The organism is Terrabacter sp. 2TAF16 (assembly GCF_052115065.1).
Classification (GTDB): Bacteria; Actinomycetota; Actinomycetes; order Actinomycetales; family Dermatophilaceae; genus Terrabacter.
In genome coordinates this window covers 230687-341306 of sequence record NZ_JBFRFZ010000004.1, presented here as the reverse complement: position 1 = coordinate 341306, position 110620 = coordinate 230687, and the positions used below count along the sequence as shown (strand labels likewise).

Annotated in this window: 116 protein-coding genes (2 of these 116 cut by a window edge); 59 read left to right on the top strand and 57 right to left on the bottom strand. The window is 71.9% G+C overall.

Translation table 11 applies throughout. The features are described 5' to 3' along the window. The 4 genes from AB4Z14_RS07120 to AB4Z14_RS07105 form a co-directional block, all read left to right on the top strand. Window positions 1–135: the 3' end of a hypothetical protein gene (locus AB4Z14_RS07120; protein WP_442274605.1), read on the top strand. It extends 219 nt beyond the left edge of the window; the window shows 135 of its 354 coding nt (coding positions 220–354); the start codon falls outside the window, past its left edge; its stop codon occupies window positions 133–135. Window positions 136–216: 81 nt separating this feature from the next. Continuing rightward, entirely contained in the window at window positions 217–1044 is an 828-nt protein-coding gene (gene yidC, locus AB4Z14_RS07115; protein ID WP_442274604.1) for a membrane protein insertase YidC, read from the top strand. Window positions 1045–1126: 82 nt separating this feature from the next. Further along, window positions 1127–1825 carry a DinB family protein gene (locus AB4Z14_RS07110; RefSeq protein ID WP_442274603.1) on the top strand — a complete coding sequence of 233 codons (699 nt, stop codon included), beginning with the start codon at window positions 1127–1129 and terminating at the stop codon, window positions 1823–1825. Beyond that, window positions 1822–3360, top strand: coding sequence for a sulfatase family protein (locus AB4Z14_RS07105; protein ID WP_442274602.1), 1539 nt, complete (start codon window positions 1822–1824; stop codon window positions 3358–3360). Before AB4Z14_RS07110 ends, AB4Z14_RS07105 begins: the two co-directional genes overlap by 4 nt. Here the strand turns inward: AB4Z14_RS07105 and AB4Z14_RS07100 are convergent. Further along, window positions 3357–4259 (bottom strand): CHAD domain-containing protein, encoded by a 903-nt coding sequence (locus AB4Z14_RS07100; RefSeq protein ID WP_442274601.1) that lies wholly within the window; start codon window positions 4257–4259, stop codon window positions 3357–3359. The genes AB4Z14_RS07105 and AB4Z14_RS07100 overlap by 4 nt on opposite strands. Before the next feature lie 100 nt (window positions 4260–4359). Here AB4Z14_RS07100 and AB4Z14_RS07095 point away from each other — a divergent pair, with 100 nt between their 5' ends. The 9 genes from AB4Z14_RS07095 to AB4Z14_RS07055 all read left to right on the top strand — a co-directional run bounded on the left by AB4Z14_RS07095 (window position 4360) and on the right by AB4Z14_RS07055 (window position 15245). After that, window positions 4360–5277, top strand: coding sequence for a S1C family serine protease (locus tag AB4Z14_RS07095; RefSeq protein WP_442274600.1), 918 nt, complete (start codon window positions 4360–4362; stop codon window positions 5275–5277). Window positions 5278–5388: 111 nt separating this feature from the next. Next, window positions 5389–6483, top strand: coding sequence for an AAA family ATPase (locus tag AB4Z14_RS07090; RefSeq protein ID WP_442274599.1), 1095 nt, complete (start codon window positions 5389–5391; stop codon window positions 6481–6483). Continuing rightward, a complete protein-coding gene (locus AB4Z14_RS07085) occupies window positions 6462–7472 on the top strand; it encodes a DUF58 domain-containing protein (RefSeq protein WP_442274598.1) in 1011 nt (336 codons plus the stop codon). The genes AB4Z14_RS07090 and AB4Z14_RS07085 overlap by 22 nt, the downstream gene beginning before the upstream one ends. Window positions 7473–7595: 123 nt before the next feature. Further along, a complete protein-coding gene (locus tag AB4Z14_RS07080; protein ID WP_442274597.1) occupies window positions 7596–8531 on the top strand; it encodes a VWA domain-containing protein in 936 nt (311 codons plus the stop codon). Between the two features lies 1 nt (window position 8532). Next, window positions 8533–9651 carry a VWA domain-containing protein gene (locus tag AB4Z14_RS07075; protein WP_442274596.1) on the top strand — a complete coding sequence of 373 codons (1119 nt, stop codon included), beginning with the start codon at window positions 8533–8535 and terminating at the stop codon, window positions 9649–9651. Between the two features lie 168 nt (window positions 9652–9819). Continuing rightward, window positions 9820–11457 (top strand): MFS transporter, encoded by a 1638-nt coding sequence (locus AB4Z14_RS07070; RefSeq protein WP_442274595.1) that lies wholly within the window; start codon window positions 9820–9822, stop codon window positions 11455–11457. Then, complete coding sequence (locus AB4Z14_RS07065) at window positions 11454–13187, top strand: SulP family inorganic anion transporter (RefSeq protein ID WP_442274594.1); 1734 nt, start codon at window positions 11454–11456, stop codon at window positions 13185–13187. The genes AB4Z14_RS07070 and AB4Z14_RS07065 overlap by 4 nt, the downstream gene beginning before the upstream one ends. A gap of 8 nt (window positions 13188–13195) precedes the next feature. After that, window positions 13196–14662: a DUF2252 domain-containing protein gene (locus AB4Z14_RS07060; RefSeq protein ID WP_442274593.1), complete on the top strand. Its 1467-nt coding sequence runs from the start codon at window positions 13196–13198 to the stop codon at window positions 14660–14662. 91 nt (window positions 14663–14753) lie between these two features. Beyond that, window positions 14754–15245 carry a potassium channel family protein gene (locus tag AB4Z14_RS07055; RefSeq protein ID WP_442274592.1) on the top strand — a complete coding sequence of 164 codons (492 nt, stop codon included), beginning with the start codon at window positions 14754–14756 and terminating at the stop codon, window positions 15243–15245. Between the two features lie 125 nt (window positions 15246–15370). On the opposite strand, the gene AB4Z14_RS07050 is transcribed toward AB4Z14_RS07055, so the two are convergent. From AB4Z14_RS07050 to AB4Z14_RS07035, 4 genes are all read right to left on the bottom strand, one after another. Beyond that, on the bottom strand, window positions 15371–17203 hold the full coding sequence (locus AB4Z14_RS07050; RefSeq protein WP_442274591.1) for a GMC family oxidoreductase: 1833 nt from the start codon (window positions 17201–17203) through the stop codon (window positions 15371–15373). A gap of 116 nt (window positions 17204–17319) precedes the next feature. Further along, window positions 17320–17913 (bottom strand): YdeI/OmpD-associated family protein, encoded by a 594-nt coding sequence (locus tag AB4Z14_RS07045; RefSeq protein ID WP_442274590.1) that lies wholly within the window; start codon window positions 17911–17913, stop codon window positions 17320–17322. Window positions 17914–17925: 12 nt separating this feature from the next. Next, window positions 17926–18609: an MBL fold metallo-hydrolase gene (locus AB4Z14_RS07040; protein ID WP_442274589.1), complete on the bottom strand. Its 684-nt coding sequence runs from the start codon at window positions 18607–18609 to the stop codon at window positions 17926–17928. Window positions 18610–18690: 81 nt separating this feature from the next. Further along, a complete protein-coding gene (locus AB4Z14_RS07035; protein WP_442274588.1) occupies window positions 18691–19038 on the bottom strand; it encodes a YciI family protein in 348 nt (115 codons plus the stop codon). Window positions 19039–19288: 250 nt separating this feature from the next. On the opposite strand from AB4Z14_RS07035, the gene AB4Z14_RS07030 reads away from it, so the two are divergent. The 5 genes from AB4Z14_RS07030 to AB4Z14_RS07010 all read left to right on the top strand — a co-directional run bounded on the left by AB4Z14_RS07030 (window position 19289) and on the right by AB4Z14_RS07010 (window position 22983). Next, a complete protein-coding gene (locus AB4Z14_RS07030; RefSeq protein WP_442274587.1) occupies window positions 19289–19921 on the top strand; it encodes a dihydrofolate reductase family protein in 633 nt (210 codons plus the stop codon). 84 nt (window positions 19922–20005) lie between these two features. After that, window positions 20006–20515 carry a putative immunity protein gene (locus AB4Z14_RS07025; RefSeq protein WP_442274586.1) on the top strand — a complete coding sequence of 170 codons (510 nt, stop codon included), beginning with the start codon at window positions 20006–20008 and terminating at the stop codon, window positions 20513–20515. A 93-nt stretch (window positions 20516–20608) separates the two neighbouring features. Continuing rightward, complete coding sequence (locus AB4Z14_RS07020) at window positions 20609–21070, top strand: DUF4440 domain-containing protein (protein WP_442274585.1); 462 nt, start codon at window positions 20609–20611, stop codon at window positions 21068–21070. Window positions 21071–21115: 45 nt separating this feature from the next. Beyond that, on the top strand, window positions 21116–22135 hold the full coding sequence (locus tag AB4Z14_RS07015) for an alpha/beta fold hydrolase (RefSeq protein ID WP_442274584.1): 1020 nt from the start codon (window positions 21116–21118) through the stop codon (window positions 22133–22135). Window positions 22136–22203: 68 nt separating this feature from the next. Next, the gene (locus tag AB4Z14_RS07010; RefSeq protein ID WP_442274583.1) at window positions 22204–22983 is read left to right on the top strand and encodes a methyltransferase family protein; all 780 of its coding nucleotides are present in this window, start codon (window positions 22204–22206) and stop codon (window positions 22981–22983) included. A gap of 23 nt (window positions 22984–23006) precedes the next feature. Here the strand turns inward: AB4Z14_RS07010 and AB4Z14_RS07005 are convergent, their stop codons facing one another. After that, the gene (locus AB4Z14_RS07005; RefSeq protein WP_442274582.1) at window positions 23007–23210 is read right to left on the bottom strand and encodes a hypothetical protein; all 204 of its coding nucleotides are present in this window, start codon (window positions 23208–23210) and stop codon (window positions 23007–23009) included. A 186-nt stretch (window positions 23211–23396) separates the two neighbouring features. Here AB4Z14_RS07005 and AB4Z14_RS07000 point away from each other — a divergent pair, with 186 nt between their 5' ends. Together AB4Z14_RS07000 and AB4Z14_RS06995 are read left to right on the top strand one after the other, a co-directional pair. Next, complete coding sequence (locus AB4Z14_RS07000; RefSeq protein WP_442274581.1) at window positions 23397–24497, top strand: DNA glycosylase AlkZ-like family protein; 1101 nt, start codon at window positions 23397–23399, stop codon at window positions 24495–24497. Window positions 24498–24530: 33 nt separating this feature from the next. Next, window positions 24531–25112: a dihydrofolate reductase family protein gene (locus AB4Z14_RS06995; protein ID WP_442274580.1), complete on the top strand. Its 582-nt coding sequence runs from the start codon at window positions 24531–24533 to the stop codon at window positions 25110–25112. Here AB4Z14_RS06995 and AB4Z14_RS06990 read toward each other — a convergent pair. After that, the gene (locus AB4Z14_RS06990; RefSeq protein WP_082619982.1) at window positions 25085–25411 is read right to left on the bottom strand and encodes a hypothetical protein; all 327 of its coding nucleotides are present in this window, start codon (window positions 25409–25411) and stop codon (window positions 25085–25087) included. The two genes, AB4Z14_RS06995 and AB4Z14_RS06990, sit on opposite strands and share 28 nt — an antisense overlap. A 148-nt stretch (window positions 25412–25559) precedes the next feature. Between AB4Z14_RS06990 and AB4Z14_RS06985 the strand changes: the two genes are divergently transcribed. The 5 genes from AB4Z14_RS06985 (at window position 25560) to AB4Z14_RS06965 (ending at window position 29486) form a co-directional block, all read left to right on the top strand. Continuing rightward, window positions 25560–26657 carry a semialdehyde dehydrogenase gene (locus tag AB4Z14_RS06985; protein ID WP_442274579.1) on the top strand — a complete coding sequence of 366 codons (1098 nt, stop codon included), beginning with the start codon at window positions 25560–25562 and terminating at the stop codon, window positions 26655–26657. Beyond that, window positions 26654–28033 carry an NAD(P)/FAD-dependent oxidoreductase gene (locus AB4Z14_RS06980; RefSeq protein ID WP_442274578.1) on the top strand — a complete coding sequence of 460 codons (1380 nt, stop codon included), beginning with the start codon at window positions 26654–26656 and terminating at the stop codon, window positions 28031–28033. Before AB4Z14_RS06985 ends, AB4Z14_RS06980 begins: the two co-directional genes overlap by 4 nt. Window positions 28034–28135: 102 nt before the next feature. Further along, entirely contained in the window at window positions 28136–28390 is a 255-nt protein-coding gene (locus tag AB4Z14_RS06975) for a DUF4287 domain-containing protein (RefSeq protein ID WP_442274577.1), read from the top strand. Beyond that, complete coding sequence (locus AB4Z14_RS06970; protein WP_442274576.1) at window positions 28387–29100, top strand: class I SAM-dependent DNA methyltransferase; 714 nt, start codon at window positions 28387–28389, stop codon at window positions 29098–29100. The genes AB4Z14_RS06975 and AB4Z14_RS06970 overlap by 4 nt, the downstream gene beginning before the upstream one ends. 104 nt (window positions 29101–29204) lie before the next feature. After that, a complete protein-coding gene (locus AB4Z14_RS06965; RefSeq protein WP_442274575.1) occupies window positions 29205–29486 on the top strand; it encodes a DUF427 domain-containing protein in 282 nt (93 codons plus the stop codon). 15 nt (window positions 29487–29501) lie between these two features. On the opposite strand, the gene AB4Z14_RS06960 is transcribed toward AB4Z14_RS06965, so the two are convergent. Next, on the bottom strand, window positions 29502–29936 hold the full coding sequence (locus AB4Z14_RS06960) for an iron chaperone (RefSeq protein ID WP_442274574.1): 435 nt from the start codon (window positions 29934–29936) through the stop codon (window positions 29502–29504). A gap of 144 nt (window positions 29937–30080) precedes the next feature. Here AB4Z14_RS06960 and AB4Z14_RS06955 point away from each other — a divergent pair, with 144 nt between their 5' ends. Continuing rightward, on the top strand, window positions 30081–31091 hold the full coding sequence (locus tag AB4Z14_RS06955; protein WP_442274573.1) for a thermonuclease family protein: 1011 nt from the start codon (window positions 30081–30083) through the stop codon (window positions 31089–31091). 114 nt (window positions 31092–31205) lie between these two features. On the opposite strand, the gene AB4Z14_RS06950 is transcribed toward AB4Z14_RS06955, so the two are convergent. The 5 genes from AB4Z14_RS06950 to gndA all read right to left on the bottom strand — a co-directional run bounded on the left by AB4Z14_RS06950 (window position 31206) and on the right by gndA (window position 37800). Next, window positions 31206–31970 (bottom strand): GNAT family N-acetyltransferase, encoded by a 765-nt coding sequence (locus tag AB4Z14_RS06950; protein WP_442274572.1) that lies wholly within the window; start codon window positions 31968–31970, stop codon window positions 31206–31208. 49 nt (window positions 31971–32019) lie between these two features. After that, complete coding sequence (locus AB4Z14_RS06945) at window positions 32020–32610, bottom strand: dihydrofolate reductase family protein (protein ID WP_442274571.1); 591 nt, start codon at window positions 32608–32610, stop codon at window positions 32020–32022. 48 nt (window positions 32611–32658) lie between these two features. Further along, window positions 32659–34650, bottom strand: coding sequence for a vWA domain-containing protein (locus AB4Z14_RS06940; protein ID WP_442274570.1), 1992 nt, complete (start codon window positions 34648–34650; stop codon window positions 32659–32661). 9 nt (window positions 34651–34659) lie between these two features. Further along, on the bottom strand, window positions 34660–36057 hold the full coding sequence (locus AB4Z14_RS06935) for a sigma 54-interacting transcriptional regulator (RefSeq protein ID WP_442274569.1): 1398 nt from the start codon (window positions 36055–36057) through the stop codon (window positions 34660–34662). A gap of 291 nt (window positions 36058–36348) precedes the next feature. Continuing rightward, window positions 36349–37800 carry an NADP-dependent phosphogluconate dehydrogenase gene (gene gndA, locus AB4Z14_RS06930; protein ID WP_442274568.1) on the bottom strand — a complete coding sequence of 484 codons (1452 nt, stop codon included), beginning with the start codon at window positions 37798–37800 and terminating at the stop codon, window positions 36349–36351. Between the two features lie 91 nt (window positions 37801–37891). Here gndA and AB4Z14_RS06925 point away from each other — a divergent pair, with 91 nt between their 5' ends. Further along, complete coding sequence (locus AB4Z14_RS06925; RefSeq protein ID WP_442274567.1) at window positions 37892–38776, top strand: DUF429 domain-containing protein; 885 nt, start codon at window positions 37892–37894, stop codon at window positions 38774–38776. Between the two features lie 37 nt (window positions 38777–38813). Then, window positions 38814–39038 carry a hypothetical protein gene (locus tag AB4Z14_RS06920; protein WP_442274566.1) on the top strand — a complete coding sequence of 75 codons (225 nt, stop codon included), beginning with the start codon at window positions 38814–38816 and terminating at the stop codon, window positions 39036–39038. Window positions 39039–39176: 138 nt separating this feature from the next. Here the strand turns inward: AB4Z14_RS06920 and AB4Z14_RS06915 are convergent, their stop codons facing one another. Beyond that, a complete protein-coding gene (locus tag AB4Z14_RS06915; protein ID WP_442274565.1) occupies window positions 39177–40634 on the bottom strand; it encodes an MFS transporter in 1458 nt (485 codons plus the stop codon). 102 nt (window positions 40635–40736) lie between these two features. Between AB4Z14_RS06915 and AB4Z14_RS06910 the strand changes: the two genes are divergently transcribed. Next, window positions 40737–41336, top strand: coding sequence for a TetR family transcriptional regulator (locus tag AB4Z14_RS06910; RefSeq protein ID WP_056779476.1), 600 nt, complete (start codon window positions 40737–40739; stop codon window positions 41334–41336). A 114-nt stretch (window positions 41337–41450) separates the two neighbouring features. Here AB4Z14_RS06910 and AB4Z14_RS06905 read toward each other — a convergent pair whose 3' ends face one another. From AB4Z14_RS06905 to AB4Z14_RS06885, 5 genes are all read right to left on the bottom strand, one after another. Next, entirely contained in the window at window positions 41451–42596 is a 1146-nt protein-coding gene (locus AB4Z14_RS06905) for an SGNH/GDSL hydrolase family protein (RefSeq protein WP_442274564.1), read from the bottom strand. Window positions 42597–42746: 150 nt separating this feature from the next. Continuing rightward, complete coding sequence (locus tag AB4Z14_RS06900) at window positions 42747–43571, bottom strand: SDR family oxidoreductase (protein WP_442274563.1); 825 nt, start codon at window positions 43569–43571, stop codon at window positions 42747–42749. A 128-nt stretch (window positions 43572–43699) separates the two neighbouring features. After that, the gene (locus AB4Z14_RS06895) at window positions 43700–44608 is read right to left on the bottom strand and encodes an alpha/beta fold hydrolase (protein WP_442274562.1); all 909 of its coding nucleotides are present in this window, start codon (window positions 44606–44608) and stop codon (window positions 43700–43702) included. Continuing rightward, window positions 44605–45843 carry an RNA polymerase sigma factor gene (locus AB4Z14_RS06890; RefSeq protein WP_442274561.1) on the bottom strand — a complete coding sequence of 413 codons (1239 nt, stop codon included), beginning with the start codon at window positions 45841–45843 and terminating at the stop codon, window positions 44605–44607. The genes AB4Z14_RS06895 and AB4Z14_RS06890 overlap by 4 nt, the downstream gene beginning before the upstream one ends. A gap of 13 nt (window positions 45844–45856) precedes the next feature. Continuing rightward, window positions 45857–46252 (bottom strand): YciI family protein, encoded by a 396-nt coding sequence (locus tag AB4Z14_RS06885; RefSeq protein ID WP_442274560.1) that lies wholly within the window; start codon window positions 46250–46252, stop codon window positions 45857–45859. 138 nt (window positions 46253–46390) lie between these two features. Between AB4Z14_RS06885 and AB4Z14_RS06880 the strand changes: the two genes are divergently transcribed. Beyond that, window positions 46391–47524, top strand: a complete 1134-nt coding sequence (locus AB4Z14_RS06880) for a glycoside hydrolase family 76 protein (RefSeq protein WP_442274559.1) — start codon at window positions 46391–46393, stop codon at window positions 47522–47524. Window positions 47525–47605: 81 nt separating this feature from the next. Continuing rightward, window positions 47606–48694, top strand: a complete 1089-nt coding sequence (locus AB4Z14_RS06875) for an alpha/beta hydrolase family protein (protein WP_442274558.1) — start codon at window positions 47606–47608, stop codon at window positions 48692–48694. A gap of 22 nt (window positions 48695–48716) precedes the next feature. Here the strand turns inward: AB4Z14_RS06875 and AB4Z14_RS06870 are convergent, their stop codons facing one another. From AB4Z14_RS06870 to AB4Z14_RS06850, 5 genes are all read right to left on the bottom strand, one after another. Continuing rightward, entirely contained in the window at window positions 48717–49634 is a 918-nt protein-coding gene (locus AB4Z14_RS06870) for an amidohydrolase family protein (protein WP_442274557.1), read from the bottom strand. Window positions 49635–49680: 46 nt separating this feature from the next. Continuing rightward, window positions 49681–50214, bottom strand: coding sequence for a hemerythrin domain-containing protein (locus tag AB4Z14_RS06865; protein WP_442274556.1), 534 nt, complete (start codon window positions 50212–50214; stop codon window positions 49681–49683). A 90-nt stretch (window positions 50215–50304) separates the two neighbouring features. Further along, complete coding sequence (locus tag AB4Z14_RS06860; protein WP_442274555.1) at window positions 50305–51639, bottom strand: aminopeptidase C; 1335 nt, start codon at window positions 51637–51639, stop codon at window positions 50305–50307. A 155-nt stretch (window positions 51640–51794) separates the two neighbouring features. Continuing rightward, a complete protein-coding gene (locus tag AB4Z14_RS06855; protein WP_442274554.1) occupies window positions 51795–52394 on the bottom strand; it encodes an ATP-binding protein in 600 nt (199 codons plus the stop codon). A 19-nt stretch (window positions 52395–52413) separates the two neighbouring features. After that, entirely contained in the window at window positions 52414–53334 is a 921-nt protein-coding gene (locus AB4Z14_RS06850; protein WP_442274553.1) for an NAD(P)/FAD-dependent oxidoreductase, read from the bottom strand. 80 nt (window positions 53335–53414) lie between these two features. Between AB4Z14_RS06850 and AB4Z14_RS06845 the strand changes: the two genes are divergently transcribed. Together AB4Z14_RS06845 and AB4Z14_RS06840 are read left to right on the top strand one after the other, a co-directional pair. Continuing rightward, window positions 53415–53852, top strand: coding sequence for a MerR family transcriptional regulator (locus AB4Z14_RS06845; RefSeq protein ID WP_442274552.1), 438 nt, complete (start codon window positions 53415–53417; stop codon window positions 53850–53852). An 87-nt stretch (window positions 53853–53939) separates the two neighbouring features. After that, the gene (locus tag AB4Z14_RS06840; protein ID WP_442274551.1) at window positions 53940–54968 is read left to right on the top strand and encodes an NAD-dependent epimerase/dehydratase family protein; all 1029 of its coding nucleotides are present in this window, start codon (window positions 53940–53942) and stop codon (window positions 54966–54968) included. 33 nt (window positions 54969–55001) lie between these two features. On the opposite strand, the gene AB4Z14_RS06835 is transcribed toward AB4Z14_RS06840, so the two are convergent. Then, complete coding sequence (locus tag AB4Z14_RS06835) at window positions 55002–55568, bottom strand: CGNR zinc finger domain-containing protein (protein ID WP_442274550.1); 567 nt, start codon at window positions 55566–55568, stop codon at window positions 55002–55004. Window positions 55569–55637: 69 nt separating this feature from the next. On the opposite strand from AB4Z14_RS06835, the gene AB4Z14_RS06830 reads away from it, so the two are divergent. Beyond that, window positions 55638–56930, top strand: coding sequence for an MFS transporter (locus AB4Z14_RS06830; RefSeq protein ID WP_442274549.1), 1293 nt, complete (start codon window positions 55638–55640; stop codon window positions 56928–56930). Here AB4Z14_RS06830 and AB4Z14_RS06825 read toward each other — a convergent pair. Continuing rightward, window positions 56852–57274: an ATP-dependent zinc protease family protein gene (locus tag AB4Z14_RS06825; RefSeq protein ID WP_442274548.1), complete on the bottom strand. Its 423-nt coding sequence runs from the start codon at window positions 57272–57274 to the stop codon at window positions 56852–56854. The genes AB4Z14_RS06830 and AB4Z14_RS06825 overlap by 79 nt on opposite strands. 78 nt (window positions 57275–57352) lie before the next feature. Here AB4Z14_RS06825 and AB4Z14_RS06820 point away from each other — a divergent pair, with 78 nt between their 5' ends. Then, on the top strand, window positions 57353–58546 hold the full coding sequence (locus tag AB4Z14_RS06820) for a RimK family alpha-L-glutamate ligase (protein WP_442274547.1): 1194 nt from the start codon (window positions 57353–57355) through the stop codon (window positions 58544–58546). A gap of 62 nt (window positions 58547–58608) precedes the next feature. Here the strand turns inward: AB4Z14_RS06820 and AB4Z14_RS06815 are convergent, their stop codons facing one another. From AB4Z14_RS06815 to AB4Z14_RS06790, 6 genes are all read right to left on the bottom strand, one after another. Then, the gene (locus AB4Z14_RS06815; RefSeq protein WP_442274546.1) at window positions 58609–59031 is read right to left on the bottom strand and encodes a cupin domain-containing protein; all 423 of its coding nucleotides are present in this window, start codon (window positions 59029–59031) and stop codon (window positions 58609–58611) included. Window positions 59032–59040: 9 nt separating this feature from the next. Further along, complete coding sequence (locus AB4Z14_RS06810; protein ID WP_442274545.1) at window positions 59041–59367, bottom strand: Sec-independent protein translocase subunit TatA; 327 nt, start codon at window positions 59365–59367, stop codon at window positions 59041–59043. Window positions 59368–59510: 143 nt separating this feature from the next. After that, a complete protein-coding gene (locus AB4Z14_RS06805) occupies window positions 59511–60407 on the bottom strand; it encodes a DinB family protein (RefSeq protein WP_442274544.1) in 897 nt (298 codons plus the stop codon). An 83-nt stretch (window positions 60408–60490) separates the two neighbouring features. Further along, window positions 60491–61057, bottom strand: coding sequence for a TMEM165/GDT1 family protein (locus AB4Z14_RS06800; protein ID WP_442274543.1), 567 nt, complete (start codon window positions 61055–61057; stop codon window positions 60491–60493). 247 nt (window positions 61058–61304) lie between these two features. Further along, entirely contained in the window at window positions 61305–62087 is a 783-nt protein-coding gene (locus AB4Z14_RS06795; protein ID WP_442274542.1) for a metal-dependent transcriptional regulator, read from the bottom strand. A gap of 162 nt (window positions 62088–62249) precedes the next feature. Next, window positions 62250–62912 carry a DUF4396 domain-containing protein gene (locus tag AB4Z14_RS06790; protein ID WP_442274541.1) on the bottom strand — a complete coding sequence of 221 codons (663 nt, stop codon included), beginning with the start codon at window positions 62910–62912 and terminating at the stop codon, window positions 62250–62252. 156 nt (window positions 62913–63068) lie between these two features. On the opposite strand from AB4Z14_RS06790, the gene AB4Z14_RS06785 reads away from it, so the two are divergent. The 6 genes from AB4Z14_RS06785 (at window position 63069) to AB4Z14_RS06760 (ending at window position 67051) form a co-directional block, all read left to right on the top strand. Further along, window positions 63069–63965, top strand: coding sequence for a hypothetical protein (locus tag AB4Z14_RS06785; RefSeq protein ID WP_442274540.1), 897 nt, complete (start codon window positions 63069–63071; stop codon window positions 63963–63965). A gap of 79 nt (window positions 63966–64044) precedes the next feature. Then, window positions 64045–64827, top strand: coding sequence for an ABC transporter ATP-binding protein (locus AB4Z14_RS06780; protein ID WP_442274539.1), 783 nt, complete (start codon window positions 64045–64047; stop codon window positions 64825–64827). Continuing rightward, window positions 64824–65585 (top strand): ABC transporter permease, encoded by a 762-nt coding sequence (locus AB4Z14_RS06775; protein WP_442274538.1) that lies wholly within the window; start codon window positions 64824–64826, stop codon window positions 65583–65585. Before AB4Z14_RS06780 ends, AB4Z14_RS06775 begins: the two co-directional genes overlap by 4 nt. A gap of 37 nt (window positions 65586–65622) precedes the next feature. Beyond that, window positions 65623–65961, top strand: coding sequence for a DUF1048 domain-containing protein (locus AB4Z14_RS06770; protein ID WP_442274537.1), 339 nt, complete (start codon window positions 65623–65625; stop codon window positions 65959–65961). 4 nt (window positions 65962–65965) lie between these two features. Beyond that, window positions 65966–66739: a MerR family transcriptional regulator gene (locus tag AB4Z14_RS06765; RefSeq protein ID WP_442274536.1), complete on the top strand. Its 774-nt coding sequence runs from the start codon at window positions 65966–65968 to the stop codon at window positions 66737–66739. A gap of 75 nt (window positions 66740–66814) precedes the next feature. Then, window positions 66815–67051: a DUF1059 domain-containing protein gene (locus AB4Z14_RS06760; RefSeq protein WP_442274535.1), complete on the top strand. Its 237-nt coding sequence runs from the start codon at window positions 66815–66817 to the stop codon at window positions 67049–67051. 62 nt (window positions 67052–67113) lie between these two features. Here AB4Z14_RS06760 and AB4Z14_RS06755 read toward each other — a convergent pair whose 3' ends face one another. The 9 genes from AB4Z14_RS06755 to AB4Z14_RS06715 form a co-directional block, all read right to left on the bottom strand. After that, window positions 67114–67548, bottom strand: coding sequence for a VOC family protein (locus tag AB4Z14_RS06755; RefSeq protein WP_442274534.1), 435 nt, complete (start codon window positions 67546–67548; stop codon window positions 67114–67116). Window positions 67549–67633: 85 nt separating this feature from the next. Further along, entirely contained in the window at window positions 67634–70222 is a 2589-nt protein-coding gene (gene dnaB / locus AB4Z14_RS06750) for a replicative DNA helicase (RefSeq protein ID WP_442274533.1), read from the bottom strand. Window positions 70223–70659: 437 nt separating this feature from the next. Beyond that, window positions 70660–71439 carry a glucosamine-6-phosphate deaminase gene (locus AB4Z14_RS06745; protein ID WP_442274532.1) on the bottom strand — a complete coding sequence of 260 codons (780 nt, stop codon included), beginning with the start codon at window positions 71437–71439 and terminating at the stop codon, window positions 70660–70662. After that, on the bottom strand, window positions 71439–72515 hold the full coding sequence (locus AB4Z14_RS06740) for an ROK family protein (protein ID WP_442274531.1): 1077 nt from the start codon (window positions 72513–72515) through the stop codon (window positions 71439–71441). Before AB4Z14_RS06740 ends, AB4Z14_RS06745 begins: the two co-directional genes overlap by 1 nt. Further along, on the bottom strand, window positions 72512–73942 hold the full coding sequence (gene nagZ / locus AB4Z14_RS06735) for a beta-N-acetylhexosaminidase (RefSeq protein ID WP_442274530.1): 1431 nt from the start codon (window positions 73940–73942) through the stop codon (window positions 72512–72514). Before nagZ ends, AB4Z14_RS06740 begins: the two co-directional genes overlap by 4 nt. A gap of 1 nt (window position 73943) precedes the next feature. After that, window positions 73944–74819 carry a carbohydrate ABC transporter permease gene (locus tag AB4Z14_RS06730; RefSeq protein ID WP_442274529.1) on the bottom strand — a complete coding sequence of 292 codons (876 nt, stop codon included), beginning with the start codon at window positions 74817–74819 and terminating at the stop codon, window positions 73944–73946. Further along, a complete protein-coding gene (locus AB4Z14_RS06725; protein WP_442274528.1) occupies window positions 74816–75763 on the bottom strand; it encodes a carbohydrate ABC transporter permease in 948 nt (315 codons plus the stop codon). Before AB4Z14_RS06725 ends, AB4Z14_RS06730 begins: the two co-directional genes overlap by 4 nt. Before the next feature lie 83 nt (window positions 75764–75846). After that, the gene (locus tag AB4Z14_RS06720; RefSeq protein ID WP_442274527.1) at window positions 75847–77205 is read right to left on the bottom strand and encodes an extracellular solute-binding protein; all 1359 of its coding nucleotides are present in this window, start codon (window positions 77203–77205) and stop codon (window positions 75847–75849) included. Between the two features lie 191 nt (window positions 77206–77396). Continuing rightward, window positions 77397–78533 carry an ROK family transcriptional regulator gene (locus AB4Z14_RS06715; protein ID WP_200961823.1) on the bottom strand — a complete coding sequence of 379 codons (1137 nt, stop codon included), beginning with the start codon at window positions 78531–78533 and terminating at the stop codon, window positions 77397–77399. Between the two features lie 171 nt (window positions 78534–78704). Here AB4Z14_RS06715 and AB4Z14_RS06710 point away from each other — a divergent pair, with 171 nt between their 5' ends. The 5 genes from AB4Z14_RS06710 (at window position 78705) to AB4Z14_RS06690 (ending at window position 82875) form a co-directional block, all read left to right on the top strand. Then, window positions 78705–78980: a DUF2277 domain-containing protein gene (locus AB4Z14_RS06710; protein WP_056823265.1), complete on the top strand. Its 276-nt coding sequence runs from the start codon at window positions 78705–78707 to the stop codon at window positions 78978–78980. 226 nt (window positions 78981–79206) lie between these two features. Beyond that, complete coding sequence (locus tag AB4Z14_RS06705) at window positions 79207–79878, top strand: metallophosphoesterase (protein ID WP_442274621.1); 672 nt, start codon at window positions 79207–79209, stop codon at window positions 79876–79878. A gap of 21 nt (window positions 79879–79899) precedes the next feature. After that, window positions 79900–80526, top strand: coding sequence for a class I SAM-dependent methyltransferase (locus AB4Z14_RS06700; RefSeq protein ID WP_442274526.1), 627 nt, complete (start codon window positions 79900–79902; stop codon window positions 80524–80526). Window positions 80527–80816: 290 nt separating this feature from the next. Beyond that, window positions 80817–81527: a DNA alkylation repair protein gene (locus tag AB4Z14_RS06695; RefSeq protein WP_442274525.1), complete on the top strand. Its 711-nt coding sequence runs from the start codon at window positions 80817–80819 to the stop codon at window positions 81525–81527. 7 nt (window positions 81528–81534) lie between these two features. After that, the gene (locus AB4Z14_RS06690) at window positions 81535–82875 is read left to right on the top strand and encodes an MATE family efflux transporter (RefSeq protein ID WP_442274524.1); all 1341 of its coding nucleotides are present in this window, start codon (window positions 81535–81537) and stop codon (window positions 82873–82875) included. Window positions 82876–82878: 3 nt separating this feature from the next. Here AB4Z14_RS06690 and AB4Z14_RS06685 read toward each other — a convergent pair whose 3' ends face one another. Further along, on the bottom strand, window positions 82879–83361 hold the full coding sequence (locus AB4Z14_RS06685; RefSeq protein WP_442274523.1) for an anthrone oxygenase family protein: 483 nt from the start codon (window positions 83359–83361) through the stop codon (window positions 82879–82881). Between the two features lie 89 nt (window positions 83362–83450). Here AB4Z14_RS06685 and AB4Z14_RS06680 point away from each other — a divergent pair, with 89 nt between their 5' ends. Further along, on the top strand, window positions 83451–84422 hold the full coding sequence (locus AB4Z14_RS06680) for an AraC family transcriptional regulator (protein WP_442274522.1): 972 nt from the start codon (window positions 83451–83453) through the stop codon (window positions 84420–84422). Between the two features lie 276 nt (window positions 84423–84698). On the opposite strand, the gene iolC is transcribed toward AB4Z14_RS06680, so the two are convergent. Beyond that, window positions 84699–85664: a 5-dehydro-2-deoxygluconokinase gene (gene iolC, locus AB4Z14_RS06675; protein WP_442274521.1), complete on the bottom strand. Its 966-nt coding sequence runs from the start codon at window positions 85662–85664 to the stop codon at window positions 84699–84701. A 200-nt stretch (window positions 85665–85864) separates the two neighbouring features. Here iolC and AB4Z14_RS06670 point away from each other — a divergent pair, with 200 nt between their 5' ends. The 6 genes from AB4Z14_RS06670 (at window position 85865) to AB4Z14_RS06645 (ending at window position 92320) form a co-directional block, all read left to right on the top strand. After that, the gene (locus AB4Z14_RS06670) at window positions 85865–87190 is read left to right on the top strand and encodes an ABC transporter substrate-binding protein (RefSeq protein ID WP_442274520.1); all 1326 of its coding nucleotides are present in this window, start codon (window positions 85865–85867) and stop codon (window positions 87188–87190) included. 122 nt (window positions 87191–87312) lie between these two features. Continuing rightward, on the top strand, window positions 87313–88308 hold the full coding sequence (locus AB4Z14_RS06665; protein WP_442274519.1) for a carbohydrate ABC transporter permease: 996 nt from the start codon (window positions 87313–87315) through the stop codon (window positions 88306–88308). Next, entirely contained in the window at window positions 88305–89186 is an 882-nt protein-coding gene (locus tag AB4Z14_RS06660) for a carbohydrate ABC transporter permease (RefSeq protein ID WP_056779603.1), read from the top strand. Before AB4Z14_RS06665 ends, AB4Z14_RS06660 begins: the two co-directional genes overlap by 4 nt. After that, window positions 89183–90724, top strand: coding sequence for a GH1 family beta-glucosidase (locus AB4Z14_RS06655; protein WP_442274518.1), 1542 nt, complete (start codon window positions 89183–89185; stop codon window positions 90722–90724). The genes AB4Z14_RS06660 and AB4Z14_RS06655 overlap by 4 nt, the downstream gene beginning before the upstream one ends. After that, the gene (locus tag AB4Z14_RS06650) at window positions 90721–91749 is read left to right on the top strand and encodes a LacI family DNA-binding transcriptional regulator (RefSeq protein WP_056823279.1); all 1029 of its coding nucleotides are present in this window, start codon (window positions 90721–90723) and stop codon (window positions 91747–91749) included. The genes AB4Z14_RS06655 and AB4Z14_RS06650 overlap by 4 nt, the downstream gene beginning before the upstream one ends. A gap of 121 nt (window positions 91750–91870) precedes the next feature. Further along, window positions 91871–92320 carry a DUF6299 family protein gene (locus AB4Z14_RS06645; protein WP_442274517.1) on the top strand — a complete coding sequence of 150 codons (450 nt, stop codon included), beginning with the start codon at window positions 91871–91873 and terminating at the stop codon, window positions 92318–92320. 184 nt (window positions 92321–92504) lie between these two features. On the opposite strand, the gene rplI is transcribed toward AB4Z14_RS06645, so the two are convergent. From rplI to AB4Z14_RS06615, 6 genes are all read right to left on the bottom strand, one after another. Further along, entirely contained in the window at window positions 92505–92951 is a 447-nt protein-coding gene (gene rplI / locus AB4Z14_RS06640) for a 50S ribosomal protein L9 (protein WP_056750292.1), read from the bottom strand. 27 nt (window positions 92952–92978) lie between these two features. Beyond that, window positions 92979–93215, bottom strand: coding sequence for a 30S ribosomal protein S18 (gene rpsR, locus AB4Z14_RS06635; RefSeq protein ID WP_056779614.1), 237 nt, complete (start codon window positions 93213–93215; stop codon window positions 92979–92981). A 116-nt stretch (window positions 93216–93331) separates the two neighbouring features. Then, window positions 93332–93952, bottom strand: a complete 621-nt coding sequence (locus AB4Z14_RS06630; RefSeq protein ID WP_442274516.1) for a single-stranded DNA-binding protein — start codon at window positions 93950–93952, stop codon at window positions 93332–93334. Between the two features lie 48 nt (window positions 93953–94000). Next, the gene (gene rpsF, locus AB4Z14_RS06625; protein WP_028785248.1) at window positions 94001–94288 is read right to left on the bottom strand and encodes a 30S ribosomal protein S6; all 288 of its coding nucleotides are present in this window, start codon (window positions 94286–94288) and stop codon (window positions 94001–94003) included. A 238-nt stretch (window positions 94289–94526) separates the two neighbouring features. Further along, window positions 94527–95870: a glycosyltransferase 87 family protein gene (locus tag AB4Z14_RS06620; protein ID WP_442274515.1), complete on the bottom strand. Its 1344-nt coding sequence runs from the start codon at window positions 95868–95870 to the stop codon at window positions 94527–94529. A 48-nt stretch (window positions 95871–95918) separates the two neighbouring features. Then, window positions 95919–98171 carry a transglycosylase domain-containing protein gene (locus AB4Z14_RS06615; protein ID WP_442274514.1) on the bottom strand — a complete coding sequence of 751 codons (2253 nt, stop codon included), beginning with the start codon at window positions 98169–98171 and terminating at the stop codon, window positions 95919–95921. 261 nt (window positions 98172–98432) lie between these two features. Here AB4Z14_RS06615 and AB4Z14_RS06610 point away from each other — a divergent pair, with 261 nt between their 5' ends. The 4 genes from AB4Z14_RS06610 (at window position 98433) to AB4Z14_RS06595 (ending at window position 101966) form a co-directional block, all read left to right on the top strand. Then, complete coding sequence (locus AB4Z14_RS06610; RefSeq protein WP_442274513.1) at window positions 98433–98945, top strand: SigE family RNA polymerase sigma factor; 513 nt, start codon at window positions 98433–98435, stop codon at window positions 98943–98945. Continuing rightward, window positions 98942–100021 carry a hypothetical protein gene (locus tag AB4Z14_RS06605; protein WP_442274512.1) on the top strand — a complete coding sequence of 360 codons (1080 nt, stop codon included), beginning with the start codon at window positions 98942–98944 and terminating at the stop codon, window positions 100019–100021. The genes AB4Z14_RS06610 and AB4Z14_RS06605 overlap by 4 nt, the downstream gene beginning before the upstream one ends. A gap of 196 nt (window positions 100022–100217) precedes the next feature. Continuing rightward, window positions 100218–100871 (top strand): PadR family transcriptional regulator, encoded by a 654-nt coding sequence (locus AB4Z14_RS06600; RefSeq protein ID WP_056779632.1) that lies wholly within the window; start codon window positions 100218–100220, stop codon window positions 100869–100871. A 3-nt stretch (window positions 100872–100874) separates the two neighbouring features. Continuing rightward, window positions 100875–101966, top strand: a complete 1092-nt coding sequence (locus tag AB4Z14_RS06595; RefSeq protein WP_442274511.1) for an inositol-3-phosphate synthase — start codon at window positions 100875–100877, stop codon at window positions 101964–101966. A gap of 81 nt (window positions 101967–102047) precedes the next feature. Here AB4Z14_RS06595 and AB4Z14_RS06590 read toward each other — a convergent pair whose 3' ends face one another. Both AB4Z14_RS06590 and AB4Z14_RS06585 read right to left on the bottom strand, forming a co-directional pair. Continuing rightward, on the bottom strand, window positions 102048–102446 hold the full coding sequence (locus AB4Z14_RS06590) for a hypothetical protein (protein ID WP_442274510.1): 399 nt from the start codon (window positions 102444–102446) through the stop codon (window positions 102048–102050). A gap of 180 nt (window positions 102447–102626) precedes the next feature. Next, on the bottom strand, window positions 102627–103310 hold the full coding sequence (locus tag AB4Z14_RS06585) for a DedA family protein (RefSeq protein WP_442274509.1): 684 nt from the start codon (window positions 103308–103310) through the stop codon (window positions 102627–102629). A gap of 176 nt (window positions 103311–103486) precedes the next feature. On the opposite strand from AB4Z14_RS06585, the gene AB4Z14_RS06580 reads away from it, so the two are divergent. Next, complete coding sequence (locus AB4Z14_RS06580) at window positions 103487–104125, top strand: peroxiredoxin (protein WP_442274508.1); 639 nt, start codon at window positions 103487–103489, stop codon at window positions 104123–104125. Between the two features lie 94 nt (window positions 104126–104219). Here AB4Z14_RS06580 and AB4Z14_RS06575 read toward each other — a convergent pair whose 3' ends face one another. Beyond that, on the bottom strand, window positions 104220–105539 hold the full coding sequence (locus tag AB4Z14_RS06575) for a S8 family peptidase (protein WP_442274507.1): 1320 nt from the start codon (window positions 105537–105539) through the stop codon (window positions 104220–104222). Window positions 105540–105577: 38 nt separating this feature from the next. Here AB4Z14_RS06575 and AB4Z14_RS06570 point away from each other — a divergent pair, with 38 nt between their 5' ends. Next, window positions 105578–108235 carry a CHAT domain-containing protein gene (locus AB4Z14_RS06570; RefSeq protein WP_442274506.1) on the top strand — a complete coding sequence of 886 codons (2658 nt, stop codon included), beginning with the start codon at window positions 105578–105580 and terminating at the stop codon, window positions 108233–108235. Between the two features lie 18 nt (window positions 108236–108253). Here AB4Z14_RS06570 and AB4Z14_RS06565 read toward each other — a convergent pair whose 3' ends face one another. From AB4Z14_RS06565 to AB4Z14_RS06545, 5 genes are all read right to left on the bottom strand, one after another. Then, window positions 108254–108739, bottom strand: a complete 486-nt coding sequence (locus AB4Z14_RS06565) for a carboxypeptidase regulatory-like domain-containing protein (RefSeq protein WP_442274505.1) — start codon at window positions 108737–108739, stop codon at window positions 108254–108256. Then, the gene (locus AB4Z14_RS06560) at window positions 108739–109323 is read right to left on the bottom strand and encodes an RNA polymerase sigma factor (protein WP_056779656.1); all 585 of its coding nucleotides are present in this window, start codon (window positions 109321–109323) and stop codon (window positions 108739–108741) included. The genes AB4Z14_RS06565 and AB4Z14_RS06560 overlap by 1 nt, the downstream gene beginning before the upstream one ends. Before the next feature lie 188 nt (window positions 109324–109511). Next, complete coding sequence (locus AB4Z14_RS06555; RefSeq protein ID WP_156022898.1) at window positions 109512–109787, bottom strand: WXG100 family type VII secretion target; 276 nt, start codon at window positions 109785–109787, stop codon at window positions 109512–109514. A gap of 54 nt (window positions 109788–109841) precedes the next feature. Next, window positions 109842–110117 carry a WXG100 family type VII secretion target gene (locus AB4Z14_RS06550; RefSeq protein WP_081633740.1) on the bottom strand — a complete coding sequence of 92 codons (276 nt, stop codon included), beginning with the start codon at window positions 110115–110117 and terminating at the stop codon, window positions 109842–109844. A gap of 284 nt (window positions 110118–110401) precedes the next feature. Then, a protein-coding gene (locus tag AB4Z14_RS06545; RefSeq protein ID WP_442274504.1) for an FtsK/SpoIIIE domain-containing protein crosses the window boundary here: on the bottom strand, window positions 110402–110620 show its final stretch. 4182 nt of this gene lie beyond the right edge of the window; the window shows 219 of its 4401 coding nt (coding positions 4183–4401); its start codon lies beyond the right edge, outside the window; it ends in the stop codon at window positions 110402–110404.

Sequence of the window (110620 nt, the reverse complement as noted above, 5' to 3'; positions counted from 1 at the left end):
CGCCCGGTGCGTCCTCTGCCGGTGCGCGTCCACACGTCGGGGGTCCCCGGCGCCGTGCCCGCGTCGACGGCGTACTGGTGCGCCCTCGACGCACCGCGCTGCCCACAGCGTCCTCGGGCTCCGGGTCGGCACTGACCCCGTTCGTCGCACCTGCGACGTCCGGGCCTCTGCCCACCCATCCCGGCCCCGCGCGGGCCCGAGCCGAGGAGCTCACCCATGCCTGACCTGCTGTCCCCCTTCACCCATGCCGTCGCCGCGGTGCTCGCGGCCACCCACGACGTCACCGGCGCGCTCGGCCTGAGCCCCGGCTCCGCGGGCGCCTGGCTGCTCGCCGTCGCGCTGCTCGTCGTCGCCGTCCGCACCGTGCTGCTGCCCGTGACGATCCACGGGGTGCGCAGCTCGCACGCCCGCGCCCACGCCGCGCCCCAGCTGCGCGAGCTGCGCCAGAGGTATGCCGGCAGCCGCGACCTCGAGCAGCTGACCGCGATGCGCGCCGAGCAGAAGGCGATCCACGCCGAGCACGGCGTCTCGGGGTGGAGCCTCGCGCCGGCGCTGCTCCAGCTGCCGCTCTTCTACGCGCTCTACCGCGTCGTCTCCGACCTCACGGCCGGACACTCGGTCGGGGCGCTCGACGCCGGGCTCGTCGCCTCGGCGTCGGCCGCGTCCCTCGCCGGGTTGCACCTGACGAGCCACCTCGGCACGACGCTGGGGTCGAACCCCGTGGCCGGGCTCGTCCTCGTCGCGGTCGCGCTCGGGGCGGCCGCGCTGAGCCTGCTCGCGCAGCGCTGGTTCGTGCTGCCGATGACCGACGCCACCGACCTGCCCGAGGGGATGGCGACGGTCCAGCGACTCATGCCGTGGCTCGGCGCGGTCGGCGTCCTCGCAGCGGCGCTCGTCGTGCCGGCGGGCCTCATCGCCTACTGGTTCGTCAACAACGCCTGGACCTTCGCACAGCAGGGCATCATCTGGCGCTTCGCCCCGACGCCGGGCTCACCGGCCGCGAGGCGAGGTGACGCCAAGGCGCTGGAAGGCGCCCCCTCCTGACGACCCGGTGACACGGCATACCCGTCTGCGGTGAGGGCGCGATCCCTCGCCGTGGTCGGGGGAGGCGTCTAGCGTGGTCGGCGTGAGCACGACGCCGAGCGGGACCAGCCACGTGAGTGGGACGAGCGAGTCGACGCGGGTGGGCGGGCCCCACCTCGTCGACGACCTCCTGCGCTACCTGCAGGAGGGGCGTGACGGGCTGCTCAAGGCGCTCGACGGGCTGGGCGACTACGACGTGCGGCGCCCGATCACGCCCAGCGGGACCAACCTGCTCGGGCTCGTCAAGCACGTCGCCGGCGTCCAGCTCGCCTACCTCGGCGACTCGGTCGGGCGGCCGTCGGGCGAGCGGCTGCCGTGGGTCGAGGACGACTCGATCTGGGGCTCGGCCGACATGTGGGCGACGGCCGAGGAGTCGCGAGCCGACCTCGTCGGGCTCTACGAGCGGGCCGCGGTGCACTGCGACGCCGTCGTGCGCGAGCTCGGGCTCGACGCCCCGGCGAGCGTCGCGTGGTGGCCGGAGGAGCGCCGGTCGACGACCCTCGGTTCGCTCCTGGTGCGCTGCGTCGCCGAGGTGTCGCAGCACGGCGGCCACGCTGACATCCTCCGGGAGACGATCGACGGGCGGGGCGGACGCGACCACGACGACCTGGGCGGCGAGGCGTGGTGGACCGACCACCTGGCGCGCATCCAGGCCGCCGCCGACGCGCACCGCACGCCGCCGGCCGGTGACGGGGCCGGTGACGCAGCCGGTGACGCAGCCGACGGCGGGGCCGACTCATGAGCGACCGCCGGCCCAACATCGTCTTCATGCTGAGCGACGACCACGCCGCGCACGCCATCGGCACCTACGGCTCGGTCGTCAACCGCACGCCGCACATCGACGCGGTCGCGGCGGCCGGGGTGCGTCTCGACAACCTCTTCGCGACGAACTCGCTGTGCGCGCCGAGCCGGGCCTCGATCCTCACCGGCACCTACAGCCACGTCAACGGTGTGACGACCCTCGACACGTTCATCGACGCGTCGCAACCGACCTTCGTCACGGCGCTGCGCGAGGCGGGCTACCGCACGGCGTTCGTCGGCAAGTGGCACATGGGGCAGGGCTCGAGCGGCGGCATCGACCACGACCCCCAGGGCTTCGACCGGTGGGACGCGCTCATCGACCAGGGCGAGTACCACGACCCGCGCTTCCTCTCCGCCGACGGGCTGCGCGTCGAGCCGGGCTACGCGACCGACCTCATCACCGACCTCGCCATCGACTGGGTCGAGTCCCTGGACGAGGGCGACCACGACGGGGACGGCGACGGGGACGGCGACGGCGACGGCGACGGGGAGAAGCCGCCGTGGTGCGTGCTCGTGTGGCACAAGGCGCCGCACCGACCGTGGGAGCCCGACGCCGCGCACGCGGGGATGTATGCCGAGGGCGGGCCCGCCGGGAGCATGCCGATCCCAGTGCCGGCGACGTTCACCGACGACCTGGCGGGACGGTCCGACACGGCGCGGCGGGCGGCCATGCGGATCGCCGACCACCTCACCGAGGAGGACCTCAAGCAGCCGGTGCCGCCCGGGCTGTCGGCGGACGAGGAGGCGCTGTGGAAGTACCAGCGCTACATGGAGGACTACCTCGCGTGCGTCGCGTCCGTCGACGACAACGTCGGTCGCCTGACGTCGTGGCTCGCCGACCGCGGCGAGCTCGACGACACGATCGTCGTCTACTCCTCCGACCAGGGCTTCTTCCTCGGCGACCACGGCTGGTTCGACAAGCGCTTCATGTACGAGGAGTCGATCCGGATGCCGTTCGTCCTCTCCTACCCGCGCGCCGTCGCGGCCGGGCAGGCGCTCGACCGGATCGTCACGAACGTCGACATCGCGGCGACCCTGCTCGATGCGGCCGGCGTCGACGTGCCGGAGCGGATGCAGGGGCGCTCGTTCTGGGGTGACCTCACGGATCCGGCTGGGGCGCAGCGCGATCGGGAGCGGGAGGGCTTCTACTACCGCTACTGGATGCACGACGACCGGAGCCACCAGGTCGGGGCGCACTACGGCTACCGCACGCACCGCTACACCCTGATCTTCTTCTACAACGACGGGCTCGGGCTGCCGGGCTGCTCGGACCGGCGCTTCGCGCAGGAGTGGGAGCTCTACGACCTCGAGGCAGACCCCGAGGAGCTCGTCAACGTCGCCGACGACCCCTCCTATGCCGAGGTGCGCGACGAGCTCGAGGCGCGGATGTGGCTCGCGCAGCAGGAGGTCGGCGACGACCCCCACCCGGACCAGCCCGTCCCCCGCCTGATCACCGACGCAGGCTCGGTCTCCTAGGCGATGGCCTGGTCGATGGCGCGGTCGAGGCGACGCAGTGCCTTGCCGCCGCGGCGCTCGAGACGGTCCGCGGCGCGCTGCTCGTCGGCGTCGAGGTGGCCGAGGAGGAAGGCCGCCGCAACGCCCGCGTCCTCGTCGATGGCCAGGTGCCGCAGCGTCGCCCGGGTGACGACGGCGTCGTGGTGCTCGCCGAGGAGCCCCTGCACGTCAGCCGCCCGCTCGGCCACGAGGCCGACCGTGGACCCGGTCACCGGCGCCACGGCCTCGGCGGCGTAGCGCAGCCGCTTGGCGGCCTTGCGCACGTCGTGGAGGCAGGCGGACCTCAGCTCGGAGTCACCCGTGGCGACGGCGGCCTCGGCGAGGTCCGCCCGTTCACGCACGCGCTTGCCCTCCTTGCGCAGCACGGTGCGCACGACCTTCTTCGCGCCCCGTTCGGCGTCGTCGGTGAAGGGCGGGTGCGTGACGACGCTGTCGAGCAGGGCGATCGCGGCGGCATACCGGCTCGACCCGAGGGTCTCGTCGATGACCTCGGTGGCGGCTGTGGCGTCGAGGTGCAGCCGGGCCCGGAGACCGGTCACGGCCTCGTCGATGCCGGTGAGGCCGGCGGGGCCGATGTCGTCGAGGAGCGTGTCGACGAGGTCCTGGACGACCTCGGCGTCGCGTGCCTCCCCGAGGCGACCGGCCGCCCAGCGCAGCTCGTCGCGGAGCGGCTCGGTGACGGCCGGGTCGACGAGCGCGTGGAAGCTGGCGAGGGCGCTGCGGATCCGACGCATCGCGACCCGGAGGTCGTGGACCCCCTCGGGCTCCCCTGCGCGTACGGCGGCCTCGGCGGTCGCGAGGGCCTCCCGCTGCTCGCGGAGGTGCTCGCTCAGCAGGGACGCGGCGGTCGGCATACGCATTGTCTACCCCTCACCACCGTCGACGTCCCCGCTTCGCCGGATCCTGTGAAGACTCGACAGCCCCTGCCGCTCGGGTCTCAGGAAACGTACAGTCGAGAAGGTGGCACGGGTCACCGCTCCTCCCGCGATCGACACCGCCGTCGCCCCAGGCGCCAGGCTCCTCCTCGACGCGCCCGACCCAGAGCCCGAGCCTCCCCCACCGCGCCGGTGGCAGCGCGTCCGCGACCGGGCGGCGCGGGTGCCGCGCCGCGCGTGGTGGGGCCTCGTCGCGCTGGCGGTCATCGTCGCGCTCGTCAGCACGTACGCCGTGACGCGACCTCCGGGACCGCCCGTCCTCACGCAGCGCGACGTCGACACGAGCGTCCGGCGCGGCATCGAGAAGCAGGCGGAGGCGGAGGCCGCCGCGCCGGCCGACGGGTCGGCCGCGCACGCGGCGATCGCGCCGTCGCTCGTCCTCATCGAGACCCGCGACACCGTGGCCGGGGGGCAGCAGGAGGGCAGCGGCGCGGGGGTCGTCGTCAACGAGGACGGCACCGTGCTGACCGCACTGCACGTGGTCGACGGGTCGACGAACATCACCATCACCTTCGCCGACGGCACGACCTCGCCGGCGAAGGTCGCGACCGAGAAGCCGGAGAGCGACATCGCGACGCTCACGCCCTCGAAGCTCCCCGAGACCGTCGTGCCCGCCGTGCTCGGCGGTGGGGTGGCGGTCGGGGCGCCGGTCTTCGCCGTCGGCCACCCGCTCGGCCTCACCGACTCGCTGTCGGCGGGCGTCGTGTCGGCACTCGACCGGACGGTGCGCGTCGAGGGCGACCGCAAGCTCGAGCACCTCATCCAGATCGACGCGGCGGTCAACCCGGGCAACTCGGGCGGACCGCTGCTCAACAAGGCCGGGCAGGTCGTCGGGATCGTCACGGGGCTGGCGAACCCGACGGACCAGAGCCTCTTCGTCGGCATCGGCTTCGCGGTGCCGATCGCGACGGCGGGAGGGGCCGCGGGCAGCCCGCCCCGCTGAGACCGAGCCTCCGCGGGGAGGCGAGCACCCGGCATACGCCATCGACGAGCGTGACCCAGCAGCGTGAACGAGCAGCGTGACCCAGCAGCGGTGAACGAGCAGGAGGACGGCATGGACGGACAGGCACCCACTGGTCAGCACGCTCGACACGCGCTCGAGCAGGCGCTCTACGAGGTGAAGCGGACGATCGTCGGGCAGGACGTGCTCGTCGAGCGGATGCTCGTCGCGCTGCTGGCGCGGGGGCACCTGCTCGTCGAGGGCGTGCCGGGGCTGGCCAAGACGATGGCGATCAAGACGCTCGCGCAGGCCATCGGCGGGGAGTTCCAGCGCATCCAGTTCACGCCCGACCTCGTGCCCGCCGACCTCGTCGGGACGCGCATCTACAACCAGAAGGACGGCGAGTTCCAGGTCTCGCTCGGGCCCGTCTTCGCCAACCTCGTGCTCGCCGACGAGATCAACCGCGCGCCGGCGAAGGTGCAGAGCGCGCTGCTCGAGGTCATGCAGGAGCGGCAGGTGACGATCGGGCGCGAGACCTTCCCGGCGCCGGACCCGTTCCTCGTGATGGCGACGCAGAACCCCATCGAGTCCGAGGGGACGTATGCGCTGCCCGAGGCCCAGGTCGACCGCTTCATGCTCAAGGTGCTCATCGGATATCCCTCTGCCGCCGAGGAGTTCGTCGTCGTCGAGCGGCAGATCTCGGCGGCGGTCGCGACCGTCACGGTGCTCGACCCGGAGATGCTGCGCGGCTTCCAGCGCGAGGCGGACGCGGTCTACGTCGACCCCGCGGTCATCGAGTACGGCGTCCGGCTGGCCACCGCGACCCGTGAGCCGGCGAGCGTGGGCCGGGACGACCTGGCCCGGTTGCTGACGTACGGCGCGAGCCCGCGCGCGTCGATCAACCTCGTGCTGGCGGCGCGGGCGCTGGCCTTCCTCCGGGGACGGGACTACGCGCTGCCCGACGACGTGCGCGACCTCGCGCGGGACGTGCTGCGGCACCGGATCGTGCTGTCCTACGAGGCGCTGGCCGAGGACCTCTCGCCCGACGACCTGCTGACGCCGCTCCTCGCGGCCGTCCCGGTGCCGACGGCTCCGTTGCGCGAGCGGGCTGCCGGGTCGGCTTCTGTGGCAGGCGCTTTCGGGGCTGGGCCTGATGGTGGTGCTGGCGGCCCCGGTGGGGACGCGACATGGGCGCGACCACCACGCTGAGCGCCGAGAGCCTGCTGCGGCGCCTCGAGTGGAGGGTGGTGCGGCGGCTCGACGGGCGACTCCAGGGCGACTACCGGACGCTCTTCCGCGGTGCCGGTCTCGACTTCACCGACCTGCGGGAGTACGTGCCGGGCGACGACCTGCGGCACATCGAGTGGAACGTCACGGCGCGGCTCGACGAGCCCTACGTGCGCGAGTTCGTCGAGGACCGCGAGCTGACGGCGTGGCTGCTGCTCGACCACTCGGCGTCGATGGGCTTCGGGCCGGTCGACCGACAGAAGGACCTCGTGCTCGCCGAGGTGGCGACGACCCTCGCGCACGTGCTGACCCGCGGCGGGAGCCGGGTCGGCGCCATCGTCATGGACACCGGGGTCGACCTCGTCATCCCGCCGGCGTCGGGCCGCAACCAGGTGCTGCGGATCGCGAAGACGCTGCTCGACCGCCGCGAGGCCCGCACCCCCGTCCCGAACCGTCGAGAGGCCAGGACCCGGGAGGGTGGAGCGTCGAGCCTCCGTCGTGGCGTACGCCGGGTGCTGGGTCGCTCTGAGCAGGCTGGAGTCCCAGCCCCCTCGGGGACGGTCACGGACCTCGGGGTGCTGCTCGCGGCGGCATACGGCATCGCGCGGCGGCGGTCGCTCGTGCTCGTCGTGTCGGACTTCATCTCGGCGGACGGGTGGGAGGCGCCGCTGTCGCGGCTGGCGCGACGGCACGAGGTGGTCGCGATCCAGGTCGTCGACCCGCGCGAGAGCGAGCTGCCCGACGCGGGCGGGCTCTACGTCGAGGACGCGGAGACGGGTGAGCAGATCTTCGTCGACACGAGCGACGTCGCGTTCCGGGCCCGGCTCGCGGCGGCCGCGGAGTCGCGGCAGGCCGACCTCGAGGCGCGGGCGCGCACGGCCGGCGTCGACCTCTACCCGGTGCGGACCGACGACGACCTCGTGCGGTCGCTGCTGCGGATCTCCGAGCTGCGGCGGAGGCGACGGCGATGAGGTGGCTGCAATGAGGTGGCTGCAATGAGGTGGCTGCAATGAGGTGGCTGCGATGAGGTGGCTGCGATGAGCGAGCTGTCGCTGACGTGGCCGTGGGCGCTGGCGGGGCTGCTCGTCGTGCCGGTGCTCGTCGTCGGCTACCGGCGGGTGCTGCGCGCGCAGGAGACACGGCGGGCGGCGCTGGCAGCGGACGGGCTCGTCATGCCGGCTCAGGGCCGTTCCCGGTGGCGGCACCTGGGTCCGGCGCTGCTCATCGCGGCCCTGGCCGTCATGGTGCTGTCGCTGACCCGCCCGGTGGCGTCGGTCGCGGAGCCGCACCGCGAGGGTACGGTCGTGCTCGCGTTCGACGTGTCGAACAGCATGGCGGCGACCGACGTGAAGCCGTCGCGGCTCGAGGCGGCGAAGGCGGCGGCGCGGGTGTTCGTGGAGAAGCAGCCGGCGTCCGTGCGGATCGCCGTGGTGGCGTTCGGCGGGACGGGGCTCGTGACGCAGCGACCGACGCTGGACCGGGCGGCCGTGCTGGCGGCGGTGGCGCGGCTCAAGCCGGCCGGCGACACGTCGCTGAGCGACGGGATCCTCGGCGGACTGAGCGCGATCGTCGGCAAGCCGGTCAAGGCGCCCGGCGATGCGGAGAAGGGGACGGACGAGGAGACGCCGATCGGCTACCACGGCGGGACGGCGATCGTGCTGCTCACCGACGGCGAGGACACGACGGACGACGGGCCTTCCGGCGCGGCCGAGCTCGCGTCGGCGGCGGGCGTGCGGATCGAGCCGATCGGGCTGGGGACGCCGGCGGGGACGACGATCAAGGTCGACGGCTTCAGCATCGCGACGGCGCTCGACGAGTCGTCGCTGCAGGCGGTGGCGGAGATGACCGGCGGGACGTACCGCCGGGCGTCGGACGCTGCGTCGTTGGCTTCCGTGTATGACGCGATCGAGCTGCAGTGGACGACGCGGACGGTGCCGCACGAGGTGACGTCCTGGGTGGCGGCGTTCGCTGCGCTGCTGCTGCTCGGCGGGGCGACGGTGTCGGTGCTGCGGCGGGGGCGGGTGATCTGACGTGTCGTTCGGAGTGCCGCTGCTGCTCGTGACGCTGGTCTTCGTGCCGGTGCTGCTCGGGGTCTACGTGTGGCAGCTGCGGCGTCGGCGGAGGCAGGCGGTGCGCTACTCGAACGTCGCGCTGCTGCGGGCGGCGGGGGCCGGGTCGGCGTCGTGGAAGCGGCACGTGCCCATTGCCCTGGTGCTCGGGGCTCTCGGGCTGCTGGGGCTGGCGAGCGCGCGGCCGACGGTGCGGGCCGAGGTGCCGACGTCGAGCGCGACGATCATCCTGGCCCTGGATGTGTCGGGGTCGATGTGCGCGACGGACGTGTCCCCGAACCGGCTGAGCGCGGCGCAGGCGGCGGTGCGGTCGTTCGTCGAGGGGCAGGACGACAAGACGAAGGTCGGGCTCGTCGTCTTCTCGGGGTTCGCACAGCTGGCGGTGGCGCCGACTGCGGACCGGGGCGAGCTGCTGTCGGCGATCGACGCGGTGACGACGGGGCGCGGGACGACGATCGGCGCGGCGATCCTGCGGTCGATCGACGCGATCGCCGAGCTGGACCCGAACGTGGCGCCGGCGGATGCCGTGGACGAGCCGTCGACGGACGGGCCGGGCCTGGCTGACCCGACTCCTGCGCCCACGCCGACGGGCGGTGCGGGTGGGGGCGGCGGTGGAGTGCCCGTGGACGTGGCGCCGGAGATCATCGTGCTGCTGACGGACGGAGCGAACACGCGCGGCGTGACGCCGGCGCAGGCCGCGGAGCAGGCCGCGGCGCGAGGAGTGCGGGTCTATCCGATCGGCTTCGGCACGACGAACCCGACGCAGATGGCGTGCACGCGCGACCAGTACGGCGGTTTCCAGCCTCGGGCGCGCGACTTCGGCGGTCCGGGCGGCGGGACGTTGGGTGGTCGCAACTTCCTCGTCGTCGACGAAGGTGCCCTGAAGGGAGTCGCCCAGACGACGGGTGGCGAGTACTTCGCCGCGACCGACGCCGACGGTCTGACCCAGGTCCTGGCCGACCTCCCCAAGCACGTCACGGTCAGCGAGCAGGACATCGACCTCAGCGCGGCAGCCGGTCTGCTCGCGGCAGCGCTCCTCCTCGCGGGTCTGGGCATCTCGATCCGCCGCTCAACCAGCTGAGCTGCTCAAGCCGCGAGGCGAGCTGCAGACCCACCCCATCGGGGTGATGCGCGCCCGCCCCGACCAGGCCGACCATGGTGACCGGTGCTCTCGAGCGGGAGGGGTTGACGATGACAACTGCACCAGCGCAGATGCCGGGGATGTCGCCCGTCAGGAGGGGCGAACGTCATGGCTGAGGGGCCACCGACGGCCGGCGCGACCGGCGCGACCGGCGCGACCGGCGCGGAGGCATCGACCCAGCCCAAGCGCGCGGCGCTCGTCCTGCTCGCCCTGATCACCGTCGCAGCGGTCGCGAACCTCAACCTGTCCGTCGCCAACGTCGCGCTGCCATCGATCGGCCGCGCCTTCAGCTCCTCCCAGACGACGCTCGACCTCATCGCAGTCGGGTACTCCCTCGGGCTCGCCGGGTCGGTGCTCTACCTCGGAGCGATCGGCGACCGCTACGGCCGCAAGCTGCTGCTCATCCTCGGCATGGCGCTCTCCGTGCCGGCCTGCCTACTGGCGGCCTACGCCCCCTCCGACGTCCTGCTGTTCCTGGGGCGGGTACTCGGCGGCGTGTCCGCAGGGATGGCCTACCCGACGACCCTCGCGCTGATCGCCGCGCTGTGGGCCGGCCCGGCCCGGACCCGGTCGATCGCCTTGTGGTCTGCGGTCGGTGGCGGCATCGCCGCTCTGGGACCGCTGGTCGCCGGCTTCCTGCTCGAGCGCTTCTGGTGGGGGTCGGTCTTCCTCGTCACGCTTCCGTTGGCCGCGATCGCGCTCGTCATGGCCGTGATGCTCGTGCCGGCTCACGTGAACGAGACCACCGATCCGGTGGACAACCTCGGCGGCGTGCTGTCCGTCGTCCTCGTCGGCGCGCTGATCCTCGCGATCAACTTCGCCCCCGTCCCCGGCAAGGGCACGCTGGCACTCGGCCTCGCGGTCGTCGCGGCCGCCGCGCTGGTCGCGTTCGTCGTGCGACAGCGGCGGGCCTCCGTACCGCTCTACGACCTCCACATCGCTGGGCGCCGTGTCTTCTGGGTGGCGGCGTGCGCGGGGATCATCGTCTTCGGCTCGCTGATGGCATCCGCCTTCGTCAGCCAGCAGTACCTCCAGAACGTCCTCGGCTACTCCACCTTCGAAGCCGGTGCGGCCTTCTTGCCGGCCGTGGTCTTCATGGTCCTCGTCGCGCCACGCTCCGCGAAGCTGATCGAGTCACGCGGATCCCGGTTCACACTGCTCTCCGGCTACGTGTTCCTGTTCCTCGCGTTCGCCTGGATGCTCGGCTTCTGGTCCGAACGAAGCGCCTACTGGCAGATCGCCCTCGCCTACGCCTTCATCGGGATCGGCGTCGGGTTCGCCGGCACGCCGGCGTCGCACTCGCTCACCGGCTCCGTCCCGGTGCAGCGGGCCGGAATGGCTTCGGGCACCGCCGACCTGCAACGTGACCTCGGCGGTGCGATCATGCAGTCCGTCTTCGGGGCCCTGCTCACCGCGGGGTATGCCGCCGCCGTCGGTGCCAGCATCGCCGCCGCCTCGAACGGCGACGAGATCACCAGCAGTGTGCAGAACGAGCTCACGAAGTCGTTTGCCGGCGCCGACGCCGTGGCCGGGCAGTACCCGCAGTACTCGGCGCAGATCATCGCCGCGGCCCGGGAGTCGTTCCTGTCGGGCGCCGACTGGGCCTATACGGCGGGCATCATCGCGATCCTCGGAGGTGCCGTCATCGTGTTCACCCTGTTCCCGAAGCACGAGGGAGAGCTGGAGCTGCTGGAGCGGTATCGCGCAGAGGACGCCCGGCCGACCAAGGAGGGAAGCCGCACATGAGTACGGATCGGCCCACCAGCGCGTCCCGGCTGGCTCCGGAGTCGTTGCGTGGCTACCAACGATCGTGGCTGAAGGCGGACATCATCGCGGGGCTCACCCTCGCGGCGGTGGCCATCCCCGAGACCATGGGCTACACCTCGATCGCCCAGGTGCCGGTGATCACCGGTCTCTACACGGTTCTCTTCCCGGCGCTCGTCTTCGCGCTGCTCGGCTCGTCCCGGCTCCTCGTCGTCGGTGCCGACTCCGCGACCGCAGCGATCCTCGCTGGTGGCCTCGCCACCCTCGGGATCGCCGGGCTCACGCCGAACTCGCCGCAGTGGCTCGCCCTGACCTCGTTGACCGCGCTCATGTGCGGCGTCCTGCTCGTGCTCGCCCGACTGCTGCGGCTGGGGTTCCTCGGCGACTTCCTGTCCGCCTCGGTGCTGATCGGCTTCCTCACCGGCGTGGGCATCCAGGTCTTCACCGGCCAGCTGCCCGACATGCTCGGGATCCCCAAGGGAAAGGGCGGCTGGTTCGAGCAGCAGTGGTCGACGCTGACCCACCTGGGCGACACCAGCCTGCCCGCACTGGCCTTCGCCCTGGGAACGCTCGCGACCATCCTCGGCTTCAAGCGCTTCGTCCCGAAGGTCCCGGGCGCGATCATCGCGGTCATCCTGTCGATCATCCTGGCCTCGACCCTGCAGGTCTCGTCGCACGGGGTGGCGATCGTCGGGCCGATGCAGGGCGGCTTCCCGCCGATCGGACTGCCCGAGGGAGTCGGCTGGTCCGACGTGCGGCAGCTGCTGGGCGTGGCCTTCTCGTGCTTCGTCCTCATCATCGCCCAGAGCGCCGCGACCTCGCGCAGCTTCGCCACCCGACACGGCCAGCGGGTCGACGTCAACCGGGACATCGTCGGTCTGAGCGGTGCCAACATCGCGGCAGGCCTGAGCGGCACCTTCGTGGTCAACGGCAGCCCCACCAAGACACAGATCCTCGACGAGCAGAAGGGCAAGACCCAGCTGGCCAACGCCACCATGGCACTGGTGGTGCTCGTCATCGTGCTGTTCTTCACCAGCGCGCTGACGAACCTCCCCAAGCCGGTGCTCGGGGCGATCGTGTTCCTCATCGGCGTCGACCTCATCGACATCGCCGGGCTGCGCCGGGTCTGGCTGGCCCGACCCAGCGAGTTCTACATCGCGATCCTCACGGCGGTCGTCGTGTTCGCTGTCGGCGTCGAGCAGGGCATCGTCCTGGCGGTGGTGCTCTCCATCGTGGAGATGGTGCGGCGTCAGTACCGACCACACCGGTTCGTCATGGGCATCGACGCCGAGGGCGAGCCGACCTACGCCCGAGCGCAGCAGGGCATGCAGAGTGCGCCGGGGCTGCTCGTCTTCCGCTACGACGCCGACCTCTTCTACGCCAACGCCAACCAGTTCTCCGACGGGGTCCAGCAGCTCATCACGGCGACGCCGGACCCGGTGCGGTGGCTCGTGCTCGACTGCTCGTCGATCCCTGACATCGACTACTCGGCAGGGGCCGCGCTGCACCAGCTCGTGACGTTCGTCCACAACCGAGGAGCGACGGTGGCGCTGGCCGCCGTCGACCCGGACCTCCGCACGACCCTCGAGAAGCTCGGCGTCCTGCAGATGCTCTCCGTCGACCAGATCTACCCGACCGTCGCGGATGCCGTCGTTGCGTTCCGCTCGTCGTCGCCGAAGCCCGGCCCCGGCGCTCGATCAGCCGAGACGTAGGAGTTGTCATGACCGTTACAGGGACCCCATCGCACCTGAGCGCTGCCGAGCGACGGGCCCTCGGCAGGGAGGCGCGGCACCGCGTGCCGCTCGAGGCGCAGGCCGGCTGGCAACCACCGCCGGGACGGCCCGACCCGGTGGGCCTGCTCGAGGCCCAGAACGCGACCCGAGAACCTGACCTCGTTCCGGTCCGGCACGGCCGGATGATGGTGTCCGCGTTCACCTTCTACCGCGGCTCGGCCGCGATCATGGCCGCCGACCTGGCCACCAGGCGGACCGCAAGGCTCGATGTGCAGCTGTGTGGCGACGCCCACCTGTCGAACTTCGGGGTCTACGCATCGCCGGAACGGCAGCTGCTCTTCGACCTCAACGACTTCGACGAGACGCTGCCCGGCCCGTTCGAGTTCGACGTCTGGCGGTTGGCCGCCAGCTTCGTCATCGCGGCGCGCCACAACCAGTTCGAGCCCTCGGACGTCCGCGAGATCTGCCTGACCGTGGGCAGGTCCTACCGGGAGGCGATGGCGGAGTTCGCACAGCAGAACACGCTGGACGTCTGGTATGCCCGCCTGTCCGAAGCCGAGCTGCGAGCAGGGATGAAGCAGGCCCGCCGGAGCCTGGTGGCCCTGGACAAGGACAGCAAGGGCCACCAGCACGCCTCGGCCAAACACGCGGGTGCGTCGATCAAGTCGGGCGAGGCCCTGCTGCGGAAGGCACACCGCCGGACCAACCTGCAGGCGCTGGCCAAGCTCACCGAGGTCGTCGACGGAAAGCAGCGCATCGTCAGCCAGCCACCCGTGCTCATCCCGCGCCGCGAGCTCGAGAAGTACTACGAGCTGGACGCCGCCGACGTCGAGGACATCATCAGGCAGTTCTTCGCGCGCTACAGCGTGACGCTGAGCGACAGCCAGCGGCGCCTGCTCGACCGCTACACGATCGTCGACGTCGCCCGCAAGGTCGTCGGCGTCGGCTCCGTGGGGACCCGGGCCTTCGTGGCGCTGCTGGAGGGTCGCGACGAGAGAGACCCCCTGTTCCTCCAGGTGAAGGAGGCGACCCGGTCCGTCCTCGAGGCGCACCTGCCCAGAAGCGCGTACGCCGACTCGGGCCAGCGCGTCGTCGAGGGCCAGCACCTGCTCCAGTCGGCGTCAGACATCTTCCTCGGTTGGTCCGCGGGCATCGAGACGGACCGCTTCTACTACTGGCGCCAGCTCAGAGACATGAAGGGGGCGGCGGTCGTCGAGGCGATGATCCCGGCCGGCATGACCTTCTACGCCCAGATCTGCGGCTGGACCCTGGCCCGCGCACACGCGCGGACGGGCGACCCCGTCGCCATCGCGGCCTACCTCGGCCGCAAGCGGCGGTTCGACAAGGCGGTCGCCGAGTTCGCGGAACACTACGCCGTCCAGAACGACCACGACTACGAGGCCTTTCTGGACGCCATCAGCTCGGGCCGGATCGAAGCGCGTGAAGGGGTCTGAGGTGATGGTCGGATCCTCGCCGCAGCACGCTGAAGGCCCCGCGCCACGAGTGACAGCGGTCCTGATCGCGCCCCCGCGTCGAGTGGTCGTCGTGGCGCTGCTCCGGGTCACCCTGTCGCTGGTCGTGGCCGTCGTCGTCTACTTCCGCATCCCGCTCACCGGGTCGTCGGACGCGCGGTCGATCACGATCTTCGTCTCCGGGTTGGTCATCGTCGTCGTGACGCTCGCCTTCCAGACCCGCGGAATCGTTCGTTCGCCATTTCCCCTGCTCCGGACGGTGGAAGCCCTCGCGACGACGGGTCCGCTGTTCCTCATCGTGTTCGCCAGCTCGCACTACGTCATCGACAACGTCGATCCCGGCAGCTACACCCAGCCGATGACACGGCTCGATGCTCTCTACTACACGGTGACGACGTTCGCGACCGTCGGTTACGGGGACATCTCACCCGTGTCGCAGACCGCGCGCCTCGTGGCAACGCTGCAGATGCTGCTCGGTCTCGTCTTCCTGGGCCTCGTGGCACGGGTCATCACAGGAGCAACGCGACTCGGGATGAAGCGGCGGCGCGAGGACCACGAGAGCTGACCGCCCGATCACGGCGGGACCACGACCCAGTTGCCCCTGCTGGGTCGATCGACCAGCGATCACCCCGGAGGAGCTGGCTGCGATGGATCGGGATCGTCCGTGGCTCCGTCGAGCCGGCCCGGTCGTCAGCCGACCAGCTCGTGGAGGTGGACGCCGTGGTCCGTGGCGATCAGCTCGGCGGCCTTCTCGCCGATCATGATGGTCGCGGCGTTGGTGTTGCCGCTGACGACGTTCGGCATCACGCTCGCATCGGCCACACGCAGGGCCCCGATGCCGTGCACCCGCAGCCGCGGGTCGACGACCTCCCCGATCCGGCAGGTCGACGTCGCGTGGTAGACGGTCAGCGCGTAGTGGCGGGCCAGGTCCTCCAGCAACGCGTCGCTCGGTTCGGATCCGACCTCGTGGCCATGGGCCTTCGCCAGGTGCGGCGGGATGACCGGCTCACCGAGGCCCCCGCCGGGCCACGCCTTCGCGATCTCGAGGGCTCTGCGCATCACGGCGACCATGACCAACACGTCGTGCGGGTCGCCGAAGTAGTTGAACGCGATGCGCGGTGGGACCGCTGGGTCGGCGCTGGCCAGCGTCACCGAACCCTCCGAGTGGGGTTGCACCGGATTGGGCAGCACGACCACCTGGCCGTGCGTCGGGTCGAGGAAGGACTCCGGGTCCTCGAAGAACGCGGACGGCGGGAGTCGGAAGACGCCCTCCCAGATCGCCGGTGTGTACCCGGTCGCGAGGAAGCCGATCTGCGCGTCATGGGTGTGCTCGTCGCCCAGCCCGGTCGAGAAGAACGCGACGGCGTCGTAGAGCGAGGATGACGCGATGCCGCGGCCGGTCGTGAACCACTCGCCGATGCGGCGCTCGGCTTCGGCCTTGGCAGCGGCCAGGGGCTCGGGGAGGTCGACATCGTCGGCCGGGTCGGCCGGGAGCGGACCAGCCGGCGCCCGGAGCGCGTCCGGGCCGAGGGACATGGCGACCTCGGTCATCGTCTCGCCGATGCCGTCGGCGGCGAACATCAAGGGCGTGTGGAGGTGGTCCTTGAGGTGACGCCCCACGTCCGGGAGGTCGACGAGGCAGTCCACCCCGACGGTGGCGAGCTCGTCGCGGGCTCCGACCCCCGAGAGGAGCAGGAGGTGCGGCGACCCGATGGCGCCCGCGCACAGCACCACCTCGGCGCCCGCGGCCACCTCCTCGAGGGTGCCGTCCCCGGTGCGGTAGGCGACCCCGGTGGCGCGGGCCCCGTCCCCGTCCGCCTCGATGAGGATCCGCTCGACGAGCGCGCCGGTGACCACGGTGAGGTTCGGCCGGTCCATCGCCGGCTCGAGGTAGGCGTGGAAGGTCGAGCTGCGCCGGCCGTCCTTCGTCGTCGTCTGGAAGAGCGAGGCCACCCCCTGGGGTTCGAGGCGGTCGCGACCGTTGTAGTCACCCTGCTTCAGGCCCGTGGCGCCCGCGGCCTCGACGAACTGGTTCGAGGCGCGGAGGATCGGCTGGCGTACCGACACACCCAGCGGTCCGTGGTGGCCGTGCACGTCGAGGTCGGAGTGCAGCTCGGGACTGTGCACGAAGCCCTCGGCCTTGCGGAAGTAGGGCAGGACCTCGTCGTAGGACCAGCCCTCCGCGCCGCCGGCGGCCCACGAGTCGAAGTCGCCGGGGTGCCCTCGCACGTATGCCATGTAGTTGAGGCCGGACGAGCCGCCGAGCATCTTCCCGCGCGGCACCATCATCTGGCCGCCGACGAGGCCCTTTCCGACTCCACCGGGGTCGCCGTTGTACATCCAGTCGGTCGCGGGGTCGTTCTGCAGGCTCGCGACCGCCGCTGGCACGAGCTCGGCGGGCGGGGGCGGACCGCCGGCCTCGAGCAGGCACACCGTGACAGCCGGGTCCTCGCTCAGCCGGGCAGCGACCACGGCGCCCGCCGATCCCGCCCCCACGATCACGTAGTCGTACGTCGAGCCCATCGTTACCACCTCGTCGTGGTGCCTCGCCGAGCGGCGGGGACGGTCTCGCCACGCAACCACACTCCGGCAGGGGAGACAAGGGAGCCGGCGCCCCAGCGGCGACGTCGGTCAGCGAGTCAGTGGAGGGTCTCGTGGTGACGGCACATCTCGACGAACGTGGCGATGCGCGCGGACCGGGTCTCCGGCTTCTTGGCGTCGCCGATGCGGTAGAGGATCGCGTAGCGGTTGGCGCCCGTGAGTGTCTCGAAGAACGCCTTGGCCTCCGGGTCGGCAGCGAGCGCGACCGCCAGGTCGTCGGGGACGGTCGCGCTCTTCTGACCGGCATACGCTGCCGCCCACCGACCGTCCGCCTTCGCCGCGTCGACCTTCTCCTGCCCTGCCGGGCGCATGCGGCCGGCCGTGATCAGCGCCTCGGCCTTGTCCCGGTTGATCTGGGACCACGTGCTCCGCGGTCCGCGCGGGGTGAACCTCTGCAACCAGTAGGTCTCGTCGTAGCCCCGCTTCTGCCCGTCGATCCAGCCGTGACAGAGGGCGACGTCGAGCGCCTCGACGTAGGTGACCGTCTCGGCCGCCCCCGCCTTGCCGATCTTGAGCCAGAAGCCGCGGCGGTCGAGGTGGTGCTCGTCGAACCAGGCCTCGCAGTCGGAGGCCGTGGCGAACGAGATCACCGGCTCACCGGCCAGCTCCTCCGGCGCCTGCTCGTCGGACATGCGGCCATCCTGTCATCGGCGGCCGACGGGGTGGCCGGCTGCCGCGGGACGCCAGGGCTCGTGCTGGTGCGAGAGCCAGACCTCGTCGGGGGCGAGTGCCCGGATCAGCCGCTGGCCCTCGGTGCGCGGATGGTCGAGCTCGTCGAAGAAGACCGCCGTGTCACCGGCGATGACGACGGAGCGACCGCCCGTCTGGACGACGACGACCTGCGAGCCTCGCGTGTGGCCGGGCGTCGACACGAGCCGGACTCCGGGCAGCAGCTCGAGCGTGCCGTCGACGGTCTCGTAGTGCACTCCCGGCGCCTCGACCCACTCGCGGATCGTGTAGTCGTCCTGGGTCCGCGCGTCATCCAGCTCCGCCCTCTGGACGTACACCGGCTTGCCGGCGAAGAGGTGGTTGCCACCGCAGTGGTCGAAGTGCAGATGGGTGTTGACCACGACGTCGATGCCGGCCACGTCGAAGCCGGCCTGCTCGCTCAGTGGAGTCAGCCGAGGATCCATGTCGTCGACCCCAGGGTGCAGCTGCGTCATGCCGGTGTCGACCAGCACGCGCGCGTCGGGATGGTCGACGACGTGCACGTAGACCGGCATCCGTTCGCCGTCGGCGAGCAGCTCGGCGACGAGCACCGGCGTGACCGTCACCGTCGCGAGCCCGCCTTCCGACGCCTCGCTCGTCTCGTCCAGTGGATCACCCATGGCGCAAGTCTGGGCCAGAGCGGCGGACGACGGTGGCCAAGTGCCGAAGTCGGCCACCGTCGCTCGCCGATGCGTCCTGCGTCAGTCGCCGGGCGCGTCCGGGCCGTCGGAGATCTGGCGCAGGGTCGAGATCACCGTGACCTCGGGCCAGTGCTCGGCGTGCAGCTCGGCGAACTTCCGCTGGTCGGCCACGGCCTCCTCGACGGTGTCGTACTGCAGGATCGACCACCCGCCGATGACCTCCTTGGACTCGGCGTACGGTCCGTCGTGCTGGGTGATCTCGCCCTGGCTGACGACGAAGTTCACGGCGTCCTCCGTCCCGTACAACCCGCCGCCGTCGAGGAACACGCCCGCGGCGGCCCGCTCGCCGATGTGGACGTCCATCGCGTCGAACAGCGCCTGCGGCGGCGTCCCGATCCCCTCTTCCATCCTCACGAACCCCATGAAACGCGGCATGTCGATCACTCCTCCTGGTTGCTGTGGTGTCCTTCGTACTCGTACGTCGACCGGGTGGGCAGGTCCTCGACACACGTCTCGAGAATTCTTCGGAAGCGCCCAGCCGGATCCCCCTCCACCATCGCCGACAGTGTCGTCACCCAGCACTAGAGTCGGGCGGGTCGCCGAGCACCTGCCTCGCGGCGACGACCGGAGAGCGACTGGACCATCACGGAGGACACCGATGTCACGCACCCGGATCCACAACTTCTCGATCTCCCTCGACGGGTTCGCCACCGGCGAGCCGCAGTCGCTCGAGACCCCCTTCGGGCACGCCGGCCAGAAGCTCCACACCTGGATGATGCGCACCCAGTACTGGGACCCGAACGGCACCGATGGGGTCGACCACGCCTACGCCGAGCGCCACGGCCCCGGCATCGGCGCCGAGATCATGGGCGCCAACAAGTTCGGCCCGCCCGGCTGGCACGACGACCCGGACTGGAAGGGGTGGTGGGGCCCCAACCCGCCGTTCCACACGCCCGTCTTCGTCCTCACCCACCACGCCCGGCCCTCCCTCGAGATGGAGGGCGGCAACGTCTTCCACTTCCTCGAGGCCACCCCGGCCGAGGCGCTCGAGACGGTTCGCGCGGCCGCCGACGGCCAGGACATCCGGATCGGTGGCGGTGCCACCGTCGTCCGTGACTTCCTCGCCGCCGGGCTCGTCGACCACATGCACCTCGTCCAGGTCCCGATCGTGCTCGGCCGCGGCGTCCGCCTCTGGGACGGTCTCGAGGGCGTCGAGGAGGCCTTCGACGTCGAGACCGTCGCCTCCCCGACCGGTGTCACGCACTTCACCTTCACCCGCAAGGCGTCGTGAGGTCACGTCCACGCAGACCCGGGCACCCGGCATACGCCATCGGTGGGGGTGACGCGTCCAAACGGGCACTGGCAGGCTGGCCGCATGATCCTGCCGAAGGTGCGCGACCCGCGCCTCGTGACGATCCGCCGTGGCGGACTGCTCACCGACGGGGATCACCGGCTGCTGTCGCTGTGGGCCGCCACGTGCGCCGAGCACGTGCTGCATCTCTTCGAGGCGGAGGCGTCGTCGGACACCCGCCCTCGGGACGCCATCGAAGCGGCTCGGGCGTGGGCCCGCGGCGAGATGAGGATGATGGATGCGCGAGCCCGCGGTGGGCTTGCGATGGGGGCCGCCCGGCCGCTGCAGGGAGCGGCCCGGTTTGCGGCATACGCTGCCGGCCAGGCAGCCTGCGTGGGCCACGTGGCCGAGCACGATCTGGGCGCCTCCGCGTACGCGATCAAGGCCGCTCGCGCTGCACACCCCCACGAGGTCGACGCCGGACGACTCGAGCGTGACTGGCAGCGGGGCCAGCTCGACGCTCGGGTCCGCGCACTCGTCCTCGACGACCAGGTCCGCCGGAACGCCATCTGCTGGGGCGTCTTCGAGGACTGACGATGCCAGGCCACCAGCACCGGCCAGGCGGCCACGGGCCCACGCCACACGGCACACGCCATCGGTCGACGCGGCGCGGCTAGCGTGTGGGCCGTGACGACAGACCCGACGGCAGACGAGACCACCGACCACGCCGCGATCCAGGGGATGGTCGACGCGTTCTTCGGGTCGTTCGTCTCGGGGCCCGGCTGCGCCGAGCGGATGGACCTGCTGCGCGGGCTGCTGCTCCCGCAGGCCGTCATCGTGCGCACGTGCGGGATGGAGCCGGCGGTCATGGGTGTCGAGGAGTTCATCGCGCCGCGCGAGGCCCTGCTGACCGGTGGCTCGCTCACCGACTTCCGCGAGTGGCCCGCCGCGGGGCGCGTCGAGGTCTTCGGCGACATCGCGCACTGGTTCGGCAGCTACGCCAAGGCGGGCACGCAGGAGGGCGAGCCGTTCACCGGGCGCGGGATGAAGACGATCCAGTTCGTCCGCACCGCCGACGGGTGGCGGATCAGCGCCGCCGCGTGGGACGACGAGCGCGAGGGCCTGACCATGCCGACCGACGCCGGCTGAGACACCCGGGTCCGGCCGGCGCCCCGGTGCGGTTCACTGGAGAGCGTGGCTGCGCAGCGCCTGGGGACGGCGCCCCTGACGGACGGGACGAGGGTCGCGTATGCCGTGACCGGCAGTGGTCCGTTCCTCGTCGTCGCCCCCGGATGGCTGAGCCACCTCGAGATGGGGTGGGCCATCCCGGCCGAGCGGATGTTCCACGAGGCGCTGTCGTCCGGACGCACGCTCGTGCGCTACGACCGCCCCGGCTGCGGCCTCTCCGACGCCTACGACGGTCCCCGCACCATGGACCTCGAGGTCGCGACGATCGGTGCCGTGGCCGACGCGGTCGGCGCCGAGCGGTTCGACCTGCTGGGCTGGTCGCTCGGCGCGGCGGCGGCCGTGCAGTGGGCCGCCGAGCGGCCCGAGACCGTGTCGCGGCTCGTGCTCTACGGCGGGTGGCCCACCGGCAGCTCCATCGGTGACGACGACAGCCGGCACCACGTGCTCGGCCTGCTCGCCACCCACTGGGGACTCGGGTCGGACCTGCTCACCGACGTCTTCGCCCCCGACGCGGACGCGGGCACGAGGCGCACGCTCGCTCGCTACCAACGCGCTGCCTCCTCGGCCGAGACGGCGGTCGCGCTGCTGCGTCTCGCCTACGACCTCGACGTCAGCCCGGACCTCAGGCAGGTGGCCGCGCCGACCCTCGTGCTGCACCGGCGCGGCGATCGGGCGGCACCGATCGCCGGGGGACGCACTCTCGCACAGGCGATCCCGGGCGCCGAGCTCGTCGAGCTCGAGGGCCGCTCACACCTCCCCGCCATCGGCGACGCGCAGTCGGTCGTCGACGAGGTGCGGCGCTTCCTCGGCCTGCCGACGTTGCGCCGGGCCGTGCCGACCGGGCTGACGACGCGCCAGACGGAGGTCGCAGCACTGGTCGCGGAGGGCCTGACGAACCGCCAGATCGCCGACCGGCTCGGCATCACCGAGCGGTCTGCCGAGTCGCACCTCGAGCGGATCCGCGTGCGCCTCGGGTTCAGCTCCCGCGCGCAGGTGGCCGCCTGGTACGTCGCGCGCACCCCGTAGAAAGAGACCCCGAGAAGTGGGGTAGTTCCACGGCTGTGCTGCTGACTGTCCGTGGACAGCATGAGGAGATGACCCGACGCATCGTGCCCCTCGCCGTCTCCGCCGCCGCCTGGTGCGGCTTCGTCGCCATCACCGCGTGGACGATGGCCTTCCTCGCCGGCGCGCTGCTCCCCCGCACCGTCGACGGCCCGGCACGCACGAGCACCGGTTGGGCCGTCGCCGTCGACCTCGCCCTCCTGCTCCTCTTCGCCCTCCAGCACTCGGTGATGGCGCGCCGCCCGGCGAAGGCCTGGCTCCGGCGCCGGGTCCCGGCCGAGCTCGAGCGCACCACCTACGTGCTCGCGACCGACGTGTGCCTCGCCCTCCTGCTGGCGCTGTGGCAACCGTGGGACCAGGTCGTCTGGCACGTCGAGGGGCTGGCGGCATACGCCCTCTGGTCGCTGTGCGCGGCGGGCTGGGCCCTCGCGATCGCGGCGACCTTCGCCGTCGACCACCTCGAGCTGATCGGGCTCCGGCAGGCGGGCTGGGGTGCCCGGACGACCCTGTCCGACGACGGACCCACGGCGCTGCAGGTCGGCGGGCTCCACGCGATCGTGCGGCATCCGTTGATGACCGGGATGGTGCTCGCGTTCTGGGCGACCCCCCGGATGAGCGCGCCCCACCTCCTCTTCGCCGTCGCCGCGACCGGCTACATCGCCGTCGGGATCACCTTCGAGGAGCGCGACCTCCGCCGCACGTTCGGGGCGGACTACGACGCGTATGCCGCCCGCGTCCCCGCGCTCGTGCCCGGGCTCCGGCTGGGGCGGGCGGCGCACGTGGTGGCACCCTCAGGGCGCGACCGGGCCTGACCACCGCGCGGTCGAGGCAGCAGTCACTCGCCGCGGATGCGGTCCGGCTTGAGGAGCACGAGGGCCAGCGCGACAAGCAGACTGACGACGATGCCGACGACGAGCCCGCGGCCGACGTCCTGGGTCAGCGCGCCGCCCATGAGCCCGGCGAGCGCCCCGATCGACGCGCACCCGGTGAAGGTCGCGATCACCTTGGCCCAGAAGGGCGCCTGCACCTGACCTGCCATGCCGCCACAGTAGTCGCGCGCGGTCGCGACCACACCGATCCTGTATGCCGTGAGCGACCGTCCCGGCGCTGCCGCGGATGCGTGGCTGAGGATGCCTGACCGAGGATGCCTGACCGAGGATGCCTGCCGAGGATGCCTGGCCGCAGATCCGTCGCCCTGTCCCCGCGCTCGACTAGCGTCTCGGGCATGGTGGTCCACCGGCTCACGGTCGAGCAGGCACGTCGCATCGCGGTGCACGCACAGCTGCTCGACCTGCCGCGCCCGACCGATCTCGTGCAGGCCGTCGAGCGCCTGACCTTCCTCCAGATCGACCCCACCGCGGCCATCGCGCCCAGCGCCGACCTCGTCCTGTGGAGCCGGCTCGGCCGCACCTACGACCCCGCCGACCTGACGAGGACCGTCGAGCACGACCGCACCCTCGTCGAGACCGTCGCCTACGTGCGCAGCCCGACGGACATCCCCGCCGTCATCGCCGAGGTGCGCGAGGCCGAGCCCTACCCCTTCATGGCCACCTGGCTCGAGGCCAACGACTCCTTCCGCCGCGACATCCTCGCCACGCTAGAGGCCGACGGCCCGCTCCTCTCCCGCGACATCCCCGACACGAGCGTCGTCCCCTGGCCCTCGACCGGCTGGACGAACAACCGCAACATCACGAAGATGCTCGAGGCCCTGGCGCTGCGCGGCGAGGTGGCCATCTCCGGACGCAAGGGCCGTCAGCGCTACTTCGACCTCCCCGAGCGCGTCTACCCGCCCGACCTGCCGAGGCTCACGCTCGAGCAGGCCGTCGACCACCGCAACGAGCGACGCCTCGCCGCCCTCGGGATCGCCCGCCCCACCGGCACCGTCATGCCCGGCGAGGGCAGCTACGTCGGCGACGCCGGTGAGCCCGCCGAGGTCGACGGCGTGCCGGGCACGTGGCGCGTCGACCCGGCATACCTCGACGTCGCCGACAGCTTCAAGGGCCGGACCGCGCTGCTCAGCCCGTTCGACCGGCTCATCCACGACCGGGTCCGCGCCGAGCAGCTCTGGGGGTTCGAGTACATCCTCGAGATGTACAAGCCCAAGGACCAACGGCGCTGGGGCTACTTCGCGCTGCCGATTCTCCACCACGACCGTCTCGTCGGGAAGCTCGACCCCCAGGCCGATCGCAAGGCCGGCACCCTCGTCGTCAACGCCGTCCACGAGGACGTCCGCTTCACCAAGGCCGTCCGGTCCGCCGTCGACCGCGAGATCGCCGACCTCGCGGCGTGGCTCGGACTCACCCTCAGCGGCCCCGCCGCGCCCTAGACCCCGCACCACACTGACCTCCAGGAGAGCACCGTGCGCAGGATCGTCGCCTACGTCATCACCTCCCTCGACGGCTCCGTCGACGACCCCACCCGCTGCTTCCCACCCGACGTCGACCCCGACAAGCCGCAGCCGCCGACCTTCGACGACGTCCTCATCGAGCGTGAGACCGCGCTCATCGGGCAGCAGGACGCCGTGCTCCTCGGCCGCCACATGTATGACGAGTGGGCGCGCTACTGGCCGACCTCCGACGAGCAGCCGTTCGCCGACTTCATCAACGGCGTCACGAAATACGTCGTCACCTCCACCCCGCTCTTCACGCAGTGGGGCGAGGCCGAAGCCGTCCAGGGACCGCTCGCCGACATCGTCCGCGACCTGAAAGCCCTGCCCGGCAACGACATCGGCGTCCACGGCAGCATTCAGCTCGCGCAGTCACTCGTGGCCGAGGGTCTGGTCGACGAGCTGCATCTCGCCGTCGCGCCGGTCCTCGACCCCGAGGGCCGCCGCCTCTTCGACGGCCTGCCCGAGCTGCAGCGCCTGACCCTCGTCAGCGCGACTCCCACGCCCGGCGGAGCCCTCTGGCTCGTCTACCGCCCTGCCTCCCCGGTCTCGTAGGCGCGCCGCCGACCCAGCGTCCCGCTGACGCGGTAGCCGGGCATCGCCCGCTGCGAACGCGCCGAGAGGATCGACCCGTCGCTCTGGTGCGAGAGCACCGACAGGCGCGACATGTTCGACAGCAGCGACGCCATGCTCATCGACGACCCGACCGACAGGAACGACGCGAACGACCCGACGCTGCCGATCGAGAGCACCGATCCCACGCTCCCGATCGAGAGCACCGACCCCGTCGACCCGATCGACAGGAACGAGTCCCGCGACGCGATCGACCACTTCCCCGTGCGCGATGTCGCCATGACCGCAGCCTAGGCACGCGTACCCAATTCCGATGGCGTATGCCGTCCCGCCCGCTCTTTAGGTATCACCCCCTCCGCCCGCTCCTCCTCTCCTGCAACGGCGGCGCCCCGCGCCACACGGCATACGCAGACCCCTCAGGAGCACCTCGTGAGCAGCACGTTCGCCTTCACCGTTCACCCGCGGGCCCGCCTCGGCGCCGATCTCGCCCGCGTCTGGTCGCCGCTCGGCCGCGTGCCGGACCCCGTCTACGACACCGCCCTGCGCCGGCTGCCGCTGCGCCCGATCTCCATGGCCGGCATCCACATCGGCGGCGCGCACGTCGGTCACGTCGTGCTCGTGCCCTTCGGGGCGCGCCACCTGCTCACCTCCCCCAGCGAAGGCCGGGCCCGCGTTCACCGTGCGGTCGACAAGGCCCGCGCCCTCGGCTGCGACGTCGTGGGGCTCGGCGCCCTGACCGCCACGGTGACCGCGGGCGGGGTCTCGCTCCGCGGCCGCACCGACATCGGCGTGACGAACGGCAACGCCTTCACCGCCGCGATCGTCGACGACCAGGCCCGCCGCCTGCTGCGCGACGCCGTCGACCACGCGGCCGACCCGCACGTCGCCATCGTCGGGGCCACCGGCAGCGTCGGCGGGGCCGTGACCCGGCTGCTCGCCCGCGACCGCGCCGCCGCCCGGCTCACCCTCGTCGCCCGGTCGACGGGCCGGCTCGACGCGCTCGCCACCGACGTCGGCCGCCAGGTCCCGACGACGACCGCCACGACGATGGACGCCGTCGCGACGGCTGACCTCGTCATCCTGCTCACCGCCTCCGCCGACGCCCTCCTCGAGGCGCGGCACCTCGCGCCCGGCGCGGTCGTGCTCGACGCGACCCAGCCGCGCAACACCTCGCCGACCCTCGTCGACGAGCGGCCCGACGTGCTCGTCGTCGACGGCGGCGTCGTCGACATCCCGAGCCTGCGCCTCGTCGGCGGCAACATCGGCCTGCCCGACGGGCGCTCCTACGCGTGCTTCGCCGAGACCGCCCTCCTCGCCCTGACTGGTCACCGCGGCCACTTCTCCATCGGCGTACCGACGCTCGAGCTCGTCGACCGCACCCGCGGCATGGCCGCCGACCTCGCGCACCTCGGCTTCCGGGCCGCAGAACCGACGAGCTTCGGCCGGCCCGTCACCCCCGACCGCATGGCGACCATCGTCCGCACCGCGAACACCGCGAGCACCTTGGCGCTGGGGATGGCGTCGTGACGACGCTCGTCCGCGCCGGCCACCGCGCGCAGCACCGCGTCGTCCTCCTCGGCGGCGGCTACGTCACCCTCCACGCGTATGCCGGCCTCATGCGTCACGCCGGCGGTGCCGTCCGCGCGGGCGACGTCCAGGTCGTCGTCATCAGCACGGACGACGCGCACAGCTTCCACGGCTTCACCGGAGAGGTGCTCGCCGGCCTGCTGCCCTACGACCGCACCCGCACTCCGCTCGTCGACGCGATGCCGCACGCGCACGTCGTCCTCGGTCGAGCAACCGCCATCGACGCCGAGCGACGAGTCGTGCGCTACGTGCTCGCCGGCGACGAGTCGGACCGGGGCGTCGACCCGCACCACCACTCGGACTCCGACTCGGACTCCGACTCACACCACGAGCGCGTCCTCGACTACGACTCCCTCGTCGTCGGCACCGGCGGCCGCGAACCCGCGACCGCGGTGCCCGGCCTCGCGGAGCACGGTTTCACCCTGCGAGCGCCCGGCGACATCGCCGTTCTCACCGACCGGGTCCGAGAGGCGGCGGCGCACCGTGGCCTCCGTCGTCACACGGTCGTCGTCGCCGGAGGCGGGATGGCCGGGGTCGAGATGGCGGCGGCGGTCGCCGACCTCGGCGGAGCGCGCCTCCGCGTCGAGCTCGTCCACTCCGGCGACGGGATCCTGCCTGAGCTGCGCGACGAGCAGCCCCGACTGGCCCGCCGCGCCGAGCTCGAGCTGCGGCGTCTCGGCGTCCGGGTCCGGCTGGGAGTGCGTCTCGCGTCGGTGACCGAGGACCTCGCCTACCTCTCCGACGGGACGAGCCTCCCGGCGAGCACCGTCATCGCCACCATCGGACAGCGGCCCGTGCACGTCCCGGGACTCGACGCCCACCGCGACCCGCGCGGCCGGCTCGTGACGCGCCCCGACCTCTCCGTCGTCGACGGCGTCTGGGCTGCCGGCGACGCGGCGTGCGTCGTCCACCCGACGTCCGGCGAACCCGTCCCGGCCAACGCGCTGTGGGCGATCAAGGGCGGCGAGCACCTGGGGCGCAACCTCGCGCGGTCGCTGCGTGGTCGCCCGACCCGACCCTTCGCGTACCGCGGCCTCGGCCAGGCGGCCTCCTTCGGGGTCGGCCGCTCGATCTCCGAGCTCTACGGCATCCCCTTCACCGGCTGGGTGGCGTGGGTGCTGCGGCTGACCTTCTTCCTGCGCTTCATGCCGTCGCGGCGCAAGGCGGCGCAGGTCGTGACCGACTTCGCCCGCCATGCCGCCCACGGCCGCAACGCTCCGGCACCCGCCGAGCCCGCGGTCGCAGAGGCCGCGGTCGCCGAGCCCGCGGTCGCCGAGCCCGCGGTCGCTGACCTCGCCGCCGCCCGCACCGCCTAGGCGACCCTGGTCGCCCCTGCCGCGCGGGCGGATGTCGCCGGAGTGTCGAGATGCGAGGGCGCCGTTCGACGTGGTGGCATGACGACCACCTCAGGAGGAGCCATGACCACGCAGCCCACGACCGGCAACCCCGCCAGCCCCGCTCCCAAGGGCCCGGCGTCCTACTTCCCGTCGATCGAGAAGACCTACGGTCAGCCGATCGAGCACTGGATCGGCCTCGTCCGCGAGCAGCACGCCGCCGGCACGGTCAGGCACGGCGAGCTCGTCGCCTGGCTCAAGACCGAGCACGGCCTGGGGCACGGCCACGCCAACGCCGTCGTCGCGCACGCCCTCGGGCTCATCAGGGCCGAGGCGTGACGGAAGCCCACCCCACCGAGCCGAGCCACCCCACCGAGCCGAGCCACGTCACCGAGCCGAGCCACACCAGCGAGCCGAGCCACGTCACCGAGACGCGAGCCGCCTACGACACGGTCGCCGTCGACTACGCGAGCCTCCTCGAGGGCGAGCTCGCGCGCAGCCCGCTCGACCGGGCGCTGCTCGGGCACTTCGCGGAGCTCGTCGGCCTCGAGGGCGGCGGCCCCGTCGTCGACGTCGGCTGCGGACCGGGTCGCATCACCGGCCACCTCGGGACCCTCGGGCTCGACGTCAGCGGCATCGACCTCTCGCCGGGCATGGTCGCCGAAGCGCAGCGGCGGCACCCCGACCTCGACTTCCGCACCGGGAGCCTCGCCGCGCTCGACCTCCCCCACGCCTCGGTCACGGGCGTCGTCGCGTGGTACTCGATCATCCACACGCCCCCTGAGCTGCTCCCCGAGGTCTTCGTCGAGCTCCATCGGGTCATCCGGGCGAACGGCCTGCTGCTGCTCGCCTTCCAGGCCGGCGGCTTCTCGGTGCGGCACGAGCAGGCCTACGGCCACGCGGTCACCTTCGAGGCCCACCGCCACGACCCGGACGGCGTCGCCGCACAGCTGGCCGACGCCGGCTTCCGCGTCACCGTTCGCACCGAACGGGTCCCGCAGGACCACGAGAAGACGCCCCAGGCCTTCCTCCTCGGCCGCCGCGGCTGAGCCTCGCCGCCGCCGAGGCTGTCCAACGTTCGGAAGGAATCCGCCGCTCCGGGAGTTGTCGCTGAGGACGGCCCAACCGGGGCCCGACCGATGAGGAGCTCAGCGTGCGTGCGATCTGGAACGGCAAGGTCATCGCCGAGAGCGACGACACCGTCGTCGTCGAGGGCAACCACTACTTCCCCCGCGAGTCCGTCGACGACAGCGTGCTCGTCGACAGCAGCACGCAGACGACGTGCCCGTGGAAGGGCGAGGCGTCGTACTTCTCGGTCGCCGTCGACGGAGACACCAACCGCGACGCCGCCTGGTACTACCCGACGCCCAAGAGCGCCGCAGCCGAGATCAAGGACCGCGTCGCCTTCTGGCGTGGCGTCACCGTCACCGACTGAGCGCCGCCACGACACTCACGCCCGGTGGCGCGCCGCGAGCGCCCGGGCGACCCGCTCGATGAGGTCGTAGGGCACCGGGTCCTTGTAGAAGAACTGCACCGTGTCCTTGGCCGCCCGGTGCGGCGCGATCTCGGCCTCGAGAGCGGGGTCGAGCTCGCCCACGGGGTAGAGCCCGACGTGCTTCTTCCACCCGGCGAAGTGGATGCCGTAGCGGTCGGTGAACATGATGGCCGGCATGCCGTAGCGGATCTTCTCCTCGCCGCCGGGCACCGCCCGCCGGAGCGCGGCATGGACCTGCTCGAGCACCTGCCGGGGCCCGTCAGGGAACCCGTGGACGTAGGCGTCGACGGTCGTCGGTGCGCCCGTGGCCCCCGCGTCGGGCGCGGTGTCTGTCGTGGTGTCGGGCGTGGTGTCGGGCGTGGTGTCGGGCGTGGTCTCCGGCTCGCTCATCGGTCCCCCTCGTGCCCTTCATGGCTGCTGCGTCGTCCCTCGCCAGTGTGACCCACTGGGGGCCCGGCGACCATGGTCCATTCGCCGGACAGGGCGGTGCCGATCACCTACGGTGAGCCGATCACCAGGGGATCAGGGAGCACGATGCGCAGTCGCAGGACCAAGGGAGTCGTCACGATCGCGGCTCTCGTCGCGCTCGCGGCGATCGGCGGCAACGCCGCACGAGGCTCGGACGAGATCGCGCCCACGGGCGCGGGTGCCTCGCCCGTCGTGACCGTGACAAGCACGCCGGCGCCGAGCGTGGCGACCGACGGGGACGCAGCGCGACGCGCCGCCGAGGCCACCGCAGACCAGGCTGCCGCAGACCAGGCTGCCGCAGACCAGGCTGCTGCTGACCAAGCTGCTGCGGACCAGGCTGCTGCTGACCAGGCTGCTGCGGCGAAGAAGGCCGCGGATGCCAAGGCTGCCGCCGCTCGCGCCGCCGCGGCCAGGGTCGCAGCCGACCAGGCTCGGGCCGCCGCAGCGGCGAAGGCCTCGGCGTCTGCCGCCACGTGGGCCGTCACGAAGGTCGTCGACGGGGACACGATCTGGGTCTCGCGCTCGGGGATATCCCGCAAGATCCGCTTCATCGGCATCGACACCCCCGAGACCGGCGAGTGCGGCTTCACCGAGGCCCGCAACGCGCTGCGCGGCATCATCGGGGGCCAGCGCGTCACCCTCACCGCGGGTGCCCGGGACGACGTCGACCGCTACGGCCGACTGCTGCGGTACGTCGACGTGAACGGCGTCGACGCGGGCCTGCGCCTCGTCAAGCAGGGGTATGCCGTCGCCCGCTACGACTCGCGCGACGGCTACGGCTCGCACACCCGGGAGGCGGCCTACGTCCGCGCCGACGCGGCAAGCCCCAAGGCCGCCTGTGCCGAACCCGGTGCCGGCACCTCCAACGGCACCACGGGCGGCAGCGGGTTCACCGGGGCCTGGCCCCTGCCCGGCGACACGTACCCCTGCCCGCAGTCGCGCCCGGTCAAGGGCAACGAGAACTCGATGATCGCCCACGAGCCGGGCGACCGGTACTACACCAAGACGAAGCCCGAGCAGTGCTTCGCAACGATGGCCGACGCCGAGGCGGCCGGTTTCCGCCCCGCCAAGGTCTGACCGCGCGTCGACCGGTGTCGGGAGGACGCCGCGGTCACCCGGCCCCGCGCCCCACGTCGGAGCTCCACCAGCGGAGCAGTGACGTAGGGAGCGCGTGATGATGCAGCTGGTGCCTCAGTCGTCGAGCTCGAGGATGCAGGCGGTCCCGACGTCGACGAAGCCGACCCGGCGGTAGATGTCGGCAGCCGCGTCCGATCCGGCCGACAGGAAGACGATCTCGACGCACTGCTCGCGGCAGGCCGCCACGAGGGTGCTCGTGATCGCCGTACCGTGACCGCGGCCTCGGTGACCCGGGGGCACGGCGATGCCCATGAGCTCGGCGACGTCACCACGCGGAGCGGCCGACCCGGCGCCGCAGAGGCGGTTGCCCTCGAACGAGGCCACGACGAGGAGGTCTCCGCGCTCCATGAGCTCGGGTCGCTTGCCCGGGTCCTTCGGCTCCACCTCGTCGCGCCCGGCGAAGCCCGCCGACACCGCGCCCATGGCCAGCGACAGGTGCGGCTCGGCCGGGTTCAGCGCCCGGGCCCGTGGGTCCGCCGCCACCGGGACGTCCGACGGCATGACGAGCAGCGGGTAGCGGTGCGGCTCGTGGCCGGCCGCACGCACCGCAGGCAGCAACGACGGCGTGACCTCGTCGACCCACTCGACGGCCCGCGGCACCTCGAGCTCGCGCTGGGTCTCGAGCACACGGCATACGTCATCGGCGCTGAAGGCGCCCCGGCCACCCAGCCGGGGGCGCGCGTAGAACTGCCACCCCGTGCCCTCCTCGGCGACGAAGAGGGTGAAGGGCCCGACCTCCATGGCGCGGGCGACGGCGCGCGGGACGCAGTCGTAGTACGCCTCGATGCGGTCCAGCCGCGCGTCGTGAGCTCGCCCCATGGCGCCACCATGACAGTCCGCGGCACGCGCGAGCGACCGGTTTACGGCGTCAGCGGCGCACCGGGTACACGAGGTGCGTGACCCGCTCACCCTCGACGACCGTGGTCGGGTCGCCGAGCACGACCTGGCCGGCGGCTTCGGTGAAGTACGGACGCCCGACGCCCAGGAAGCACGGCACGAGGTCGATCGCCACCTCGTCGAGCAGGCCCTCGGCGAGGCACTGGCTCGCGATCTCACCGGCCGCGACACCCAAGGCGGAGTCACCCGCAACCTCGCGCGCCCGGGCCACCGCGTCGTGGACGCCCCCCGTCACGAACTCGACGGTCCCGCCGGGATAGCCCCAGCCTTCGGGCGGCTCGTGGGTGAGCACGACGACCGGGACCCCGAGCGGATGCGTGCCCTTCCACCCGTCCGTGATGTCGAAGAGGTGCCGGCCGACGACGAGCGCGCCGAGGCTGCCGGCCCACGACCGCCAGTAGTCCGCATCGGTCCGGGTCAGGTGGAAGGTCATGTCACCGCCGGCCGACTCCCACGGCACATCGCCGGCCTCGTACCAGTCGAAGAGCGGACCGACCTCGTCGTCCGGACCGGCGACGAACCCGTCCAGCGACATCGATGCCGACGACACGACCTTGCCCATGGTGCTCTCCTGTCTGCGAGGTGCTCGTCCACCAGTGCGGCCCAGCGCTCAGCGGCGGCCCCGGCGGGTGCGGAGGTAGTCGGCGACGACGTACTCCCCGAGCCGCGAGATGTCGGGCGTGAAGACGCGCCCACCCGCCCGCCGGGCCACGGCGTCGACGAAGCGCGCCAGCCCCGGGTCGTCGCCGAGCATGAAGATGTTGAGCTGGGCCCCCGAGCGCCGCAGCTCGTCGACCTGCGCCACGGTCGCGCGCACGGTCTCCTGCGTCGCCGGCCAGTGGAAGGCCGGGCGCCCGTCCACCTCGATGTGCGCCGTCGGCTCACCGTCGGTGACGACGAGGACGACCGGCTCCGCGTCCGGGTGCCGCCGCAGGTGCCGCGAGGCGAGCATGAGCGCGTGCTGGAGGTTGGTGCCCTGCACCCACTCCGGCTCGGCCTCAGTGAGCTCCGTCGGCGTGAGCTTGCGGGCCGCGAGGTTGAAGCCGATGATCTGCAGCGCATCGTGCCGGAAGCGGGTCTGCACGAGGTGCGAGAGCGCGAGCGCCGTCTGCTTCATCGGCCCCCACCGACCCTCCTGCATCATCGAGAACGACATGTCGACGCACAGCGCGACCGCCGCCACCGAGCGCCGCTCCGTCTCTGCCACCTCGAAGTCGTCGACGAGCAGCTCCACCCCACCGCCCGAGGCGGTGCTCCGTCGGGCCGCGTTGCGCTGCAAGGCGTTCGACACGGTGCGCACCGTGTCGATGGGCAGCTCGTCGCCGAACTCCCACTGACGGGTGAGCCCGGTCGGCTCGTCGGCCTGACCCGCCGCGCGGTCGTCGTGGTCGCCGCGGCCGGTCGCCTCGACGCGGTCGAAGACCCGCTTGAGCGCGGTCTCGCCGAGGCGTCGCACGGCACGCGGGGTGAGTCGCAGGCCGTCGTCCCCGCGGGAGACGTAGCCCTGGCGTTCGAGCTCGCGCTCGAGCTGGCGGAGGGCCTCCATGTCACGGGCGGCGTCGGCGCCGAGGTACTGCTCGAGCCGCTCGACGTCGACGTCGTCGAGAGTCGCGCCGAAGTAGCCCTGACCGAGCTGCTCGCCGAGCTGCTCGAGATCGGCGAGCTCGGCGACCGCCCCGACAGCCTCCCCGTAGCCCATCGGCTCGCCGCCCTGACCCGGCTGCACGGGGCTGCGCCGGTCGAGACCGGGCCGCAGGGCGCGCAGGTTGTCGGAGAGCTGCGCCATCTGCGACGCGAGGTCGGGGTCGCCGAGGGCGTCGGACATGAGCTGGCCGAGCTGCTCGCGCTGCTCGGGGGTCAGCGAGGCCATGAGCCGGTCTGCCGCGGCCTGTCGCCGCGCCAGGGCGTCGATGAGCTCGTCGACGTTCTCGGGGTGCTCCGGGAAGAGGTCGCCGTGCTTGTCCATGAAGTCGCGGAACTGGTCCTCGGTGTCCTCGTCACGGGCGTGGGCGGCGAGGAGCTGGTTGAGGTCGGCGAGCATGTCCTTGACCGCCTGCATCGCCTGGGGGTCGTTGCCCGACAACGCCTGCTTGAGCCCCTCGAACTGCGCCCCGACGACCTCGCGCTGGAGCATCTGCTGGATCTGCTCGTACGTCTGCTGCGCCTCGGGCGAGTGCCACGCGTAGTCCCCGAGTGCGCGGACCGCGCCGGCCACGTCGTCGGGGATCGTCGCGAGGTCCATCTCGGCCAGCCGGGCGTCGTCACCGTCCTCACCGGCGAGGGTGTCGCGCTCCTCGGCGAGCGCCTGGTCGAGCATGGCGCGCACCTGGTCGAGGGTGCCGCCGAGGTCGCCGCGCCGACGCGCAGCCTCCCGCAGACGGCGTACGCGGTCAGCGAGGTCGTCGAGGCCGCGACGTCCGTCCATGCCCCGTCGCATGAGCTCGCGCAGCGCCTCCCGCAGGGAGCCACCGGCGAGGACGTCGTGCCCGACCTCGTCCAGGGCCGAGCGGACGTCGAAGGGCGGCGCGAGCGGGTCGGGCCCACCCGACCACGGCGCATAGCGGAACCGCCCGTGCACCTCGTCCCCGTCCCGCGGCGTCATCGGCACGACCTAGGCCCCGTAGACGGTGCGGCCGGCGACGGAGTCCTTGTCGATGCGGCGCGTCAGGTGCAGTCCCTCGAGCACGAACTCGACTGCGGCAGCGACCTGCCCGGGGGTCGCGTCGTCGCCGTGCCCGAGCCGGTCGAGCACCTTGGACAGGCCCGGCACCGGGCCCACCTGCGCGAGCAGGTCGGCGCCCGGCACGAGCTCCCCGGTCTCGACGACGGCGCCCTCGGCGAAGAGGTTCGTGAAGCCGGTGAGGTCGAGGCCCGCGAGGCGCGAGCGGTAGGTCTCGGCGACGGCGAGGCGCAGCAGGTGCGTCAGCACATCGCGCTCCCGGCCCTCCTCCCCCATCTCGAACTCGACCTTGCCGAGCAGGGTGGGCACGACGGTGGGGACGTCGCAGACGCGCGCGACGGCATACGCCTCCCCGGAGCGGGCGGCGCGGCGCAGCGCGGAGCCGGCCACGCCCTCGGCCCCCGCGATGGCGAACCGCGCCGACACACCGGAGCGCTGGTCGACGGCCGACGACTCGCGCAGCCCGCGGGTGAAGCGGGCGACGACCTCGAGGAGGTGCTCGGGCACGTCGGCGACGAGCGCTGACTCCTGCGCGATGAGGGCGACCTCGTCGCTGACCTCGTTCGGGTAGTGGGTGCGGATCTCGGCGCCGAAGCGGTCCTTGAGCGGCGTGATGATGCGGCCGCGGTTCGTGTAGTCCTCGGGGTTGGCCGTCGCGACGAGGAGGATGTCGAGGGGCAGCCGCAGGGAGTAGCCGCGGATCTGGATGTCGCGCTCCTCGAGCACGTTGAAGAGGGCGACCTGGATGCGCTCGGCGAGGTCGGGCAGCTCGTTGAGGCCGAAGATGCCACGGTTGCTGCGCGGCACGAGGCCGTAGTGCACCGTCTCGGGGTCGCCCAGCGTGCGGCCCTGCGCGACCTTGACGGGGTCGACGTCGCCGACGAGGTCACCGACGCTCGTGTCGGGCGTCGCGAGCTTCTCCGTGTAGCGCTCGCTGCGGTGGCGCCACGCGACGGGCAGGTCGTCGCCGAGCTCGGCCGCGAGGCGACGGCAGCGGGTGCACGACGGCGCGTGCGGGTCGTCGCCGATCTCGCAGCCCTCGACGACGGGGCTCCACTCGTCGAGCAGGCCCGAGAGCGTGCGCATGAGGCGGGTCTTGCCCTGGCCGCGCTCGCCGAGCAAGACGAGGTCGTGGCCCGCCAGCAGCGCCGTCTCGAGCTCGGGCAGGACGGTCTCCTCGAAGCCCACCATCCCGGGGAAGGCGTCGTCGCCCGCGCGCAGCCGGGCCAGGAGGTTCTCGCGGATCTCGCTCTTGACGCTGCGGTGGACGTGGCCGCTGTCGCGCAGCTCGCCGAGGGTGGTGGCACGACCGGTGTCGGGGTGGGTCATTGCTTCACGCTACGTCCGACTCCCGACCCTGTCGAAGGGTGCGTATGCCCGGGCCCGGGTCCGCGGGCGCGGCCGGCCCGGCCGCCCCTCGCAGGGGGCTGCCCCACACCGCGCCACGATGGGGACCGGAGCCTGTGCGTTGGGTCACGCTGTGACTCTCGTGCGCCTTTGCGCCCATCGAACCGGCTGAGTCACCTCACGACTCAAGGCACAGTGAGCCGCCCGCCTACTCACGCACCGGGCCGGTGCCGGGAGCCGGACGCCGGACGCCGCTCCCCGAGCGCCGGGTCCTCAGGCCGAGGCGGACTCGGCGCGGTCGCCGGCCCAGTCGGTGTGGAACGTGCCCTCGCGGTCGACGCGCGTGTAGGTGTGCGCACCGAAGTTGTCGCGCAGCGCCTGGATGAGCGCGGCTGGCAGACGGTCGCGGCGCAGGCCGTCGAAGTAGGCGAGCGACGACGCGAAGGCCGGTGCCGGGACGCCCCGCTCGGCCGACACGGCGACGACGCGGCGCCAGGCCTGCACCCCGTCGCCGATGGCGTCGGCGAACCACGGCGCGGTCAGCAGCGTCTCGAGGTCGGGCTCGGCGGCATACGCCTCCTTGATGCGGTCGAGGAAGCGGGCGCGGATGATGCAGCCACCACGCCAGATCGTCGCGACCTCACCGAGGTCCAGGTCCCAACCGTGCTCCTCCGAGCCGGCGGCGAGCTGGTCGAAGCCCTGGGCGTAGGCGACGATCTTCGAGGCGTAGAGGGCGGCCCGGACGTCGTCGACGAAGGCGTCGCGATCGACGTCGCGCTGCGTGGCGGGGTCGAGGTCGGCGAGGTCCGAGAAGGTCTCGCGCACCGCGGCGCGCTGGCTCGTGTGGCCCGACAGGCTGCGCGCGAAGGTCGCCTCCGCGATGCCGGTGACCGGGACGCCGAGGTCGAGGGCGCTCTGCACGGTCCAGCGGCCGGTGCCCTTCTGCTCGGCCGCGTCACCGACGACGTCGACGAACGGCTTGCCCGTCGAGGCGTCGGTGTGGGCGAGCACGTCGGCGGTCATCTCGATGAGGAAGGACTCGAGGTCGCCCTCGTTCCACTCTCGGAAGACGTCGGCGATCTCGGCGGGCTCGAGCCCGAGGACGCTGCGGAGCAGGTCGAAGGACTCGGCGATGAGCTGCATGTCGGCGTACTCGATGCCGTTGTGGACCATCTTGACGAAGTGGCCGGCGGCGTCGGGGCCGAGGTGCGCGGCGCACGGCGTCCCGTCGACCTGCGCGGCGATCGACTCGACGACCGGAGCCAGGCGCTCGTAGGCGTGGTCGGACCCGCCGACCATGATCGAGGGACCGTTGAGCGCGCCCTCCTCGCCGCCCGAGACGCCCATGCCGACGAAGTGGATCCCCTGGTCCGAGAGGGCCTTCTCCCGTCGGAGCGTGTCGGCGAAGTGCGCGTTGCCGGCGTCGACGACGATGTCGCCCTCGTCGAGCAGCGGCACGAGCTCGTCGATGACGGCGTCGGTCGGGTCACCGGCCTTGACCATGACGATGATGGCTCGCGGCTTCTGGATCGCGGCCACGAAGTCCTTGACCGTCTCGGCGGGGACGAAGTCGCCCTCGTCGCCGAACTGCTCGACGAGGCTCGTCATCCGCGAGGTCGTGCGGTTGTGGACCGCCACCGTGTGGCCGTGGCGGGCGATGTTGCGGGCGAGGTTGCGGCCCATCGTCGCGAGGCCGGTGACGCCGATCGTTGCGCGTGTCTCCATGTGGGCGCCAACCTCCCCGGAGACCGGTCCATTCCGCGCTGTCCACCCACCGGGCCAGACCGCACAGCCTCCGATGGGGTTGAGTGGTGCCATGGAGACGGACGCGCAGCGGATCCGCGGGCTCGCCGACGGGTTGACGACAGCGCTGGCCGGGCCGGTCGGCGGCAGCGACGAGATCAGGGCCGCCCTCGCGGAGAGCGTCGCAGCGCTGCGCCGGCTCGCGGACGTCGTCGAGCAGCACTCCGATGCCGCGGCGACCTCCGGGCGCCCCGCTCCGGTCGAGGTCGTCGCGCCCGTTCTCGGTGTCGACGGGTGCACCGCCGGCTGGGTCGGCGCGCTGCTCGAGCCCGGCACCCCACGTCCGCGCATCCTCGTCGCCCCGACGATCGCCGAGCTCGTCGCCATGGTGCGCGAGTCGACCGGCATCCGAGTCGTCGGCATCGACATCCCGATCGGCCTGCCGGACAGCACGATCCGCCAGGCCGACGTCCTCGCACGCAAGGCACTGCCCGGCAAGGCGTCGTCGATCTTCTCGACGCTGACCCGAGCCGCCTACGCCGCAGCCACGCGCCTCGACGCCGACGCCGTCAACCGTGGCCTCGTCGGCCAGGGCGTGGGTGCCCAGGCGTTCGCCCTGCGCGACAAGATCGTCGAGGTCGACGCCTGGCTGCGCACGCGCCCCACCGTGACGGTGCTCGAGGTCCATCCGGAGGTGTCCTTCGCGACGATGACCGGCGCACCGATCCTCGCGAGCAAGAAGACCGACGACGGACGCGACCAGCGGCTCGCAGCGCTCGCGGCCGCGGGCATCGCGCGCCCGTCCGTGCTCCGGGGCCAGGGGTATGCCGCGGACGACGTCCTCGACGCCTGCGCGGTCGCGTGGTCGGCCGCGCGCCACGCGGCAGGCCTGGCCCGGTCCCTGCCCGACCCGCCGGAGGTCTTCTCCGACGGCATCCCGGCCGCCATCTGGGCCTGAGCGACGCACGCGCGCAGTCGTGTCCGACGATGGGCGCATGCAGATCACGCTCGACGACCTCACCGACCCGGCCGTCATCGCCCTGCTCGACGGGCACGTCGCGCAGCTGCGCTCCATCTCGCCCCCGGAGAGCTCGCACGGTTCGGACGACTTCTTCGCGCCCGCCCGGGCTCTGTACGCCGCCCACGGCTTCGCCGAGTGCGGGCCCTTCGGCAGCTACCGCCTCGACCCGCACAGCACCTTCATGACCCTCGAGCTCTGAGTCGCCGGTCCGACGCCGGCGCCGTGTGCACGGGGCGGCGTCAGGACCCCGACGCCTGCACACGGCACCACGACGCGAACGAGGTATGCCGTCACGACCGGGCGCGACGGCATACCTCGTCCGGTGGTGGGTCGGGGCTCAGGCGGCAGGTGCCACCTGGGGAGCCCGACGGATGAAGAGGACGACGACCGCGGCGAGGAGTGCCGCACCGGCGCAGAGCGCGAAGAGCTGGCGATAGGCCGTGAGCGACGGCACCGCGAAGCTGCCGAGGATCACGGTGTTGGCGGCGAGGATGCTGCCGCCGAGGGCCGAGGCGAGCGAGCTGCCGAGGCTGCGGAAGAGCGCGTTGAGCCCGTTGGCGGCGGCGCTCTCGGTGCGCGGCGTGTGCTCGTTGATGAGCGAGGGGATGGCGGCGTAGCCGATGCCCGTGCCGATCCCGACGATGGTCGTGCCGATGATGACCTCGGTCAGGCTCGAGGTCCAGACGATGCGCATGAACCACCCGGCGGCGACGACGACCGCGCCGAGGGCGAGGGTCTTCGGGGCGCCCCACGAGCCGATGAGGCGCGCGGCGATCGGCGAGAAGATGATCATCGCGATGCCGCTCGGGAGCAGGGCGAGACCGCCGGTCATGAGGCTGGCGCCGAAGCCGTAGCCGCTCGCCTCGGGGGCCTCGACGAAGGCCGCCGTGCCGAGGAACGACGCGAAGAGGGCGAAGCCGAAGAGGACCGAGGCGATGTTGGTCAGCACGATGGGACGGCGGCGCAGCGCCCGGAGGTCGACGAGGGGGTCCTGGATGCGGGTCTGGCTCCAGCCGAAGACGGCGAAGAGCACGGCGGAGGCTGCGAGCAGCCACCACACGCGGGGGTCGGACCAGCCCCAGGCGGCGCTCTGGGTGAGCGGGAGCAGGAGCGTCAGCAGGGCGGCACCCATGAGGGTCGCACCGACGAGGTCGACGCGGCCACCGCTGCGGCCCGGAGCCTCGGGGACCATCATCCGGATGCCGGCGAAGGCGATGAGCCCTGCGACCGAGGTGATCCAGAAGAGCGCGTGGAAGGAGAAGTGCTCGGCGACGAAGCCGGCAAGAGGCAGGCCCAGCGCACCGCCGACGCCGAGCATGGCGCTGACGAGGGCGACCGACGACGCGACGCGTTCCTTGGGCATCGTCGTCATGAGCAGGCTGATGCCGAGCGGGATCGCCGCAGCCGCCATGCCCTGGATCGAGCGCCCGAGGATGAGCAGGCCGATGTTGTCGGTGAGGGCCGTGAGGAGCGAGCCGAGGGTGAGGGCGGCGAGGGCCACGAGGAGCATCCGGCGCTTGCCGAACATGTCACCGAGGCGGCCCAGGATCGGCACGGAGATGGCGGCGACGAGCAGCGTCGAGGTGAGCAGCCACGAGACGTTGCTGGCCGACGTGTTGAGGTCGGCCGGCAGTGACGAGAGGACGGGGATGAGCAGCGACTGCGAGAGCGCGACGACGAGCGCACCGAGGCCGACGAAGACGAGCTGGACGGTGGCCCGGCTCGACTGTGCCCTCGACGTCGTGCTCGGTGCGGTGGCGACGGCCGTCTCGGGCGGCTCGGTGCTGACGGACATGCGGACTCCTCCGGAGGATCTGGGTGTGGTGACACTGTACGCCCATTGTGACACTGAGTGTCAAACGCGGCATGAGATGCCATCCGGTGCTAGGATCGGGACATGCCGCCGACGCCGACCACTCTCCGCGACCGGGCGCGCGGGGCCGTGCGTGACGAGGTGTCCAAGCAGGCGTGGCGCCTCTTCGCGGCCCAGGGCTTCGAGCTGACCACCGTCGACCAGATCGCCGCCGCGGCAGGCATGTCGCGCCGCACCTTCTTCCGCTACTTCGAGAGCAAGGAGGACCTCGTCCTCGACCGCCTCCTCGAGTCGGGTGAGTCCGTCGTCGACGCGATGCACGAGCGGCCGGCGGACGAGCCGCCGTGGACGGCGCTGCGCGGCGCCTTCGAGGCCATCGTCAGCGTGATGGAGGCCCATGCCGTCAGCTCCCGGCCGCTTCAGCTCATGCTTCATCGCGAGCCCGTGCTGCGTGGCACCGTCACCGAGCTGCACCGACGCTGGCTCGAGTCGCTGACCCCCCTGGTGGCCGGGCGCATGCCCCGCCGCCGTGGCCACCGAGGTCCCGACGTGCGCGCGGCCGCGATGACGAGCAGCGCCCTCGCCTGCCTCGAGATCGCGCAGACGACGTGGGCCGCCGACCCCTCGGTCCGACTCTCGTCGCTGCTCGACGAGGTCATGGGCGCCGTCTCGCCGCTCGACTGAGCACCGCCCGCACACCACCCGGACCCGCCACGACGTGACCGAGGTATGCCGTCGCGACCGGACACGACGGCATACCTCGTCCCAGCGGGGCCTGTCTCTCTGACCCCGTGGAGCTCAGCCGGTGACGGCGACCCGGAGGGCTCCGGCGGTCGCGTCCCAGCCGGGCTGGGTCGGGTGGACGAACTCGGCGACGTCACGGCCCGGCGTGCCGACGGGCACGAGCCACGCCTTCGAGTTGTCGGCGACGACGTGCGGGTCGAGGCCGTGGACTCGGCCGCCCCAGGCCGCCTTGACCGTGTCGACGAAGTGGTACTGCGTCGTCGCGACCTCCGCGTCGAGCTCGGCGATGCCGCGCGCCTGGAGGTCGTCGCCGAGGCGCTGGAGGTCGTTGAGCGCCGTGCCTGCGTCGTAGACCGGCGCGACCTCGGGGATGCCGTAGCTCTCGGAGTTGACGAGGAACGGGTAGCTGAGCAGGTAGACCTGCGCGTGCCCACCGGACCGGGCGACGACGGCACGCAGGGCCGCCTTGGTGCGGTCGACCATCTCGGGCGCCTTGGCCGTCGCCGCGTCCAGCGCCTGCTTGCAGCTCGACGGGTCGCGGAGGGTCAGGCAGTCGACGACGATCGTCGAGAAGCCGATGTCGTTGCCGCCGATGGTGACGAACACGTAGTCGGTGTCTGGCGTGACCGCGTCGACCTGCGGCCGGGCGACGAGCTGGCACGAGACGGTGCCGGTGTAGAGGCCGCCCACGCCGACCCCGGCGACGAAGGTGTAGGTGTAGGAGAAGTCGGGCTGGGACGGGACGCCGCAGAGTCGCTCGTTCTGCGCCCGGCGCAGCCACTCGGTCTTCTGGTCGGGGTGGCGCGCCGGGTCGATCGAGTACGTCGCGCTCTTCGTGGACGGGTCGCCGAGCTCGCGCGGCTCGAGGATGTCGGCGACGACCCCACCGCTGCACGCCACGTCGGTGTAGCTCGCGCCGATCGAGGCCGCGACCTGCGAGCCGTAGTTGTCGGGCGACCGGTAGCAGCTGCGCTCCTCGTAGCTGCCCGTGCCGTTGCCGGCCGAGTAGGAGTCGCCGAGCTGGACGACGTGCGGCGCAGTCGTGTTGGACGGAGCACCGGCGGACGGAGCGGCGGTCGGGGAGGCCGCGGCTGACGGAGCGGTGGCCGCGCCGGCCGTGAGTGCTGCGGCTGTGGCGAGCGCCGCGACGAGGGCTGCGGCGGGGCGGGCAGGGCGGCCGGTGGGTGCGGAACGGGGCACGGCGGGACTCCTTCGTCCGGTGTCGGTCTCCGAGGAGAACGACACCGACACGACGGAGGTCACGCGGGCGCCGTGGCCGCCACCCCACGCGGAGGAGGTATGCCGTCACGGACGTACGTGACGGCATACCTCCCCTGGTCGTGGCGGGGGTCAGCCCTGCGCGAGCTGGGACACGTCGTCCCACTTCTCCCACGTCTCGATCCGCGAGGCGTAGTCCGCCTTGGCGATCGAGAGCGGGGCCGCGCCGAAGAAGACGCGCAGCGGCGGCTCGTCGGCGTCGACGATCCTGAGCACCGCGGCGGCCGACGCCTTGGGGTCGCCGGGGCCCGACGTGTTGCGCGCCGCACGCTCGCGGTGGGTGCGTTCGCGGATCTCGTCGTAGGTCGACGACGGGTCGGAGTGCTTGGCCGACGGGCCGGCCCAGTCGGTCGAGAAGCCGCCGGGCTCGATGAGCGTGACCGTGATGCCGAAGGGCGCGACCTCCTGGGCGAGCGACTGGCTCAGACCCTCGAGCGCCCACTTCGACGCGTGGTAGGCGCCGACGATCGGGAACGCAGAGATGCCGCCGATCGAGCTGACCTGGATGATGTGGCCCGATCCCTGCTCGCGCATGATCGGCAGCGCCGCCTGTGTCACCCAGAGCGCACCGAAGAAGTTCGTCTCGAGCTGGTCGCGGACGTCGGCCTCGCTCAGCTCCTCGACGAAGCCGAAGTGGCCGTAGCCGGCGTTGTTGATGACGACATCGAGACGGCCGAACCGATCGTGCGCCTGCTGCACGGCGGCGAAGTCCGCGTCGCGGTCGGTGACGTCGAGGGCGATCGGCAGCAGCCGCTCGCCGTAGGTCTGGACGAGGTCGTCGAGGGTGGAGGTGTCGCGGGCGGTCGCGGCGACGTTGTCGCCTCGCTCGAGTGCGGCGATCGCCCACTCGCGACCGAACCCACGGGACGTTCCGGTGATGAACCACGTTTTCGTCATGCGTTCGACGCTATGACTTCGAGTGCACTCCAACGCAAGCCGCGCCGTCGCTGCCAGACCCCGGTTGAGGTGATGCCGACGCCCCGCGTGGACCCCGCGATCACCTCGAACCAGCCGGGGGCCGGCCCTCAGGATCGTCGAGCGGTCCGGGCCAGCCAGGTGAGCGCGTCCTCGGCGGTGCGGAGCACCGAGATGTGGCCGTCGCCGGGCTGGAGCCACAGGTCGGCGTCGGGGAGGGCACTCGCGAGCCACTGGCCGTGCGAGGCCGGGACGATCCGGTCGGCCCCGCCGTGCACGGCGAGCGTGGGGGCCGACACGGCGCCGGGCTCGAAGCCCCAGTCGGAGACGTAGGCCAGGTCGTCGTCGATGAGCGCCGCCGGACCCGCAGCGAGGGCGGGCCCGACGACGGAGCCGAACCAGCCCCACGGTCCGGCGAACGCCGCCTCGTCTGCCTCCACGAAGCCGACGTCGGTCTCACCCGCCGGCGCCTGTGCGGCCGCGGCCTCGTGCGCCTCCTTGGACTCGCGACCAGCTGCTGCAGCGCGGAGGGAGGCCTCACCGCCGGGCACCATGCCGGCGAAGAACGCCAGCCCCGAGGCGCTGAACGGGGCGACCGCGGAGACGCTGACGACGGATCGCACCCGGTCGCCGAGCAGCGCGCCCGACGCGAGGGCGTGCGTGCCGCCGCCCGAGTGCCCCATGACCGCTAAGGAACCCACGCCGAGGTGGTCGGCGACGGCCGCCACGTCCCGGGCGGCCGAGGCGACGTCCCGACCCGGCCGAGGCGTCGACCCGCCGTAGCCGGGCCGGTCGTAGGACACCCAGCGGATGCCAAGCCGGGCCGCGGCCTCGAAGAGGGGCCGTGGCGGTGCGCCGATGTTGGGCGTCCCGTGGTGCCACACGACGACGAGCGGCTCGACGTCGGTGGCTCCGCTGGCCCCGAGGTCGCCGGTGTCGTAGACGTGCAGCACGTGCCCGTCGCCGAGATCGACGTCGCTCTCGGTGACGGCGCTCGGGGCGGCTGGGGTGTCGCTCACAGGGCTTCGGCCTTTCGTCGGAGGTGGTCCTGCTCGGGGATGCTCGTCGTGAGCCGGGACGCGAGCAGGTAGCTGTCGCGAGCACCGGCGGCGTCTCCCGACATCTCGAGCAGGTGGGCCCGCACGGCGTGCAGCCGGTGGTGCCGGGCGAGCCGCTTGTCCTGCTCGAGGTCGTCCAGCACGGCGAGCCCGGCGACAGGTCCCTCGACCATGGCGAGCGCGACGGCGCGGTTGAGCGTCACGACCGGCCCGGGCGCGAGCTGCTCGAGCAGCCCGTAGAGGGCCAGCACCTGCTCCCAGTCCGTCTGCGCCGCCGTCGGCGCCTCGTCGTGCACGGCCGCGATCGCCGCCTGCACCTGGTAGGGCCCGAGCCGGGTCCGCGTCAGGGCGTCGGTCACGAGGGCGACGCCCTCCCGGACGTATGCCGTGTCCCACCGAGAGCGGTCCTGCTCGGCGAGCGGCACGAGCTCACCGGCCTCGCTCGTCCGGGCCGGCCGTCGCGCCTCGGTGAGCAGCATGAGGGCGAGCAGCCCGGCGACCTCGCCGTCATCGGGCAGGAGGGCGTGCGCCTGGCGCGTCAGGCGGATCGCCTCTGCCGTCAGGTCGATCCGGTGCAGCGAGTCGCCACTGCTCGCCGTGTGACCCTCGGTGAAGACGAGGTAGAGGACGTGGAGCACCTCCCGCAGCCGCTCGGGCACGTCGTCGGGCGGCGGCATCCGGAACTCGGCCCCCGACTCGCGGATCCGCTGCTTGGCGCGGCTGATCCGCTGCGCCATCGTCGCCTCGGGCACGAGGAACGCGTGCGCGATCTGCGCCGTAGTCAGACCGCCGACGGCCCTGAGGGTCAGGGCGATCCGGGCGGCCGGGGCGAGCGCGGGGTGGCAGCAGAGGAGGAGCAGCGTCAGGGTGTCGTCGTGGTCGGCCGGCCCGGCGGCGTACGCAGGCGGAACGACGAGGTCGTCGACCGGCACGTTGGTCGCGTCGGCGAGCTCGCGTCGGATCCGCGCCTCGTCGCTGCGCAGGCCGTCGATGAGGCGACGCGAGCCGACCCGGATGAGCCACGCCTTGGGGTCGTCCGGCACGCCCTCCTCGGGCCACTGCGCTGCCGCGGCCAGCAGCGCCTCCTGGGCGGCCTCCTCGGCACGGTCGAAGTCCCGGTAGCGACGCACGAGCGCCCCGATGACCTGCGGCGTCACGCTGCGCCACAGGTCGTCGGTCACCACGGATCCGCCCACGTCACAAGCCTTCTCAGAGGTCCTCGGCCGATCCACCCATGAGCGGGCGCACCTCGACGACAGCGAACCGGGCGTCGGGGAAGCGTCCCGCGATCTCCTCGGCCCGCTCGGAAGTCGCACAGTCGACGACGAAGTAGCCGGCCATCTGCTCCTTCGACTCTACGAAGGGACCGTCGGTGACGAGGCTCTCGCCGTCGCGCACCCGCACGCTCCGGGCCGTCAGCGGGTCCGCGAGCGCCTGCGCGGTCACGAGCTCACCCGACTCGCTGATCTCGCCCATGAGCTCCTCGAAGTCGCGCAGCATCCCGGCGCGCTCGTCGTCGGTCATGGCCGCGGCCTCGGGCGTGCGCAGGAAGATCGGGTGCCCCCACGTCTGCGGGTTGCTCCAGATCATGAGCAGGTACTTCACGTCGACTCCTTCGTCCTGGCGCCGTCGTGGCGGCCGGTTCACGTCTCGTCAGGGACGTCGGAGCCGTGGCCGCGATCTCGACACCGCCACCGACCCTTCCACAGTCAGGTGTGGAGGGGGTCGCGGTAGCGTCGCAGCGTGTCAGCCGCCGACGCCCCGACCGCTCCCCCGGCCGTCCTCGACGAGCGCGCCGCCGAGGCCGAGCGGTCCGTCACGGCGCTCTTCGCCGGGCGGCTCGGTCGTATGCCGTTGACGCACCTCGCGCGCATCGTGCACCCCGCGCCGCCGGGGTCACGGACGTTCAGCGGGCTCCGCGGGGCGTGGCACTACTGGTGGCAGGCGCACTACCTCGATGCGGTCGTCGACGCCGGCCTCCGGTCCCTGCGCGCCGGTGACCCGGCAGGCGCGGAGGCCCGTGCCCGACAGGGTGACCGGCTGCTCTCGACGATCCGGCTGCGCAACCGGGTGCGCTGGGTCAACGACTTCTACGACGACATGGCCTGGCTCGCGCTCGCCTCCGGTCGGCTGCAGGACCTGCACGACGAGATCGGGCGCACCGCGCGGGGCCGACGCCTCCGCTCGGCCGGCAGCCACCTCACGGCGCAGCTGCGGTCGGCGCACACGGACGACCTCGGGGGCGGCCTCTTCTGGAGCCGGGACCGCGACTTCAAGAACAGTCCCGCGACGGGCCCGGCCGCGCTGCACCTCGCCCGTCTCGGCGACACGGACGAGGCTCGCCGGCTCGTCGACTGGCTCTACGCGCGCCTGTGGTCGGTGGAGAGCGGACTCGTGCTCGACGGCATCCGGCTCCTGGGTGGTGAGGAGGTGCTCGTCCCCGACGTGTGGTCGTACAACCAGGGCACGGTGCTCGGCGCGCTCGTGACGCTCGGGGACGACCAGAGCCTCGCGCGGGCAGCCGCGCTCGTCGCCGCGGTGGACGCGCGGCTGACGACCGAGGTCGGTGGCGCCCGGGTGCTTCGGACGCACGGCGGCGGCGACGGCGGCCTCTTCACCGGGATCCTCGTGCGCTACCTCGCGCTCGCCGCGAACGTCCCGGCCCTCGACCCGGAGGCGCGGGAGACCGCACGGCGGCTCGTCACGGGCACGGCCGACGCGCTGTGGACCGGTCGCGGCAGCCTGCGGGTCGCAGGTCGGCGTGACCCGTCGGTCTTCCCCGTCGAGCCGGGCGGGCCCGCACCGGTGCCACCGCTCGAGCTGTCGCCGCAGCTGCAGGCCTGGACCGTCCTCGAGGCCGCCGCCGCGCTCCACTGACCGCGTCGGGAAGGTCTCGGATCGGGCACGAAGGCTGGGAGCGGGCTGGGAATCCCGCCTCCCACGGGTGAGACTCGAGACGTGCGCACCCCACGAGCCCTCGCCGTCGGCCTCACCACCGCGGTGTTGCTCGGCGCCTGCTCGACCGGGGGGCCCACCGACGACCGAGGGGGCGGCACGACGGGAGCCGGCCCGACGGCATACGCCAGCGCGTCGAGCGCTCCGTCCCCGGCGCCCTCCACGACGGCACCGGAGCAGACCCCGACACCCGGTCCGACCAGCACGCCGAAGCCCGCGCCCGATCCGGCGTCGATCGCGGCGCTCATCGCGATGCAGTACGACGGCGGCAACCTCAGGCTCGGGCGCGAGCGCGGCAGCACCGACGCGTACCGGCAGTACTTCGCGACCTACGAGAGCAACGGGCTGACGATCTCGGGGCGCATCAACATCCCGCGCGGCACGGGCCCGTTCCCGGCTGTCGTCCTCGCGCACGGCTACGTCGACCCCGCGGCCTACACGAACGGCGAGACCATGCTCCGCGAGCGCGACCACCTCGCGCGGCAGGGCTACGTCACGCTGCACATCGACTACCGCAACCACGCGCAGTCCGACACGGACCCGCGCAACGACGCCAACCTCCGAGCGGGCTACGCGGTCGATGCCATCAACGCCGGGCTGGCGCTCAAGAAGGCACAGGTCGTCGACCCCGACCGCGTCGCGCTCATCGGCCGGTCGATGGGCGGCGGGGTCGTCTACACCGCCCTGGTCGTACGCCCGGGGCTCTTCCGCGCGGCCGTGGCCTACGCGCCGGTCAGCTCCGACACCGTCGACAACTTCGACACGTGGGTGCGGCGCGACGCCTCCCGCTCGGGCGCGGCCCGCGCCGTCATCGGCCGCCTGGGCACTCCCGAGGCGCAGCCGGCGGCCTGGGCGGCGACGAGCCCGCGCACCTATTTCGGCCGGATCACCGAGCCGCTCCTCATCCACCACGGCACCGCCGACGAGGACTGCCCGCTGTCGTGGTCGCGCGAGTCCGTCGCGGCGCTGAAGGCCGAGGGCAAGGACGTCGAGCTGCGCATCTATCCCGGCGGGCGGCACACGCTGACGTCCCCGCAGTGGGACACCTCGATCCGCCGCACCGAGGCCTTCCTCGCCGAGCACCTGGGCTGACGTCCGGTGCGGCTTGCCACGGCTACGTGGTAGGCAGACCCAGCAGACGGGCGCCGTTGTGCCAGAGCACGGCACGCATCCAGTCGTCGCCGAGGTCGAGACGGGCGAGCGCGTCGACCTGGTGGGCGTAGGGGTAGGGGATGCTCGGGAAGTCCGAGCCGAGCACGACCCGGTCGCGCAGCCCGCCGAGACGGTCGACGTAGCCGTCGGGGAATGGCGCGAAACGGTTCGTGAAGTCCGTGCCGCTCATCGTCGTGTCGAGGTGGACTCCGGCGAACTCCTCTGCGAGGTCGGCGAACTCGTGGTACTCCGGCATGCCGAGGTGGGCGACGACGAGGACGAGGTCGGGGTGCCTGCGGAGCACCTCACGCACCGCTCGCGGGCCGGTGTGGGTGCCGCGGATGGGCGCCGATCCGGCGTGGACGACGACGGGCACGCGGGCGGCCTCGAGCCGCGCCCACGCCGGGTCGAGCCGGTCGTCGTCCGGGGTGAAGTCCCCGACCTGGACGTGGATCTTGAAGAGGCCGGCCCCGTCGTCGAGGGCCGCCGCCACCTGGTCACCCACGCCGGGCTCCGGGTAGAACGTCGCGCAGTGCACGGCGTCGGGCACCCTCCGGGCGAAGTCGGCACACCACTCGTTGAGCCACGTCGCCATGCCGGGCTTGTGCGGGTAGACGAGAGCCGGGATCGCCCGGAGCCCGAGAGCGCGCAGCGTCGCCAGACGCGTCGGCTCTTCGTCGCGGTACGTGATCGGCCACGGCGCGCCGTAGTGCGTCTCGGCGTCATCGAAGTAGGCCCACACCTTGCGCTGCATGGCGTCGGGCAGGAAGTGCACGTGGATGTCGGCGAGCCCCGGCAACCCGAGGGAGCGGACGTATGCCGGCACGTCGGCGTCCGTCGCCGGGCCCGGTGTCGTGCGGGGTGCGTCAGAGGTCGTCATCGTCTGGCAGCGTAGGTCAGGCCGGTCGCCCTCGCCGGGCGGGCGCTCACGTGCCACGCACCGTCAGCACGGCACCGACCCACGAGCGGTCGTCGAGGCCGTCGAGCGCGGCGCCGATGCTGCGCTCCTCGAAGGCGAAGTGGGAGTCCATGATCGCCATGAGCCCGTCGAGCTCCCCCACGAGACGAGTCCGGCGCGCCCCCGACGCCTCCGGTGTCTCCGACGCATCCTCGGCGAGGACGGCCACCCGGGTGAGGATGCCGGCGACGAGGTGATGGTCCTCGGCGAGCTTGTCGAGCATCGGGCCGAGGTCGGGGCGCTCGGCGCGGAGCGCAGCGAAGAGTCCGTCGTCCTCACCGGTGTGATGGGCCTGGAGGGCGCGGCAGAAGCCGAGGCAGTGCGCGAGGAGCCCGGCGACCGGCGATGGCTCTCCGGCCGCCGGCGCACCATCCCCGCCGAGACTGTCACGGAGGACGCGCACCCGGGCCCGAAGGTCGTCGTGCACGGCGCTCAGCTGGGCAGCCAGGGCCACCGTGCGGTCCTGGTCGTCATGACGTGGGTCGCGGGAGCTCGGGAGCATGGTCCACCCAGTCCATCACGTGCACCCGCCGACGCAGAGCGCGCCGCCGCCTGACCGGCAGCGGCGCGCTCGACGCGGAGCGGAAGGGAGTCAGCCGGCGAGGGCGCCCATCGGGTCCCAGGCGGGGAGCACGATCGGGTCGCGGGTCAGCGCCTCCTGCAGCTCGGCGGGCAGCGCGTCGCGGCGCACGGCCACCTCGAAGACGAACTCGGCGAACCACGAGTCGTTCATCGTCATGAAGCCCTTGTCGCCCTTCTCGGTGCCCCAGCTGTTCTCGACGCGCCAGCGACGCGGGACGTCGTCGAGCAGGTCGACGCCGGTGAAGAGCATGGCGTGCGTCATGAGCGACTCGTGGTGCAGCAGCCGGTCGGCCTTGCCGAGACTCGGCTCGGTGCCGTAGATCGCGGCGCGGTCGAAGAGGCCGGCGTCCCAGAGCCCAAGGGTGGCGTTGGACATCTGGCCGGTGTCGCACCCGAACCAGACCGGCTCGCCGCCGACGATCGCCTGTGCCGCAAGGGACTTCATGAGATCCGGCTCGACGTTGAGGTAGGTGACCGGCGGCGCCCCGACGACGTTGCCGAGGTGCTCGACGGTGAAGGTGTGCCCGTAGGGGCTGCTCGCGCGGGGGTCGTTGACGAGGCACACGTAGTCCTCGAGCGGCACCGTGACGTAGCGCTCGGCGAACTCGAGCGGCGTCATCGTGCCGTCGCGGTGGAAGCCGCCGTCGGTGTCCTTCCACTGCCACACGAACGACTCCGGCGGCGTGCCGAGGTGGATGCAGAGCAGACGGTGGACCGTCACGAGCACCTGCTCCTTGGCGTCCTGGAGGTCGTCGGCGCCGGCGCCGTCGGCTGCCGCGGCCCGCAGGTCGCGCGCGGCCTGGCGCAGGATCGTGCTGAGGTCGCGGTTCATCTGACCGGTGTTGCTCGAGCTCTTCGTCTCGGGCATCGCGACCTTGGGCACGAGGCCGTGCTTGACGACGAGCGCGACGAACATGTTCCACTGCCCGCCGTCCTCGGCCGGCGTGGCGAGCAGGTGCGCCACGGTGCGGTCGTCGACGTCACGGTCGGACGTCGCGATGACGGACTCGAGCCAGTGGTTGGCCTTCTCGAACTTGTCCCAGAAGAGCAGGTGGTTCTGCGAGAACTCGAAGTCCTTGACCTTGAGCTTCTCGCGGGCACTCGCGCGCAGCAGGTTGGTGCCGGCGAAGAGCCAGCAACGGCCGCTCTTCTCCTGGGAGGTCGCCGTCCAGTCGTCGAGGAGGTTCGAGACCGAGTGGTCGATGCCCGTCACCACCCGGCGGTCGAGCGCGATCTCGTCGACCGACGTCGTCGTGACGGCATTCTGGAGCATTCGTGCGGTGGGGTCGGCCTCGAACGCCTTCGTGAGGCGCTCGACGAGGTCGGGGGCGAGGTCGCGCGGCATGGGCCACTCCTTCGAGCTTCTCGGGATCCCAGCATCGTATGCCGCGCGGCCGGCACCCACCCGGTCCCGCCCCACTCGAGTGAGCGCCCGCCACTCGGGTGAGCGCCAGGCCCCACTCTAGTGAGCGCCCCGCCACACGCGTCGCGGCAGGTCGGTCACACGCTCTCGGCGACGACCTCGATCGGCACCGCTGCGGTGTACGCCTGCGCGGCAGCCCGGACCTCGTCGGCGGTGAGGGAGCCCGGGACGAGCGCCGGGTCGGGCCGGAACTGGACGACCGTCCCCGTCGACGCCTGACCGGGCACGGCCTCCAGCACCCCCTGCGGCAGGCCGTGCTCGAAGCTCTGGCTCCAGCCGCCCTCGGCCCGCCGGTTGGTGTGGACGACCCACTCGCTGAGGGCGGCGACGACCGAGATGCCGGCTCGCGGCGACCCGTCGGGCAGCAGCGGTGCGTCGTCGCGGCCGTAGAAGCGCAGGTCCTTCGTCGCCATGATCGGCTTGACGCGCGCGACACCGTCCTCGTCGACGCGGGTCTCGGTGCCGCGGCCGTCGTCGGCCACCGAGACCGAGCCGTCGGCGTGGAGCACGACACGGATCCGGGTCGTGCGTCCTTCGACAGCCTCGTCGACGGGGTAGGCGAGCACCTCGAGGACGAGCTTCAGCGGGCCTCCGGCAGCGAACGCACCTGCGTTGGTGCGGATCTCGTCGAGATGGTCGGGGTCGACCGCCCTGCTCCAGTCGTGCGTGGTTCCCACGCCCCCACCCTGTCAGAGGTCAGCGCGCCGTCAAGGCCATGATCGCCGCCGAGGCCGCGAGCTGGCCGGACGCCGCCGCGGCGACGACCGAGGCCATCGGCATCGGGTAGGCGGGCAGGTGCGCCATGTCACCGGCACAGAGCACCCGCTCCCGGTTCGACCGGGCGAACTCGTCGACCCGCACGGCGCCGGACGGGTTGAGCTCGAGTCCCAGCTGCTCGGCGAAGGGCGCCGACTGGCTCAGCTCCGGCTTCACGAAGAGCCCGGCGACCTGCTCGGTCGTCCCGGCGGGCACCTGCTCGCCGTCAGCACCCGCGAGCACCACGCGTACGCCCCGGCCGTGCCGCTCGGCCGAGACGACACGCTCGGTGCGCACGGTGGTCCCCACCGGGAGACCGTCGGGCACGGCGTCTCCGTCGGTGAGCACGACGATCTCGGACGAGATGCGTCCGAGCAGGCCCGACAGGTGCGGGGCGATGGTCGCCCCGAGGATGCCGACGCGCTGACCGCTGAGCTCGTGGCCGTGACAGAAGGGACAGTGCGCGACGAGGTCGCCCCACAACGCGTCCAGCCCGGGCACGGGCGGGAGGGTGTCACGGACGCCGGTGGCGAGGACGAGGGCCCGCGCCGTCACGGCCGTGCCGTCGGCCACGTGCAGCCGGAACAACCCGTCAGCCTCCTCGACCGACTCGACGCGCTGCTCCCGCACGCTCACGGTGTCGTATGCCGTGAGCTGCTTTCGCGCGTCGGCGCGGAAGTCCGCGGGCGGAGTGCCGTCGAGGGCGACGACGTTGTGCATGTGGCTGACCGTGGCGTTGCGATAGGTGCCGTCGTCGAAGAGGACGGCGTCGCGGTGGACGCGACCGAGGGTGAGTGCGGCCTGGAGGCCGGCGGGGCCTCCGCCGATGACGGCGACGTCGGTGTGCGTGCTGGCGGTCATGGTGGCTCCTTGGTGATCGATCCGGCGAGGGCTGGGCGGCCCTGTGCCTGTTGCGATCCAGCGTGTACCTTCATGTCGACATGAAGGCAAGGGCGCGCAACGAGAGCTGGACCGTCGGAGAGCTGGCGGCACGCTTCGACCTGCCGACGAACGTGCTGCGCCACTGGGAGACGCTCGGGCTGCTCACGCCCGAGCGCGATGGGTCCGGCTACCGGCGCTACGGCCGGGGCGACCTCGTCCGTGTCGCGGTCATCCTCCGCAACAAGGCGGCCGGCATGACGCTCGAGCAGATCGGCGTGCTGCTCGACGGCGAGGCGGCCGGACGGCACGAGGTGCTCGAGGCCCACCTGCGCGACCTCGACGAGCGGGCACGGTCGATCGAGCGGTCACGCGAGATGACCGAGCACGCACTGCGGTGCAGGGCGCACGACATCGTCGCGTGCCCGCGCTTCTCGCAGCACGTCGCCGACCTCACGGAGGGCCGCACGGCGACGGCCCGCATCGCCGACTGGGAGTAGGGGGGCACCGCACCAGCCGGTGCCCGGCCTTACGTCGACAGCGAAGGGGCCTTGGCGTGGCGCCGCGTCCGGGCGAGGATCGTGCCCATGAGACTGCTCGTGCTCGGAGGCACCCACCACGTCGGCCGCGCGTTCGTCGAGGCTGCCCTCGCCCGCGGCGACGACGTCACGACGGTGACCCGGGGCCTCACCGGCACCGCCGTCGAGGGCGCCGAGGCGCGCCACGCCGACCGCCTCGACCCCGGCGCGCTGCGCACGGCGCTCGGGGACGACGAGTGGGATGCCGTGGTCGACACGTGGTCGGCCGAGCCCGTCGCCGTGCAGACGTCGGCCCGGCTGCTTCGCGGTCGCGCAGGGCACTACACCTACATCTCGTCGTGCTCGGTCTACACGTGGCCCATCGCCGTGGGATCCGACGAGGGCGCGCCCGTCGTGGAGGGCGACCCGGCCTCGACGGACGCCTCCGACTACGCCGCGGCCAAGCGGGGCGGCGAGCTCGCCGCCCTGGCGGAGTTCGGCGGTGACGTGGCCATCGCACGGGCGGGCCTCATCCTCGGGCCCTACGAGATGGTCGGCCGGATGCCTTTCTGGCTCAAGCGGATCGCGGCGGGCGGGCGCGTGCCCGCGCCGGGACCCCACGAGCGGCCGCTGCAGTACGTCGACTGCCGGGACATCGCGGACTGGGTGCTCGGATCACGGCCGGTCGGCACCTTCAACATGGTGAGCGAGCCGGGTCACACCACGATCGGGGCGCTGCTCGACGAGGTGCGCACCGTGACGGGGAGTGACGCCGAGCTCGTCTGGCTCGACCCCGCTGCCGTCGAGGCGGCCGGGGTGCAGCCGTGGACCGAGCTGCCGATCTGGGTCCCGCCGACGGGCGAGCTCGCGGGCCTGCACGCACTCGACACCTCTGCCGCCCGGGCGGCGGGGCTGCACTGCCGGCCGATGCCCGAGACGGTCGCCGACACGTGGGCCTGGCTGCAGCGCGAGGGCCTGCCGGAGCGGCCGACGAACCGCGGTGGTGGCCCCATGGACGCCGCCGCCGAGGCCCGCCTCTGGGCCGCCCACGACGCCGCCACCAGCACCACCCCGACCACGACCACGACCACGACCTGAGTGATCCCACCTCCCTCGTCGAGTGGCGCGGGGTCAGCGGGTGCGGGCGCGGTGGGCGGCGGCCTTGACGCGGCTCTGGCAGCGCGCGGAGCAGAAGCGCCGGGTGCCGTTCTTCGACCCGTCGACGTAGACGCGGTCGCACGCCGGCGCCGCGCACACCCCGAGGCGGCCGCCGAGGTCACTGCCGACTGCCATGGCCAGGCCCGAGGCGAGACCGGCCTGCCAGCCCCGCACGACGCCGTCGTCGGGACCGTGGAAGTGCAGCTGGTAGCGCCCCTCGTCGTCGGGGTCGAGCCGCGGACGGGCGGCCGTCGATGCGAGCAGGTCGTTGACGACCGAGGCCGCAGCCGCGAGGTCGTCGCGATCCGCCGCCTCGAAGACGTCCCGGACCTGCGGCACGACAGCCAGGAGCGCGACGGCCTCGGTGGCCGTCGGCCGCGAGCGCCGTTCGGGCGACGAGGTCGCGTCGGCCACGCCGCGCACGAGGTCGTCCCCTGCCGGGGGTTCGTATGCCGTCCCGTGGGCCTCCCCGGGGCTCGCGAGGTTGACGAGGGCCACCGTCGCGTCGAGCAGCCGCTCGACATGACTGTCGAAACGCACTTGACCAGTCACCTCCTCCTTCATAGTCTCGTGACTGCCAAAGTCTAGTTCGACAGTCAGGAGTTCCGAGTGAGCGACCGCGAGGCGACCGCCCTGCCGCCCGAGCTGCGCCTGCTCATCCTCACCCGGTGCGTCAACCGGCTCGGCGGCTTCTCGATGGCCTTCCTCGGTGTGCTCCTCGTCCGCGACCTCGGAGCGGGACCTGCCGAGACCGCGCTGGTCCTCACCTGCTTCGGCGTCGCGACGATCCCCTCGCGCATCGTCGGCGGTCACCTCACCGACGCCTGGGGTCACCGGTCGACGATGGTCCTCGGCCTCGTCGGCTGTGCGGCAGCCCAGCTCGTCATCGCCGTGGCACCGGGCTTCGCCTGGGCGCTGCTCGGCGCCGTGCTCCTCGGGCTCGCCTACGAGGTCGTCGAGCCGCCGACGCAGGCGCTCGTCTCCGACCTCGTGCCCGAGGACGCCCGCGCCTTCGCCTACTCCGCGCTCAACGCCTCCCTCGCCGTCGCGGGAGTCCTCGCCGGGCTGGTCGCGGCTGCCGTCTCGGGCGCCGGCCTGCGGTGGCTGTTCGTCGTCGACGCGGCGACCTGCCTCGCCTGCGCCGCCCTCGTCGCCCGCAGCATCCCCCGCGCCACCGTCCCGGTGGAGAACCGCCCGGACGGGCAGGACTCACGTCGAGTGGGCACCCTGCCACGCCACGACGTCACGGCCGGCGCGCACTCGACCCCGGCCCGCGCACGCTGGGTCGCCGCCCTGACGGATCGGCGCCTCCGCCCTGTGGTCGCCTTCGGGACGGTCGCCGCGACGGTGACGATGGTCGTCGTCTTTGGGTTCCCGCTCCTCGTCGAGCAGCGGGGCCTGTCTCCGGCCGTGACCGGCTGGGTCCTCGCCGCGGGAGCGGCGGCCAGCGTCCCGGGCGCCTGGCTCGCGGCTGCACTCCGTCACCGGACCGACGAGGCGGGGGTCCTCCTCGTCGGCGAGGTGGTCGCGTCGGCCGGGCTCGCGACGATCGCCCTCGCCGGCCACCCGGTGACCCTCGCCGCCGGTCTCGTCGCCTTCGACGTCGGCGGCCTGCTCGTCATCGCGACGACGATGGCCCGCGCCGGCACCCTCGCTCCCGACGGCGCCCGCGGCACCTACGTCGCCGTGCTGGGACTGACGTGGGGTCTCGCCACCTCCGTCGCGCCGGCGATCCTCACGACGCTCGGGACGGCATACGGCCCCGGAGCGCCTTTCGGTGCCGCGGCAGTCGCCCTGCTCGCGACCACCCTCGTCCGCGCCGGTCAGCGACCGCGGTTGCGGCGCCGGACGTCCTTGGGGGGCTTGCCGCCGGCGTACGACCGCGAGGGGTCGACGACGTAGCCCTGGCGCAGTGCCTCCCGACCGACGAGCATCCGGAAGCCCATCCGGTCACGCTTGCTCAGCGTCACCTCGGCGGGGACCGTGCGGCCGGCGAGCGCGAGGTCGAGCCGCACGACGAGGCGCTTGGTCACGTGCCCCGACGAGCTGCGCACGCTGCGTCGGTCGTGGACCGGGCACTCGATGGTGTGGGCGTCGTCGGTGGCGTCCTGCCAGGGGTGCACCGTGAAGCGCACCCACGGCTCGCCGTCGCGGTCGAACTCCTCGATGTCCTCGGCGTGCAGCGACGACGTGCGAGCGCCCGTGTCGATCTTGGCCTTGAGCCACGGCAGGTCGATTCCGGGCATACCGACCCACTCCCTCCACCCGACGGGAGTGCTTGAATAGGCCGGCCCAGACACCCGCCCATCTTGGCAGGACCCTGCATGAAACTCGCGATCCTCTCCCGCGCGCCGCGTGCCTACTCGACGCAGCGCCTGCGCACCGCAGCGCTCGACCGCGGGCACCAGGTGCGGGTGCTCAACACGCTCCGCTTCGCCATCGACCTGTCGGGCCCGGAGCCGGATCTCCAGTTCCGCGGACGCCCGATCTCCGACTACGACGCGGTGCTGCCGCGCATCGGCAACTCGATCACCTACTTCGGCACGGCCGTCGTGCGGCAGTTCGAGCAGATGGACGTCTACACGCCCAACACGGCCAACGGCATCTCCAACGCCCGCGACAAGCTCCGCGCCGCGCAGATCCTCTCGCGCCACCAGATCGGAATGCCCGCAACGACGTTCGTGCGCAACCGTGCCGACGTCATGCCGGCCATCGAGCGGGTCGGCGGCGCTCCCGTCGTCATCAAGCTGCTCGAGGGCACCCAGGGCATCGGCGTCATCCTCGCGCCCGACATCAAGATCGCCGAGGCGATCATCGAGACGCTGCACAGCACGAAGCAGAACGTCCTCATCCAGAGCTTCGTCACCGAGAGCCGGGGCCGCGACATCCGCGCCCTCGTCGTCGGCGACCGCGTCGTGGCCGCGATGCGGCGGCGGGCCAGCGGCGACGAGTTCCGCTCCAACGTCCACCGCGGTGGCACCGTCGAGCCGGTCGAGCTGACGCCGGAGTACGAGCAGGCCGCCGTGCGTTCGGCGCAGATCATGGGCCTGCGCGTCGCCGGCGTCGACATGCTCGAGGGCAACGACGGGCCGCTCGTCATGGAGGTCAACTCCTCCCCCGGCCTCGAGGGCATCGAGGCGGCGACAAAGCTCGACGTCGCCGGCGCGATCATCGACCACATCGCCGGCCAGGTCGCCTTCCCCGAGATCGACGTGCGCCAGCGGCTCACGGTCTCGACGGGCTACGGTGTCGCCGAGCTCGTCGTGCACGCCGGCGCCGACATCATCGGCAAGACGATCGGCGACTCGGGGCTCGAGGAGCGCGACCTGCAGGTGCTCACCCTGCACCGTGGCACGAGCGTCGTCCCCAACCCGCGGCGCCGCGTCGTGCTCGAGGCCGAGGACCGGCTGCTGTGCTTCGGCCGGCTCGAGGAAATGCGCTCGATGATCCCGGAGCGCCGGCGCCGCCGCGCCAAGGTGCGTCAGCTGCCGAGCGACCCGATCCACACCGTCGCCTGACCGAGCGGGAGTGTGCGGTCAGGCCCGATGGCGTATGCCGCCACGCCCGATGGCGTATGCCGTCAGCCCCGGGGCGTGACGTAGACCTTGCGGAGCGTCTCGGTGACGGTCCACGTCGTGCGAGCGCCCTCGGGCAACCGCACGACGGAACCGGGTCCGAGCTCGAGCGTCACACCGCCCTCCACCCCGAGGGTGGCGCTGCCGGAGAGCACGACGAAGACCTCGTCGGCCTCGACGTCGGTGACCGTGCCCGGCGTCATCTCCCAGACGCCGACCTCGGCACCCGCGACCTCGGCGAGAGACGTGATGGCCGCGGTCGGCACACCGGCGAGCACCTCCACCCCTGCGGGAACCTGCTCGTCCAGGGGCTCGGCACCCACGTCGGCCACGAGGAGCGCCACCGCTGCCGGCAGTGCGGGGCGCTCGCCGGCTGACGGGTGCTTGGGCTCGGCGTCGGGTCCCGGGGTGGAGGGGTCGCTCGTCACCGTCGCAGACTAGTGCGAGCCGCTCGCGTGCCTCCGCGCCTCGAGCTCGGCTCGGAGCCGGGCCACCTCGGCGTCGGCAGCCGCCACGCGGTCGTCAGCCGCCGAGAGGGTCCCGTCGGCGGCCCCGGCGGTGGTGCTCCCGGAGGGGCGGGCGGTGGTGCTCCCGGCGGGTCCGGTGGTGGCGTCGGGCTCCGACCGCATCTGGTCGACCTCGGACTTGAAGATGCGTGCTGACCGTCCGAGGCTGCGGGCCATGTCGGGCATCCGCTTCCAGCCGAAGAGGAGCACGACGGCGAGGGCGATGATGCTGAGCTCCGGCCACCCGAGATCTGCCACAGGAACCTCCTGATGTCGGCGGCACCGGCGGCTCCGGGCGCCCGCGCACGCATGGTGATGGAGCACCGTAGGAGCCGCGGGTGGGAAACGGCCGGGAGCTGGCTGTGAGCCCGCCGAGCGCGGGGTCAGCACCGGTCGGCGCGTCAGCGCGCGACAGATCCTGCGTCGACTCCGGCGTCAACTCCGGCGTCAACTCCGGCGTCAACTCCGGCGTCAACTCCGGAGTCGACTCCGGTGTCCTCGCGGGCAGCGAGGGCGTCGAGGTCGCGCTCGGCGTAGAGGCGGTGCTGCCACTCCTCGTTGAGGATGGTGCGCAGGATCCGGGTCACGGCATACGGCTCCGGCTCGGGGTAGCCGGCGGCCGTGACGGGCTCGGTCGTGCGGGAGAGGTCGTCGTCGGTGAGGCCGTCGACGACGCGACGCACCGTCGCCATCCGGTCGGCCCGCAGTGCGAGGACCTCGTCGAGCGTCGGGTGCGCATCACGGTCGCGCGGCACGGGCGGACTGTCCGGCATGTCGTCGTGCGGCAGGTCGAGGGCGTCCCAGGGCTCGGGGTCGCCGAGGAGGGCTCGGCACACCCACGCATCGGTGGCGAAGACGAGGTGGCGCAGGGTCTCGATGAACGACCACTCGCCGTCGACCCGCTCGTGCAGCTGCTCGGGCGTGAAGGTGCGCGCCCGCTCGACCGTGCCGGCCCAGAGTCGCTCGACGACGTCCCAGCCCTCGCGGTAGCCGGCAGCGTCCGTCGGTCGCATCTTGGGCCGGTCGGGGTCACGGCGGTCGAGTTCGGCCTCGATGAGCGGCGCGACGTCGACCCCGTTGATGACGAGGTTCTCGACGTCGCCGGTGATGTCGACGTCCTCGAGCCAGACGTCACGCGCCCGCAGGCCACGCAGGTCCACCATCCGCAGGGAGGCACCCCGCAGGTCGACGTCGTGCAGCCGGGCTCCGTCGAGGTAGACGTCCTCGAAGGTCGCCCCGGTCAGCCGCACTCTCTCGAAGCGGGCGCCCTGCCGGTCGTCGTGGGTCACGTCGCTCATCCCGGTCTCCTTGGCTCGTGGGTCGCTGGCGCCAGAGGAAGCCTAGAACCCGTCCCGGACGATCCGCGTCCTGAGACCTCCGGTCAGCGGACTCCCTCGACGATGAGCAGGACACCGAAGACGACGAAGGCCGCGGCTGCGCCCCACGTGATGACGTGCTCGGGCAGACGCTTGCCGAGGGCTGCGCCGACGACGATGGCGAGGGCGTCCGCGGCGACCATGCCCACGGTGCTGCCCAGCCACGTGCCGAACCACCCGTGCTGGGTCGCCAGGGTGATCGTGGCGAGCATCGTCTTGTCGCCGAGCTCGGCGAGGAAGAAGGCGATGGTGACGGCGATGATCGCCGTGCGCCTCGTCGTCCGAGCGACGGCAGCCTCCTCGTCGGAGAGGGAGTCGCCGCGCAGCGTCCAGGCGGCGAAGAAGAGGAAGGCGACCCCGGCGGTGATCGAGATGGCGTCGCGCGGGAGGTTGTCGCCGATGGCGGCGCCGATGGCGACGGAGCCGAGATGGACGACGGCCGTCGCGATCGTGATGCCGGCGAGGACGTGGAGCATCTTGAAGCGGGTGGCGAAGGTCATCGCCATGAGCTGGCTCTTGTCGCCGAGCTCGGCGACGAAGATGACTGCTGCACTCAGCAGGAACGCGGACATCGGATCGGTCTCCTCGGCGCAGCCACGAGGCACCGCAGGGAGCCTCGACCTGGCGCGCCCGTCGGTGGGTCGGCACGAGGTCGAAAGTCTCGTCCGCCGCGGGTCCGCGCCTGCCGTGCTGGCGTCGCGATCAGGGCCGACCGCACCGGGCCGGAGCCAGTATGTCGATGCGGTCGTTGGGGACTACTCCCTTTCGATGCGCCGACCGTAGGCCGAACGCCACGCGTCGTGCAACGTCTCGGTGCGCCTAGCGATTCTTCTCGGAAACCCTTGGGACGCCGATGTGCCGACAGCCGACGTAGTGACATCCCTTGTCGTTCAACGGATCCGGCGCGGCCGGTTCGAAACTGACGAGGAGGGCGGCGACGGCCTGGTCGCCGAGCTCGACCTCGTGGGACACCTCCGCCAGCTCGCCGGGTGGGGTGACCCCGACCCGGGTCGCGCCGCCGAAGGGCTTGCGCTCCCGGACGACGACCTCGGCGTCGACGGCGATTCCGGTCTCGGCGAACCAGCGGAGGAGCGCAGGGTCGTCGTCGTCGATGCGGGCGACGAAGCGGCGCTCCCCCGCAGGGCTCGTCGCGAGTGGCTCGGCGGTCGGCTGGTGCAGCACGCCGTCCGGCGTGGGGATCGGGTCACCGTGCGGATCGCGCCACGGGCGGCCGAGCTGGTCGTCCATCCGGTCGACCATGAGCGTCGAGACGGCGTGCTCGAGCACCTCGGCGTCGTCGTGCACCTCGTCCCAGGAGTAGCCCAGGGACCGGACGAGGAAGGTCTCGACGAGGCGGTGGCGGCGCACCATCCGCAACGCCTGCTCGAGACCCTCGTCGGTCAGCCGCATCCCGCCGTAGCGCTTGTGGGCGACGAGCCCGCCGTCGGCGAGCTTGCGCGCCATCTCCGAGACCGACGACGTCGAGACCCCGAGCCGGGCGGCGACGGCCGCGTTGCTCACCGTCTCGTCCTGCCACTCACCGAGGGAGAAGATGACCTTGAGGTAGTCCTCGACGGCGGTGCGGTTCTCGGTCTTGGCCACCGCCAGAGACTACGTGAGCAGCCGGGCCAGCAGCACGAAGGAACCGACGAAGAGGATCGTCGTGAGCGTCCCGGTGACGAGCCGCCGGATCTCGAAGTTCGGCATGCCTAACTTCTATCATGGGCGCACCGAGCGGCGTCCGGATCCCCGACGAGAGGCGCGTCACGCCAGGCCGTCGGCGACCGCGACGACGAGCCCGCCGAGCATGAACGCAGCGATGGCCGCTGCCAGCGCCGGAGCGGGCAGGTCGGGGATGAACCTGCGCCAACCGGTGACCGCCCCGCTCGCCCGGTGGTGCGCGTGGGTCAAGGCGTGGCCCCTCCCCCGCGAGAGGAGGTGGCGGTTGACCGGATAGGCGGCGGCGAACGCAGCGACGAGCGAGATCGACATGCCGACCCAGAAGACGGCGTTGACGAGGCCGGCATCCATGGCGCCGGGGATCACGGCCATGACGAGGTTGTCGACGACCTCCATCGTGAGGATCGAGACGGTGTCGGCGGCCAGGACGAGCGCGAGCGCGGCGCGCAGCGACAGGCCGTTGCGCAGCAGGGGGAGGCTCGAGAGCGCGTAGCCGAAGAGGAAGGCGAGGACCACGGAGAGGGCGATGGTCGCGCCGGCGGCGAGCCCGACGGCGGTGCCGATCATGAGGCCGAGGATCTCGCCGATGGCACAGCCGGTGAGGCAGTGCAGCGTGGCGCCGGCCGCCATTGAGGCCAGCCCGCCACCCAAGCCCGCAGTCGCGTCCTGGGCACCAGGGTGCTCGTGGGCGTCGTGGTGCTCGTGCGCTGACGTCGCCGCCTCGTTCATGGTCGTCCCTCCGGTCATGGGGGCCACGGGATCCCGCGGGGCCCGTCACCCGGCATACCCCCCATGGGTATGCGGTCCGCTGGCGTCAACGCGTGCCGGCCGTCGAGCATTCCCGTGCTCCGACGTCGGGCGTTCGCCACTCCAACGGTGGAGCCATGCACAAGGATTGGATGCGTGACACAGCACGTCGACGGTGACCACGCGCACCGGATCCTCCTCGACCATGCCGGCCGAAGGGTGACCGGCCCGCTCGAGGACCCGGCAGTCCTCGCAGCGGTCGTCGGGATCGAGCGCCTCGTCGTCGCAACGGGATCCACCGACGTGCGGGTGCTGTACGCAGCGCTCGCGGGCCGGCGCGTACCGGACTCGGACCCCGAGCGCGTCGCCGCCCTCGTCGCCGAGGCGACCCGTCACGTCGTGGCCGGACTCCTCCGCCGCAGCACGGGACAGGCCATCGACGCCGGCGTCGTCAACCCGGCCTCCGGCGGCTACGAGATCACGACGGACGCGACGCTGCTGCGTGCCGCCGTCCGGGCCGCGCAGGGGTCGATCGACGCGATGCCCTACTACGGCATCCGCTACGGCGAGCGAGGCTCCCGCTTCGCCACGACGGACTCCGCATGGCTCATCTCGCTCGCCGCGCTGGCCGAGAGCCGCGCCGTGCCCCAGGTCCAGTGGCTCTCGCGCGTGCTCGCCGCACGGGGGATGCCGACCTGGCTGCTCGAGATGCACCTCGACGCCCTCGTGTCCGAGGTGCGCTCCGTGGCCGATCCGGCCGCGGTGGGGTCGCTCCCCGCAGCGGCGGACGCATTGGCGGTGGCCCGACGCCGACACGTCGACGACGAGCTGATCCGCTCGGCAGACGACTGGGCCGACGAGGCGCTCGGCCAGGACCTGCCGGTGCCGCGCAGCGGAGCCCTCATGGCCGCCGCGATCGCCGACGAGCGGTCCGGGGTGACGCGGGACGACCGCGTCCTCGTGGACTGGCTGACCGACCCGGAGCGGGTCGAGACCGACGTCGCGACGCGGCTGCTGGCCCTTCGGCGACGCGTTCTCGCCAGCGCCCGCTGACGGGGTCGCGGGCGCGCTCGAAGGTCGGTCGCGATCAGCGCTTGACCTTGACGCAGCGTCAGGGTCGCACGCTGTCCACATGACCACGACACCAGCCATCGAGATCGTCGGGCTCACCAAGTCCTACGGCGACCACGCAGTGCTCAAGGGAGTCGACCTCAGCGTCCCCGCGGGCACGATCTTCGCCTTGCTCGGCTCCAACGGCGCCGGCAAGACCACTGCAGTCAAGATCCTCTCGACCCTGCTCAAGGCCGACGGCGGGACCGCCGCCGTCGACGGCCACGACGTCGCCGCCGAGCCCGACCAGGTCCGCGCGGCGATCAGCCTCACCGGGCAGTTCGCCGCCGTCGACGAGATCCTCACCGGACGCGAGAACCTCGTCCTCGTCGCCCAGCTGCGACGCCTCGACGGCCCGGGCGCGATCGCCGACTCCCTGCTCGAGCGGTTCGGCCTCACCGAGGCCGGCGGAAAGCGCGTCGCGACCTACTCGGGCGGCATGCGCCGCCGACTCGACATCGCGATGAGCCTCATCGGCGACCCGCCGGTGCTCTTCCTCGACGAGCCGACGACAGGGCTCGACCCGCAGTCGCGCATCGAGGTGTGGAAGACGGTGCAGGAGCTCGCCGGCCGAGGCACCACCGTCCTGCTCACCACGCAGTACCTCGACGAGGCCGAGCACCTCGCCGACCGGATCGCGGTGCTCCACGAGGGCCGCATCATCGCCGACGGCACCCTCGCGGAGCTCAAGCAGCTCCTCCCGCCGGCCAAGGTCGAGTACGTCGAGAAGCAGCCGTCCCTCGAAGACATCTTCCTCGCGATCGTCGGCCACGACGACGCCGCCCACCAAGGAGCCCAGCGATGACCACCTACGTCTTCCACGACACCGACGTCCTGCTCAGACGGTCCCTGCGCCACATCCTGCGCAGCCCCGACACCATCATCACCACGGCCATCACGCCGATCGCCATGCTGCTGCTCTTCGTCTACGTCTTCGGCGGGGCGATCGACGTCGGCGGCGCCTCCTACGTCAACTACCTGCTGCCCGGCATCCTGCTCATCACCGTCGCCTCCGGCATCGCCTACACGGCCTTCCGGCTCTTCACCGACGTCTCGGGCGGCATCTTCGAGCGCTTCCAGTCGATGCCGATCACCCGTTCGGCCTTTCTCTGGGGGCACGTGCTGACCTCGGTCGTGGCCAACCTGACCTCGCTCGTGCTCGTCGTCCTCGTCGCCCTGGCGATGGGCTTCCGCACCGGCGCCGGGGTGCTCGCCTGGCTCGCGGTCCTCGGGATCATGCTGCTGTTCACCCTCGCCCTCACGTGGCTCGCGGTGATCCCGGGCCTCACGGCCAAGACCGTTGACGGCGTCAGCGGGTTCTCCTACCCACTGATCTTCCTGCCCTTCGTCAGCTCGGCCTTCGTGCCGACCGAGAGCATGCCCGGCCCCGTCCAGTGGTTCGCCGAGCACCAGCCGGTCACCTCGATCGTCAACACCATCCGCAGCCTCTTCGAGCAGCAGCCCGTCGGCCGCGACGGCTGGGTCGCCCTCGCCTGGTGCGTCGGGCTCCTCCTCGTCGCCTACGCGCTCGCGATGCGCACCTACCGCAGCAAGCTCGCCTGACCCGGCATACGCCATCCACCGCGTGAAGGAGACCGTCATGAACAACCTGCTGAGCAAGATCATCGGCGACAAGAAGGAGTGGAAGGCCATGGAGGCGCGGGCGCACGCGTTGCCCCACGACTACCGGCTCGTCTACGGCGAGATGAAGTCGTACATGTGGCGCTTCACCTCGGGCGACGGCATGGACGTCGTCGCGGTCCTGCGCGACGTCCTCGAGCTCTTCGAGACCAGTGCTCGCGAGGGCCGGCGCGTCCTCGACGTCACGGGCCGCGACGTCGCCGCCTTCTGCGACGAGCGCCTGAGCGGCGTCACGACGTATGCCGACACGTGGCGGTCCGAGCTGAACCGCGCGGTCGAGTCGAAGGTCGCACAATAGGGCCATGCTGACCATCAGCCAGCTCGCGGCGTACGCCGGCGTCACCGTGCGCACCGTCCGGCACTACCACGCCAAGGGTTTGCTGCCCGAGCCCGAGCGCGACCACTCGGGCTACCGGCGCTACGACGCGGCCGCGGTCGTCGAGCTGGTCCGGATCCGCACGCTGGCCGACGCGGGGGTGCCCCTGTCCCGGGTGCACGAGCTGATGGAGGCGGGTGACGAGGAGTTCGCGGCGGCGGTCGAGGAGATCGACCGCCGCCTGCGCGCCGAGATCCGCGAGCTCCAGCGGCACCGGGAGCGCATCGCCAAGCTCGCGGCGGGTGACAGCCTGGCGCTGCCCCCCGAGGCGGTCGCCTACCTCGACCGGATGCGCGAGTTCGGCTTCCCCGAACGGCTCATCGAGGTCGAGCGCGACAGCTGGATCCTCATCGCGGCGCAGATGCCGGACGAGGTCGCGGCCTTCATGGTGATCAAGCAGACCCAGATCGAGCACGAGGTGCTGCGCCGGCTCTACCTCGACGTCGGCGACCTCGTCGACTGCACCCCCGACGACCCGCGTCTACCCGCCCTCGCCGACCGGGTCGCCGCCTTCATCGAGGCCGCGTCGGCCGAGGCCGAGGGAATCGAGGACGTGCACCCCGTGAGCGACGACCTGGTCGCGCTCCTCGACGCGGCGTTCCTCGAGTCCTTCGCATGCGCGGGCCGACTCCTGGAGCTGCTCGAGGAGCGCGGGTGGACCGGGTGGACCGACATCCGGCGGATGGAGCCGGCGCGCTGAGCGGTCGCGGCCTGTCACATCTGCCGCGTCCCGCTCGTCAGTAGAGCGAGACACCCCCGCGAGAAGGAGACGACCATGAAGACGATGACCTGCCGAGACCTCGGCGGACCGTGCGACCTCGCCCACCAGGCCGACACCGCCGACGAGATCATCAAGGCCCAGGACCGCCACCTCAAGGAGGCGGAGAAGTCGGGCGACGCCACCCACGAGGAGGCCCGTCAGGCGATGAAGGCCCGGTGGCGGCACCCGAAGAAGTCGATGGCTTGGTACACCGGGACCAAGCAGACCTTCGCCGCCCTGGCCGACGACTGAGACCTGCCGTCGATCCGGCCACCCGCCGTTCGCGTGGATTGTGCGGGGTGGCCGTGTCGCGCTCAGTCCAGGCAGAACTCGTTGCCCTCGACGTCCTGCATCACCTGGCACGACTCGTTGAAGCCGTCGGCGCGCAGCAGCGTCCCCCGGGTGGCTCCGAGGGCGACGAGCCGTGCGCACTCGGACTCGAGGGCCGCGAGGCGCTGCTCACCGACGAGCCCCGTGCCGACCCGGACGTCGAGGTGGACCCGGTTCTTGACGACCTTGCCCTCGGGGACGCGCTGGAAGAACAGGCGCGGACCCACCCCCGTCGGGTCGGAGCAGGCGAACGCCGAACCCTGACGCTCCGCCGGCAGCGACCGGTCGAACTCGTCCCACGAGGCGAAACCCTCGGGCGGTGGCGGCACCTCGTAGCCGAGCACCTCGCACCAGAAGCGAGCCACCCGCTCGGGATCTGCGCAGTCGAACGTGACCTGGACCTGCCTCACCGTCGCCATGCGCCCAGCCTATGGGCGCAGCCCCGGAGGCGACCACGCCAGATCTCCGCGGGCTCGAGCGACCTGTGCTGCCAAGGGATCCGGGTCAGAAGTTGTTGGCCATGTTGGTGAAGCGGCTGAAGTGGCCCTGGAACGCGACGACGATCGTGTCGGTGGGGCCGTTTCGGTGCTTGGCCACGATGAGGTCGGCCTCGCCCTCTCGCGGAGAGTCCTTCTCGTAGGCGGCTTCTCGGTGGAGCAGGATCACCATGTCGGCATCCTGCTCGATCGATCCCGACTCGCGAAGGTCGCTCATCGCGGGCTTCTTGTCGGTGCGCTGCTCGGGACCACGGTTCAGCTGCGAGATCGCGATGACCGGCACCTCGAGCTCCTTGGCGAGCAGCTTGAGGGCACGGGAGAACTCCGAGACCTCCTGCTGGCGTGACTCGACGCGCTTGCCCGAGCTCATGAGCTGGAGGTAGTCGATGACGACGAGCTTGAGGTTCTCGCGCTGCTTGAGCCGGCGGCACTTGGCGCGGATCTCCATGAGCGACATGTTGGGCGAGTCGTCGATGAAGAGCGGCGCATCGGAGACACGGCCCATGGTGGAGGCGAGGCGGGTCCAGTCCTCCTCGCGCATCGTGCCCTTGCGCATGTGCTGCAGCTGGATGCCGGCCTCGGCCGAGAGCAGACGCATGGTGATCTCGGTGCGGCTCATCTCGAGCGAGAAGACGACGGCAGCCATCTTGTGCTTGATCGCAGCAGACCGGACGATGTCGAGTCCGATGGTCGAGTTGTGCGTCGGGATCATCGACTCGCCGGCGAGGTACAGGTGGTCATCCGCCGCCACCTCGATGCAACGAACCGGGACCGACGCGATGCGACGCACGTCGGTGATGAACCGCGACGACCGGCGGGTGAGCGTCTTGCGTCGAAGCTCCTTGTGCAGGAGCGCCTTCCGAGGAAGCCAGAACACGTCGTCGTCACACGTGAAGTTGACGTTGTAGGCCGTGGACGACTCGACCGAGCGGCCCTTGACCGCACGCGTCGCGATGGTGCACCGGTAGCCCAGGCTGACGACGAGCTCACGAACGCCCTCGGCCAGGACGCGGTTCGTCACGGTGAACTGCACACAGCCGGCATTGGTCACGGTGCCGTCGGTGTCGAGCAGACCGGCCAGCAGATCGCGACGCTGGGCCTCGCTGGCGCGCAGGTACGCCTGCGGGACGTGCTTGTCGCCCAGGACGCCGAGACCGCGCAGCAACGCGGTCACCGTTCCGTGCTCGTCGCGACAGACCTGGCACCTGCGGAGGCCGGATGAGGGCTGGCCGCAGTCGGGGCACGAGGGGTGGGCACTGGGTGCACCGAGACCCTTCGCGCGACCTCCACACGACCTTCCGCAGGTCTTGACCTGAGAAGTCCGCGGGACGAACTCTTCGCCGCAGACGACACACGTCTGGGCGGCGACGGGCTCGTCGGGCAGGGACAAGGAGTAGCGCATCCGGGCCGCGAGGGGCTTGACGACGAGACCCTCGGCCTCGAGTCGCATCACCAGCTCGGGGTCCGCCGTGGTGATCGAAGCCCCGGCACTCGTGCCGTCTCCGAGCCAGGCACCGAGGACATAGGGCGGGACAGGCAGCGACTGGCTCTCGAGCTGAAGGGCGCCCGCGTTCGCGATGGAGTGGTTGAGCCTCGCCTCGGCCGTGGTCGTGCGCACAGAGAGCGCAATCTCTCCGGTGGTGCGCACCGACCCCACACCCTGGCCACGCCGCTCGGCGCGCGAGTGCGTCAACCACTGGTGCTGCTCGTCGGCGACCAACACCGAGCCGTCCGAGAACTCCACCTCGTAGCAGGGGCGGTCGACCATGACCTCGGTGGCCGCCACGACGCGAGTGGGACGGCCGTCCGAACCGATGACAAAGTCACCGACGGCGACCTCGCCCATCGTCGTCCACCCGGCGGGTGTCGGGAGAGGCGTGTCGAGGGCGAGCGCCTTGCCCATCGCCGGTCTGGCGGCGATGACGATCATCTGTCCGGGGTGCAGGCCGTTGGTCAGGGCGTCGAAGTCGGTGAATCCCGTTGGCACACCGGTCATCTCACCGGAACGGCCCGACGCGACCTCGATCTCGTCGACCGTGGCCTCGATGATGTCGCCGATGGCGTGGTAGTCCTCGCCGCCGCGCTTGTCGGCCACGGCGTAGACCTCCGCCTGCGCCGCGTTGACGATGTCCTCGACGTCGCCGCCACCCTGGGCGTAGCCGAGCTGGACGATGCGGGTGCCGGCCTCGACGAGGCGGCGCAGCACGGCGCGCTCCGCGACGATCTGGGCGTAGTAGCCGGCGTTGGCCGCGGTGGGCACCGAGGCGATGAGCTGGTGGAGGTAGGCCTGGCCGCCGACGCGCCCGAGGTCGCCGCGCTTGGTCAGCTCATCGCTGACGGTGATGGCGTCGGCGGGCTCGCCGCGACCGTAGAGGTCGAGGACGGCGTCGTAGATGAGCTCGTGGGCGGGACGGTAGAAGTCGGTGCCCTTGAGCTGCTCGACGCAGTCGGCGATCGCGTCCTTGGACAGGAGCATGCCGCCGAGGACGGACTGCTCGGCCCCGACGTCCTGCGGCGGGAGACGGTCGTCCGGGGGGCCTCCGTCACGGGTCGACGACGACGCGAACGCGCTCGTGCTCAGCTCAGCGAGCGACACGTGCTCCCCTTCCCCTGAGTAATGAATGACATCTGTGCAACTCGGTCCACACCAGTAGACAGCGTTGCGCTGACAGCGCCAGGCAGGACGGCGCCGACGAGACCTACCCAGCCCGTCGCGCGCCCTTCCCGAGGAGCACCCGCCCCACCGTAGGTGCGGGGCTCCACGGACAACAACCTCAGCCGCCCCTCGGCCTCATCCCCCTGTGGACAACCGGTGGACGGACATCCCCGACACGCCGTCAACAGGTGTGGACAACGTGTGTGAACAACTGTGGGCATGTGGCGCCGGTCACATCACGTCGTGCTCGGTGACCTGCACAAATGGCTGTCCACGGGCTGTGGAGAACAAGTTCCTCACCCCTGTGCGTTGTCCACAGCCCGTCGCGACACGCCCGACCATGGGGTATGCCGTCCGCCGCGGTCGCGCGGACAGGCTCAGAGCCCGGCGGCTGAGGCGTCGTAGTAGTCCCGGTTGCGCAGCATCGAGGCGGCAGCCTCGTCGAGCAGCGCGGTCGCGTCGGCGTGCCACTGGAGCACCGAGGCCGGGCACGAGGCCGACAGCGGACCCTCGAGCGCGGCCGCCACGGCCGCGGCCTTGCCGGGTCCGGAGGCGACGAGCACGAGGCGTCGCGCGTCGAGGACGGTGCCGAGTCCCTGGGTGACGCAATGGGTCGGCACGTCCGTGATCCCGTCGAAGAAGCGTGCGTTGTCGTGGCGCGTGCGGTCGGACAGCCGCTTGACGCGCGTTCGCGACGAGAGCGCCGAGCCGGGCTCGTTGAAGCCGAGGTGACCGTTGGCACCGATGCCGAGGATCTGCACGTCGACCCCACCCGCAACACGGATGAGTCGCTCGTACTCCGAGGCACCGGCGACGAGCTCGTCCTCGTCATGGCCGGAGCCGTCGGGCACCTGGAGCCGGTCGGGCGACAGCCCCAGGGGCCCGCAGACCTCGCGGAGCAGCACCTCGCGGTACGACTGGGGGTGACCGGCGGGCAGGCCGACGTACTCGTCGAGCGCGAAGCCACGGGCGCCGCGCAGGTCGAGACGACCGGTCGCCACGGCCCGCGCGAGCTCCGCGTAGAGCCCCAGGGGCGACGACCCGGTCGCGAGCCCGAGGACTGGCTCGTCGCGGCGTGCGGCCCCGAGGCCGTCGATGACGACCTCGGCCGCCCGGCGGGCGACGTCGGCGGGCGTGGGCAGGACGAGGACCTCCATCACCCCACCCTCTCACCGGGCACGGTGACGGCTGCGAGCCCGACCGGGGAGCCGACGGAGGCCAGCCGCGGGGCGCCGGAAAGGTCCGGTGCGGACAGCCATGCGGCGCCGAGGGCCGCCACGGGCACGTCGGCAGGCAACAGCTCGACCCTCTCGGGCAGGCCGAGGGCGTCGATCATCCGTGAGCTGCGTGCGCGCCGTTCGAGGTCAGCGCGGATCCCGTCGAGGAGCGGGGCCCCCAACCCGGCGAGGCCGCCACCCACGACGACGCGTTCGGCCCCGGAGGCGAGAGCGAGCAGCTGGACCGCCAGCCCCACCCCCGTGCAGAGCACGTCGACGGCGGCGGCCGCGAGGGCGTCGCCGGCAGCGGCGGCCGCGAACGGGTTCGTGGCCCGACGCCCGGCCACCGGCCAGAGACGGGCGAGCGCCGAGCCCGAGGCCACGGTCTCGAGGCAGCCGACCTGACCACACGTGCACGGGGCGTCCCCGCCGACCGGCAGGTGTCCGATCTCGCCTGCCGCCCCGTCGATCCCGCGGACCACGACGCCGTCGCGCACGACGGCCGAGGCGAGCCCCGTCCCGAGGTTGAGGTACGCGAGTGCCAGACCACCAGGACCACCATGACCACCGGGACCGGTGTCGGCAGCCGTCGACCCCTCGGCCCATGGCGCGCGCAGCCGCCAGGCACCGAGGGCGGCGGCCTTGACGTCGTTCTCGACCGCGACCGGAACGCCGAGGCGTACGGACAGCTCACCGGCGAGGTCGAGCGACTCGACCTCGAGGTTGACGGCGTGCCGGGCGACCCCGCTCACGGGGTCGACGAGCCCGGGCATGCACGCACCCACCGACACGACGTCCGCGGCACCCCCGGCACCCCCGGCACCCCCGGCACCCCCGGCACCCCGAGCCTCGTCAGCGAGGACCTTGCGGGCGAGGCGCACGGCAACGTCGACGACCCCTGACGCGCCGCGTCCGGACGGTGCCGAGCACATCGCCCGCACCGAGCCGTCGGCCACGAGGACCACAGCCGTCTTCGTCCCGCCGATGTCGATACCGAGCCGCGGCTCGGCCGTCATCGCTCCGGCACCCCGAGGTAGCGGCCGAGGGCCTGGGCGACGACGACGGAGCCCCCGAAGGTCACGAGGTCCGCGCCGCCGCGAGGCCAGCCGCAGTCGACGACGATCGTCGGATGTCCCTGTGCACGAAGGCGATCGGCGACCTCCCAGAGCGGGTGCCCCGCGGCGAGCCCGCGGCCGGCCACGGCGACCCTGGCGCCCTCGGGCACGTCGCCCTCGGGTGTCGTCAGCCCGGCGGCCGTCGGCCCCCAGGCAACCCGCCCGACGGCGAGGTTCGGGTCGGAGGCCACCTGCACGATGACGGCCTCGCCCGGGGCGTCGAGCCACGTGCGCACCGCGTCCCCGACCTCGAAGCCGCCGACGAGCGCGCCGCTGGCCCGAGCGGGCCCCACCACGTCGGCGGTTCTGCCGTGCACATCCGGGCCGCCGACCGCGAAGCCCTGGGACAGCAGGACGACCCGCGCCGCCGCCTCCTCGAGTCGCTCGAGAGGCAGCCGACCCGACTCCGCCGCCCGCACGACCGCCTCGACGACGGCGAGGTAGCAGTCCTCCGTCGTCTCGGACCCGACACAGAGCAGGTCGCACCCCGCGACGAGGGCGCGCACCGCGGCCTCGGGGATGCCTGTCTCGGCCGAGGCCCCGGCCATGTCGAGGGCGTCGGAGACGATGACCCCCTCGAAGCCGAGCCGGTCGCGCAGCACGTCGCCGAGGACGACGGGCGAGAAGGTCGCCGGACGTTCGGCGTCGATGGCGCTGACGACGACGTGCGAGGTCATGATGCATGCGACCCGCGCCTCGATCGCCGCACGGAACGGCTCGAGCTCGCGCGCGTCGAGCACGTGCGCCTCGGCATGCACCCGCGGCAGCGCGTGGTGCGAGTCCGTCACGGTGTCGCCGTGGCCCGGGAAGTGCTTGGCGCACGCGGCGACCCCGACCGACTGCACACCGTCGACGTAGGCGGCCGAGTGCCGCGCGACGTGGGCCGCCTCGGCGCCGAAGCTGCGGACCCCGATGACGGGGTTCTCGTCGGCGGAGTTGACGTCGACGACGGGCGCGAGGTCGAGGTTGATGCCGTATGCCGCGAGCTCGCGCCCGATGGCCGCGGCGGAGTCCCGCGTCAGCGCGGTGTCGTCGAGGCGACCGAGCAACGCGTTGCCGGGCTGCGTCGACCCCGTCGGGTAGTGCAGCCGCGTCACGTCACCGCCCTCCTCGTCGACGGCGACGATGACGTCCGGCGCCACCGACCGCAGCGACCCACACAGCTGGGCCAGCTGGTCGGGGTCCACGACGTTCGCGCCGTAGAGACAGACGGAGGCCAGCCCGGCGGCATACTCCCGCTCGATCCACGCGGGGACCGTGGTACCGACGAATCCGGGCATGAGCGTGCCGACGGCGAGGCGCCGCAGCGCCTCTCGTGAGGTGTTCATCTCAGCCCTTCACCGCCCCGCCGACGAGGCCGTTGCTCATGCGTCCCTGGACGACGAGGAAGAAGATGATGACCGGCACGGCGACGACGGTCGACGCGGCCATGACCTGGCCCCAGTCGGTCTCGCGGGTCGCGCTCGCCTGGACGAAGCCGCGCAGCCACAGTGGCAAGGTGCGGGACTGCTCCTCGGTCATGACGACCAGGGCCACGGTGAACTCGTTCCACGCCTGGAGGAACGCGTAGACGCCGGACGCGACGAGGCCGGGAGCCAGCAGCGGGAAGGTGATCCGCAGGAAGGCCTTGGTGCGCGAGAGTCCGTCGACCATGGCGGCCTCCTCGAGCTCGACCGGCACGCCGGCGACGAAGCCGCGGAGCATCCACACGGTGAAGGGCACGACGGCAGCGGTGTAGAGCAGCGCGAGCCCGAGCACGTTGTTGAGCAGCCCGACCGAGCTCATCATCTTGTACTGCGCGATGAAGAGGCCCTCCGCCGGCAGCATCTGGATGAGGAGCAGCGCGAGGATGAACGAGCGCCGGCCCCGGAAGCGGAAGCGGCTGATCGCGAGGGCGCCGAGGAAGGCGATGACGATCGCGGCGGCGACGGTGACGAGGGTGACGGCGAGCGAGATCCCCAGTGCGCGAACGAATCCCGCGTCACCGAAGACGGTGGCGAAGTTGTCGAACGAGCCGCCGAAGGACAGGAAGGTCGGGGTGCTCGACTGAAGCGTCACCTTGTCGAGGAAGGCGGAGTTGACCATCCAGTAGACGGGGAACGCCCAGACGAGGGCGACGATGACGGCGACGACCGTGAGGACCGAGCGCCGCGTCGAGCCGCGGGTCGAGTGACGGGAGCTGGCGGGGCCGAGGATGCGGCTCACGACTCCTCCTTCATGAGCGAGCGGACGTAGTACCAGCTGACGGCGACGGTGAGCAGGAGCATGAGGATCGAGACGGCGCTGGCCATCCCGAAGTCCCCGGCGCCCGTGCCGAGCTGGTAGATGTACGTGCCGAGCAGGTGGGTCTCGTTGGCCACGCCACCGGCGTCCTGGAGCAGCTTGATCTGCGTGAAGACCCGCAGGTCCCAGATGAGCTGGAGCAGCAGGACGATCGAGATGACGGGCGCCACGAGGGGAAGGATGATGTGCCGCAGGCGTTTCCAGCCACCGGCGCCGTCGATCTCGGCCGCCTCGAGCACCTCCGGGGAGAGCTGGGTCAGGCCGGCGTAGATCGACAGGGCGACGAAGGGCACGCTCATCCAGACGACGATGACGGCCGCGACGACGAGGAACGAGAGCGGCTCGACGAGCCAGTTGTGGCCCTGGGCGTCGACGCCGACGCGCTCGAGCGCCCAGTTGAGCAGGCCGTTTCGCCAGTTGACGATCCACGTCCACACCGTCATCGAGGCGACGACGGGCATGGCCCAGGCGAGCAGCAGTGCGACCTGGAGCACGAGGCGGGCGGCGCGGCTGACCGCGCCCATGAGCAGGGCGAGGCCGAGGCCGATCGCCACCGTCGACAGGGCGCACACGAGGCAGAAGGCGATGGAGCGCCCGACGATGACCCAGAGCTCCGGGTCGGTCACGAGGGACGCGTAGTTCGCGAGGCCCACCCACTCGGGCGGCTGGCCGAACTGCTGCATCATCCCGAAGTGCTGGAAGCTCGTGACGACCTGCCACCCGACGGGGTAGCCGAGGGCGGCGACGAGCAGGACGAGCGAGGGGAGCACGAGCCAGGCGGGCGTATGCCGTCGGGCGGGGCGGGCGGGAGCCGTGGGCTCCGGCACGGGGGCGGTCTCGAGGGGAGCGGTCGCCGTGGAGGTCATGGGCGGGCCTTTCGAACCTGACGGCCGGCGGTCGGGTGGAGGGATCTCCCGACCGCCGGACGTGGTGTCACGCGAGGGTCAGGTCACTTGAGGTTGAGCAGCGGCGTGATCTTCGCGTCGTACTCCTGGGCCAGGGCCGTGAGGTCCGAGGCGTCCCGGATCTTGGAGAAGAACTCCTCCATGACCATCTTCGACTCGACGGTGGCCCAGCCCGGGGCCGCAGGCGTCAGCTTGGAGTTCGTCGCGGAGTCGATGAGCGCCTTGGCGAACTGGTCGTCACCGAGGGAGCTGACGTAGTCGGTGTTGGCCGGACCGAGACCGGCACCGCCGAGCTTCTTCTGGTAGTCCGCGGAGAAGATGATCTTGAGCAGCTCCTTGGACAGGGCCTGGTTCTGGCTGGCCTTGGAGATGGCGATGTTCGAGCCACCGGCGAAGACCGGGGCGGGCTTGCCGTCGTTGCCCGGGAGCACGAAGGCGCTGAACTTCGCGTCGTTCCACTCGCGGACCTTCTTGCCGTCCTTGTCCTTGAGGTCGCCGATCGACCAGTGCGCCCAGCCGGGAGCCATGATCGTCGCGGCGGCGAGCGACGTCTTGCCGGTGACGTTGCCGGACTCGTCGAGGATCTCGTCGGCGTCGTTGACGTAGAGCCACGGGGTCTGGTCCTTGGCATCGGCCGGGGCCTTGGACGCGTTCCTGTAGAGATCCTGCAGCTGGGTCAGACCCTTGACCGTGTTGGGGTCCGCGAGCGTCGAGACCCACTGGCCGTCCTCCTGCTTCGCGAGCTCGCCGCCGTTGGCGAAGATCCACGAGATGCCGTTGCGCCAGTCCTGGCCGCCGAGGAAGAAGCCGGAGAAGTTCTTGATGGTGCGTGGGTTCTTGGCGGTGATCGTCTTGACGGCGGCGTTGAACTCGTCGAGGGTCTTCGGCGCGGCGACACCGGCCTCCTTCCAGAGGTCCTTGCGCGCGAACATGTAGCGCGAGCCGAAGTAGTAGGGCAGCGCGTACTGCTTGCCGTCGACGCTGCCGACGTCGACGAACGACTGCAGCAGCTTGCTGCCGCCGAGCTCCGGGTAGAGGTCGGAGACGTCGCTGAAGGCGCCGACGTTGGTGAAGGTCGGGCTCTGCGTGTTGCCGATCTCGGTGACGTCGGGGGTGTTCTTCGGGTCGGGCAGCGACGTCGTCAGCTTCGTGACGAGGTCGCCCCAGCTCTGCTCCTCGATCTTGAGGGTGGCGCCGGTCTTGCTCTTGAAGGTGTCCTGCAGGTAGGTGCGCAGCTCCTTCGGGGTGTCGGTGCCGGCGAGCCAGAGGGTGATCGTCTTGCCGGCGTTGCCCGACGCGCCCGCGGAGGGGTCGGTGGTCGAGCCGGTGGCACCCCCACCGCACGCGGTGAGGACGAGCGCCGCGGTGGTCGTGGCCACGGCCAGACCCAGGGTCTTCTTCATTCCTTGTCTTCCTTTCAAAGGGCCGCGGTGCGGACCGGTTGTTCGCTGGACGCGAGTGGAGGGGTGTCCCTGTGGAGGGGAGTTCGGGGGGTGGTGCGGTGTCGTGGTGCGGTGTCGTGGTGCGGTGTCGTGGTGCGGTGTCGGGGACCGATGGCGTATGCCGCCGGGCCGGGTCGGGGTGGACCGCGGCGTCAGGCGACGCCGAGCTGGTCCCAGAGCACGAGGACGGCCGCGCCGCGCAGGACGATGTCGTCGGAGCGGTGCGCGAGGCGCACCGTGAGGTCGGTCGTCGTACGGGCGAGGAGGCGGGCCCGGAGGGTCTCCTCGACGGCGTCGCGCAGGACCCCGCCGAGCAGGTGCTCGGGGCCGCTGAGCACGACCTCCGACAGGTCGAGGGCCGCGACGACGGGGGCGAGGGCGATGCCGAGCCGCTCGCCGGCCTCGCGCAGCGGCTCCTGCGGGTCATCGCCCGGGGCCGCGGCGAGCGCCTTCTCGAGGTTGGGCGCCGAGATCCACGTCTCGAGGCAGCCGACCTTGCCGCAGCGGCACGTCGCACCGCCGTCGGTGCCGACGGTGACGTGGCCGATCTCGCCGGACGCGAAGTGCGCACCGCGCACCCGCTGGCCGCCGACGATGAGCCCGCCACCGACACCGCGGCCGATCTTGACGAGGACGAGGTCGTCGCCGCCGTCGCCGAGGGTGTAGTCGGCGTGGACCGCCGCGTCGGCGTCGTTGACGACGAAGACGGGCAGGCCGGTCGCGTCGGCGACGATGTCGCGCAGCGGCACGTCGGTCCAGCCGAGGTTGGGGGCGGTGTCGACGACGCCGCCCGGGCCGACGATGCCGGGGGTGCCGACGCCGATGCCGAGAAGGGGCGCGGTGGCGGCGCCGATGACCTCGTGGACGAGGTCGAGCACCGTGTCGACGACGGCCTGGCCGGAGTCGTCGCCGATCGGGCGCTCGGCGCGGACGAGGATGTTGCCGTCGAGGTCGAGCACCGCGGCGCGAAGCACCTCGTGGGCGGCGAGGTCGACGCCGATGGCCTGCAGGCCGGTGCGGTTGACGTCGACGAGCGTGCCCGGCTTGCCCGGACGCACGACCTCGGACGGGCCGAGCTCGACGGCGTGGCCGCTGTCCATGAGCTCGGAGACGAGGTCGGAGACGGTCACCTTGCTCATCCCGAGGCGACGGGCGAGGTCGGCCCGGCTCATCGCGCCGACGGAGTAGAGCATCTGCAGCACGAGCGAGAGGTTGTGCCGCCGGCCGTGCGCAGGCAGTACGGCGGTGCGGGGGGAGACGCGGCGGGCTCGCGGCAGTGCGGTGGTCACGAGAGTTAGTAAAGTTTACTAACTCTCAGTTTGGCAACCCCCTCGTCGAGAAGAGTTCACCGGCCCTCCGGCCGATCGAGGTGATGCTGACACCGAGGTGGGTAGCGCCATCACCTCGAACGAAGCGGTCTGGAGGGGCCCTGCGTGGGTGCCGCGACATACAGTCGAGGCATGTGCCGCAACATCCGACAGCTCCACAACTTCGAGCCGGCCGCGACGAGCGATGAGGTCCGTGCCGCCGCGCTGCAGTACGTCCGCAAGGTCAGCGGGAGCACCAAGCCCAGCCAGGCCAACCAGGCGGCCTTCGACGAGGCGGTCGAGGCGATCGCGCACGCGACGGCCCACCTGCTCGAGCACCTGACGACGACCGCGCCGCCCAAGGACCGCGAGATCGAGCGCCAGAAGGCGCGCGAGCGCAACGCCGTCCGCTTCGGCACCCCCGCCTGACCCGCGCCGGCCGACTCGTCGTCCTTCCTCGTCGCCGTCGTCGCGGCGATCCTCGCGCTGCTCACGTTCTTCCTCCGCCGCCGCCTCGCCGTCGCACCCGGCTGGCCCACGGCGGCCCGACGCGCCACCGCCGTCGTGCGGGCGCTCGGCTGGGCCGCGACCCTGTCCGCCTTCGCCGTCCAGAGCGGTCTCATCGACCCGCGCGGCACCCGGTGGGCTCGACGGCCTGCGCGTCGCCCGCGTCACCGACCTGCACGTCGGCCCGATCCGTGACGCGGGCTTCACCCGCCGCGTCGTCGACCAGGTCAACGGGCAGCACCCCGACGTCGTCGTGCTGGGCGGCGACCTCATCGACGGCACGGTCAGCCAGGTGGCCGACGCGCTCGCTCCGCTCGGCGACCTCGACGCCCCGCTCGGGGTCTTCGCCGTCCGCGGCAACCACGAGTTCATCTCGCAGGAGGCCGACGCCTGGATGGACCACGGGGAGACCCTGGGCATCGACGTCCTGCGCAACGAGAACGTCACGCTCACACTGGGATCCGCCAGCATCCGGATGGCGGCATCCACGACGAGACCGGGCGCGGACCCGACGCCCCCAACATCGACCGAGCCCTCGCCGACGTCCCCGCATCGACCTTCACGCTGCTCGCCGCGCACCAGCCCAAGGCCGCCGTCGGCCGCGGGCACGGGCGTCGACCTCCAGCTCTCCGGCCACACGCACGGCGGCCAGCTGTGGCCCTTCCGGTATGCCGTGCCGCTCCAGCAGCCGGTCATCGACGGGCTCGCCGCGGTCGGCGACGTGCCCGTCCTGACGAGCCGCGGCGCCGGCGCCTGGGGTCCACCCGTCCGCGTGCTCGCGCCGCCCGAGATCCCCGTCATCACCCTGCGCGCCGGCTGAGTCCCGCCTTAGTCTGCTCGCATGGGCATCTGGTCGACCCAGGTCACTCCGCGGCTCGTCGCAGCCGGCGGCGAGGACGAGAAGGTGCGCGCCCTCCGTGCGCGGGCCTGCGAAGGCCTCCACGGCGAGGTCGTCGAGCTCGGCTTCGGCAGCGGGCTCAACATCGGGCTCTACCCCCCTGCGGTCACCCGCGTCGTCGCCGTCGAGCCGTCCGACGTCGCGTGGGCCCTAGGGGCCCAGCGCCGCGCACGCAGCCCGATCCCGATCGTCCGGGGCGACCTCGACGGCCAGTGGCTCAGCCTGCCCGACGCGAGCGCCGACGCGGTCCTCTCGACGTTCACGCTGTGCACCATCCCCGACGTCGGCCGCGCCCTCGCCGAGGTCCGGCGCGTCCTGCGCCCCGGCGCCGCGCTCCACTTCCTCGAGCACGGCATCGCGCCGGAGGAGGGCGTGCAGCGGTGGCAGCGCGTCATCGAGCCCGTGCAGAAGAAGGTCTTCGACGGATGCCACCTGACCCGCCCCATCGACCGGCTCGTCGAGGAGTCCGGCCTCGTCGTCGAGGACATCGAGCGGGCCTACGCGCCGATGCCGAAGGTCATGCGCCCGTGGGTCTTCGGCTACCTCGGCCGGGCCGTGCGGCCGGTCTGACGACGAGCGGGACCCAACCGTCCGGCACACCTCCTCGTCAAGACAGTGACGGGCCGACCACCAGGCGAAGACCGGGGTCCGGGTCACGGTCCACCGCAGTGGTGGGCCCCAGGGCACCAAGGGCCGGGAGCAGCGGCCGAACCCGACGTGCCGCACGCTGCGCCTCGGCGGGGTCACGGTGACCAAGGTGAGCTACGCAGCGTCGGACGGCTCCTCACCGATCCGGCTCTCGACGTCGTGGTCCTCGACGGCTGACCTGAGCCGTCGACGGCGCCGACTACGGTTGTCACATGTCGATCGGCCCGCACCCCGACCTCGTGTCGGAGGTGAGGGCCGCTCTCGTCGCCCGGGCCGACCCGGAACGAGCGGCGGGACAGCAGCGCTACATGAAGTCGGCGATGCCGTACGTCGGCCTCACGTCCCCGCAGCTCAAGGCGGCCCTCGCTCCCCTGCTCCGCGACCCCGGCCTCGCCATGGAGTCACGGGAGCAGTGGGAGGCGACGATCCGGGCCCTGTGGGACGGTGCCACCCACCGGGAGCAGTGGTATGCCGCCATCGCCCTCGCGCGTCACCGCCCCTACCGCGCGTGGGTCGACAGCGACGCGATGCCCTTGTGGGAGAGCCTGATCCGGGCCGGTGCGTGGTGGGACGTCGTCGACGACATCGCGACCCACCTCGTCCGCGACACGGTGCTCGCCCACCCGACAGTCGAGAGGCTGCGAATGCGCGACTGGGCCGGATCGGACTCGCTGTGGGTGCGCCGAGCGGCGATCATCTGCCAGGTCGGCGCGCGTGACCGACTCGACCAGTCGTTGCTCACCGATGTCGTCGAGCCCAACATCGACGACCCGGACTTCTTCAGCCGCAAGGCGATCGGCTGGGCGCTGCGCGACCACTCCCGCGTCGACCCGCAGTGGGTGCGCTCGTTCGTCGCCGCCCACCCCGACCTGTCCGGCCTGTCGCGACGCGAGGCGCTCAAGCACCTCGGATCGCTGTCGTGAGGCCGTCATGAGCAACACCGCCCCCCTGCCCACGAACCACCGCCGCGAGATCGTCCGCCTGGCGGTCCCGGCCTTCCTCGCGCTCATCGCCGAGCCGCTCTTCCTCCTCGCCGACTCGGCGATCATCGGCCACCTCGGGACCGCCGAGCTCGCCGGGCTCGGGGTCGCGAGCGCGTCCCTCGTGACGGCAGCCGGCATCTTCGTCTTCCTCGCCTACGGCACGACGAGCGTCGTCGCGCGCCACCTCGGCGCCGGCGACGAGCGCTCCGCGGTGAGCGCCGGCATCGACGGCTTCTGGCTGGCCCTCGGCCTCGGCGCCGTCACGGCCGCCGCGGTGGCTGTGTGGGCCAGACCGATCAGCGCTGCCTTCGGCGCCTCCCCCGCCGTCATCGAGCAGGCGACGACCTATCTGCGCATCTCCGCCCTCGGCATCCCCGCGATGCTCGTCATCCTGGCGGTCACGGGAGTGCTGCGTGGCCTCCAGGACACGACCACGCCCCTCGTCGCCTCGGTCGTGGGCTTCGGCGCCAACATCGTGCTCAACCTCGTCTTCGTCTACGGGTTGCACTGGGGCATCGCCGGATCCGCGTGGGGCACCGTCATCGCCCAGACCGGCATGGGCCTCGCGCTCGTCACCGTGCTGCTCGTCAAGGCCCGAGCCCGGCAGGCCCGGCTGCGCCCGCACCCGGCGCGCGTCCTCGCAGCCGCGCGGACCGGCATACCCCTGCTCGTGCGCACCGTCGCCCTACGCGCGATCCTCATCGTCACGACGTGGGTCGCGGCCTCGCTCGGCGACGTGACCCTTGCGGCCCACCAGGTGGCGATGACGGTCTGGTCGTTCCTCGCCTTCGCGCTCGACGCCCTCGCGATCGCGGCGCAGGCCATCACCGGTCGCGCCCTCGGCGCCGGCGACCGGATGGCGGTTCGGGAGGCCATGGGCACGATGATCCGCTGGGGCGTGTGGGGTGGGCTGGCCCTCGGGCTCGTCATCGCCGGGCTCCACTCGGTCGTGCCGCCGCTCTTCACTCCGGACCCGGCCGTCCAGGAGGCGCTCGGCGCGGCCCTCGTCGTCGTCGGGCTCGGACAGGCGGTCGCGGGCTACGTCTTCGTCCTCGACGGCGTGCTCATCGGCGCGGGCGACGGCCGGTGGCTCGCGTGGGGCATGGTCGTCACGTTCGTCGCCTACCTGCCGCTCATCCTCGCGGTGCGCGCCGGGGGGCCCAGCGGCTCCGCGACCCGCGACGTCGTCGTGCTCTGGCTCGCCTTCACCGGGTTCATGGTCATCCGCGGCGTCCTGCTCGGTTGGCGGTCCCGCCGTGACGACTGGATGGTCGTCGGCGCCCGCTGAGCATCAGCCCGCCCGGACGGCGCCGGCCACGAGGAGCCCCGCGGAGGCCAGCGACAGCGCGGCCCGCACGTGGTTCATCGCGACCCAGCCCGGCGCATACCCCTGCCAGACCGCCGCGGCGGCGGCGGAGCCGGCGTCCACCCGGCCGAGCGCGTCGTTGCGCGGCACGTGGTAGGCAGCGGTGACCCCGAGGGCGACGACGCCGGTGAGCGCCCCGGCCACGAGCAGCGCCCGAGCGCTGCCGCTCGAGCGGGCGAACGCCCAGCCGCAGACGGCGAGCGACCCGAGGCCCGAGACGACGAGGGGCACTGCGAGGCCGCGTGGCGCCGTGACGTTGATGGCCTGCATGGCGCGCACGGCGTCGCTCGCCGCCAACCGGTCGAGGCCCGGCATGACGAAGGTCGAGAAGCCGACGAAGACGCCCCCGAGCACGCCGGTGCCGAGGGCCGTCGCGAGGGTGACGGTGCGCATGAGAGTCGTGTCCATGTCTCCATGACACTGCGCCGGGGTGAGCAGATGAATGTCCCTTCGGCTCATCAACCTCAGCGATCGTCTCATCGGCGTACCGTGGGGCGATGGACACCCTCAGCGCCGTCATGGACGGCCACCGGGCCCGCGGTGCCTCGCTGCTGCGGTGCGAGATGCGGGCGCCGTGGGCCCTGCGGATCGAGGACGAGGCCGCCCTCGGGCTCGTCGTCATGGTGGCGGGGACGGCTGAGCTGCTGCCCCAGCGGGGCGAGGCGATCGCCCTCGGCACCGGCGACCTCGCACTCGTCAAGGGCACCCACCCGTGGGTCTTCGCCGACGACGTCGCGACCGAGCCCGGTGTCGTCATCGAGCCCGGCAACGTCTGCCGGTCCCTGACGGGCGAGCACCTGGCCGTGTCGCTCGGGCTCGGCACACGCACGTGGGGCAACGCAGGTGACGAGCCGGGAGAGACGACCTTCCTCACGGCGTCGTGGGAGCTCGCGAGCCAGGTGACGGGCCGATTGCTCGACGCCCTGCCCGACGTGGCGGTCGTGCGTGCCGACGAGGCCGACCCGACCCTCTCGGGGCTGCTCGCCCGTGAGGTGCAGCGCGACCTCCCCGGCCAGGACGTCGTGCTCGACCGCCTCGTCGACCTCGTGCTCATCGAGGCCGTCCGCCAGTGGTTCTCGCGCGCCGAGGACTCGGCGCCCTCGTGGTGGCGGGCGGGGTCCGACCCGCTCGTGGGCCGCGCGCTCGCGGCGCTGCACGACGAGCCGGGGCACCCCTGGACCCTCGACGTCCTCGCCGCCCACGTCCACGTGTCGCGCGCGACCCTCTCGCGCCGGTTCACCGACTTCGTCGGCCAGTCACCGATGGCCTACCTCACCCACTGGCGGCTGGCCCGCGCCGCCGACCTGCTGCGCGCGGGCAGCCTCAGCGTCGAGCAGGTCGCGCACGCCGTGGGCTATGCCAACGCGTTCGCCTTCAGCGCCGCCTTCAAGCGTGAGCACGGGTCGGCGCCGCGCGCCTTCCGGTCGGCGCCCGTCGTCCCGGGAGCGTCGAGCCCCGTCCCCGGCTGACTTCCGGCGCCTCGGACGGCGCACGTATGCCGTCCCGCTGCGGTCCAGCGATCCCGACCGACGCGTGGGCACGGTCAGGGCCAACTGCTACGGGTTTCCCAGCGTTCTTTAAGGTCGGGCGCTCATAGTCGATGTCGTGAGTTGCTCCTGTGCGACTCGGTGATCTCCTCCCCCTGTCGGATCATCGGGTCAAGGGCACCCGCCCCTGCTGGTCGAGTTCGGCGACGTGACCAGCAGGGGCGGGTTTTCTCGTTTCCGGGCCTGCTCGCGCGCCCCTCACATGGCGCCGTCGGCGACCTCGACATCGGACAGCAGGGCTTGCACCTCGGCCGTCGTCGGCATCGCCGTCGAGCACCCGAGCCTGCCGGCGACGAGAGCACCGGCGACGTTGGCGAAGTGAAGGACGCGCTCGAGGTCCCACCCCTCGAGCAGGCCGTGCACGAGCGCCCCACCGAACGCGTCGCCCGCACCGAGGCCGTTGACGACCCTCACGGGGAAGGCGCCGACCCTCACCTGCTCCGAGGGCGTCATGGCGAGCACGCCGCGTGGTCCCTGCGTGACGACGGCGAGCTCGACGCCCGCCGCCAGGAGCGCGCGGGCCGCCCCCTCGGGCTCGGTCTCCCCGGTCGCGACCTCGCACTCCTCGACGTTGCCGACGGCGACGGTCGCGTGACCCACGGCCTCGCGCACCCGACGACGGGCCTCGTCGGGGTCGCTCCAGAAGACGGGCCGGTAGTCGAGGTCGAGGACGGTGAGCGGCGCCCGGCCGCGCTCCTCCCAGGCAGCGTGGTGGGCCGCTCGACTCGGCTCCTGGCTGAGCCCGGTGACGGTGGACCAGTAGACCCGTGCCTCCCGGATCGCTTGCAGGGGAAGGGAGTCCGCCGTGATGAGAAGGTCTGGCGCGATCGGGTAGCGATAGAACCAGATCGGGAAGTGGTCAGGCGGGAACACCTCGCAGAAGGCGACCGGGGTCGGCGGCCCCGCGGTGATGGTCTGCACGTGAGCGTCGTCGACGCCGAGCTGCAGCAGCTCGCGGTGGACGAAGCGTCCGAAGGCGTCGTCGGCCGTGGCGCTGACGAGCGTGGCGCGCCGACCGTGGCGGGCCGCGGCGACCGTGACGTTGGCCGCGCTGCCGCCGAGGAACTTCTCGAAGGTGCGCACCTCGTCGAGCGTGACGCCGTGCTGGAGGGGGTAGAGGTCGACGCCCACCCGACCCATCGCGACGAGGTCGTAGACGGTCACGGGAGCCTCCCACCGGTGCCGGGCCCACGCCGGCGTCTGGACCTCCACGCTAGCGGCGATCAGGTCACGGAATGGTCACGGCTCTTGACCGATGCCCTCCGGCACCCCCATTCTCCTCGTGAGAGCGCTCTCACGGCCACGTCTCACGCACGGAGAGCGCTCCCACACCCACACTGGGGATGAGACCAAAGGAGCTCTCCATGACATCCCGTTCCACCCGGATCGGCGCGCACTCCGTGCGCTCTCGCCACGCCGTACTCGCCACCCTCACCGTCGGCCTGCTGGCCCTCTCGGCCTGCAGCTCGGGTTCGGGTGCCGACAGCCCCTCCACCGCGGCCGGCAGCACCGGCGGCGGCGGACCGGTCACCCTGACCCTCGCCACCTTCAACCAGTTCGGCTACGAGGAGCTCATCCCCGAGTTCGAGAAGTCGCACCCGAACATCAAGGTCACCCACAAGAAGGCCGCGACCTCCAACGAGGCCCGCGACAACTTCTTCACCCGCCTCTCGGCCGGCAGCGGCATGGCCGACGTCGAGGCCGTCGAGGTCGACTGGCTCCCGGAGATGCTCCAGTACTCCGACAAGTTCACCGACCTCAACTCCGCCGACGTCCAGGGCCGCTGGCTCGACTGGAAGGCCAAGGCCGCCACCGACGCCGAGGGCCACCTCATCGGCTACGGCACGGACTCCGGCCCCGAGGCGATCTGCTACCGCAGCGACCTCTTCAAGGCCGCCGGCCTGCCCAGCGACCGCGAGTCGGTCGCCAAGATGTTCGGCACCACGTGGGAGAGCTACTTCGCCGCCGGCAAGCAGTTCAAGGCCAAGTCGAAGGTCCCCTTCTTCGACAGCGTCGGCGCCACCTACCAGGGCATGGTCAACCAGCTCGAGGCCGCCTACGAGAACCCGAGCGACGACGCGATCACCGCGACGGACAACGCCGCCGTCAAGAAGATCTACGACCAGGTCATCCAGGCCGGCATCACCGACGGTCTCTCCGCCAAGCTCCAGCAGTGGGGCGACGACTGGACCGCGAGCTACCAGAAGAACGGCTTCGCGACGATGCTCTGCCCCGGCTGGATGGTCGGAGTCATCGAGGGCAACGCCAAGGGCGTCAAGGGCTGGGACGTCGCCAACACCTTCCCGGGTGGCGGTGGCAACTGGGGCGGTTCGTACCTGACCGTGCCGAAGCAGAGCGCCCACCCGAAGGAGGCCCAGGAGCTCGCCGCGTGGCTGACCGCGCCCGAGCAGCAGATCAAGGCCTTCAAGAAGGTCGGTGCCTTCCCGAGCCAGAAGCAGGCCCTCGAGAGCCAGGACCTGCTCTCCTTCACGGTCGCCTCCTTCAACAACGCGCCGACCGGCCAGATCTTCGCCGACCGCGCCAAGGCCGTCACCATCACGCCGTACAAGGGCACCCACTACTTCGCGATCAACGACGCGATGCAGCAGGCCCTGACCCGCGTCGAGCAGGGCAGCTCCCCGCAGGAGTCGTGGGACAAGTGGGTCGGCGACGTCAAGGCCCTCGGCTGACCTGATCCCGCCGGTCGACGGGTCGAACGCCCGACCCGTCGACCAGCCGACCGCGGACGGCCCGGTGCACCCCTCACCGTTCACCCGGGCACCGGGCCGTCCGCCCGACCATCGGAAGCGCCATGACCGTTCAGTCCCCCACCCGCACGACGCAGCCGGACCCGCCCGGCGCCGCGGCGATCGTGCAGCGCACGCCCCTGCCGCCCCGCTCGGAATGGCGGCGCCGCCTGACGAAACTCGACGAGAAGGGCGCGCCCTACGCATACGTCTCGCCGTTCTTCATCCTCTTCGGCATCGTCGGGCTCTTCCCGCTGCTCTACACGGCGTGGGTCTCGCTCCACAAGTGGAGCCTCATCGGGGGCCAGGGCGACTTCGTCGGGCTCAAGAACTACGCGGACGTCCTCGCGCAGCCCTACTTCTGGAACGCGCTGAAGAACACCGTCAGCATCTTCCTGCTCTCGAGCGTGCCGCAGGTCATCGCGGCCCTGCTCATCGCGGCCGCCCTCGACAGCGGGCTGCGGGCCCGCACGTTCTGGCGGATGGGGGTGCTGCTGCCCTACGTCGTGGCCCCCGTGGCCGTCGCCCTCATCTTCAGCGACCTCTTCGGCGACAAGTTCGGCCTCGTCAACCACCTGCTCGGCCTCGTCGGCATCGACCCGATCCAGTGGCACAAGGAGGTGCTGCCCAGCCACGTGGCCATCGCGACGATGGTCAACTTCCGGTGGACCGGCTACAACGCCCTGATCTTCCTCGCCGCCATGCAGGCCATCCCCCGCGACTACTACGAGGCGGCCATGATCGACGGCGCGGGCCGCGTCCGCACCTTCTTCTCGATCACCATCCCGCAGTTGCGCGCGACGATCATCTTCGTCGTCATCACCTCGACGATCGGCGGCCTGCAGATCTTCGACGAGCCGCGGATGTACGACCAGTACGGCCTCGGCGGCGCCGATCGCCAGTGGCAGACGCTGACCCTCTACCTCTACCAGCTCGGCTGGACGCAGAAGAACTTCGGCCGCGCGGCCGCCGTGGCGTGGATGCTCTTCCTCATCGTCATCGTCTTCGCGGTCGTCAACTTCCTCGTCACCCGCCGGATCGCCTCGAAGGGACAGCGATGACCGCCCCGACCCTGACCCCTGCACCCGTGGTCAAGCCCCGACGGGGCACGAAGCTCGTGCGCCGCACCCAGGCCAGCCCGACGGCATACGTCTTCCTCGCGATCGTCCTCGTCGGCTCGGCGTTCCCGCTCTGGTGGTCCTACGTCATCGGCAGCAAGGACTCCGCCGCCATCGTGCAGGACCCGTTCTCGTTCGTCCCCGGCGGGCACTTCCTCCAGAACGCGAGCACCGTCGTCACGACGATCCCGTTCTGGAAGGCCCTCGGCAACAGCATCCTCGTCAGCTCCACGGTGGCCGTGCTCGTCGTGCTCTTCTCGGCGATGGCCGGCTTCGCCTTCGCCAAGCTGCGCTTCCGGGGCCGCAACGGTCTGCTCGTCTTCGTCATCGCGACGATGGCCGTGCCGACCCAGCTCGGGATCGTGCCGCTCTTCATCGTCATGAGCAAGCTCGGCTGGATCGGCAGCCTCTGGGCCGTCATCCTGCCCAGCGCCGTCAGCGCGTTCGGCGTCTTCTGGATGACGCAGTACCTCCAGGAGGCGCTGCCCGACGAGCTCATCGAGGCCTCGCGCGTCGACGGCGCGTCGACGCTGCGGACGTTCTGGTCCATCGCGCTGCCTGCCGCCCGCCCGGGTGCGGCGATGCTCGGCCTGTTCACCTTCATCGCGACGTGGACGAACTTCTTCTGGCCGTTCATCATCCTCGACCCCGGCAACCCGACGCTGCCCGTCGCCCTGCAGCAGCTGCAGGCCGCCTACTTCGTCGACTACTCCCTCGTGCTCAACGGGGTCGTGCTCATGGCGCTGCCCCTCATCGTCCTGTTCGTCTTCGCCGGGAGGCAGCTCGTCTCCGGCATCATGCAAGGAGCCGTCAAGGGATGACCGCCCAGACGCGTACCCACCAGACCCTCATCACGCCGGGCACGACGCCCGCGACGAATCTCCTCGTCGCAGAAGGACGCCCGGTGCCGCAGGACTTCCTCCTCGGTGCCGCGACCGCGGCCTTCCAGATCGAGGGGGCCCGTCACGAGGACGGCCGCACCGACTCGATCTGGGACACCTTCTCGCACACCCCCGGCGCCGTCGTCGACGGTGACACCGGTGACGTCGCGTGCGACCACTACCACCGGTATGCCGCCGACGTGGACCTCATGAGGTCGCTCGGCCTGCAGTCCTACCGCTTCTCCACCTCGTGGGGACGCATCTGCCCCGACGGCGGACCGGTCAACGCGAAGGGGCTCGACTTCTACGAGCGGCTCGTCGACTCGCTCATCGAGTCGGGCATCGCGCCGTGGCTCACGCTCTACCACTGGGACCTGCCGCAGACCCTCGAGGACCGCGGCGGCTGGACCTCGCGCGAGACCGTCGACCGCTTCGTCGACTACGCGCTGGCCGTGCACGATCGGCTCGGCGACCGGGTGCGCACGTGGACGACCCTCAACGAGCCGTTCTGCTCGGCCTTCCTCGGCTACACCGCCGGCATGCACGCGCCGGGCCGCACCTCACCCGCCGACGGTCTCGCCGCCGCGCACCACCTCCTGCTCGGCCACGGCCGGGTCGTGCAGGAGCTGCGGGCCCGCGACGCCTCGCTCGAGCTGGGGCTGACCCTCAACTTCACCGTCGCCGACCCGCTCGACCCCTCGGACCCGCGAGACGTCGACGCCGCGCGCCGGGTCGACGCGCAGATGAACCGGATCTTCCTCGACCCGATCTTCCGCGGGCAGTATCCCGCCGACCTCCTCGAGGACGTCCGCCACCTGGGACTGACCGACCACGTCATGGACGGCGACCTCGAGGTGATCTCCACGCCCATCGACGTGCTCGGCGTCAACTACTACAACGGCGAGGCCATCGGCCACGAGGCGCCTGCCGACGCCCTCGACGACAGCGTCAACGGCGGCCGCACCACCCGATCGCCGTTCCCCGCCGCCGATGACGCCCACCGCCACCCGCGCGGGCTCCCCGTCACCGCGATGGACTGGGAGATCCAGCCCGAGGGGCTCACCCGCCTGCTCGTCCGGCTCCACGAGGAGTATGCCGGCCCGGCCGGGGTCGCCCTGCACGTGACGGAGAACGGCGCCGCCTTCGACGACGCCCCCGACGAGGACGGCTTCGTCGACGACCGCGGCCGGACGGCATACGTCCGCTCGCACCTGGGTGCGATCCTCGACGCCGTCGACGCGGGGGTCCCCGTGCGCGGCTACTTCTACTGGTCGCTGCTCGACAACTTCGAGTGGGCCTGGGGCTACGCCAAGCGCTTCGGTATCGTCCGAGTCGACTACGACACCCAGGTGCGCACGCCCAAGGCGAGCGCGCTCGACTTCGCCCGCATCATCTCGACGCGGAGGCTGCCCAGCCCGTGGGACGCCCCGGCCACGAGCGGTGACGGCGACGACCCTGCAGGAGAATCGACACCATGAGCGACGGGACGCTGGCCACCCCCGTCGGACGACCCACCCTCGAGGAGGTCGCCCGGGTGGCCGGCGTGTCCCGGGCCACGGTCTCGCGCGTCATCAACGGCTCGCCCCGGGTCAGCCCGGACGTGCTCGTCGTCGTCGAGAAGGCCATCGCCGAGCTCGACTACGTGCCCAACCGGGCCGCACGGTCACTCGTCGCCCGCGCGACGATGTCGATCGCGCTCGTCGTGCCCGAGGACACGCACCGCTTCTTCGGCGACCCCTACTTCGCCGACGTCGTCCAGGGCATCAGCGACCGGCTCGACGACAGCGACTACGTGCTCAACCTCCAGCTGACGCACCCGAGCTCGCCGTCGGAGAAGACGAAGCGCTACCTGCTCGGCGGCAACGTCGACGGCGCCATCGTCGTCTCGCACCACTCCGGCGACCACTTCCTCACCTCGCTCAGCCGGTCGCTGCCGGTGGTCTTCGGCGGCCGGCCGATCGGCGAGGCCAAGGACCGCGACTACTACATCGACGTCGACAACCGGCTCGGCGGCGTCCGGGGCACCCAGCACCTCATCGACCGGGGGCGCACCGCCATCGCGACGATCACCGGACCGGCCGACATGCCGGCCTCGGTCGACCGCGAGCAGGGCTGGCGCGACGCCCTCGCAGAGGCCGGGCTGTCCGACCACCGCCTGGCGCGTGGCGACTTCACCGAGGCCGGCGGCATCCGCGCCGCGCTCGCCCTCATCGACGAGCACCCCGATCTCGACGCGCTCTTCGTCGCGAGCGACCTCATGGCGAGCGGTGCGCTGCTCGCTCTCGACGAGCGCGGGCTGCGGGTGCCCGACGACGTCGCGATCGTCGGCTTCGACAACAGCAAGTACGCCACGCGCGGCAAGGTCGGGCTGACCACCGTGGCCCAGCCCGCCCAGGAGATGGGCGTCGTCATGGCCGACACGCTGCTGCGCCTGCTCGCGGGCGAGTCCCCGCCCCGGGTCACGACGCTCGACACCGAGCTGGTCGTCCGCGACTCGAGCTGACGGGCAGCGGAACCGGAATGCTTGGAACTGCTGTGCCCACCCTGACAACCTCCCGCGGCACGCGAGCGTCCTGATCTGCATCGGCTCGACGAGCGAGCCCACCAGACAGGGGATCCATCACATGTCCGTCACGCGTACCGTCACCGCCATCGCCCTCGCCACCGCGACGACCATCGGCACGACCGCCCTCGTCGTCGCTCCGGCGCACGCCGGGGGCGCACCCGATCTCGGCACCGTGGACGTCGACCGCCAGGCCCGCCTGCACGACGGCGTCGTCACCCTTCGAGGCACCTACACGTGCACCGTGCCCGACTCGCCGGCGCCCTCCGGTCCGGGGACGCTGGGCCTCGAGCTCGTGTCGCGGTCGGGGGCAGCCGCCACGACACCGCTCACGGTCTCGGTCCCGGTCACCTGCGACGGGACCGAGCGCAGCTGGACCGTCTCCACCGCCGCAGGTTCGCTGCGCCAGGGCCGGGCCTGGGTGCACGGCCACCTCGAGGTGCCCGATGCCGCCGGCAGCACGCCCTGGGAGCTCTTCGACACGACCGTCGCGGTGGTCGGCCGCCGCTGAAGGGCCCGCCTCGCCGGCGAACCGGCGGCACACCTCGGCGTCAGCGAGAGCTTGGGGTCAGCTGCTCAAGGAGCGCGGCGTGCGGTCGACGCGGGCGTGTGCGCGGCGCCGTTCGGGAGGTATGACGAAGGGCCGGGCTCCGCGTGTGCGGATCCCGGCCCTTCGACGTGTCAGACCTCGACGGTCAGGCGGGGACGACCTCGAACTTGAGGGTCGCCGCGACCTCGGGGTGCAGACGGACGGTCGCCTCGTAGGAGCCGAGCGTCTTGATGGCCTGCTTGACCTCGATCTTGCGCTTGTCGAGCTCCGGGCCACCGGCAGCCTTGACGGCCGCGGCGATGTCGCCGTTGCTGACGGCGCCGAAGAGGCGACCGGACTGGCCGGACTTGGCCGGGACCTTGACCGACGTGGCCTCGAGCTGGCCCTTGACACCCTTGGCGGTGTCGAGGTCCTTGATCTCGCGGACCGCGCGGCCCTTGGTCAGGGCGTCGACCTGCTTCTGGCCGCCCTTGGTCCACGGGGTCGCGAGACCGCGCGGCATGAGGAAGTTCCGGCCGTAGCCGTCCTTGACCTCGACGATGTCACCAGCAGCACCGAGACCGGTGACCTCGTGCGTGAGAATGAGCTTCATGGTGTTCTCCTCGTTCCCGAAACCGGCTCAGCGAGCCGAGCTCGAGTAGGGCAGCAGGGCCATCTCACGGGCGTTCTTGACGGCCGTGGCGATGAGACGCTGCTCCTGGGTGGACACACCGGTCACGCGACGCGCGCGGATCTTGCCGCGGTCGGAGATGAACTTGCGCAGGAGCGCAGTGTCCTTGTAGTCGATGTTCTCGACCTTCGCCGCCTTCAGCGGGTTGGCCTTCTTCTTGGGCTTGCGCACAACGGGCTTTGCCATCGTGGTGCTCTCCTTCTTGATGAGAGCCCGGGGTTTGGTGCCCCGGGATGGGTTTGAAGAACTACTGGGGTATGCCGTCCGGCTGCGTCACCGGACGGCGGTGCTGACCTGCTCGATCAGAAGGGGGGCTCGTCGTAGCTGGGGGCTGCGCCCCAACCACCACCCTGCTGGCCACCGGCAGCCGGCTGACCGCCACCGGAGCCACCGCTCCAGCCGCCGCCCTGCTGACCACCTGCGGCCGGGGCACCCTGGGCACCGCCGGCAGAGCCGCCGGTCGCCCACGGGTCCTCGGCCTGGCCGCCGCCGGAGCCCCCGCTCCAGCCGCCACCCTGGCCCTGGCCGCCGCCGAAGCCGCCACCGCCGCCGGCACCGCGCTGGGTCTTGTTGACCTTGGCGGTGGCGCTGCGCAGGGACGGGCCGATCTCGTCGACGTCCATCTCCACGACGGTGCGCTTCTCGCCTTCCTTCGTCTCGTAGGAACGAGACTTCAGCCGGCCGGACACGATCACGCGCATGCCCCGCTGGCACGACTCGGCGACGTTCTCCGCCGCGTCGCGCCACACCGAGCAGCGCATGAACAGCGTCTCGCCGTCCTTCCACTCATTGCTCTGGCGGTCGAACTGCCGCGGCGTCGAGGCCACGGTGAAGTTCGCGACCGCAGCCCCGGACGGCGTGAAACGCAGCTCGGGGTCGGCGGTCAGGTTGCCGATGATCGTGATGACGGTGTCGCCTGCCATGGACCAGTCCTTCGTCGGTTGATCGAGCGGATCAGTAACTTCGCTGAATCAGGCGCCGGGGCGCAGCAGCTTGGTGCGCATGACCGACTCGCTGAGGTTCAGCTGGCGGTCGAGCTCCTGGGCGGTGGCCGGCTCGGTCGTCATGTTGACGACGACGTAGATGCCCTCGGACTTCTTCTTGATGTCGTAGGCAAGACGGCGGCGGCCCCAGATGTCGACGTTCTCGACGGTGCCCCCGTCGTTCTTCACGACGGTGAGGAACTTGTCCATCGTCTTGTCGACGGTGCGCTCTTCGGTCTCCGGGTCGAGGATGACCATGAGTTCGTACTGACGCATGCTTCTAACCCACCTCCTCTGGTCTCGGCGGTCACGAGTCTCTCTCGTGACAGGAGGGTTGCATTCGTCCCGCCGCGAGCCTGGGGCCCGGCCTGATCTTCCAGCCGGGTTCAGCCTCGCAGACCTCACCGACATCGGTCGGTTCGATCCACAGGCCACCGGGCACACGGCGAACTGGGCAAGACTACCGGCCCGGACGGCATACTCCGAAATCGGAGGGCCCTCGCGCGGCCACGGCTCAGGAGAAGCGGACGATGAGCCGGTCCTCGGCGCCGCTCATCGGGCCCGCGAGGTCGTCGGGCTCACCCTTCGACCGGCTCCACCGGTCGCGGGCCCGCAGCCACACGACGGCCACGAGCCACAGCACGGCCACGACGCGCAGCATCGAGAAGAAGGCGTACCACGACGCCGGCAGACCACGATCGGGCACGGTCGTCGCCGCGATCGTCAGCCACACCGCGACGAAGTTGAGCGTCTCGGCGCCGGCCCAGATGAGGTGGTCGCGCCACTGGAGGGCGCACCACGCGATGAGCGGCAGCAGCCACAGCGAGCTCTGCACGGTGAACGACTTGCCGGTGACGAGCACGATGCCGACCATGACGAGCGACACCTCGGCGATCGTCGGGCGTCGGGCCGACGACAGCGCCAGCACCGCCCCGACCGCGAGGGCGACGAGCCAGCCGACGACGGCGAGCGCCGTGACGGCCCCCGTGGGCAGGGGGTGCCCGGCGAGCTGCGGCAGCAGCCACGGAGAGCCATAGCCGGCTCCGGCCGACGCCCACCCCTGGTAGGGGGAGGCGGCCGCCTCGTGGTTGAGCAGCCAGAGCCCGGAGAGCAGCGCGCCGAACGTCAGCAGCGCGTAGCCGGCGACGCGACCCATCTCGCGCAGCCGACCCGACCGCACGCAGAGCAGCGCGATCGCGACGAGGATGAGCACGGGATAGGTCCGCGCCCCGATGGCGAGCCCGAGCAGCACTCCGGCGAGCGTCGGGTTGCGCCGCGACCACGCCCACATGCCGGCGCTGGCCAGCGCCACCCCGAGCAGGTCGGCCGAGATGAAGCCGGCCAGCACGACGACGGGGGACAGCGCGACGTGCGCCGCCGAGATGGGTCGAGCGGCCGACGACGCGACGAGCCACACGATGACGAGCAGCAGCAGGGTCAGCAGCACCGACCACAGCGCGAAGTACCACGCGGCCCGCGTCTTGAGCGATCCGTCGTCGGGGCCGAGGCTCGCGACGGCCGTGAGCACGAGCCCGGTCAGGGGCGGCTGCCCGGTGACCGGCGCGCCGTCGCCACCCTGGAGGTATGCCGCGAGGCCGGCCTTGAGGTTCGCGTCGCGGTATGCCGTGGGCAGGTCGGCGTAGCAGGCGCTCCAGAACTGGGTGTCGCCCGTGAAGCCGGTGCGCAGGCAGGGGGCGCGCAGCAGGATCGCGAGCCCGGCGGTGACGGCCGTCAGGGCCGACAGCAACGCGGCCGTGAGCACCCACGGGAGCTCACGGGCTGCGGCATACCGTCCGCGGGGGCCTCCGATGATCTCGGAGGCCGCCCGCACGACGGGGTCGTCGACCTTCTCGGTCACGGGACGGTCACCCCGTCACCCCGTCACGGTCCCCGGCCCGCCCGCGCGTCATGGGCCGTTGCCGGGTTTGGTCGACGTGGGCGACGGTCCCCCTCCCCCGGGCAGGGGAATCGTGATCGTCGGCTGCGTCGTCGTCGGCTGGGGCTTCCCGGTGCCGTTCGTCTTCGTCGGCTGCTGCGTCGTCGTCGGCGGTGCCGTCGTGGTGGTCGGCGCCTGCGTGGTCGTCGTCGTCGCCGTCGGCGCCTGGGTCGTCGTCTGCGGCGGCGGCGTGAACGTCGTCGTCGGGGTCGGGATCTTGTCGTCGCCGACACCCGCACGGTTCGGGAAGTCCTGGACCTCCATGTTGTCCGTCACGACCTTCATGAAGTCGTAGAAGACGTCGGCCGGGATCGTGCCACCCGTGAGGTTGGTGTCCTCGGAGCTCGTCAGCGTCTGCGGGTTGCCGTTCGCGTCGGGCTTGTACATGCCGATGGACACCGCGAGCTGCGGGATGAACCCGGAGAACCAGATCGACTTCGCCTCTGAGGACGTGCCCGTCTTGCCCGCGACCGGGCGGTTCAGGCGCTGGAGCTTCGTCGCGGTGCCGCCGTCCTTGACGGTGTAGGTCATGGCGTCGGTGACGTCGGCGGTCACGTCCTTGTCGAAGGCGCGCTTCGTCTGCGGCTTGGCGTCGTAGGTGAAGTCACCGGTCGTCGAGGTGACCTTCTTGACGAAGTACGGCTTGGCCCGCACCCCCTGCGAGGCGATCGTCGAGTAGGCCGTGGCCATGTCGATGACGTGCGGCGAGGCCGTGCCGAGGACGTTGGTGAGGGTCTCGTCGAGACCCGGCGTCCGCGCGGGGATGCCGGCGTCGATCGCCGCCTGCCGGGTCAGGGCCGGCGTGATCGTGTTGTTGAGGTTGACGAAGGCCGTGTTGATCGAGCGACCGATCATCCGGCGCATGTCGACCATGCCGTAGGAGCGGTCGCCGAAGTTCGTGATCTTCGTGCCGTCGATCTCCTGGGGCTGGTCGCCGTCGAACTTCGTCTTCGTGGACACGCCGTCGCGGACCGCCGCGAGGACGGCGAACGGCTTGAAGTTCGAGGCGCCCTGCATGATCGCCTGGGTCGAGGTGTTGAACTGCGACTTGGCGTAGTCGGCGCCGCCGTACATCGCGACCACGGCACCGTCGCCGGGCCGGACCGCGACGAGGCCGCCCTGCACCTTCTTGGGCAGGTTGTCCTGCATCGCCGCGATCGCCGCGGTCTGGGCCTTCTTGTCGATCGTCGTGACGATGCGCAGGCCGCCGTTGTCGATGTCCTGCTCCGAGAGGCCGGTCGAGACGAGCTCGCGCTTGACCTGGGCGGTGATGAAGCCGTTGGGGCCCGACGAGAACTTGTTGCCCTTGTAGGCCTGGATCTTCGGCAGCTCGGTGTACTTGGCCCGCTCGGCCGCGCTGAGCCAGCCCTCCTGCACCATCCCGTCGAGGACGTACGCGTAGCGCTTGGTGAGGTTGGCCTCGGCCGTGTCGCCGTTGGCGGGGTCGTAGAGGGACGGCGCGTTGATGACCGACGCGAGCACGGCCCCCTCGCCGACGGTGAGCTTGGAGACGTCCTTGCCGAAGTACGCCTTGGCCGCGCTCTGGATGCCGTAGGCGCCGCGACCGTAGTAGATGGTGTTGAGGTACTTCTCGAGGATCTCGGCCTTGGAGAGCTGGCCGTCGATCTTGACCGCGATGAGGATCTCCTTGGCCTTTCGGGAGATCGTGCGGTCCTGGGTGAGGAAGTAGTTCTTGACGTACTGCTGGGTGATCGTGGAGCCACCGACCTGGGTCTCACCGGTGACGCTCGTCTTGACGGCGCGCAGGATGCCGCCGACCGAGATGCCGTTGTTCTGGTAGAACGTGCGGTCCTCGGCGGCGATGTGGGCGTCCTGGACGAACTTGGGCACCTGCTTGAGCTTGACCGACTCGCGGTTGCCGTCCTGGACGGCGATGCGGTCGAGCTCGGTCTTGCCGTCGCTGTAGTAGACGATCGAGACCTGCTTGTTGGCCAGCTCGTTGGGCTGCGGGATGGCGGTCTGGTTGTAGGCGATGACGACGCCGACGACACCGAGCACGAGCAGCACCGCGGCGGCGATCGAGCCCCACTTGAGCGTGCCGAGCACCCACTTCTTCCAGCCGGTGCGGCCCTCGCCCTCACCGTCGGCGAAGCCGGCGGTCCCTGCGGACCGGCCGTTGCCGTTGCCATTCCCTGCGCGCTGGGGCCGGCCCTTGTCGCCCGCCAGCTGGGCAGCGCGGATGTCGCGCCTGCTCTGCGTCACAACCTGCTCCATTCACTGATCAGGCCCGAGAAACCGTCCCGGGCCGCCACTCAGTATGACCTGACCGGCGCCGTGACGACGAAACGACGGAGGCGGCTCACACGAGCGGCACAAGCACCCCACAGACTGTTTTCACATACCCGGGGGTGGCGGGCAACCTTTCTCCGGCCCCAGACGGTCCTGCAGGATGTGACGACAGTGACAGGCACCGACGCCGGAGCGAGCAGCCTCTCCGCCGGGCCGCTGACAGGGGGACGAGCCGTGGACCGAGGGTCCTTCGACGACTTCGTGGCGACGCGCTCGACCCGACTGCTGCGGACGGCATACCTGCTCACGCACGACCGGGCACTCGCCGAGGACCTCGTGCAGACCTCGCTCGCCAAGGCGTGGTTCGCCTGGGCGCGCATCGACGGCCAGCCCGACGCGTACGTCCGCCGGGTCATGGTCAACACGTACTCGAGCTGGTGGCGGCGGCGCTGGAACGGCGAGCAGGCCACGGCCGACCTGCCCGAGCGTGCCGCCGCTGCCGGGCACCGCCCCGAGGACGTACGCGTGGACGACCGCACCGACCTCTGGCGGGCGCTCGCTCGGCTGCCGAGGCGCCAGCGGGCCGTCGTCGTGCTCCGCTTCTACGAGGACCTGTCCGAGATCGAGACCGCCGAGATCCTGCAGTGCTCCGTCGGCACCGTGAAGAGCCAGGCGAGCCGCGCGCTGGCCAAGCTCCGCATCGACCCCACCCTGAGCCCGACCTCCGACGAGGAGCGTGTCCGATGAACCTCACCGACCTGCGCGACGAGCTGACCACCCACGCCGACGACCTCGGCACCGCCCCTGACTTCACGGCCGGTGTCGCCGGCCGGGTGCGCACGACGAAGCGCCGCCGGGCCGTCGCCGCAGGCTCGGTCGCGACGCTCGCCGTCGCCGCCCTCGCCGTCGGTGTCGTGACCTCGCTCGGCCGTCCCGCGCCGACGGTCCCAGCCGCGTCGTCGTCGAGCGCTGCTCCGATGATCGGAGCCGACGGCCTGCCGTTCCGCTCCGTCCCCGACGCTCCCGGCGACGTCGTCAAGGACGGCCTGCGCTACCGCGCCCGGGTGGCCGACGACCGGCTCGTCGCCGGTTTCATCGGTGACCGTGGCCAAGGTCAGTTCTCGCTGGTCTGGGAGCCCATGACGACCCACGTCTCCATCGGCGCCGAGTGCTACCTGCCCGGCCTGACCGACACCGCAGCGGCGACGTACATGGTCACGGTCAGCTTCGGGGGGACCGCGGGCTTCTTCGGCAGCTCGTGCGCGGCCGGCCGGCCCGCGGAGCGCGACCTGCCGGCCGGGGGAACCGTCCCCGGCGAGCCGGACCAAGGGTGGACGGAGCTGACGGTCGGGCGCACCGCCTCGGTCCGCATCCAGCTCGTCGACGCGAAGACGCGCAAGCCGGTCTCGGTCGACGGCGCCCAGCTGACCGGCGCCATCTACGCGCAGGGCGCACGGACCCTGATCAGGGACCTGTCCGGCAAGCCGGTCGCGGCCCTCCCCGACGTCGTCGAGCGTGAGGGCTACCGCTACCGCCTCGAGGGCCGTGCGTCGGTCGCCGACGCGACGACGCGCGACGAGCTCGTCGTCCCGACACCCGGCGGTCGGCCGTTCCTCGTGACCTACGGGTATGCCGGAACCGGTGGCCCCTCCGTCGGGGCCGAGCACCTCACCGGACTCGTCGACGAGAGCACCGCCGTCTCAGGCGGCCTGACGACGGCGGCACAGCCGGCCCGGCCCGAAGGCACCGTGACCCTGCGTCACGACGGCGCGGTCGCCGCGACGGGCGTCCGGCTCGTGGCCGTCTACGTTTCCGAGCCCTGACACCCCGGCTCCGGTCCAGGCCACACCGGCCCGGACGCCCGGCGCCGGGTCAACCAACAGGCACGAACCACCAAGGCGTCGGATAGACGCCGAAACCTGGGTTCGGTCCTGTTGGTTGACCCGTCGGCGAGCAAGCCGTAGCGCGATGCGTCGGTGTGATGTATCGCAGCGATATATCTGGGTGTACCGTAGTCACGTGCCCAAGTCCGAACGTCCTCAGAGCCGCCGCGCTGCGCTGCTCGAGTTCGCGGTCCTCGGCCTGCTCCACGACGGCCCGCTGCACGGCTACGAGCTGCGCAAGCGCCTCACCACCGCGCTCGGCATCTTCCGGGCGCTGTCCTACGGCTCGCTCTACCCGGCGCTGCGCCACCTCGTCGACTCGGGCTGGATCCACGAGACCACCGAGGCGGCGACGGGAAGCAGCAAGCGGCCCCGCATCACCTACGAGCTGACCGCCGACGGCAAGGAGCACTTCCAGGACCTCGTCGCGGCCAGCGGCCCCGACGCCTGGGACGACGACGACTTCGACGTCCGCTTCGCCTTCTTCTCGCGCACCGAGGCGCAGGTACGCCTGCGGATCCTCGAGGGCCGGCGCTCCCGGCTCGAGGAGCGGCTCGCCAACATCCGCGACGCCTCCCAGGCCCGCCGCGAGCGGATGGACAGCTACACGCTCGCCCTCCAGCAGCACGGCGAGGAGCGCGCCGAGCGCGAGGTGCGCTGGCTCGAGGAGCTCATCGTCGCCGAACGCCGCGCGGCCCTCGACCCGGGCCCGGCGGCCTACGACGAACCCGGCCTGGCCACCACAGACATCACCACCCCCCAGAGCACGACCACCAACAACAAGGAGTGATCCATGGGATCCGTACGCGTCGCCATCGTCGGCGTCGGCAACTGCGCGAGCTCGCTCGTGCAGGGCGTCGAGTACTACAAGGACGCTGACGCCACCACCGGCGTCCCCGGCCTCATGCACGTCAAGTTCGGCGAGTACCACGTCTCTGACGTCGAGTTCGTCGCCGCTTTCGACGTCGACGACAAGAAGGTCGGCAAGGACCTCTCCGAGGCCATCAACGCCTCCGAGAACAACACCATCAAGATCGCCGACGTCCCCACGACGGGTGTCGAGGTCCAGCGCGGCCACACGCTCGACGGTCTCGGCAAGTACTACCGCCAGACGATCGACGAGTCCGGCGCCGACCCGGTCGACGTCGTGCAGGTCCTCAAGGACCGCAAGGTCGACGTCCTCGTCTCCTACCTCCCGGTGGGCTCCGAGCAGGCCGACAAGTTCTACGCCCAGTGCGCCATCGACGCGAAGGTCGCCTTCGTCAACGCGCTCCCGGTCTTCATCGCCTCCGACCCCGAGTGGGCCGCGAAGTTCGAGGCCGCCGGCGTCCCGATCATCGGTGACGACATCAAGAGCCAGGTCGGCGCGACCATCACGCACCGCGTCATGGCCAAGCTCTTCGAGGACCGCGGTGTCGCCCTCGACCGGACGTACCAGCTCAACGTCGGCGGCAACATGGACTTCAAGAACATGCTCGAGCGCGAGCGCCTCGAGTCCAAGAAGGTCTCCAAGACCCAGGCCGTGACGTCCAACCTGACGGGCTCGCTCTCGGGTCTCGTCGACAGCAAGAACGTCCACATCGGCCCGTCCGACTACGTCGCGTGGCTCGACGACCGCAAGTGGGCCTACGTCCGCCTCGAGGGTCGCGCCTTCGGCGACGTGCCGCTGAACCTCGAGTACAAGCTCGAGGTGTGGGACTCGCCCAACTCGGCCGGCATCATCATCGACGCCATCCGTGCGGCGAAGATCGCCAAGGACCGTGGCATCGGCGGCGCCCTGCTGTCGGCCTCGTCCTACCTCATGAAGTCCCCGCCGGAGCAGCGCCCGGACGACCTCGGTCGCGCCAAGCTCGAGGCCTTCATCGCAGGCACCGAGGAGCGCTGACCCAACCGGTCGATCCCGAGCCCGTATGCCGTGAGGCCCCTCCCAGCCGGGAGGGGCCTCATCGCTGTCGCTCCTCGAGGATCACGCCTGGCGCCGGACGCGGCCGGACTGGACGACTGCCGTGACGCCGAGGGCCAGGAGCACCAGGGCCGGCAGCAGCGCTGGTGACCGCCAGGGCGTGAACTGCGGGTACGAGGCGACGGCGACGGCGGCACTGACGGCGCACACCAGCCCGGCGAGCACCTCGAGGAGGCCGAGCACGCGCGAGAGGCCGGCAGCTCGGTGCGGGTGGTGGGGCGTGGAGCGAACGACGTTGACCGCGACCGCACCGAAGACCAGAGCGACTCCGCAGACCGCCACGCCGATGGGGGTGTAGAGCGTCTCCAGCTCGGCACCGGACCGCGTGCCAGCCACGACGAGGACGATCCCCGTGCCCAGTGCTGCCGCGGCGACGACGACGTGCCCCAGCGCGATGGCCATGGCCTGGGCGGCCGGTGCACGCCTGTGTGAACCGAGGTGCGTGGAGGTTGTCATGCTCCAGCACAGCACCGATCCGGCCGCTGCGGACGAGTATGGCGACTCAGTCGGAGCCGGTGATCCGGGCGCAGCGCTCGGTTCGCGGTCCAGACGAAGCCCGATGAGCGACCCCGACGTGCGCGCTCAGCCCGCTGACGGCATACGCGAGGGGTTCTCGCCGCCCTCCGCGTCGGCACCTTCGGCAGCGTCGGCGCCCTCGGCATGGTGGCGGCGCACCTGCCAGACGACGAGGGCCCCCACGACGACGACACCCACGGCGACGGCGGCGCCGCGCCCGAGCCACGTCTCGACCCGGGCGTAGGAGCGGCCCGCGAGGTAGCCGGCCGTGACGACGACGCTCCCCCAGGCGATGCCGCCGGCGGCGTTCCAGACGAGGAAGGTCGGGTAGTGCATCTTCGACATCCCGGCCAGGGCCGGCATGACGGCGCGCAGGAACGCGGTCCAGCGGCCGAGGAAGACGGCGGCGCCGCCGCGGCGGCCGAGGAAGCCCTGCGCCTGGTCGATGCGCTCGCGGTGCCGGTCGAAGGCGCGCAGAGCCACGACCCGGCCGCCGAGATGACGGCCGACCTCGAAACCGACGGTGTCGCCGACGATCGCGGCCACGACGACGACGACGAGGACCGCGGCGAGCGGCACGTGCCCGAGCGAGGCGGCCACGCCACCGAGGATGGCGACGGTCTCGCCGGGCACGACGAAGCCGACGAAGAGCGCGTCCTCGACGAAGACGATCCCACCGACGACGAGGAGCACGAGCCACACCGGGGCATGGAGGACCTGGGTGGTGATGGTGTCGAGCAGGGCGCTCACGTCGGGGGCTCCTATGGATGGCGACAGATTCCACGCGCAGTCTCGGTGAGTCGGCTGGGAGTCCACTGGATGCGCGTCACAACATTTGGACACCCATAACGTGATGCATGGTTCTGTGGTCAGAATGGCACGCAGACCGGGGCGCGCCGTGCGCCCGACCGCGAGAGGACGAGCCAATGGCAACACCGCGACTGGGCGAGATCGCCCCCGACTTCGAGGCCACGACGACCGAGGGCCCGATCCGCTTCCACGACTGGAAGGACGCCAGCTGGGCGGTCCTCTTCAGCCACCCGGCCGACTTCACGCCGGTCTGCACCACCGAGCTCGGCCGCGTCGCCGCCCTCGACGACGAGTGGAACAGGCGCGGGGTCAAGGTGCTCGCCGTCTCGGTCGACCCGATCGAGCAGCACGAGGAGTGGAAGGGCGACATCGAGGAGGTCAGCGGTGCGACCGTCGGCTACCCGATCATCGCCGACGACTCCCGCCAGGTCTCCGAGCTCTACGACATGATCCACCCCGGCGAGGGCGACACCTCGGGCGTGCGCTCCGTCTTCATCATCGACCCGGCCAACAAGGTCCGCCTGTCGCTGACCTACCCCAAGAGCGTCGGCCGCAACTTCGACGAGATCCTCCGCGCCGTCGACGCGCTCCAGCTCACCGACAGCGGCCCGTTCTCCACGCCGGCCGACTGGCGCGAGGGCCAGAAGGTCATCGTGGCCCCGACCGTGTCGACCGCCGACGCCCGCGAGCGCTTCGGTGCCGACGCCGTCGACGAGGTCAAGCCCTACCTGCGCTTCACCACCGCCCCGGCCTGACGCGGCGGGACGGACGGTGGCCGGCCCGTGCGGGGTCGGCCACCGTCGACGTACCGATCGTCCTGTCACGACACGGGTGACGTCAGCACCCGGGTCAGGCGGTCGGGCTGGCGTCACCACTGCGGAGCAGGCGGGCGCCGACGCCGACCCCGGCCTGACCGCGGGCGACGTCCAGCAGCGCGTCGACCGCGCCGCGGGCGCTCTCGCCGCTCCACGTCATCCGCGACACCGTGAGCCCGGCGACCATGGGGGCCGCGAACGACGTGCCGCTCCAGGCGGCCAGCCCGTCCGGGAAGTCCTCCTTGCGGCCGACGAGCGGGGGCTCGCGGTAGACGTAGGTACCCTCGGGGAAGGCGTTGACGACGTCGGTGCCCAACGCGTACACGTCGACCCAGCTGCCGTGGTTCGAGAAGCCTGCGCGGGCGCTGCCCTCGTCGTCGGCGAGCGCCCCGACCGACACGGCCCACGGGAAGGCAGCCGGCCAGAACGGGCCGCGGTCGCCGTCGTTGCCCGCGGCCGCCACGAGCACGGTCCCCTTGAGGTGACGCAACCGCCGCTCCCAGAAGACCTCGAAGGACAGCAGGGGCAGGTTGCGCCGCGTCCGCGTGCCGCCCGACAGGTTGATGACGTCCGGCGCGTGCCGGAGGGCCCGGACGAGGCCCCTGACGACATCGGTCTCGAAGGCCGCGCCCCCGACCGAGAGCACGGCCTCGACGCGGACCTCGGCCGCGGGCGCGTACGTCCGCACGATGCCCGCGATGAACGTGCCGTGTCCCGTGTAGTGGCCGACCGTCGGGGGCTCGGGCGGGCCCGTCACACCCTCGAGCCACGAGTGGGCGGCGATGACGTCGCGCAGCGTCCCGGTGTCGACGATGACGACCCGTCCGCTGCGGCCGTCCATGTTGTCCGGGACGACGGACTCGTCGAAGGAGTCGACGGACCGGGGCTGGGGCTCCTTGGCCATGCACCACGTCACGGGCGTCACGTGGATGAGGTGGTCCGGGGTCGCCACCCCCACCCCGAGGGCGTCGTCGAGCTCGGCCACGACCGAGGGCACGTGCGCCCGGGCGGGCAGGACGAGGGCGTGCAGGCCGACGGTCTGCTGCGGCGTCTCGTCCCCGGCCTTGTCGACCGGGAGGTCGAGGCCGAGGTGCGTCACGACCCTCGGCACGTCCTCGTCGCGGACGAGGACGACGCCGGGCCGATAGAGGTAGCGGGCCACGCCGTGCGCGTCGCGCTCGACCCCGAGGGCGCGTCCTGCTCGTCGGAATGCCTTGACGATGCGGCGCACCTGGACGTCGGACCGGTCGGTGACCACTCCGTCGTCCCAGGGGTCCCACCACTGGATCGCGCGCAGGACGTCATCGCGCCCGCCCACGTCCGAGTTGCTGCCATCATCACTGGTAGTAGTCATGAGTTACCTCCGGGGCGGGGACATGAAACAGGTCCGACATGAACGCCAGACATGCAGCAGACGAGGCGGCCGCCGCGGCTGATACACGTCCCCCGAGCCCTGTCGCGGACGACCTGCTCCCTCTCGCAATATCCCAGCCCGGCCTCGCCACCACAACGGCTCTGGAGCTGCTGGCCGGACCGGCCGGGCCTCACGAGCGTTCGCTCGCACACCACGCCCTCGCCATCGTCGAGCGTGACCGCGGGCGCACGGAGGCCGCCCTCGCCCAGGCGAGACGGGCCGTGGCGTACGCCCGTCGCGCGGGACCCGACCGCGAGGCGGAGGTGCGGGCGACGCTCGGCACGACCCTCGTCTTCGCCGGGCGCACCGCCCAGGGGCTGCTGCAGCTCGAACGCGCGCTGCGGCTCAGCACCGGCCCCACCCGGCACCGGGTGCTCCACCTGCGCGGGTGCACCTTCTGGCTGCTCGGTCGCTACGACGAGGCCGTGCGAGACCTCACGCGGGCCGTGGAGCTGAGCCGGCGGGCACACGACCGTCTCTGGGAGGGAAGGGCGCTCGGGTCGCGCGGCGATGCCCGCCGAGCGCTCGGTGACGCCGACGGGTCGAGCGCGGACTACGCCGCCGCCGAGGCCGTCCACCTCGAGATGGGGGCCGTCCTGGAGGCGACGCTCTCGGCACGCAACCGGGCCCTCGTCGCCCTCCAGCGCGGCGACGTCGTCGTGGCCCTGACGCTGATGGACCAGGCGGAGGAGCGCTACCGGACGGCCGGGGTCGACTCGGTCGAGCAGCTCGTCGACCATGCCGAGGCACTGCTCACGGCCCGGTTGGCCGCCGAGGCGGAGGGCCTGCTGGAGGCCGCGCTGGCACGCCCCGACCTGGCACCGGTGTGGCGGGCCGACCTGCTCCTCGCGTCGGCGCGCGCCGCGCTCCTTCAGGGCCGGTGGGAGGCCGCGGCCACGCGCGCCCGGGAGGCCGAGCTGACCTTCCGCGCTCACCGTCGCCACCGGTGGGCGGCCCGGTCGACGCTGCTCGGGCTCGAGGCGGCATATGCCGCCGAGCAGGAGGCTCGCCGGTCCACCGAGGGGGTCAGCGCCCTGCCCCGTCCGTCCTTGCCCGAGCTGCTGCACCGGACACGGACGCTCGTACGGGTCCTGCGCCGACTCGACGACCCGTCCCTGCCGGAGGCCCTCCTGCTGCTGGCGCAGGTCGCCGGCGACACCGGGCACGAGCGCCTGCGGTCTCACTCCCTCCGAGACGCCGCCGACCGGCGCAGCGACGGCGCTCCCCTGCCCCGTGCCGCGGCCTGGCTCGCCCAGGCGCTCCTCGCCGAGCAGGCCGGCGACCGGCGTGCGCTCCGGCACGCCTGCCGGCGGGGGCTGGACGCCGTCGACGAGCACCGGTCGCTCATCGGCGACCTCGAGCTGCGCGCCCTCGCGAGCGGTTACGGGCTCGACCTGGTCTCGATCGCCGTCGCGGACGCGGAGGCGGCCGGTGACGCACGGGCCGTGCTCTGGTGGACCGACCGTTGGCGCGCGACCGCCCTCACCGGGCCGGCCGTGCGCCCGCCCGACGACCCGGAGCTGGCGAGCCAGGTCTCGGCGCTGCGTGACGTGACGCGCCGCCTCACCCTCGGCGGGGAGGAGCACCACCTGGTGCGCGAGCGCGCGCGCCTGGAGTCGGCGGTGCGCAGCCGCTACCGCCGCCTGCGCGCCGGAGGCACCGACCACGTCGGCCGCGACCTCGACCGTCTCAGCGACCGTCTCGGTCAGACGACGCTGCTCTACGTCGCGATCGTGCGCGGTTCGCTCGTCGCGGTCACCGTGGCCGACGGGCGGGCCCGGCTGCAACGCCTCGGCGACGCCGCGTCGGTCGAGCGCGAGGCGACGTACGCCCGCTTCGCCCTGCGCCGGGCCGCCTACGGGCGCGCCGTCGACGTGTCAGCTGCCGGACAGCGGCTCCAGGACGTCCTGCTCGGGACGCCCGATCCGGCCTGGTGCCGTCCGTCGGTGCTCGTCGTCCCGGCCGCCTCGCTGCTGACCGTGCCCTTCGCGCTGATGCCGGCGCTGCGGGACGCGGCCCTCACCGTCTCGCCCTCGATCGCCCTGTGGGCTCGGTCGCGCGAGGACGCTCCGCCTCGGTCGTCGCGCGGGCACGTCGCCCTCGTCACGGGCCCGGGCCTCAGCTCCGAGCAGCGCGAGGTCGCCGACCTGCGCCGCCTCCACGGTGACGCCGTGGTGCTCGGCGGCGGGGCCGCGACGGTCGAGGCCACCCTCGGCGTCCTGGAGGGAGCCCAACTGGCCCACCTCGCGGCCCATGGCGACTTCCGGGCGGATGCGCCGCTGTTCTCGTCGCTCATGCTCGCCGACGGGCCCCTCATGGTCCACGACCTCGACCGGCTGAGACGACCCCCACGCTCGGTCGTGCTGTCTGCGTGCGACTCCGGGGGCGTCCACCCGATCGGCGCCGACGAGGCGCTCGGTCTCGTGTCGAGCCTGCTCGCCATGGGCACCCGGTCGGTCGTCGCGAGCGTCAACCCGGTCAACGACGCCGCCACGGTGAGGGTCATGTCGACCGTCCACGCAACCGTGGCCGCGGGCGGGTCGCTCGCCGACGGCCTCCGTGATGCCCGGGCCGCCGGAGCCGAGGACCCGCTCCTCGCGGCCACGGCCGCATCGTTCACCGTCTGGGGTGGCTGAGGACCTGCGCCGTGCGGGTCAGCGGGCGTCGAACCACGGCGTCGACATGACTCGCGCGCCGTCGTGCTCCAGCACGATGCGAGCCAGGCCGACCGGCACCCGTTCGAAGGTGAACTGGCCGTCGTCGAGGTCGAGGCGGGTCAGCGACGCGGACGTCTCGAGCAGCACCTGGGAGCCTGCGGCATACGGCCGCTCTGCCCGCATGACCACGCCGACGACGTTCGCGAAGTCACCACGACGACTCATCTCCAGCTCGATGGACACGCCCTCGTGCTCGAAGACGATGAGGTGGGAGGCCATGCCCGACCCGTTCGCGTCGCGCACCGCCGCCTCGTCCAGCGTCCCGGTCATCAGGCGCATGAGCGCCGTGTCGACATGGCGCAGCTCGAAGGCGGCCCGGCCGAGCTCGACGACGGCATCGGGCACGGGGTCGACGACCGCCGCGATCCGTCCCAGACGGTCGAGGAGCTCGAGGTCGTCCGGGTGCAGCTCCTGGTCAGACATCAGGGCCTCCCCCTCGGGTCGAAGACGTAGCCGGAGGCGCCGATGAGGTCGCGCAGCTTGTCGAGGCACCGCATCCGGGTCGGACCGATCGAGCCGACCGACATCCCGAGCGCGTCCGAGATGGAACGGTAGTTCGGGCGATCGCTCGCCATGAGGGCCCGGAGGAGCACCTGACAGCGCTCGGGCAGGTGGCAGAAGCACGTCCAGAGCTCGCCGTCGCGCTCGTCGTCGAGCAGTGCGGCGTCGAGCGCCAGCACCTGGTCGTCCACGACACGCGTCGCGAGGTCGTCGTCGCGCACGAGGTGCTCGCGGCCCCTCTTGCGCAGGACGGCGAGGCACTCGTAGCGAGCCGTCGTCGAGAGCCAGCCCGCCAGGGCTTCGGGCTGCGCGATGGTGTCGAGGTGGTCGAGGAGCTTGAGCCACGTGTTCTGCACGACGTCGGCGGCGTCCTCCTGTCGGAGCCGGTGGCCGCGCGCGACGCCCCACAGCAGTGACGAGAAGCGCTCGACGACGGTGTTCCACGCGGCGGCGTCTCCCTGCGAGGCGCGGGCGACCAGCTCGGTGAGTTCACCAGGTTCGCCCATGCGTCGCCCCTCCTCTGGGTGCTCAGTCTAGGTCTCACACCGGGCAGACGCGGCTGTCAAGCGAATTGATACGTCCCGGGGGGCACGCGTGGGCCGGGCAGGCGAAAGGGTGGCCGCTCCTCCCCTGTCCGGGAGCGACCACCCTTCGCGTCGGGTGCTGCGGAGCCGTGCTCACGCGGCAGCCGGGCTCACTTCGACGACGTCTGCTTCTGCGACTCGGCGTTGGTCTTGCACTTCTTGCCCATGGCGTCGAGCTTGTCGCCGGCGGCCGAGACGACCTGACGCTGGCCGTGCCAGTCGCTCTGGAAGCGGTCGGCGTCGGTGCCGCCCCAGTTGCCCTTGATCGTGGAGACGGCGCCGTTGACGGCCTCGACGATGCCGTCGAGCTCGCCCTTGTAGCCGACGAGCTTGTCACCGGACGCGGACACCGCGTCGGCGTTCATACCCTTCTTGTAAACAGCCATGTCAGTTCCCCTTCAGGAGTGAAGCGTGTGTAGGTCGTGGTGAGATGAGGTGGATCAGTACTGCGACGAGGTGCTGCGCTGCTGCTGGACCTCGTGGTCGATCGTCGACTTCATCTCGGTGAGCAGCTTCTGGGCCTTCTGGAGCTCGGGACGGTGCGTGCCGGTCCACTCCTGCTCGAACTGCTTGGAGTCGTCACCCTGCCAGTTCTGCTTCAGGGACTCGACCTCCTGGTCGACCTTCGTGATGAGCTTCTGGATGGCCTCCGCCTGCTGCTGCAGGACGTTGCCCTGAGCGTTGACCTCATCGTCGTTCATTCCGAGCCAAGCCATGACCTTCTCCTTTGCCTGTGTTCCCCCGACTGATTCGGGAAGTTCTCTTCCGGACCAACCGTGCAGGCCCGCGCTGTGCCAACTCCTCGACGTCCGCTGGGCCCTTCGGGCAGTTCGTCCCGATGGGCGGCTTTCGTCGACATGCAGAAACCTATGTCAGCCCTCGGGGGGTGTCGATGGGGAGCACTCCCCATGATTCGTGACCCTGTGGGGCACCCATGGCGTATGCCGTGTGCTTCGTCGGATTGCCTTGTGCGCCAAGGCTTTCGGTGCAGTCTGTAGGCTCATGGTCGGGCCACCTGGAGGAGCTCGAACTTGCCCTTCTCGATGATGAAACCGCGGCCCGGGGGCAGCTCTGCCCGGTTGAGGGCGGGGAGGTTGGCCTTGAAAACGGAGAGCCCCTCGTTGCCGTCGGGGTGCAGGGCGAGGCCGGAGCGCGACGTCTTGAGCAGGGCCTGGAGGCCGAAGTTGCTGCTGAAGAAGGCGGCCTCGCCCTCGGCGAC

What these genes read in the sequence shown, in the direction of transcription:
- yidC (WP_442274604.1), top strand. Translation starts at nt 217, where the DNA reads ATGCCTGACCTGCTGTCCCCCTTCACCCATGCCGTCGCCGCGGTGCTC.
- AB4Z14_RS07105 (WP_442274602.1), top strand. Translation starts at nt 1,822, where the DNA reads ATGAGCGACCGCCGGCCCAACATCGTCTTCATGCTGAGCGACGACCAC.
- AB4Z14_RS07100 (WP_442274601.1), bottom strand. Translation starts at nt 4,259, where the DNA reads ATGCGTATGCCGACCGCCGCGTCCCTGCTGAGCGAGCACCTCCGCGAG.
- AB4Z14_RS07090 (WP_442274599.1), top strand. Translation starts at nt 5,389, where the DNA reads ATGGACGGACAGGCACCCACTGGTCAGCACGCTCGACACGCGCTCGAG.
- AB4Z14_RS07085 (WP_442274598.1), top strand. Translation starts at nt 6,462, where the DNA reads ATGGGCGCGACCACCACGCTGAGCGCCGAGAGCCTGCTGCGGCGCCTC.
- AB4Z14_RS07070 (WP_442274595.1), top strand. Translation starts at nt 9,820, where the DNA reads ATGGCTGAGGGGCCACCGACGGCCGGCGCGACCGGCGCGACCGGCGCG.
- AB4Z14_RS07065 (WP_442274594.1), top strand. Translation starts at nt 11,454, where the DNA reads ATGAGTACGGATCGGCCCACCAGCGCGTCCCGGCTGGCTCCGGAGTCG.
- AB4Z14_RS07060 (WP_442274593.1), top strand. Translation starts at nt 13,196, where the DNA reads ATGACCGTTACAGGGACCCCATCGCACCTGAGCGCTGCCGAGCGACGG.
- AB4Z14_RS07050 (WP_442274591.1), bottom strand. Translation starts at nt 17,203, where the DNA reads ATGGGCTCGACGTACGACTACGTGATCGTGGGGGCGGGATCGGCGGGC.
- AB4Z14_RS07045 (WP_442274590.1), bottom strand. Translation starts at nt 17,913, where the DNA reads ATGTCCGACGAGCAGGCGCCGGAGGAGCTGGCCGGTGAGCCGGTGATC.
- AB4Z14_RS07040 (WP_442274589.1), bottom strand. Translation starts at nt 18,609, where the DNA reads ATGGGTGATCCACTGGACGAGACGAGCGAGGCGTCGGAAGGCGGGCTC.
- AB4Z14_RS07035 (WP_442274588.1), bottom strand. Translation starts at nt 19,038, where the DNA reads ATGGAAGAGGGGATCGGGACGCCGCCGCAGGCGCTGTTCGACGCGATG.
- AB4Z14_RS07030 (WP_442274587.1), top strand. Translation starts at nt 19,289, where the DNA reads ATGTCACGCACCCGGATCCACAACTTCTCGATCTCCCTCGACGGGTTC.
- AB4Z14_RS07025 (WP_442274586.1), top strand. Translation starts at nt 20,006, where the DNA reads ATGATCCTGCCGAAGGTGCGCGACCCGCGCCTCGTGACGATCCGCCGT.
- AB4Z14_RS07010 (WP_442274583.1), top strand. Translation starts at nt 22,204, where the DNA reads ATGACCCGACGCATCGTGCCCCTCGCCGTCTCCGCCGCCGCCTGGTGC.
- AB4Z14_RS07005 (WP_442274582.1), bottom strand. Translation starts at nt 23,210, where the DNA reads ATGGCAGGTCAGGTGCAGGCGCCCTTCTGGGCCAAGGTGATCGCGACC.
- AB4Z14_RS07000 (WP_442274581.1), top strand. Translation starts at nt 23,397, where the DNA reads ATGGTGGTCCACCGGCTCACGGTCGAGCAGGCACGTCGCATCGCGGTG.
- AB4Z14_RS06990 (WP_082619982.1), bottom strand. Translation starts at nt 25,411, where the DNA reads ATGGCGACATCGCGCACGGGGAAGTGGTCGATCGCGTCGCGGGACTCG.
- AB4Z14_RS06975 (WP_442274577.1), top strand. Translation starts at nt 28,136, where the DNA reads ATGACCACGCAGCCCACGACCGGCAACCCCGCCAGCCCCGCTCCCAAG.
- AB4Z14_RS06960 (WP_442274574.1), bottom strand. Translation starts at nt 29,936, where the DNA reads ATGAGCGAGCCGGAGACCACGCCCGACACCACGCCCGACACCACGCCC.
- AB4Z14_RS06955 (WP_442274573.1), top strand. Translation starts at nt 30,081, where the DNA reads ATGCGCAGTCGCAGGACCAAGGGAGTCGTCACGATCGCGGCTCTCGTC.
- AB4Z14_RS06950 (WP_442274572.1), bottom strand. Translation starts at nt 31,970, where the DNA reads ATGGGGCGAGCTCACGACGCGCGGCTGGACCGCATCGAGGCGTACTAC.
- AB4Z14_RS06945 (WP_442274571.1), bottom strand. Translation starts at nt 32,610, where the DNA reads ATGGGCAAGGTCGTGTCGTCGGCATCGATGTCGCTGGACGGGTTCGTC.
- AB4Z14_RS06940 (WP_442274570.1), bottom strand. Translation starts at nt 34,650, where the DNA reads ATGACGCCGCGGGACGGGGACGAGGTGCACGGGCGGTTCCGCTATGCG.
- AB4Z14_RS06935 (WP_442274569.1), bottom strand. Translation starts at nt 36,057, where the DNA reads ATGACCCACCCCGACACCGGTCGTGCCACCACCCTCGGCGAGCTGCGC.
- gndA (WP_442274568.1), bottom strand. Translation starts at nt 37,800, where the DNA reads ATGGAGACACGCGCAACGATCGGCGTCACCGGCCTCGCGACGATGGGC.
- AB4Z14_RS06925 (WP_442274567.1), top strand. Translation starts at nt 37,892, where the DNA reads ATGGAGACGGACGCGCAGCGGATCCGCGGGCTCGCCGACGGGTTGACG.
- AB4Z14_RS06920 (WP_442274566.1), top strand. Translation starts at nt 38,814, where the DNA reads ATGCAGATCACGCTCGACGACCTCACCGACCCGGCCGTCATCGCCCTG.
- AB4Z14_RS06915 (WP_442274565.1), bottom strand. Translation starts at nt 40,634, where the DNA reads ATGTCCGTCAGCACCGAGCCGCCCGAGACGGCCGTCGCCACCGCACCG.
- AB4Z14_RS06910 (WP_056779476.1), top strand. Translation starts at nt 40,737, where the DNA reads ATGCCGCCGACGCCGACCACTCTCCGCGACCGGGCGCGCGGGGCCGTG.
- AB4Z14_RS06900 (WP_442274563.1), bottom strand. Translation starts at nt 43,571, where the DNA reads ATGACGAAAACGTGGTTCATCACCGGAACGTCCCGTGGGTTCGGTCGC.
- AB4Z14_RS06870 (WP_442274557.1), bottom strand. Translation starts at nt 49,634, where the DNA reads ATGACGACCTCTGACGCACCCCGCACGACACCGGGCCCGGCGACGGAC.
- AB4Z14_RS06865 (WP_442274556.1), bottom strand. Translation starts at nt 50,214, where the DNA reads ATGCTCCCGAGCTCCCGCGACCCACGTCATGACGACCAGGACCGCACG.
- AB4Z14_RS06860 (WP_442274555.1), bottom strand. Translation starts at nt 51,639, where the DNA reads ATGCCGCGCGACCTCGCCCCCGACCTCGTCGAGCGCCTCACGAAGGCG.
- AB4Z14_RS06850 (WP_442274553.1), bottom strand. Translation starts at nt 53,334, where the DNA reads ATGACCGCCAGCACGCACACCGACGTCGCCGTCATCGGCGGAGGCCCC.
- AB4Z14_RS06845 (WP_442274552.1), top strand. Translation starts at nt 53,415, where the DNA reads ATGAAGGCAAGGGCGCGCAACGAGAGCTGGACCGTCGGAGAGCTGGCG.
- AB4Z14_RS06840 (WP_442274551.1), top strand. Translation starts at nt 53,940, where the DNA reads ATGAGACTGCTCGTGCTCGGAGGCACCCACCACGTCGGCCGCGCGTTC.
- AB4Z14_RS06825 (WP_442274548.1), bottom strand. Translation starts at nt 57,274, where the DNA reads ATGCCCGGAATCGACCTGCCGTGGCTCAAGGCCAAGATCGACACGGGC.
- AB4Z14_RS06820 (WP_442274547.1), top strand. Translation starts at nt 57,353, where the DNA reads ATGAAACTCGCGATCCTCTCCCGCGCGCCGCGTGCCTACTCGACGCAG.
- AB4Z14_RS06805 (WP_442274544.1), bottom strand. Translation starts at nt 60,407, where the DNA reads ATGAGCGACGTGACCCACGACGACCGGCAGGGCGCCCGCTTCGAGAGA.
- AB4Z14_RS06800 (WP_442274543.1), bottom strand. Translation starts at nt 61,057, where the DNA reads ATGTCCGCGTTCCTGCTGAGTGCAGCAGTCATCTTCGTCGCCGAGCTC.
- AB4Z14_RS06790 (WP_442274541.1), bottom strand. Translation starts at nt 62,912, where the DNA reads ATGACCGGAGGGACGACCATGAACGAGGCGGCGACGTCAGCGCACGAG.
- AB4Z14_RS06780 (WP_442274539.1), top strand. Translation starts at nt 64,045, where the DNA reads ATGACCACGACACCAGCCATCGAGATCGTCGGGCTCACCAAGTCCTAC.
- AB4Z14_RS06775 (WP_442274538.1), top strand. Translation starts at nt 64,824, where the DNA reads ATGACCACCTACGTCTTCCACGACACCGACGTCCTGCTCAGACGGTCC.
- AB4Z14_RS06770 (WP_442274537.1), top strand. Translation starts at nt 65,623, where the DNA reads ATGAACAACCTGCTGAGCAAGATCATCGGCGACAAGAAGGAGTGGAAG.
- AB4Z14_RS06765 (WP_442274536.1), top strand. Translation starts at nt 65,966, where the DNA reads ATGCTGACCATCAGCCAGCTCGCGGCGTACGCCGGCGTCACCGTGCGC.
- AB4Z14_RS06760 (WP_442274535.1), top strand. Translation starts at nt 66,815, where the DNA reads ATGAAGACGATGACCTGCCGAGACCTCGGCGGACCGTGCGACCTCGCC.
- AB4Z14_RS06755 (WP_442274534.1), bottom strand. Translation starts at nt 67,548, where the DNA reads ATGGCGACGGTGAGGCAGGTCCAGGTCACGTTCGACTGCGCAGATCCC.
- AB4Z14_RS06745 (WP_442274532.1), bottom strand. Translation starts at nt 71,439, where the DNA reads ATGGAGGTCCTCGTCCTGCCCACGCCCGCCGACGTCGCCCGCCGGGCG.
- AB4Z14_RS06740 (WP_442274531.1), bottom strand. Translation starts at nt 72,515, where the DNA reads ATGACGGCCGAGCCGCGGCTCGGTATCGACATCGGCGGGACGAAGACG.
- nagZ (WP_442274530.1), bottom strand. Translation starts at nt 73,942, where the DNA reads ATGAACACCTCACGAGAGGCGCTGCGGCGCCTCGCCGTCGGCACGCTC.
- AB4Z14_RS06725 (WP_442274528.1), bottom strand. Translation starts at nt 75,763, where the DNA reads ATGACCTCCACGGCGACCGCTCCCCTCGAGACCGCCCCCGTGCCGGAG.
- AB4Z14_RS06720 (WP_442274527.1), bottom strand. Translation starts at nt 77,205, where the DNA reads ATGAAGAAGACCCTGGGTCTGGCCGTGGCCACGACCACCGCGGCGCTC.
- AB4Z14_RS06710 (WP_056823265.1), top strand. Translation starts at nt 78,705, where the DNA reads ATGTGCCGCAACATCCGACAGCTCCACAACTTCGAGCCGGCCGCGACG.
- AB4Z14_RS06700 (WP_442274526.1), top strand. Translation starts at nt 79,900, where the DNA reads ATGGGCATCTGGTCGACCCAGGTCACTCCGCGGCTCGTCGCAGCCGGC.
- AB4Z14_RS06695 (WP_442274525.1), top strand. Translation starts at nt 80,817, where the DNA reads ATGTCGATCGGCCCGCACCCCGACCTCGTGTCGGAGGTGAGGGCCGCT.
- AB4Z14_RS06690 (WP_442274524.1), top strand. Translation starts at nt 81,535, where the DNA reads ATGAGCAACACCGCCCCCCTGCCCACGAACCACCGCCGCGAGATCGTC.
- AB4Z14_RS06685 (WP_442274523.1), bottom strand. Translation starts at nt 83,361, where the DNA reads ATGGACACGACTCTCATGCGCACCGTCACCCTCGCGACGGCCCTCGGC.
- AB4Z14_RS06680 (WP_442274522.1), top strand. Translation starts at nt 83,451, where the DNA reads ATGGACACCCTCAGCGCCGTCATGGACGGCCACCGGGCCCGCGGTGCC.
- AB4Z14_RS06670 (WP_442274520.1), top strand. Translation starts at nt 85,865, where the DNA reads ATGACATCCCGTTCCACCCGGATCGGCGCGCACTCCGTGCGCTCTCGC.
- AB4Z14_RS06665 (WP_442274519.1), top strand. Translation starts at nt 87,313, where the DNA reads ATGACCGTTCAGTCCCCCACCCGCACGACGCAGCCGGACCCGCCCGGC.
- AB4Z14_RS06660 (WP_056779603.1), top strand. Translation starts at nt 88,305, where the DNA reads ATGACCGCCCCGACCCTGACCCCTGCACCCGTGGTCAAGCCCCGACGG.
- AB4Z14_RS06655 (WP_442274518.1), top strand. Translation starts at nt 89,183, where the DNA reads ATGACCGCCCAGACGCGTACCCACCAGACCCTCATCACGCCGGGCACG.
- AB4Z14_RS06650 (WP_056823279.1), top strand. Translation starts at nt 90,721, where the DNA reads ATGAGCGACGGGACGCTGGCCACCCCCGTCGGACGACCCACCCTCGAG.
- AB4Z14_RS06645 (WP_442274517.1), top strand. Translation starts at nt 91,871, where the DNA reads ATGTCCGTCACGCGTACCGTCACCGCCATCGCCCTCGCCACCGCGACG.
- rplI (WP_056750292.1), bottom strand. Translation starts at nt 92,951, where the DNA reads ATGAAGCTCATTCTCACGCACGAGGTCACCGGTCTCGGTGCTGCTGGT.
- rpsR (WP_056779614.1), bottom strand. Translation starts at nt 93,215, where the DNA reads ATGGCAAAGCCCGTTGTGCGCAAGCCCAAGAAGAAGGCCAACCCGCTG.
- AB4Z14_RS06630 (WP_442274516.1), bottom strand. Translation starts at nt 93,952, where the DNA reads ATGGCAGGCGACACCGTCATCACGATCATCGGCAACCTGACCGCCGAC.
- rpsF (WP_028785248.1), bottom strand. Translation starts at nt 94,288, where the DNA reads ATGCGTCAGTACGAACTCATGGTCATCCTCGACCCGGAGACCGAAGAG.
- AB4Z14_RS06605 (WP_442274512.1), top strand. Translation starts at nt 98,942, where the DNA reads ATGAACCTCACCGACCTGCGCGACGAGCTGACCACCCACGCCGACGAC.
- AB4Z14_RS06595 (WP_442274511.1), top strand. Translation starts at nt 100,875, where the DNA reads ATGGGATCCGTACGCGTCGCCATCGTCGGCGTCGGCAACTGCGCGAGC.
- AB4Z14_RS06590 (WP_442274510.1), bottom strand. Translation starts at nt 102,446, where the DNA reads ATGGCCATCGCGCTGGGGCACGTCGTCGTCGCCGCGGCAGCACTGGGC.
- AB4Z14_RS06580 (WP_442274508.1), top strand. Translation starts at nt 103,487, where the DNA reads ATGGCAACACCGCGACTGGGCGAGATCGCCCCCGACTTCGAGGCCACG.
- AB4Z14_RS06575 (WP_442274507.1), bottom strand. Translation starts at nt 105,539, where the DNA reads ATGACTACTACCAGTGATGATGGCAGCAACTCGGACGTGGGCGGGCGC.
- AB4Z14_RS06570 (WP_442274506.1), top strand. Translation starts at nt 105,578, where the DNA reads ATGAACGCCAGACATGCAGCAGACGAGGCGGCCGCCGCGGCTGATACA.
- AB4Z14_RS06565 (WP_442274505.1), bottom strand. Translation starts at nt 108,739, where the DNA reads ATGTCTGACCAGGAGCTGCACCCGGACGACCTCGAGCTCCTCGACCGT.
- AB4Z14_RS06560 (WP_056779656.1), bottom strand. Translation starts at nt 109,323, where the DNA reads ATGGGCGAACCTGGTGAACTCACCGAGCTGGTCGCCCGCGCCTCGCAG.
- AB4Z14_RS06555 (WP_156022898.1), bottom strand. Translation starts at nt 109,787, where the DNA reads ATGGCTGTTTACAAGAAGGGTATGAACGCCGACGCGGTGTCCGCGTCC.
- AB4Z14_RS06550 (WP_081633740.1), bottom strand. Translation starts at nt 110,117, where the DNA reads ATGGCTTGGCTCGGAATGAACGACGATGAGGTCAACGCTCAGGGCAAC.